The following is a 115,343-nucleotide window of genomic DNA, read 5'->3' on the forward strand; positions in this document are numbered from 1 at the left end:
TCCAAATAATACGACACCTAAACTTGCATAAAGGGAGAAAATCCCCCACCAAAGGCCTGCTGGACCTTCTTGAATAGGAAGTTTATGCCCAAATATAGCTTGCAGTAGGCCAGCAAAGCCAAGAACAAATAATGTTCTTTGTACGAATGCAATAGCTTCAGCGCCATCGAGACCATAATTAGTTGCGACGCTAATTGGTACAATAAGGCTCCCAGCTAAAATAAATAGCGCCCATTGTAAGGCGGAAAGAAATGTTTTCATTATATCAACCTCTTTCATAGATTCCGTATCTAGTATATATGTATTTCATTTGCACTGGCAAAGATTGTAGATAGAGAAAAGAGTTGAAACACGATATGAATGCACGTAAGCAATTATGGATAGCAGTTATATGTATGACCTTTGTTGTAATTCTAGGAACGTTAGGATTTATGGCGATCGAAGAGATTAGTTTGTTTCAAGCATTTTGGATGACGATGATTACTGTATTAACTGTTGGATACGGAGATGCCGTTCCTGTAACACAGGCAGGAAAAGTTTTTGCGCTTCTTATCATACCTGTTGGCGTTGGTATTGTTACGTATGCAATTGGTGTAGTGGCAGCTATGATTGTTGAAGGGAATTTATTTCATGCAGTGCGGAGGAAGAAGATGGATAAGCAAATAGCACAGTTACAAAATCATATTATCGTATGTGGTTGTGGTAGAGTAGGGCTTCAAGTTGTACATGAATTGCAAGAAAAGAAAATTCCATTTGTCGTTGTGGATAAAGATGAAAGCATATTAGAGAAGGAAAAACTTTTATATGTACACGGGGATGCAACGGAAGACGAAGTGTTACATCATGCTGGAATTTCAAAGGCAGCTGGTTTAGTTGCCATCGTAGCAAATGATGCTGAAAATGTATTTATTACATTAACGGCAAGAGGATTAAACGATGCAATTAAAATTGTGGCAAGAGCAGAAAAACCAGAAACTGAAGATAAATTGAAGCGGGCCGGGGCAAATAAGGTGATTAATCCATCTAGCATGGCAGGAATTCATATTGCAAAAGGTATTGCGAATCCGCTAACAGTTCATTATATTGATACAGTACTGTATGGTGTGGAACAGTCATTTGTAATTGAAGAAATTGCAGTCGGCGAGGGCTCTATTTTAGCTAGTAAATCGTTACTAGAGAGCGATGTGAGAAATCAATTTGATGTAACAATTTTAGCGATTTTGAGAAATGGGAATGTTATACATAATCCGACTGGGCAGGAAAAACTACAAGAACATGATATGATAATAGTGTTTGGTTCAGTAGAGAAGCTGGGACAATTTGAGAAAGAACTACAAAGTATGAGGTGACAAGGAATGCAAATATCGAGCGATAAGATTTTAAATAAAATGGCGAATGAAATTGCAAAGGCAAAAAGCAGTGAAGGACAACAATCAAAAGCGCATTTATTAGTTGTGCGAGCGTTATGTGATTTATTATTAGATGAACAAACTGAGCCTTCTATGTATAGAGAACCTGAGATTCTATCGCAAGTAATTGGATCTCAGCCAATGACGACAGTTCAACCAGTTATGCCGGTTTCTGGAGAACCTGTTTATATAAAAGAAGAAGGTGCAAACGGTAATTCTTTATTTGATTTCTAGAAGATAAATCGTTTGGCTTATATGAAAAAATTGCTTATGATAAAGGTAAAAAAAGGGGAATTAAGATGAAGATTTTCTTTTTACTAGGTTGTATTGCAGCGGGATTATCTGTTGCATTAGGGGCTTTTGGAGCACATGGTTTAGAAAATAAAGTTTCTGCAAAAATGTTAGAAGTTTGGAAAACAGGCGTTACATATCAAATGTTTCATGCAGGTGGACTATTCGTAGTTGCTTTATTAATGGATAAAATTCAATCATCACTTTTAACTACTGCTGGCTGGCTTATGGTAGCTGGGATTATTATGTTTTCAGGTAGTTTGTATGCATTAAGTACGACAGGTATTAAGTTCTTTGGCCCAATTACACCTCTTGGTGGTGTAGCTTTTATCGTAGCATGGATCTTAGTCGGAACTGCAGTTGTAAAAGGGTTATAAAAAACAAAAGCTGGCATATGCCAGCTTTTTTTATGGTCTTGGAGCATAGGTTGCTTGTTGCCCGGGTAAATACGCAATTTCTTCTGGGAATTCCACATAATCTAAGTAAATCATTAATAGTAAAAAACGTTTCCCTGATTGTGGCTCACTAATTACAATATGATCACGACCAGCTGCTTCGATAATACCTGTATACGATTGTGTACCGAGTGAGCTACCACGTTCATAAGTCATTACAACTGTGGCTTGCTTGCCTTTGTTCAAGCGGAGAATATTTTCAATATACGACTGTTCTAATGGTAACATGCCTTGAGAAACAGCATATTGAGCTTGCGCAGCTTGTTGTTGCATCGCTTGCTGCTGTTGCTGTTGTTGTGGGGTCATTTGTTGCGGTTGTACATAAGTTCCAGATGGTTGATAAAATCCAGTTCCGTAATACGGGTTTTGTTGCTGTGCCATTCAAAAATCCCTCCTCATTATCAATCCTTAATAAACGCTAGGACAATCTTCGCCAGATGGCTGGAAGAAGCAGTGCTTTTTGAAGCGACCAGAGTTTTGTTGATTATACCAAGTTGACGGACAAGGGCCTTCCGGTCTAAAAAACCATAAGGCAAAATTGGCAGGCCAAAAACGTTGTCCTTGAATCGTTCGTCTTGCTAAAGCGATATCTTGTTCCCTTGCACGTTGATAAAAATACCCTTTTTGTGTTGCCTCAAAACCACCAGGGTTTTGATAAACCATTTGACGTAAATTACGTATTTTTTTAAAATCTAAACAATTTCCGCGGACACGATTTACTCCAACGTTTCCGACCATCAACATCCCCTGTTGACCTTCTCCTTCAGCTTCAGCACGCATCAGTCTAGCTAATAACTTTACATCTTCTTCGTTATAAGCAATAACTCCCATTATGTGTCACCTCTCTTTTTGGAATACCTTGTGGAAAGAGGTTTATCTCTAGATGAAGTGTGTAACAATTACTAGTTCATACGTATGAGAAAAAGGACTCAGATATGACAACCAAACGAAGTTTTACATGGAGGGAGGAAAATAAAAAAAGCTAGCGTGAGCTAGCTTTTCATCATTAAAATACTTTAGACCATAAGTTTGAGAAGAAATCTCCAATAGAGCGCATTGTTAATACGAACCAATTTGCTTTTTCAACTTCTTCTGTCGTTTTTGCAGTAACTTTCATATTTTTATTTCCATCTAAGAATCCGTATTTATCAGTTGGTTCTAGAACGATGGAACCTACCTTTGCATCCTTCTTAACAGGAGCGACTAAATGTCCATCTTCAGCGAGTGATTTATCCGCTTCAGTAGAAATTTTGTAAGGTGATTTGTCACCCTTTTTCGCAATGACTGTTATTTCTTTTTCAGGTGCAACAGTTACTTGATCTTCTTTACCTTTTACTACAGAGATTGTATTGTGCTTATCAACTTTTAATTTTTGTTTTTCAAAGTTATTAAATCCATATTCAATTAATGCACGAGATTCAGTGAAACGCTCGTCCATTGATTTTGTTTTAATAATTACTGAAATAAGGCGTAAGTCACCACGTTTTGCTGTAATAGTGAATCCGTATCCAGCCGTATCAGAACTACCAGTTTTTAAACCATCTGTTCCTTCATAAGAGAAAGCAGCACCTGGTAACATCCAGTTCCAGTTTTCCATACGAATTGGTTTCGGATGATTATCTGGAAAGTTTCTAAATCTTTGTTTTGTATCCTCTAGCATTTCTGGATACTTTGTAATCATTGCTTTTGAAAGCATACCCATATCGCGAGCTGACATGGAATTTTCTCCATTCGGATCCGTTCCTTCAGGATGTTTTCCCTTTAAGTCAGCGTTATTTAACCCAGTAGCGTTTACAAATTTATATTTCTTTAACCCTAGTTTCTTTGCATGTTCATTTGCAAGATTTAAGAAGTTTTTCTCACTTCCTGCAAGAAGTTCTGCTAAGGCAATACTAGATCCGTTTGCAGAGAAGATAACGATAGAATGATATAATTCTCTTACAGTATACTGACGTCCCTTTTCAAACGGAACGTTAGAGAATTCATTATTACGTGAAACTTCATAAGCGTAATCAGAAATGTTTACCTTTGTATCCCAAGTGATTTTTCCTTCTTTAATTGCTTCTAATACAGCATAAACAACAATTAGTTTTGACATACTAGCGATAGCTAGCAATTCATCTGGATTTTGTTCATGCAGTATTTTTCCTGTATCTGCATCAAATAGAAGTGCAGCAGCGGCCTCAATGTGTATTTTTTCTTCCGCATGGGATGTTGTTACTCCTAAGGAAGAAATTGACAATAAAAACGCTAGTAAAATAGACAAGATTTTCTTCATATAGATTATCACCTTCGCATCGTTATTAGCATGTAGCTCGTACCATTTTAGCATAAATTTGGATATAGAAAGGTTACAATTTTGTAAGGAATTTGAAAGGAATTTGTCGATTTTTGTTCAAATTTGCGGAGAAAAGCAGTTTTTTGAAGAGAAATATAGAGGGTAATAAAAAAGGAACGAATTTCGTTCCTTTTTCACGATTTATATGTGTAAAAACTGCTCTACCTTTTCGTCTGGTAAAATGTTTCCAACGAAAAATGTTCCGAATTCACCATAACGAGCACTTACTTCATCGAAGCGCATTTCATATATAAGTTTTTTAAATTGAAGAACATCGTCAGCGAATAATGTTACGCCCCACTCAAAATCGTCGAATCCAACTGATCCTGAAATAACTTGGCGTACTTTACCTGCGTACTGGCGACCGATTTTACTATGACTGTACATCATTTTTTTACGTTCTTCCATCGGAAGCATGTACCAGTTATCATCACCTTGGCGGCGCTTGTCCATTGGATAGAAGCAAATATGATTTGCTTTTGGTAATTCTGGATATAAGCGAGCTAAGATTTGTGGATTTTGGTATGGATCTTCATCAGCTGGAAGGTAGTTGCTTAGTTCAACAACAGATACGTAAGAGTATGCAGGAACCATATATTCAGCTAATGTTGTTTTATTCAATTCTGTCTCAATTTCATTTAACTCTTCCATTGTTGGACGTAAAATCATAAGCATAATATCAGCTTTTTGGCCAACAACTGTATACATTGCATGACTGCCTTTTTTCGCAGTAGCCACTTCGTTCCATTTTTCAACGACATTTAAAAATTCAGACACAGCTTGTCCGCGTTCGTCGCTAGATAATGTTTTCCATGCAGCCCAATCAATAGAACGTAAATCATGTAAACAATACCAGCCATCTAACGTTGTTGTTGCTTCACTCATTCTATTCACCTCAGTTAATGATAGTTTTACACGTTAACTATAGCATATATAGTTTTAAAATCATCTATATAAAGCCTGGGCGCATAAAATTGTCACATTTAAATTTACTTGAAAATAGGAGGAGATAAGGTTTAAAAGGGATTTATTGTTAGGCTGAATTTTATGAAAATATAATCATTTTTATTTTATCTATTTTTTGGGAGCTATAAGTTTAAAATAGAGAGGAAAAGCAGTATTCTTAAAGATAGAGTTTTTTTAACATAAGTAGGAGGGTTTATTCGTGAGCAACTTATTTACAACAGTAAAAGAAAAAGTTCAAGGAAAAGGCATTTCTATCGTACTTCCTGAAGGAACTGATGAAAGAATTTTAGGCGCTGCAGAGCGTTTAGCAAAAGAAGAGTTAGTACAACCAATCTTAGTTGGTAATAAAGAAGAAATTAGCGCAAAAGCTGCTAGCATGAATTTAACATTAGCAGGCGTTGATATTTACGACCCAGCTACATACGAAGAAATGGATGCAATGGTAGCATCTTTCGTTGAACGCCGTAAAGGTAAAGCAACTGAAGAAGACGCTCGCAAAATCCTTAAAGACGAAAACTACTTCGGTACAATGCTTGTATACATGGGCAAAGCACACGGTTTAGTAAGTGGTGCGGCTCACTCTACAGCTGATACAGTTCGTCCAGCACTTCAAATCATCAAAACAAAACCAGGCGTTACAAAAACTTCTGGCGTATTCATCATGGTACGTGAAGAAGAGAAATATGTATTCGCTGATTGCGCAATTAACATTGCACCAAACAGCCAAGATTTAGCTGAAATTGGTATCGAGAGTGCGAAAACTGCTGAACTATTCGGTATTGATCCACGCGTTGCTATGTTAAGCTTCTCTACAAAAGGTTCTGCGAAATCTCTAGAAACAGAAAAAGTTGTAGAAGCAACTCGCATTGCAAAAGAAATGGCTCCAGAATTAACTTTAGATGGAGAATTCCAATTCGATGCTGCATTCGTACCATCTGTAGCTGAGAAAAAAGCTCCAGGTTCTACAATTAAAGGTGATGCTAACGTATTCGTATTCCCAAGCTTAGAAGCTGGTAATATCGGTTACAAAATCGCTCAACGCTTAGGTAACTTCGAAGCAGTAGGACCAATCTTACAAGGTTTAAACATGCCTGTAAATGACCTATCTCGTGGATGTAACGAAGAAGAAGTGTACAAGTTAGCTTTAATTACAGCAGCTCAAGCACTTTAATTCTATAATGAATTGAAATAAAGACCGTCGCTATAATAGCGACGGTCTTTATTTTTCTAAGCCAAGTGCTTTATTGTTACGATCAATAATACGTTGTAAATTCGTCTCATATAAAGGTATTTCATCTATTGTTAATTGAGATGGTGTTAACTTTGGAGCGAATTGCTGCAATGTTTTTAAAAGGCGCATCATTAAGTCTTGTACTGTAATGGTTTCGCCAAGTAATTCTGAAAGTGAAGCCATCGTGCTCGGTACAATTTCAGGATACGTAAAGCGTGTTTCTTCTCCTTGAATGGCTAGGTTGTAGAAATCACGAACGAGTGCGGCACGCTCAGAGCCACTTCCTGTAGCACATAAATAAATTTGGACAGCGACACCGCCGCGAATACGGCGCTGTGAAATGCCAGCGAATTTTTGATCGCGAATACTTAAATCGTAGCTACCAGGACAGTAAGAACCAACAATTTCTTTTGCCTCGATTGTAACATCGTAATCTTTTAACATTTCTTCAATTAAATGCCACATTGTATCGTATCCAAGATCAATATCGATACCTTTTTCCGTCTCTTGGAATAAAAGCGATACGTTTAAAACACCTTCATCCAGTACGACTGCAAGTCCACCGGAATTACGAACGATAACATTGAAGTTGTTTTCCTTTAAAAAGGAAATACCTTCTTCTAAGTGTGGTAGGCGTGAATCTTGAATGCCAAGAACAATTGTATTGTGATGAACCCAAGAACGCATTGTTGCAGCTGATTGACCGTTTCCAATACTTGTGCATAACGTGTCATCCATTGCGAATGACTGCAATGCATGGAATGTTGGTCCCAGACTAGACTGATCTACAATACGCCACTCTGGCTGAGATAAAATGGAACGGGAATTGCTCATATAACTAACCCCTTATCTTTAAAATGACAATCTCTATTATAGCAAAAATATAAAAAATAGTTTTAAGGAGAAATCTTACTAAATTGTAATGTTGTTGTAAGGAAAGTGAATTGGTAAAACGAGCTACTGTTGTTAAACTAAGAGATGCAATTATGATTTTAGGAGGCATACAAATGAAAAAAGTTAAATTAGGACTCGTAGCGATTATGTCAGCTGCCGTATTTAGTGGCTGTTCGATTATGGATATGATTGCGCCACAAGCAAAGGGCGTTGTTATGTACGGAGATGAAACAGGCGTTCAAAAAACAATGGACCAATATAAAGATAAAATTGAATCCCAAAGTAAATTCGAAGCAAAACTAGGTACGGTTAATGAGAAAAAGGTTTTAATTATGAATAAAACAACAGCTGAAAAAATGGTAAAAGAAAACATGCTGAAAAAGGTAGTAAAAGAAGATGTGGAACCAATTAAAGCATTACCATCTGTTTCAGATGAAGTGGGAATCGTATTCGCTAAAGAGGAACAAAAAGATGTAGTAATTGATGGAAAGAAAATGAAATATGAAGGTAATGTAGTAATCGGTGATGCGCGTAAATATACAGATATGTATGCAGTTGTTAGTGATGCCGAATATACAAAGATAAATGAACCGGTAAAAACGATTGGATTAGCAGCCTTTAAAGAAAATCCAAAGGAAAAAATCTTCCCAGATATAAAGAGAGGTTCTAACGTAGAAGAAGTGCATATGGTTGAAGTGAAATAACAAAAAAGGATGCATGCAATGCATCCTTTTTATTCTGCAATTTTTTCTAAATTACCGTTTCGATCCATTCGGAAAGATGTTTGAGAACGTTCCTCGTCATCCATAACTGCTAACTTACGAGCGCGGTTCATAATATTCATAAGTGTTTCGTAATCTTCTTGTACAGTATGAGATTGTTTTTCTAATTTTTCTAGTTTCTTTTCTAGTTCTTCATTTCGAAGAATTTGTGATTTGATTTCTTGTTTCAATCTCGTATTCTCGTTTTCAAGAGCTGTCACTTTTATATTTGAAGATCCGACTGTTTGTAAAAAATAAATAACATCTTGCATTGTCATAGAGCCTTTTGCAGCAGGAACAGTAGATTCTTGATATGGAATAGCTTCTTTATATTGTACAATTGCTTCCTCTTGTACGAATTCTTCATAATCAGTTATCGTCTCTGAAGCTGGTGGTGTATAAAGTAAACGTTTTTTCGCTTGTTCACCGCTTGCAGCACGCATTTTATCTTTACGATGTTTTTTTGCTAGTTGAAGAGCTTGTTCATAACTATAGCGAACAACAGCATTCCAACGGAAACCACAGGCAGCCGATGTACGATTTAATTGATCTCCTACTTCTTCAAATGCATTTAATTGAGTACTTCCTTCTCGAACATGACGAAGTACAGTTTCAGCAAGTAATAAATCATCCTCATCTGTCCAAGCATCTTGTCTTACTTTCATAGATTCAACTCCCTTTCTTTTTATGAACTTCCTATTTTTATAATGGGCAAAAAAAGGAGCTTTTATACAAAGCTTTTAAAAATATGGTAGATTTCGATGAAAGGTATAAAGTGAAACTTTAATCAGTGGAGGTTTTCTTCATCCCCCACTGATTATTAGCCCTCACCAATCGGACTTTTATGGGCAGCACGACCCCCACCTAGATTCTTTGCTTTCGCTGCATTTTGAGGTGGAGGTCTTACTGCCCGTTAAAGCGGGATAAATTTTGCCAAGAATGACGGAAACTTCTGTAGGAGAACATATAAATATGTAGCATTATATGAAGAAAGAGCTTTATAGGGAAACTTGCAACGAGCTTCAAAGAGCGGTAAAATACCATTTAGTGTTTATTTTTAAATGTACTTGTGAAAAGTTTAAAATAGAGGAAGTGTTATATATAATGGGAAACGAATTTCGTGTGTGCGATGATTGTCAGGCAACGAACGTTAAAACGTTAATTCCGAAGTTAAAAAAAGTAGATTCATGCGCAACGATTGAAGTTGCATGCCAGTCTTACTGTGGTCCTGGTCGTAAAAAATCATTCGCATTTGTAAATAATCGTCCAGTTGCGGCTCCAACAGAAGATGAATTAATTGTAAAAATTGAAGCAAAATTAAAGAAGTAAGAAAAAGAAGAGTGAACAGATTACTCTTCTTTTTTTATGCCCATAAGAGGAAGGATTTATTCTGTGGAAGCTTAAATGGTGAGGATAATAGTTAACGACTGGTGGTTATTATCTATGTATTAAGGTCTCGACCTATATGAATTTGTATTTCAAAATAATAGTTGACAGTCTTTGGAAGCGATAGGTAGAATAGAAGGTGTCTGATTCTGATAATCATTATCAGGAAAAGGCTGATTCGCTTATTTTTTTATTACTATTTGAGAATAAATTTCATTTCATTAAATATATGTTGTTGGTTAGGATGGTTGAGGGATGGAAGCGAGCGCAAGGAGTATAGAACAGCAAGATGTGAATGTTAAAGAGATTAAGAGCAGACCGCTCGTTGCTTCTATTATTTTAATAGTAGGTACAATTTTGTTAGCTTTAAGCATGGCAGTTTCTATTTCGTTTGGAGCGGCAGATATTAGTTTAAAGACTGTATGGCAAGCTGTGTTTCAGTTTGATGGTTCTATTACGCATCATAATGTAATTCAAGAACTTCGCATGCCTAGAGCAATAGGGGGCGTAGTTGCAGGTGCCTTTTTAGCAGTATCAGGTGCAATTATGCAAGGTATGACGCGAAATCCACTTGCTTCTCCATCGTTAATGGGGATTACAGATGGGGCTGTATTTGGGATTGCGATTATGTATGCATTCTTCCCTAATTCACCTTATTTAATGTTCGTTATCGCATCTTTTATTGGAGCGGCGTTTGGAGCGGCTATTGTATATGGTGTTGGGTCTTCTTCACCAGGTGGATTAACGCCTGTGAAGTTAGCTTTAGCGGGAGCTGCAATTAGTGCTTTATTAGGGGCTATTTCATCTGGAATTGCGTTATATTTCAACCTTGCCCAAGAGGTGAGTATGTGGAATGCAGGCGGAGTTGCTGGAGTGAAATGGGAAAGTATTAATATGTTAGTACCGATTGGTCTTGTTTGTCTCTTTATTGCGATTATAATGTCGAGGTATATTACAATTTTAAGCTTCGGTGAAGAAATTGCGATTGGACTTGGTCAAAATACGACATTAATTAAATTTATCGGAACAGTACTTGTTCTTGTGTTAACAGGTTCTGCAGTTTCTATGGCAGGATCGGTTGGATTTGTTGGTCTTGTAATCCCGCATATGACTCGTTTCCTTGTAGGCTCGGACTATAGATGGGTTATTCCATGTTCTGCGGTCTTAGGCGGACTGTTAATTGAATGTGCAGATATGTTATCTCGCGTTATTAATCCGCCGTTTGAAACGCCAATTGGAGCCATTACAGCGCTAATTGGGGTTCCATTCTTCCTCTACTTAGCACGTAACGAAGGGAGAGGGAAAATGTGAGGACAAGTGTCTTAACAAAAAAGAACGTTTCGGTTTTAACAATTTTAGTAGGATTAATCGTTACTGTATTTTTAGTAAGTTTAAATACAGGGACATTTAAAATACCACCAATGGACGTATTAAAGTCATTGGTTGGACTTGGGGCTGAAGATCAGTCTGTTATTTTATTTGAATTCCGTATGCCACGTATGGTTATTGCTATATTAGTTGGATCTGCTTTAGCAATGTCAGGTGCGATTTTGCAAGGGTTATCACGAAATCCCCTTGCTGATCCAGGTATTATCGGTATTAACGCTGGAGCGGGATTAACAGTTGTTATATTCGTCTACTTTTTCTTCGGGAAAGTTGGGACTGGTACATTTTTATCTGTATTTATCCTTCCATTCTTCGCGTTAGTTGGTGCGATATTAGCAGCAGTTATCATTTATTTACTAGCATGGAAAGACGGCGTGTCATCAACGAGATTAATACTTGTTGGTATCGCTGTTGCAGCTGGGTTTGGTGCTGTTAGTTTAATTTTTTCTATGAAGATGACATCTAACGATTTCCGTTTTGCAACGATTTGGTTAGCAGGAAGTTTGTGGGGCACAGATTGGAAGTTCGTATTAAGTGTACTTCCATGGATGGTTATTTTCTTGCCACTTGCTATTAGTAAGGCGCACATATTAAATGTAATGAACCTAGGCGACTCTACAGCTGTTGGCCTTGGTGTAAATGTAGAAAAAGAAAGACGTAAATTATTATTTATTGCAGTTTGTTTAGCTGGTGCATCTGTCGCTGTTGCCGGAGGAATTGGTTTTATCGGTTTAATGGCTCCGCATTTAGCGAGGCGCCTTGTTGGTGGTAAACATCAAATTATGCTGCCTACGGCTGCACTAATAGGGACGTTTTTACTTTTATTCGCAGACGTAATTTCAAGAAGTGTGTTAACAACTTCAGAAATACCGGTCGGTCTTGTTATTTCTGTAATTGGTGCACCGTATTTCATATACTTACTTATGAGGACAAAATAAAGGGAGGCTTTTTGTATGGCAACTTTAGCAGTTGATGCGGTATCTGTTGGCTATAATGAAGGGTTAATTATTGATGGATTAACAGTTGAAATTCCGGAAGGGAAAATTACAACAATTATTGGACCAAATGGTTGTGGGAAGTCCACATTATTAAAAACGGCTTCTCGTATTTTGAAGGCGAAAAAAGGTACTGTTTATCTTGACGGAAAAGCAATTGAGAAACAACCAACGAAAGAAATCGCAAAGAAAATGGCAATTTTACCACAGACTGCAGAAGTGCCAACTGGCCTTACTGTGTTTGAGCTTGTTTCATATGGACGCTTTCCTCATCAAAAAGGATTTGGAACGTTGAAAGAAGAGGATTATCGTTACATTCATTGGGCACTTGAAGTGACGGGAATGACAGAATTCGCAAATCGTCCAGCAGAGGCGTTATCAGGTGGACAACGTCAACGCGTATGGATTGCGATGGCTCTTGCACAAGGAACAGAATTACTAGTATTAGATGAACCGACGACGTACTTAGATATGGCGCATCAATTAGAAGTATTAAACTTGTTGAAAAAGTTAAATGAAGAAGAAGGTAGAACGATTGTTATGGTTATCCATGACTTAAACCATGCTTCTCGTTTCTCAGATCATATGATTGCATTAAAAGCGGGTAAGTTAATGAAACAAGGAACGCCAGATGAAGTGATGACGAGTGAAACACTTCGTAACGTATTTGAGATTGAAGCTCAAATCGTTCCATGTCCAGTAAACTGTAAACCAATTTGTTTAACATATGATTTAGCGATGATTAGTAATCAATTGCGTAAAAAAGCATAAGTAGAATCCCCCTCGTAAAGAGGGGGGCTTCTAATGGACGTTGAGCTTCTTATTAGTAAATAGGAAGTTGAACACCCGTTAGAACGGGGCATAAGCAACAATTAATCGATATATATTTATTAATTGTTAATCTTGTTTCTTATAGTTCATTGTAACTTATAAGAGAAATACAGCTAGAAGGAGTGGGAACATGAAGAATTTTAAAATGGCACTATTAGCAATGGTACTAGTCGTTACTTCTGTACTATTTGCAGCTTGTTCTAACAAAGAAGAAGAGAAGAAAGCAGATGCGAAGGATGCGAAAACTGAAGAGCGCACTGTACAACACGCAAAAGGGGAAATTAAAATCCCTGCAAATCCAAAGAAAATTGCTGACCTTAGTGGTTCAACAGAAGAATTATTAATTTTTGGTATGAAACCAATTATTACTGCTAATACATCTCAAGAAAAAATTGATGCACATATTGAAAAGAAATTAAAAGACGTAAAACCAGTTGGCTCTGCTTGGGGCGATAAAATTAACATCGAAGCAGTAGCTGCTGCAAAGCCAGACTTAATTCTTGTAAACAATCGTCAAGAAAAGATCTATGATCAATTATCTAAAATTGCACCAACAGTTATGTTAAAAACTCCATTAGACCAATGGCGTCCAAAATTCGAAGAAGTAGGTCAAATCTTCGGTAAAGAGAAAGAAACAAAAGAATGGTTCAAGCAGTATGAAGAAAAAGCAAGCAAATTACATGACAAAATCGTTGCGAAAACTGGCGATGCAACATTCATGAAAATGGCTGCATATCCAAATGCTTTCCGTGTATACGGTGACTACGGTTACGGTAGCGTAATCTTTAATGACTTGAAATTACCAGCAGTTAAAGGTACACCAACGGATAAACCATTAGTACAAGTACAAAAAGAAGCTTTAATCGATTACAACCCAGATTACCTATTTGTATTTACAACTGGTGACGGTTCTCAGCGTCTAAAAGAATTCCAAGAAGAATCAATTTGGAAAAACATGAATGCTGTTAAAAATAACCACGTATTTACAATTAAAAACGAAGACTTAAACAAAGGTTACTTCCCTCTAGGTAAAGAAATGATCTTAGATGAAGTTGCTGAATTCGTTTTAGGTAAATAATGTATAAAAAGAAATCACTTTTACTTCGGTAAAAGTGATTTTTTCTTTATATAAGGGCAATTAATATAGTCTTTCATTTCTTTCTGTTTCCTATTTCGTTTATAATATATAGTAAGAATGCAGTAAAGAAAGGGGGATGTCGGAAGGTGGTATATTTAAACGACAAACTCAGCGAAACAAAAGTGTTTAAAGACCCGGTACATAAATATGTGCACGTACGCGATCGTGTTATTTGGGATTTAATCGGAACGAAAGAATTTCAACGCTTGCGCCGTATTAAGCAGCTTGGAACGACATTTTTTACATTTCACGGTGCAGAGCATAGTCGCTTTACTCATTCGTTAGGTGTATATGAAATTATTCGTCGTATGATTGATGATGTGTTTGATGGCAGACCGAACTGGAATGCTGAAGATAGATTGTTATGTTTATGTGCGTCATTACTTCATGATGTCGGTCACGGCCCATTTTCTCACTCGTTTGAAAAGGTATTTTCATTAGATCATGAGAAATTTACGCAAAAAATTATCGTTGGAGATACGGAAATTAACCGTGTATTAAGCCGCGTGGATAAAGACTTTCCGCAAAAGGTGGCCGATGTAATCGCAAAAACATCTACTAATAAATTAGCGATTAGTATGATTTCCAGCCAAATTGATGCAGATCGTATGGACTATTTATTAAGAGATGCGTATTTCACTGGCGTAAAGTATGGAAACTTTGATATGGAACGTATACTACGTGTCATGCGTCCGTATGGGAATCAAGTAGTCATTAAAAATAGTGGTATGCATGCTGTTGAGCATTATATTATGAGTCGTTATCAAATGTATTGGCAAGTATATTTCCACCCGGTAACGCGCAGTGCCGAAGTCATTTTAACGAAGATTTTACACCGTGCAAAATCATTGCACGAGAAGTATTATACATTTAAAAATCATCCAGTTCATTTCTATTCTTTATTTGAAGAAGAAGTAACAGTAGAGGATTATTTAAAGTTAGACGAGAACGTTATGTATTATTACTTCCAAGTATGGCAAGACGAAGAAGATCCAATTTTAAGTGATTTATGCCGCCGTTTTATGAATCGAAACCTATTTAAATACGTAGAGTTTACAGATAAGCACGGTTTAGATAATTGGATGGAATTAAGTAGCTTATTCAAAAAGATTGGACTTGATCCAGAATACTATTTAGTAGTTGATTCAACATCAGACTTACCGTACGACTTTTACCGTGCTGGTGAAGAAGAAGAGCGTTTACCAATCTTACTTCTTATGCCAAATGGGGAGCTTAGAGAGCTTTCACGTGAATCGGATATTGTTGAGGCGATTACTGGTAAGAAGAGAAGGGATCAAAAATTATTCTATCCGCATGATTTAATCTATGAAGATGGAAGAAAAGGAAAATATAAAGAGAGAATCATCGAGTTACTAGAAGGAAAAAAATAAGAAGCAGCTAAGAGCTGCTTCTTATGAAAGAACTTGAAATTATTTGTCGCTTAAGCGTTTTCCGCCAACTGCATAATGGTTTTTAGACATTTCTTCGATGAAAACAACGATGTTTTCTTCAGGAGCACCAGTTGTTTCGCTTACTGCTGCTGTTACTTTCTCAGCAAGAGCTTTCTTTTGTTCCTCTGTGCGTCCTTCTAACATTTTCACTGTTACGTATGGCATATATAATCGCTCCTTTTATGTAAGTTACACTCTTATTATAGCGGATTATGGGGAAGAACAATCGAAAAAACAAATATTTTCTTTTTTGGACATATTGAAGAGGAGATGAAGCATGGATCAGTTATTTAGATATCCGTTGCACCAAATTCCGTTGGTAGCAATGGCCATTATTATTGCATTATCAGTGCATGAATTTGCGCATGCATATGTTGCATATAAATTTGGAGACGATACAGCAAAGAAGCAAGGCCGTTTAACATTATCACCGATGGCACACTTAGATCCTATCGGGATGATTGCTGTATTAATTCTTGGTTTTGGTTGGGCAAGACCGGTACCAGTTAATCCGTATAATTTTAAAAGACCGCGTCTTGCAGGAATATTAGTTTCGATTGCAGGACCAATTAGTAACTTAATTTTAAGCGCAATCGGTTTAATTATTTGGTATAGCTTATTAAAATTTGGCGTATTGTACTCAATCCCATCTGCAGTAGCAGATACATTAGCTCAATTTTTCCAGATTTTTATTATGTTGAATATCGTTTTACTTGTCTTTAACTTATTACCAATTCCACCACTTGATGGATATCGCGTAGTGGAGGATCTAGCACCAGCAAATATTCGTGCGAAAATGACACAGTATGAAAAGTATGGGGCGATAGCGTTATTAATTCTTGTTATTACACCGCTTAGCAATTACACAATCCAGCCTATTTTTAATGTTGTTATTCCGTATGTATTAATATTTTTACAGAATATCATTGCGCCTATTTTCGGCCTTTAAACGAGGAGGAGCTTACATATGACAGAGAAAAAGAAAAAAATCGGTTTTAATATCGTGAAAAATGATTCAACGGATGGACATGGTGGTTTTGGTGTTGGAGCATTAAGTCTAGAAAATATTTCACCTGTATTTGTCGATGTACTAGAGAAAACAGCATTTGTTGATATCGGTGCAATGCATGCACGTAGTACAGTCGAAAAAGGTATTAAGTTTTTAACAAATAAAGATGAAGTTCCAAACGGAAAACCATTTTGGCTTGTGTGGGTAACGATTGAAAGAACGGCGACAGGTGCTTATTATGCAGGTGTAACAGCTTGTGAAATGACAGTTGACCGTGAAATTCGCCGCGGATATAAATCACTTCCAGAGCACGTAAACAAAATGGATAAATCAATGAAGCGTCACATTATGGTTGACCATATGGATGAATCATCTAAAAAAGTACTTGGTACGTTCTTGAAAGAACATAATGAAGCGATTTGGAACGAATCTAGTGAAGAATTGCGCCGTGCATTATTAAGTGAATAAAAAATAGCTGACGGATGCCCGTCAGCTATTTTTTTTACCAAGGAAGATATTTTTTCCACCAACTTGTTTTTTTCTTTTCTTCAGTTGTTTTTTCAAATTCTTCTTTATCATCAACATGATCCATACAATATTCAGTTGGTTCAGTACCTTTTGCGAAATACATTTTAACTGAAATCGGACAGTTTTTTGTAGCGATTTTTCCGTTTTCAGGGTTAATATCGACTGCAACGACGTCATTTGGTTGTTTAAACTCTTTTTTAGGTTGTCCATCTAAGCCTTTTTCCATCGTATCGGTCCAAATTCTTTTTGCATATCCTTGTTCTGCTACATTTGAAATCGATTTAGGTTGATCGTATCCAACCCATACACCCGTTACGATTTGCGGGGTAAATCCAATCATCCAACTATCCGTTTCAGTAGAACCAGACTTTCCAGCATATGTTCTTGATAGCTTTGATAACATCGATTGACCAGTTACAGCAGCATAACTGCTTAGTTTTTTATTAAACATACCCGTCATCATTTCTTCCATCACAAACGCTTTGCTCTTATCAAGAACTTGCTTACTCTCCAAATGAGCATCGTATAACATATTTCCTTCATGGTCCATAATGCGGCGAATAAATACTGGTTTTACTTCTTTTCCACCGTTTGCGAACATGCTATAAGCGTTAACCATTTCAATTGGTTTTACAGGAGATGTACCGAGAGCGAGAGACGGAACATCCTTTAATGCGGTAGTAATACCGAATTGCTTCGCTGTTTTTGTAAGAATGTCTTCGCCTAAAAATAAATTGGTCTTCACGGCATATACGTTATCAGAGACCGCAAGAGCTTGTGCCATTGTTACAAAATCGTCTGCATAATAGTCTTTATAGTTTTTCGGTTTATACTTTGAAACACCGTCACCTAAAGTGAAAACAGTATATTCGCTTTTTAAGCGCGTAGCAGGGGTGAATCCTCGTTCTAATGCCGCGTAATACAGAAATGGCTTAAACGTAGATCCAGGCTGGCGAGCGGCTTGTGTAGCCCTGTTAAATTGACTTGTATTATAATCAGTTCCACCAACAAGGGCAGCTACTTCACCTGTTTTCGGATTCATAGAGACGAGCGCAGTTTGTATGTTTGTTGTGGCAGGTATATGATCTTTTACAGCTTGCTCTGCGACCGATTGTAATTTAGGGTCTAGCGTTGTATAAATGCGCAAACCACCTTTTTGTAATGCTTGTTCATCTAATCCGATATCACGAAGAAGAGAAGCTTGTACAGCATCTTGGAAATAAGGCGCGATTTCTGCCACTTTTTTCGTATCTAATGAGGCAAAGGTTAATGGCTCTTTCTTCGCTGACGTTGCTTGTTTCTTCGTAATATAACCTTGTTCTACCATTTCGTCTAATATGAGAGATTGTCGTCCTTTCGCACGATCCTCTTTTAAAAAGGGAGAGTAGACACTAGGTCCTTTCGGAATACCTGCGAGCATACTAGCTTCCGCTAATGTTAGTTCTTTTGCTGTTTTATCGAAATATAGACGAGACGCAGCTTCGATTCCGTAAGCGCCATGCCCGTAATAAATTGTATTTAAATATCCTTCTAAAATATGATTTTTATTATAGTTCACTTCAAGGCGAATTGTGTACATCGCTTCTAATAGTTTACGTTTCCACGTTTTATCATGATCTAAGTATAGGTTACGAGCATACTGTTGTGTAATCGTACTAGCACCTTGGACTTTTGCCATCGCTTTTAAATCGGCAACAATAGCGCCAGCAATACGCTTCATATCAAAGCCATGATGTTTGTAGAATCGTTGATCTTCGATAGATAGTGTCGCCTCTTTTACATAAGGAGAAATTTCATTGAGAGATACATTGTAACGTTTTTGCATTTCATTACTTTGTCCGATAACAGTGTCATCATTAGCGTAAAAGACACTTGTTTGCGGGACTGCAACAGGAGGAGGTCCCATAATTTTTGCAACTATAATAATAACAAAAAAGGAAAAAACGAAAAAAAGAACAGAAGAAAACATTACGGTGAAGAAAAGACGTTTATATTTTTTAAGTTTCGGATTCATAGTTTGATCCATCTTTTTCAGCCCCTCAATACTAATACAAACATTATTGTATTAGTATTGAGGGTTTTCGGTTATTTTAAACAATGAAATTTCGAAAACAAAAAGCTCCTTCAATTAAGAAAGGAGCTCAAAGGCACGTGCTGGCCAATCGGTAATAATGACATCTACGCCGTAGTCAATCATAGTTTGTAAATCTTTGTATTCGTTAATTGTGTAAGGACGGAAAGCGTACCCTTGATTTTGTGCAAATTGGACAAATTCTTTTGTTAATAATTGAAAGTTTGGGTGTAAACCAGTTGCGTTTCTATTTTTCGCTTCAGCAATCGGATCAGCAAGTGGTGTATCATATAAAATTGCTCTTGGGATTTTAGGAGCTATTTCTGCTAGTAATGAAACAGAGTCGTGGTTAAATGATGAGAATACAATTTGATTAGATAGATGATATTCACGAACGAGAGCGACAACTTTTTCTTCAATGTTTGGATAGTGAATGACGTCTGTTTTTAACTCAATGTTGAGCTGTAACTTTGTTGTAGATAGCCAAATGAATACTTCGCGTAACGTTGGGATTTTTGCTTCATGGAAAGAAGGGTCTTTATGGCTGCCGGCATCTAAAGCTTGTAATTCCGCTACCGTTTTTTCAGAAACAAGACCTATGCCATTTGTTGTACGATCTACTGTTTCATCGTGAATCACGACAAGTTCACCATCTTTTGATAGGTGGACATCAAGTTCAATTCCATGAGCACCAATGCGTTCAGCTTCTTGGAAGGCAATCATCGTATTTTCTGGATGTGTTCCTTTTACCCCGCGATGAGCGAAAATAAGTGGTTTATTCATACGGAAATCTCCTTATCGTTTCTTTTCTTTTCTTTTCTTTCATTATGAAACTGCTTTTGGAAAAATACAATTGAATAGGATAAACATTTACAAAAGTCTAACAGTTGCACAAAAGTTAACGTTAACGTAAAATGTAATAATTGAGTGAAGGGAGGAATAAACATGTATAAAATTGATGAAGTCACAAAGCAAGTTGGTTTAACAAAACGTACACTTCGTTATTATGAGGAAATTGGTTTAATTCATCCCCCTGAACGTAGTGAGGGGAACATTCGCCTGTATACAGACGAGGATATTGCGAGAATTAAAAGGATTGTGGAAGCGAAAGAAGTGCTAGGGATTACGCTTCAAGAAATGCAACATTTCTTATCATTAAAAGAAAGAATGGAGCAAAGAAGAAATAGTGAGAATCCTCGTGACCGCGAAGTGATTCAAGAAATTAAAGAGATGCTTGAAAAACAAGTGCAAACGTTAGACGAGAAAATGGAGCAAATGCAGCGCGTAAAGGCGGAACTCGAAGATAGCTTACATCGTGCAGCGACATTTTTAGAGAATACAAAAGGAGAGTAATCAAAATGGAGAGCAAACAAAAACTAGGGAGATTGATTACAGTGGTGGCTACCTTCCTTGCCTTTTCAGGTATAGGGGTAGTCGATCCAATCTTGCCGATTATTGCTGAAAAGATTGGTGCATCGCATTGGCAAGTAGAGATGTTATTTACAGCATATATTTTAACGATGGCAATTATGATGTTACCAGCTGGAATATTCGCATCGAGATTTGGTGATAAAAGAATGATGACGATTGGTCTTGCGATCGTAACTGTATTTGCGTTTATATGCGGTATATCGCAAACGATTGCTCAATTATCTCTTTTCCGCGCTGGATGGGGATTAGGGAATGCAATGTTCTTTGCAACGGCAATGACATTATTGATTGCATTAAGTAAAGAAGTTCATGAAGCAGTAGGATTATATGAAGCAGCTATCGGTTTAGGGATGGCAGGCGGACCCTTATTAGGCGGGATATTAGGTGGACATTCTTGGCGGTACCCATTTTTTGCGACGAGTATTTTAATTTTCTTAGCATTTATTTTAGTTTTCTTTTTTGTAAAAGAACCGGAGCGAAAAGTGAAACGTAAAGCGGCAGGCGTGGGAGAATTACTTAACCTAGTGAAATATAAACCGTTTATGCAAGGTGCAATTTCAGGAATGTTATACTACTACGGATTTTTCGTTGTATTAGCATATTCACCACTTATTATGCATTTATCTGCGATTCAATTAGGATTCGTATTTTGCGGATGGGGATTAGCGTTAGCTTACGGTTCTGCAATTTTGGCTCATAAGTTAGAAGGGAAATATGAGCCGAAAGCATTGTTGAAAGGTAGTTTACTCGTATTTGCGCTTTTCTTAATCGCATTATTCTTTGTGAAAATTATGTGGTTACAAATTGTATTAATTGTTCTATCAGGATTAGCATCCGGATTAAATAATGCACTATTTACAAGTTATGTAATGGATATTTCACCTTATGAAAGATCTGTTACATCAGGTGTTTATAACTTCGTTCGTTGGTTAGGTGGCGCAATTGCACCAATCTTATCAGGAATCATCGGTCACACTGTTTCACCGCAAAGTCCGTTTTTAGTCGGTGGAATTGTTGTGCTAGTCGGTTGTGTAATGATTTTAATTCCAGTTCGAAAGCCGGTAGAAGTAGAGACAAAAGCCCTTTCTTAAGAAAGGGTTCCTTTATACATATATGTTAGAACCCTCTGACTAAAATATATTTTCGGTATTTTTGTACTTTTAACTATACTTTTTGGATGTTTTGTTTTATTTTTGTTAGGGGACATTAATGATGTCCCTATTATAAATTTGCATTGAGAGGCGTGATTGTACGATGGAACTATGGTTCACTGAAAAACAAACAAAACATTTTGGGATTACGGCGCGTATTAACCGCACATTACATACGGAGCAAACAGAATTCCAAAAACTTGATATGGTTGAAACGGAAGAGTTCGGAAACATGCTTATTTTAGACGGCATGGTTATGACAACAGAAAAAGATGAGTTCGTTTATCATGAAATGGTAGCGCACGTACCTTTATTTACACATCCAAACCCTGAAAACGTATTAGTTGTAGGTGGTGGCGATGGTGGTGTTATTCGTGAAGTGTTAAAACACCCAAGCGTAAAGAAAGCAACTCTTGTTGAAATCGATGGAAAAGTAATTGAGTACTCTAAACAATACTTACCATCAATTGCAGGCGCATTAGACAATGAGCGTGTAGAAGTAAAAGTAGGAGACGGTTTCCTACACATCGCAGAAAGCGAAAATGAATATGACGTAATTATGGTAGATTCTACTGAGCCAGTAGGACCAGCAGTAAACTTATTTACAAAAGGATTCTACGCTGGAATTTCTAAAGCGTTAAAAGAAGACGGTATTTTCGTTGCACAAACGGACAACCCTTGGTTCACACCAGAACTAATTACAACTGTGTTTAAAGACGTAAAAGAGATCTTCCCAATTACTCGTTTATACACAGCGAACATTCCAACTTACCCAAGTGGTCTTTGGACGTTTACAATTGGATCTAAAAAACATGATCCATTAGAAGTAAGTGAAGAGCGTTTCCACGAAATCGAAACGAAATACTACACAAAAGAATTACACAATGCAGCATTCGCATTACCGAAATTTGTTGGCGATTTAATTAAGTAAGAGAATCGTATTAAATAAATAAAGTGTAAGTAGCTCATTTAAGGTGTTTGTCCAGAAGACTTGAACATGCTAGCTACTTACACTCCTGTAAAGAAAATCGTCTTCTTGTTATGAAACAGAAGACCCGGTAAATCGAGAAAGAGGAGCAGGTCGCTCCAAATTTGAGAAATAGTGAAAGGTTGGGATACCTTAAGTTCCACATAAGGAGGAAAAGAATATGCGTTTTGATGAAGCTTATTCAGGTAAAGTATTTATTAAAAGTCATCCAAGTTTTGAAGAGTCAAAGGTAGTTATTTACGGGATGCCTATGGACTGGACAGTAAGTTACCGTCCAGGTTCTCGTTTTGGCCCTGCACGTATTCGTGAAGTATCAATCGGTCTTGAAGAATATAGCCCATATTTAGATCGTGAACTAGAAGAGGTAAAATATTTTGATGCGGGTGATATCCCATTACCATTCGGAAACGCACAACGCAGTTTAGACATGATTGAAGAGTATGTATCAAAACTTTTAGATGCCGATAAGTTTCCACTAGGTCTCGGCGGTGAGCACTTAGTGTCTTGGCCAATTTTTAAGGCAATGGCAAAAAAATATCCGGATTTAGCAATCATCCATATGGATGCTCATACTGATTTACGTGAATCGTATGAAGGGGAGCCTTTATCCCACTCTACACCTATTCGTAAAGTGTGCGATTTAATTGGTCCGGAAAACGTATATTCTTTCGGTATTCGTTCTGGAATGAAGGAAGAATTCGAATGGGCAAAAGAAGTAGGTATGAACTTATATAAATTTGACGTATTAGAACCGTTAAAAGAAGTACTACCGAAACTTGCAGGACGCCCAGTTTATGTCACAATCGACATTGACGTATTAGACCCAGCTCATGCTCCTGGAACAGGAACGTTAGAAGCTGGAGGTATCACATCTAAAGAATTATTAGATTCCATCGTGGCAATTGCAAATTCAAATATAAATGTAGTTGGAGCAGACTTAGTAGAAGTAGCTCCTGTCTACGACCATAGTGATCAAACACCAGTCGCAGCAAGCAAATTCGTGCGGGAAATGCTGCTCGGTTGGGTGAAGTAAAAGTGAAGCCGACTGTTTAGACCCGGTGACTAAGGTTCTTAGACGCAAGGGTCTAGCCGTTGTAGCTGCATAAAATAAGAGCCCCCTATATGAATAGGGGGCTCTTATTTTGTCGTTATGTGTCGGTAAGTCGATATATTCGAAAAATCGCCGATATAATTTCATTTACCAACATGCGACATAAAAAAGAGCTATTCTCAAACGATGAGAATAGCTCTTTTTTTATGCAACTTTTTCTTCCGAAGTAATGCCGCGAATTTCATCGGCAGAACGAATTGGATATTTGCGGAATATGATTGATCCGATATATCCAACAATAGTGGTAACGATTCCACATAGTACAGCAGCAATTGTTACTTTTACAACGTCATTAAATCCGAATAAGACAAGAAGTCCCGGGATTGGTGATGCTGTTCCTGGCGCATTATTAACGAGCTGGAACAGAGAGGTAATAATACCAGCAATTGCACCGCCAACGAAGTTTGTCGCATAAATAGGAATTGGATTTGCTGAAACAACATCGGCTTGTGTTAAAGGCTCGATTGCTACAGCGATTGTGTCTTTCTTTGAGCAAATTTTTAGTCGCTTAAAGAAAATAAAGTTCATCGGAGCTGAGGCTGCTACGGCAAGACTACCAATTGCCATTGGTAAACCTGTTAATCCAAGCATTGCAGTTAGTGCCATAGAACTTAATGGAGAGGTAGAAATAACTGTTATTAATCCACCAAGCATAATACCCATAATAATAGGACTTTCTGTAGTTGCAACTGAAATCATAGAACCGATTTTACCGAGTGTTGCGTTCACGAGCGGATCCATAAGCATTGCCATTCCACGCGAGATTGGTGCAGCAATAAATAAAATTGCTAAAAATTCTACACCAGCCGGCAATTTCTTTTCGAGAAATTTTACGACGAAAGCGCAAATGTATCCAGCGAAAAATCCTGGTAAAATACCGAAACCACTAGTAGCGATACCGATTAAAACAGCATATACGGGTGAAACACCGATTGCTAGTGCGACTAAAATTGCCGCTGCGACACCGCTCATACTACCGGAAGCTTCTCCTACTGATTGTAAAAAGTCATTATGAAACATTTCTCCACCGATATAACGGTGAAATGCTTCAATAAGAAAACTTGCGATTGCTGCATTAGCTAAAGCACCCATTGCTTTCATGCCGTAAGGAGCACGGTAACTAAAAAGTGTAAATAGACAAAGTACAACAAGTAATAGTGCTAAACCTTGCAAGATAGCCATTTGAAAACTGTCTCCTTTGATTTTTGTAATAAAAATTCGTATCATTCAATAATAATATAAAAGTTTGTTAAACGGAAAAATTTTTTGATGGGAATTTGCTATAAAGGGAAAAACTCTTACAATAATGTAAGGAAAGTGTAAGGCGTTTCGATAGAGTATAGTATGTTGTTTTTCGTATAATACATGTATAGACATAAGGTTAGTGAGAAAGAAGTGCAAACAGGAGGCGCATTTATGAAATTGGTAATTAAAGTTTTAGCTGTGTTCGCCATTATTTTAGGAGGAACAGCATATTATTTAAACACAAAAACAGAAGGTGTACATGCTTTTGTAGACAACTTCTTTTCAAATAAAGAAATACAAGATTATTATGCGGTTATAGATAAAGGTGAGAAAAAAGATGGCGAATACTTATACACCTTTAAAGGGTATACAGAAGACGGAAAGTTACAAGTTGTGAAAAGAATGATGAACCGTGAATTGCATACGGGGGCATTTATAAAAATTTATGCAAAAGGTATGCAAGGAAAAGGATGGGCTGAAATCTCAAAAGAATCAATTCCGCAAAAAGCGTTGGAAAAAATAGAAAAACCATAAAAGGAGCGACTCATTCGCTCCTTTTTTAGTGCGTTAAAATGGTAATCGATGTCTTTTCTTTGTTAGAAATGATTTTTGCACGTCCACCAATTGGGAAAGTGAAAATCGGGGTTGTATGCCCGAAACTTGCGTTTGCAATGATAGGGATATGTGCAAGTTCAGATTTTGAAGCGATCATTTCTTGAATGTCTTCTATCGTACATTCTGCGCCTTTTTGCATCTTTCCTATGACGATGCCCTTTACACACTCAAAATCGGGCTGCTGCATAAGGGAATGTAAATAACGATCAAAAGTTTTAAGAGTAGCTGTTCCAGTTAAACTATCCTCTTCAAGAAATAAAATTGTATCCTGTAAATTTGGCATATACGGTGTACCTTGTAGTAAATTCAATGTGCTCATATTACCACCGATAATCTCTCCAGTTGCTTCGCCTTCGTGAATGGAAACATATCCTTCATTTTTAATGAATTCTCGATTTTCCTGATCAATGTACCAAGAATCATCGCTCCATGTTTCAGATGGCAGGACTTCGATAGGCTCATTAGAAGTTAAGCATTTTAAAAAGTAATCGTTCGTATACTCGAGCCCTTTCTTCATTCCAAATGAAGAGAAATGGGGTCCTGAATATGTAACGAGTCCTGTTTTTGCGTAGATGGCATTATTTAAAGCGGTAATATCAGAATAGCCACAGAAAAACTTTGGATTTTCTCGAATTAAATTATAATCAAGATGTTTCAATAAACCATTAGAGTTGTATCCGCCAAGTGTCGTTAAAATGGCTTTTACATTCGGGTCTCTAAATGCTTCGTGGAGGTCTTGAATGCGTGAAGAAATGGAAGAGGAAGCAAATTGATCGATCTCATCAGCATATGTTGAGAATGTAACTTGAAAGCCCATGTCAGTTAATCTTTTTATAGCAAGCTCTTGGTTCGTATTTGAGACAATACTTAAACTACAAGATGGTGAAATAACTCTAATTTCATCACCTTTTTTCAATTTTGTTGGCAGCACATAATTCACCTCTTTAAATGAAAGAATATTTAGATTTAAAAAATATTTTATCATATGAAATAAAGTGAAAGTGAATTATTTTTTGAAATGGAGTTTTCCTGATTTTTCAGCAGACAGACAGAGGTTTTTTTTGATATGATAGGAAAAGTGATTTATTATAAGTAGTATTTAATATCTATAACATTTGAAAGGTGTGCAAGACGTGGAGAAACAACTTGCAGGCTTGCCGGTACACGTTCATTTCGTAACAGAAATCCGTGAAGGGGCGAGGAAGGAAACCGTTGCTTTTGAAGCAAATGGTCAATACTATGTAAAAGGTCAAGGTACATACGTAACATTCCAAGAGCCGAATGAACAGGGCGAAGTGAAAACAATTATTAAAATTCAAGGTGAACAAGTTCTCATTATGCGTTCAGGTGCTGTTTCAATGCGTCAAACGCATGTGAAAGGTGAATGGACAACTGGTACGTATACGAGTGAACTTGGTACGTTTGCATTGCAAACGAAAACTGATAACGTTCTTTTTAAATGGTCGGATGAAAAGAAAAAAGGACAACTCTTCTTAACGTACGCATTGCTTCTAAGTGAACAAGAAGCTGGCAGATATACAATTACACTTAATTTGAAGGAGGCAAAATAATGAATTCTTTAGAACAAGTAAAAGGATTAATTAAAGAAGAAATTCAAGCTGCTGTATTAAAGGCAGAATTAGCGACAGAAGAACAGATTCCAAACGTTGTATTAGAATCTCCAAAAGATAAAACAAACGGTGACTTCTCTACAAATATGGCAATGCAACTTGCACGCGTTGCAAAAAAAGCACCTCGTATGATTGCAGAAGAATTAGTTGCAAACTTCGATAAAGCAAAAGCTTCTATTGAAAAAATTGAAATCGCAGGTCCTGGTTTCATTAACTTCTATATGGATAATAGCTACTTAACAGACTTAATCCCAACAATCGTTAACGCTGGCGAAGCTTACGGTGAAACGAATACTGGTAAAGGTGAAAAAGTACAAATTGAGTTCGTATCTGCGAACCCAACAGGTGACCTTCACTTAGGACATGCACGTGGTGCGGCAGTGGGTGACACTTTATGTAACGTATTAGCAAAAGCAGGGTACGATGTATCTCGTGAGTACTACATTAATGACGCTGGTAACCAAATTCATAACTTAGCTCTTTCTGTTGAAGCTCGTTACATGCAAGCTTTAGGCCTAGAGAAAGAAATGCCAGAAGACGGATACCATGGTGCGGATATCATTGGAATCGGTAAGCTTTTAGCTGAAGAATTTGGTGATCGTTATGCAAAAGCTGATGCAGAAGAAAGCTATGAGTTCTATCGTTCATACGGTTTAAAATATGAGTTAGCAAAACTTCAAAAAGACTTAGAAAGCTTCCGTGTTAAATTCGATGTATGGTTCTCAGAAACATCATTATACAAAAACGGAAAAATCGATGCTGCACTTGCAGTGTTAAAAGAGCGTGATGAGATCTTTGAAGAAGGCGGCGCAACTTGGTTCCGTTCTATGACTTACGGTGACGACAAAAACCGTGTATTAATTAAAAACGACGGTTCTTACACATACTTAACGCCAGATATCGCTTACCACCGTGATAAATTAGAGCGTGGTTTCGATAAGTTAATCAACATTTGGGGTGCTGACCACCACGGTTACATTCCTCGTATGAAAGCTGCTATTCAAGCGCTTGGTTACGATAAAGAAACACTTGAAGTAGAAATCATCCAAATGGTACAACTGTACCAAAATGGTGAAAAAATGAAGATGAGTAAGCGTACAGGTAAAGCAGTTACACTTCGTGAGCTTATGGAAGAAGTAGGCGTGGACGCAATGCGTTACTTCTTCGCAATGCGTAGCGGTGATTCTCATTTAGACTTCGATATGGACTTAGCTGTATCAAAATCTAATGAAAACCCAGTATACTATGCACAATATGCTCATGCTCGCGTATGCAGTATCCTTCGTCAAGGTGAAGAGTTAGGATTAGCTACAGGCGGAGACGTGAACTACAAACTTGTTACTTCTGAGAAAGAAGTGGAGTTACTGAAAAAACTTGGTGAATTCCCAGCTGTAGTTGCGGATGCAGCGCAAAAACGTCTGCCACACCGCATTACAAGCTATGCATTTGAATTAGCAGCAGCATTACACAGCTTCTACAATGCAGAAAAAGTATTAAACCAAGACAACTTAGAATTAAGTAAAGCTCGCTATGAATTAATGAAGGCAGTACGTACTACACTTCAAAACGCATTAGCAATCGTAGGAGTATCTGCACCAGAAAAAATGTAATAAAGAAAAGCGGAAGCGGCTCGTTCAGAATAGGAGGGGGATGGAGCTCCTGACAAAGAGGTGTACTTTACCTCGGAGGAAGGCGCGAAGCCACCGAGTATTCTAGCCGCTGGAGCTGGACATAAAGAAAAGCGGAAGCCAATTTTTCGCTTTCAGTAAAAGGCAATCACACGATGTTGTGATTGCCTTTTTGTATGGAGATAATAAAAAAATAAAATTTTATCAAACAAAAGGAGAATTTGCGTCGTCTTATATAAATGGCAGGAGGTTTAAGGTGGAAGAAAAGGTAGAAGAATTAATTGATATATATAAGCAGCAAATATACTCCTTATGCTATAAATTAGCGAAAACGAAAGAAGATGCAGAAGATATTTTTCAAGAGACTTGGATAAAAGTTTTTTCCTCTAGGCACCAGCTTTCTTGCGTGGAAAATTATAAAAAATGGATTACTACAATTTGTGTTCGTACGTTTTATGATTTTTATCGTAAAAAGAAAAGGTGGAAAGATCGCGTATTGGATTTGTTTCACAAAGAGGATGGGGGAGAAATCGACTTCGCAGATGAAGTGAATATATCAGAAGAGTTTATTCAAAAAGTGGAAGCGGAAATGATAAGGGAAGTTATACAGTTATTGAATGAAAAATATAAAACTGTGCTCGTACTCTACTATTATGAACAATACTCTTATAAAGAAATGAGCGAAATATTAAATATACCGATTGGTACGGTAAAATACCGCCTTAATTATGCGAAGAAGCAAATGCGGGAACGTTTGGAGGGGTTCGTTTATGACGGAAGATAAGTTTGATCAGAAGATAAAAAGTAGCTTAGCGGGGGAGATGATTCCAAGCGAAGAGCTAATAAATAATACGAAGCAGATTGTGCGAAATGCTCAAAAGATAGAGAAGAGATGGGTTATTTGTATTCATGCCGTTTGGATTGTTTTGTTGACAATTGTTACGGAGCAGTTTGTCACTCATTTGAATCATACAGTCCCTATGTTGATAGCAAGTTTGATTATGATGCATCTATACGTTCCTATATATGTTGTCATACAGTCATTTTTAAAGAAGGAGTATAAATTACATGATAGAGTTCGCTAATCCATTTGTAGTATTTGAGATAGCTGGGATTACAATGCTTTTGACTTTTATAGCACTTTTAGTATGCGTAGCATCATGGGTGTATACAGATGCGAAAACGCGTGGGATAAGTAAGTGGTGGAGTGTTATAGCGATTGTATTACCATTTTTTATTGGAGTTTTGTTATATATGATACGAAGAAGTAACAAGAAAATAGAAGGAGAACATACAATGAAGGCTATGAAAAAACAAAAGATAACATTAGTCGTCATATTTGCAAGTACAATGTTTGTATTGCTGAGCGGCTTTGCTTTCGTTCAAACGTTAGATGATATGTGGAAAGCCGGTGATATATATTTAGAAAGTGAGAAGCAAGGAGAGACAAGTTATGAAGCAAAATTCTCATCATGGGATATTGCTGGGAAAGGTATTGAAATTCAGTACGAGAAAGATACAGAAGTGACATTTTCTTATGAGACAGATGCAAAACGCGGTAATTTATGCTTTAGCTTGTATGAAAGACAAGGGGAAGGGATAAAAGAGTTAAAGGAAATTTGTGAATCGAAAACAGGTACTTTTACAGTTACATTAAAAGCGAATGAAAAATATGTGTTTAATATAAGTGGTGTAATGGTGAAAGATGGATTTGTGAAAGTGAATTGGGAAGCAAAATAAAGAGCCTTGAGAAAGGCCCTTTATTTTATTGGATAGTATAAGTAACAGAAAAGCTAACAGGACTATAGTAAACGAAAGGTGCATGAAATTGAACATACATATTTCCATCTGTTTTTGCAGTGAAAATTCTGCCGTACCCATCAGAATAACGCCCGATAAGGTTATGATTTGAGTCATAAACACTGTAACTAGGAGTTTTGCTATTAGGTTGAATTGTTAACTCTTGTCCCTTTTGAAGGAAAACAGGTTCTTGTTCAGAACTACTTCCAGTTTGCAAGGAATAAAATTTTGTAAAGCTGTTTTCTTGAACGGCAGCAGCGACCTTTGTTTCGGGAATAAGCGCGGTAGCACCAGTAATTCCTGCTAAAGTTAACGCACCGGCTAAAATCATTTTTTTCATAGTAGAAAAAGCCTCCTTATTAGTTGTAATCATTATTGTTACAGTTAATATTGTATATGATAATGAGCAGGAGGAAATATGCTTTTATGCATATATGTATTTTCTCAATAAAAGACCACTGACAAAAATCAGTGGTCTTTTAAATGGTTAAGCAGCTTTCTGTTCAGTTTGAGTAACAGGCTTTTGAAGTGTATTATAAACTCCTGTCCCGATAACCTCTAATGCCATTTTCATACGTTCAGGCGAAATGTTTTCTAACACATTATCTTGAGGTGTATGGTATACCTTCTCAATGTGATAGATTAATGGATTCCAACTATCGACACCCATCCAAATAAATAGAGCGGCAGGAATACCAACTTCAGCAAATGGAACGTGATCACTAGAGCTGAATTTCCCTTGCAGTACGAGGTCATTATTTAATTGTTTACCTGCTTGTAGGGCCGCGTCTGTTACAAGGTTTGGAGAACCATTAGGCGTCATAGCATATAAATTCTTTGCTTTATCGTAATTTGTTGCAACCATGTCTGCATTAAAGACACCTAAAATTCGATCGCGTTCTTTTTGAGGCAGACTATTAACGTAATAATCGGAGCCAAGTAAGCCAGTTTCTTCAGAACCAAAAGCAATAAAACGAATTTCTTTATCAGTTTCTACATTTTGAAAAGCACGAGCTAACTCTAATACTAATCCTGTACCAGAAGCATTGTCGTTTGCTCCAGGTGCTCCAACTACGCTATCATAGTGCGAACTTACAACGACAGCTTTTTCATTACCTGTACTATTTTTTGGTTTCTTTTTAGCGATGACATTTAGTGATGTTAAGTTAGATTCATGTCTCGCCTTTAGAGAAAGAATTGTTGTCCCTTTTTTAGCGATTTCCTCTTTAAATGCATTTCCTTGCGCATAAGCAAGACCAAAGACAGGGATAGACTGCTTTTTCGTTAGGCGGGGATTGAAGGTTTGTCCATAATTTCCGCGTCCGCCAATTAAACTGTATAAAAGGACACCTTTTGCTCCTTTGCTAACAGCATTTTCAACTTGTTTATTATAGTCTGTAACTGTTGTTCCTCTTTCAAATAGAACAATTTTTCCGTTTACTTCATTTGGGATATCCTCTAATTTTGTCCCACCTTGAACAAAGATAAGAGGGGCTGTAACAGCTTCTGTAGAAATTAGTGCGTTAGGGGCAGCGCCAGCTTGCCAATTACGCTTTGTGGATAATGGTGAGCCAATGAATCCAACGTATTGATCAGGCACTTGAAACGGTTGATATTCTACTTCATAGCCCATTGATTTAAGTTGCATACCAACATAGCGAGAAGCCCATTCTTCTGATTTTGTCCCACCAGGGCGAGGACCAATTGTTTCGGATAAGAAACGAATATGTTCGATGGCGCGGCTTGCATCAACTTGTTTTGTGATAGGTGAAGTCTGTGTGATTTCTGACGTGGAATCAGCTTTGGCTTGTCCGATTGGAGCTAAGCTAACAGCGAGTGATACAGCAAGCAAAGAGCTTACTATTTTTTGTTTCAAAGTTTTTTTCATTTTTTCCTCTCCTATTCTTCTATTCTCTCTGCCTGACAAAAGAAGACGAATAACGACTTCATTTTACTGTTATCTTCGCTTATTTTCAATATTCTGACATTGAGAAATAAAAAAACGCTATATGCATATTTGCATATTTTTGATGGAGATATGTATGCTATCATTTTAAATGAAGGTTCGCTTTCTGCTTGGAAAGCTCCTACATTGCATGAATCTAGTGTACCCAAACTTTAGATTATGTAGAGAAAAGAATCCTATAGGATTTCTTTTCTCATGTTTGAATCATGTGATGATAAATATGTTTCCGCATTTCATAATTATCATCAGTGATATATGTAAGGCATCCATATGAAAATACGAGGCTGTTCAAAGGTTTTCCGTACTTTTGGACAGCCTCACCCCGTTAAAAGGACGATACTCTATGTATCGTCCTTTTTTGCATAAAAAAACACCCAATCAAATGTTTACTTGACTGGGTGTGAAAAACTATTAATAATATTTTTTTCGTTTTGTAGCTAAAATACTTAACAATCCAGCTAGTAGAAGTACGATGCCTACTGTTTGAGTAGGATCATTTTTGTGACCTGTATTTGGAAGTTCTTTACCCTTATTTCGGTCATCTTGCTGTTTGTTTATTTGTGTTTCAGGGTTTTCTTTTTCTAGTTCTTCAGAAGTGCCTTTCCCTGTTTCCTCTTCTTTATTAGGAGGAGTAACTGGTTTATCATCTCCACCTGATGAAGAATCGATTTTTTTATTTGAAACTGTAATTTGTAGTGGTGTAGCTTGAGCTTTTTCAATTGTAAAGTTTATCGGTGATGCATCCAATTGATAGCCAGCAGGAGCCTTTGTTTCCACTAATTGATAATTACCAGGTTTCAAATCATTTACAATTAATTTACCATGCCCATCTGTTTGTAAACCTTCTCGTACTACTTTTCCGTCTTGATCTAAAATATTGAAAATGGCACCTTCAAGTGTTCCATGGTGATCCATATCAACTTTAGTTAACTCCATTGAACCTGTCGTTAAACTATTTAAAGCTGTAACAGAAGTAACTTGAGATTGCCCTTTCGTAATTGTGAAAGGAATTGGCTTAGCACTTAAATCGTATCCAGTAGGAGCTTTCGTTTCAACGAACTGATAGTCTCCAGGACGTAAATCAGAAACAGAAATTTTTCCATCTTTATCAGTAGTTAGATCAGAACGAACGTCGTTGCCGTTGTGATCAACGATTTTAAAGATAGCACCTTCAAGAGTAGAGTTGTCAACGTCGTCAAGCTTAATTAATTCAACAGCGCCCTTAGTTAAGCTATTTGTAGCAGTAACAGAAGCTGTAGCCGTTTGACTCTTTTCAACAGTAAACTTGATAGGATTTTGATTTAAGTCGTAATGAGTAGGAGCCTTCGTTTCAACGAATTGATAGTCTCCCGGACGTAAATCAGAAACAGAAATTTTTCCATCTTTATCAGTAGTTAAATTAGAACGAACATCGTGCCCGTTCATATCAACGATTTTAAATACTGCGCCTTTAAGGGTAGTACCGTCGACATCATCTACTTTAGAAAGTTCTACAGCACCTTTCGTTAAGCTATTCGTAGCTGTAACGGAAGCGATTTTCTCTTGCCCTTTTTTAACTGTGAACTTAATAGGTGTTTCGTTTAAGTCATAATGAGTAGGAGCTTTTGTTTCGATAAACTCATAGTCTCCTGGTGGTAATTCATCCACAACTAAACGGCCGTTTTTATCGGTAGTTAAATCAGTACGGACGTCGTGTCCATCCTTATTAACAATTTTAAATACCGCACCCTCAAGTGTTGTGTTTTCTTCAACATCATCCACTTTAATTAACTCCACACTACCTTTTGTTAAGCTGTTCGTAGCTGTAACGAAGACATGTTTTGTTTGACTTCTTTCAATTGTGAACTTAATAGGTGTTTCATTTAAGTCATAATGTTTCGGAGCTTTCGTTTCAATAAATTGATAGTCTCCAGGTTGTAAGTCTTTAGCGACAATTTTGCCGTCTTTATCGGTAACTAAATTCGTACGAATATCGTTACCGTTCATATCAGTAATTTTAAATACCGCACCTTCTAGTATTTCTTTTGCATCTAGAGAGTCAACTTTCGTTAATTCCACGCCACCTTTAGTTAAGCCATTTTTAGCAGTAACAGAAACGTGAGTCGGTTGGCTTTTCTCGATAGTGAAAGGAATCGGTGTTTTATTTAAATCATAATCTTTAGGAGCTTTCGTTTCAACGAATTGATAATCTCCTGGACGTAAATGAGAAGCAGAAACTTTTCCATCTTTATCAGTAGTTAAATTCGTGCGAACAACTTTACCTTTCGCATCAATGATGTTAAATACTGCATCAGAAAGTTTTGTATTTGGATTTATATCATCCACTTTAATTAATTCAACAGCACCTTCAATTAAGCTGTTAGTAGCAGTGACTTGTAGCTTCTCTGCTTGGCTTTTCTTAATTGTAAATTTAAGCGGTGTACTGTCTAATTTGTAGTGTTCAGGAGCTTTCATTTCAACAAACTGATAGTCTCCTGGACGTAAATCTGAAACAGAGATTTTTCCATCTGCATCTGTCGTAAGATTAATGTGAACATCTTTGCCATTACTTAAATCAATGATGTTAAATACTGCGCCTTTAAGGGCAGTGCCATCGACGTCATCCACTTTAGAAAGCTCTACCGCACCTTTAGTTAAACTATTTTTAGCAGTAACAGAAAGCGGTTCGGCTTGTCCTTTTTCAATAGTGAAAGGAATCGGTTCTTTATTTAAATCGTAGTGTTTCGGAGCTTTCGTCTCGACGAATTGATAATCGCCAGGACGTAAGTTAGAAACGCTAATTTTACCTTGTGAATTTGTGGTAAGATTCTCGCGAATTACAGTACCCTTCATATCAATAATGTTAAATACTGCGCCTTCAAGAGTAGTACCATCGACGTCGTCCACTTTAATAAGTTCAACGCCGCCTTTAGTTAAACTATTTTTCATAGTAACAGTAGCAATATCTTTCTGGCTTTTTTCAACTGTAACTACCATTGGCTTTTTGTCTAAATCATAATGTTTAGGAGCCGTTGTTTCGACAAATTGATACGTACCAGGACGTAAGTTTTCAACAATGATTTTTCCTTCACCGTTTGTTTTTAAATCGGTTTTAACTACAGTCCCGCTTTGATCTAGTAAATTAAACACAGCATCGGCAAGTTTTGTTTGATCATTTAAATCATCCACTTTAATTAATTCGATACTACCTTGTTTTAAACTGTTTTTAGCGGTTAAAGAAATAGTTTTCTTCTGTCCTTTTTCAATAGTGAAATTGATTGGTGTTTCATCTAAAACGTAATGCTTAGGAGCTTCTATTTCGATGAATTGGTAATCACCAGGACGTAGGTCGTTAATTTCAATTTTCCCTTTACTATTTGTAACAAGGCCTTTATGAATTACAGTACCCTTCATATCAACAATGTTAAATACTGCGCCTTCAAGTTTAGTGCCATCGATGTCATCTACTTTAGAAAGTTCCACTGCACCTTTTGTTAGAGCGTTTTTAGCCGTAACATGAAGCGTTTCAGTTTGGCTTTTCTTAATTGTAAATTCGATCGGTGTTTTATTTAAATCGTAATGTTCAGGAGCAGCTGTTTCAATAAATTTATACGTACCAGGACGTAGGTTTTCAACAACAATTTTTCCTTCATCATTTGTTTTTAAGCCTTCTTCAACTAGTTCTCCGTCTGCATCTAGTAAATTAAATACAGCATGAGCAAGCTTTGTATCAGTATCAATATCGTCAATCTTTGTTAATTCCACGCTACCTTTTTTTAACGTGTTTTTACCTGTAACAGTAATAGTTTCTGTTTGACTCTTTTTAATTGTAAATGGAATCGCTGTTTCGTCTAACACATAATGTTCAGGAGCCTGAGTTTCAATAAATTGATAGTCTCCAGGGCGTAAGTCAGAAACCAAAATTTCGCCTTTGTCGTCTGTAACAAGGTTTGTGCGAACTTCTTTACCATCCATATCAACAATTTTAAATACTGCATCTTTCAGCATTGTGCGATCGATGTCATCAATTTTAGTTAAAGTGACAGCACCTTTCGTTAAGCTGTTAGTAGCAGTAACAGTAATGTTTTCTTTTTGACTTTTTCCGATAGTGAATGGAATAGGTTCTTTGCTTAAGTCATAGTCTTTTGGAGCTTTTACTTCAATAAATTGATAGTCACCCGGGCGTAAATCAGAAGCGGTAACTATACCTTGCTTATCAGTAGTTAACCCTTTACGAACGACCTTTTTAGTATCATGAGCATCAACAATGATAAATTCTGCACCTTCAAGTGTAATGCCATCAACATCATCAACTTTAGTTAAAGTAACGCCACCTGTAAGTAAACTATTTTTTACAGTGACAGGGACTGGAATATCATCCTTGTTACCTTTTTTAATTGTGAACTTAATAGGTGTTTGATCTAATTTATAATGTTCAGGAGCAGCTGTTTCAATAAATTGATACTCTCCTGGTGCTAAATCAGGAATAACTATTACTCCGTAATCATCTGTTTTTAAATCTTTCGCAATTTCTTTGCCAGTTGCGTCTTTTAATGTGAACACCGCGCCGGCAAGAGCAATACTACTTTCCACATCATCTTCTTTAATAAGTTTAACTTTACCTTTCGTTAAACTATTTTTAAATGTAAGTGGAAGAAGTTTTTGTTGTCCTTTTTCGATTGTAAATTCAATAGGTTCTACATTTACATCGTAATAAGTTGGAGCCTTTGTTTCGATAAGTTTATAGTTACCAGGACGTAAGTCATCTACAACTAACATTCCTTTACTATTTGTAACAAGGTCCATACGAACATCTTCATTCGTATCTCTATTAACGATTTTAAATACGGCACCTTCAAGTGTTTCCTTTTCATCTGCAGCATTCACTTTTGTTAATTCAATACCGCCTTTTGTTAAGCTGTTTTTAGCAGTAACAGTAGCTGATGTTGTTTGACTTTCTTTAATCGTAAACTCGATAGGCTGTGTATTTTTATCGTAATACTTCGGTGCTGTTACTTCGATAAATTTATAATCGCCAGGGCGTAAGCCAGTGGCGATAGCTTTACCATCCGCACCAGTTGTTACATTTTCACGAATGACTTTCTTTTCATCATTAGCATCGACAATTTTAAATACAGCACCTTCAAGAACTGTACCATCGATATCATCAACTTTCGTTAATTCAACATCTCCTGGTTTTAAAGCATTTTCAGCTTTCACAAGTAGAGTTTCTTTCTGACTTCTATCAATTGTAAATTCAATAGGTTCTGCTCGTAAAACGTAATGTTCAGGAGCAGCTGTTTCAATAAATTTATACGTACCAGGACGTAGCTTATCAGCTTTTGTTTTTCCATCAGCATCTGTAGTTAGGTCAGTACGAACATCATTATTATTTACATCGACAATTTTAAATACGGCACCTTTTAGAGGTTTTTTATCACCGAATTCATCAACTTTTAATAATTCAACTTCGCCTGTTTTTAAACTGTTTGTTGCCGTAACGGTAGCAAAAGACTGTTGGCTTTTGTCGATTGTAAACTCGATAGGGTTTGCATTTAACGTATAATCCTTAGGAGCTTCTGTTTCAACAAATTTATACGTACCAGGCTCTAAGTCTTTAACAGTTACTTTACCGTCAGCACCAGTTTTTACATTTTCGCGAATGACTTTCTTTTCATCATTAGCATCGACAATTTTAAATACAGCACCTGCAAGAGCTGTACCATCGATATCGTCAGTTTTTGTTAAAGTGACGCCACCTTTAATGAGGTGATTCGTCGCAGTAACAGTAACGGCTTTCTGTTGACTTTTTACAATTGTAAACTCAATTGGTTTTTTATCTATGTCGTAATCTTTAGGTGCTTTTTCTTCAACGAATTGATATTCCCCAGGACGTAAATCTTTTGCTTCGATTTGACCTTGATCATTTGTCGTTAGTTTTTCATATCCAAGAATTATATTGTTATGTCGATCGCGTACACTGAACTCCGCGCCTGCTAAAGTTTTTCCATCTTTATCGACTTTTGTTAAAATGGCCGATCCTGGAATCAAACTGTTTGTTGCAGTTCGGTTTATTACTGTTGTTTGATCTTCCTCGATTTTAACCTCAATCAGTCGATCGTCTAATTTATAATGTTCAGGAGCCTTTGTTTCTTTTAAGTAGTAAGTCCCTGGTTTTAAATTATCTACAGTAATTTGTCCTTTATCATTTGTTTTTAATTTTTCGTGTTCTGAAATTATTTTTTTGTCTTTATCAAGCAGTGTGAAAACAGCACCTTGCAGTGTTGCGTTTTTATTCAGGTCATCAGACTTTGTTAAAACAACTTTACCGACAAATTTCTTATTTGCAAGTGTATATGTTGTAGTCTCTTGTGAACCAAGTTCAACAATTTTTCCCTGTTTTAAATCCCAGCTAATCACATAGCCTTCAGGAGCTTTTGTTTCTTTTAATAAATATTTATCGCGCTTTAAGTTATTAAACTTAGCGATACCATCTTTGTCTGTTGTTATTTCGCGGATAACGGTTTTTCCTGTACGATCGTATAAAGTAAATTCTGCCCCGGACAATGGTACTTTCTTATTGTCGTTATCTACTTTTATAATTTCCAGGTTTCCGCGCCCTTTAGTAGCAGATCCTCCACCTGAACCGGAAGACATTCTCACTTCAATCGTTTCAACAGTTTCTGTATTCTTAACTGTTAACTGATTGCCAGCGATTTTTGCTTTATTACTCACTTTTTCTTTATCGTCTGCATTAATAAGTGAGCGATATTCTAAAATATAAGCTCGATCAATTTTCTTCAAGAAAGCAATTTCAAACTGTTGCTTTCCAGTATTATTGTCTGTTGTGATCGTTAACTTATAGTCTGTTCCTTGTTTTAATTCATTTGCTGTATCTTTTGTTAAATTTCCATATGGATCAACAGTTGTAGGATATAAGTGGAATGAATCTGCCACAAGTACCTGATTGTCTGTTGGATCGTCTGTTACAACTGCGTCTGCAATGGTTGATTGACTTTCGTTAATTGCAATACTCCAATTAATATAGTTGTCGTCTTGCACAGCCTTTTTAGTAACAAAGCTGCCACCTTTATTTACTTGAGTGTCACCTTTAAGAGTGTTTACAATTTTAGAGCCATCTTTTAACTCTGCCTCGTTTTTGTAGGTGCCTTGGATAAGTTCACCATCGAGGCTTGTTTTAAAGATAATATAGTAAGGTGAATTAATTGATTGTTTGAAATGAACCTGTAGGGTGTTTTTATTTTTATCTGTAGGTTCTTCAAGTTCATACTGCTCAATTGGTACAGCATCACCAGGTCTTGCATTATCTGGGCTTCCATTTAAAATCATATGGCGCACTTCAATGGATCCTGGTACTAACTTTTGTTTATCTTGTATTACGTCTATAACATATGGGTCTTTAATCTCAACATTATTATAATTAAAACCTATTACCCAAGTGATTTCTTTCGTTTGGGCGTTATAAGAACCGTATTTATATCCATTCGCCTTTGTGAAAGTATCAGGATCAAAGTCTGCTTCAACTTTATTTGATTGTGGATTGGACCCTGCATCTATCCAAGATAGGTTACCTGTATTTTTAAATGAAGTTTTACCACTTTCTAATTTTGTATAGTCAAAGTCTGTCGTATATTTTACGACTAATGTCTTTGTCATATTAGACTGATATGTACCTATCAGGGTAATTTTGAAACCTTTATCTGTTACATCTAAAACATAGTCAGTCTTATCTTGAAGGGTATAATCTCCGTCTTTAATTTCTAGTTTATTATCTTTTAATTGTAATCCACCATGGTCAAAGGTATCCGTAATAATCGCGTTGTTTAATGGATAGTTGTTATTATTTACCGTAATTGTCCAGGTTGTTGTTTTGTCTTTATAGTTTGTTTCAGCTTTATTATTAGATTTAATAATATTTTGCTGCTGGAAGCTAGCCTCATTTTCTTTACTTGAGTCATTATCAGCTGTAACTGTATTTTTTACTTTTCCATCTTTTATGACATTATTAGTTGGCTTTGTTTTATAGGTAATTACATAAGCACTATTAATATCCTCATTAAACTGTAAATCGAATCCATTCTTCTTGTTACTTACAGTGTAATTATTAACAGTGTCGCCTGTTACAAGTCTGCCTTTATCATCGTATGAAGCGTTCTTCACAACGATAGAATTTTCATCTAGTTCATGTGTATCGTCAAAAATATCTTTTAAAAGTGCATCTGTTTTTTTGATATTTCTTTGATCACCGTTGTAAGTAACTGTCCATTCAATTGTTTGTGTCTTAGGATCATATTTACTTGTTTTGTTTAAATGTGTACCACGAGAAACCGTTACAGTAGAGCTTGCATTTTGTTGCTTTTGATTATCACTCGTTATCGTAACGTTATTTTGGAAGCTTTTTACGTTTTCATCAGTAATTTTTGTAGCATATTCAATTTGATATGCTTTATTGATAGAATCTTTAAAAGCAATCTCCAATTTTGAACCATCTGATGAAATAATTTTATAATCTGCTGAATCAGCTTCTTTACCACGTGTTGTGTTCCCGTTAACATCAACTTCTAAATAGTAAACTTTAATAGAATCCTTATTTAAACTTGTACCCTGTGGGATGCTATCTTTAAAAACAGCGTTTTTAAGAGTTTCTTTCGTTTTGTTCATCTCTACTGTCCAATTAATTTCATTTGTATTAATTGGTCTATCAGGTAACCCTTTTTTATTCGTAGTTGTTTGTACATTAGGCTTAAAGTCAACTGTAATAGAAACATCTTTATCCTTAATTGGGAAAGGAATTTCTTGTGTTGTTGTACCTTTAATTTCAGCCTTATTAAATTCTGTCTTTAATTGTAGGTTACCAACAACATCTGGATGTTCTTCAATATAATCGTTGAATGTCATCGTGACTTTTCCATCTTTTGTAACAGTAAAATTACCAATGGGATTGTTTTCACTATCGTATAAAGGACTGTTAATTGTATTGTAAATCTTAAAGTGTTTAGGAAGATCAAAAATATAGTAATCTCCGCTTTTCACATTCATTGATTTTAAAAGTTCCCATGTAAACTCAATATTGGCAGGGGAATCTGTACTTGGACGGTTATCCTCTGTAAATGGTTTTCCGTCTTTATCCGTCAACTTTACACTCGTTAAAATATTTGTTGTTAGTTGCTTTGGACCTGAATTTGTATTCTCAGCAGGATCGCTTGCTAGCTTTTGTTCTGGGTTGTCAGTAACAGGTTTAGTTGCTAGGTTTTGTTCTGGATCATCAGTAGCAGGTTTAGTTGCTGAATCTTGCTCTGGATTATCAGTAACAGGTTTAGTTGCTGGGTTTTGTTCCAGATTGTCAGTAGCAGGTTTAGTTGCTGGGTTTTGTTCCGGATTGTCAGTAGCAGGTTTAGTTGCTGAATCTTGCTCCGGGTTATCAGTAACAGGTTTAGCTACTCGATCTTGTACTTGTTTATTAGTATCCTGTTTGGTGCCATCTTTTTTAGAATCTTCTACTTGAATAGGAACTGTTATAGGCTGAACCAGTGTCCCTAAAGGAAAAGCGATTTGAACTGATTTTTCCTCAGTTTTTAAAGTTGGGTTAAACACAGTATCAACTTTAATTTTTCCTTTAGCATCTTTCGAATTTTCTACTTGATCATTAAATATTAGTTTTAATTTATTATCGTTAGCTGTTATAAAATATTGACCAATATTTTTTTGATCTGTTACTAAATCTCCTTGCAAATCTTTAGATACTTTTAACGCAAGTGGTATTTGAATTACTGCTGTATCGTTTGCATGTACAACTTTTTGATCCTTTATTGACCAAGCATATTCTACTTGAATGGTTGATCCTATCTTTATTAAGTTGTTAGGATTTTTTGCTTCGTCAATAATGTGATCCGTTGCATCTTTCATCTCAACAGTGTCAAATAATGAAGTTTCCTTTAAAGTCTCAGCTTTTGCCTGATTGTATGGGAAACTAATAAACTGTGAAAATAGTACAAATACAATTAAACATATATTGAAAAGTTTTTTCATTTTGCCTCCTTTGAACATTCATTTGTTCACTGAGGAATATATTCCACATGAACAAATGGAATATAAAAAAAGTTAATTGTTATAAAGTATTTGTTGCTACTATCCCTCCGTTTCTATGTACGTTCTCTGACAGAATAGATGTTTAATCAAAGGCATATATAAAGTAACGTAAAAATCTGGAATATACATAATTCGACAAAAAATGTCGAAAGTATGCTGATAAAAGGAACAATATCAGACCTTTATATACAAGAGCGTTTTCTTGTGAATGTGTTATGAACTGGATAGTCATAAAGGTAAGTTTTACGATACATGCTAACCAAAGTAATGTATCCCAAGTTAAAAGTTTGTTTTTTGCTTTAAAATTGTGTGGAAAAAATCTGAATAGGGTTGATTTTGGTTAGGTTGAAGACAATATGCACTTTGAAAATATTCATTTATGTAATATGAAATTGGGATAATTGTATCTTAAGAATGTTACTTATTACATTTATGAAAATTAACTTTTTGCCTAGAGAGAGTTGTACAATTTGTGGACCGAAGTTAAGATGGTACAGTTCCTTTTCGGATTTAGTGGAATATAAGTTATTTATAATATTCGACTAAATCATTACTGCGGTCATTTTTGAAGCTGTTTTACATATGAAAAAAGAAGGTATCCCTTTTGATAATAGTGTTATCTTCTCTTGAAGATGATTATGAATAACCTTCGCTAAAGATTATATACTTAAATGATAAAGAGTTCAACAACGGTTTAACAAATATTTTCCAAAAAATAAAAATGACCGTTTTAGTAGAAAAATTCTAAAAAACGGTCATTTTTATTTTTATACTTCTGTTAAAATTATCGGTTCGCCGCGTGTTACGACAACTGTATGTTCACATTGTGCAACAAGGCTCTTGTCAGGTGTAACGAATGTCCAACCATCATCGCCGCGCTCGATAATATGATCAGCTTTCATAGAAATGAATGGCTCTACAGCGATAACAAGACCGTCTTTTAGAAGCGCATTATCCATTGGGTCAAAGTAGCTTAAAATGTGGTTTGGTGCTTCATGTAAGCTAAGACCAATACCGTGACCAGTTAAGTTTTGAATCACATTATATCCATTTTTATGTGCAAAGTTTGAAACAGCACGACCAATTTGGTTTTGTTTTGAACCAGCTTTCACCTTTTTCATTGCTGCCCAAAATGCATCAACAGCTGCTTGGCAAAGCTTCTCTTTTGCTTCATCTTCTCCAAGTACAAATGAAATACCTGTATCTGCATAATAACCATCAAGTGCAGCAGATACGTCGACATTTACTAAGTCACCTTCTTTTAATACGCGATCTCCTGGAATACCGTGAGCAACTTCTTCGTTTACACTAATACAAGTTACACCTGGGAAATCATATTCTTTTTCAGGTGCAGAAATAGCACCATGCTCATCTAATACTTTTTTACCGATCAAATCAAGCTCTTTCGTTGTCATACCTGGCTTCGCTTCTTTTTTCATTTCTTCACGTGCAAGTGCAACGATGCGGCCGATTTTTCGTAAGCCTTCTAAATCTTGTTCATTACGAATAATCATGAAAACCACTGTCCTTCCTCGAATGTATATCTTACCCGATTGTATCATGTTTATTTTCGTCCTGCTACTCGCTTGCGGTATGTAGGTTGATTCCTCTCATAAGGAATACATGACAATTGTCATATCGATGTCATGACGCATCATACTGTTTCCTAAGTTTTCCAACACGTACAATGTAAATATGAGAAACAGCGGGGGTGGAGAGATGGAAAAGATTATAGAAGTAAATGGTGTTTCTAAAACATTTAAACATAAAAGGGCAGTAAATAACATTTCATTTCATGTGAATAAAGGAGAAATCGTAGCACTACTTGGACCGAATGGTGCAGGGAAAACGACGACGATGTCAATGATGCTTGGATTAAAGGATCCGACGGAAGGAACGGTTTCTATATTTGGAAAGAGTCCCAAGCATAGAGACGTTCGTAATAGCCTCGGTGCGATGCTACAAGAAGTAAGTGTCATTGATAGTATTACAGTGGAAGAGGCAATTGAGTTATTCCGTAGTTATTATACGAATCCGGTAGCGAAAGAAACGTTACTACAGTTATCAAATTTAGAATCGGAGCGAAAGCAAAGATGTGAGAAATTATCAGGTGGGCAAAAAAGAAGGTTAAACTTTGCGCTTGCACTTGCAGGAAATCCCGAATTGCTATTTTTAGATGAACCGACAGTTGGGATGGATATTACGTCTCGAAGAACGTTTTGGGAAACAATTCGAAAGTTAGCAAGTGAAGGGAAAACAATTATTTTAACAACGCACTATTTAGAAGAAGCGGATGCATTGGCGAATCGTATTTTATTGTTTGCGAATGGAAAGATTATCGCAGATGGTACACCAGATGAGATGAAGGCGACGATTTCACGAAAAACAATCAAGTTTTATTCAAAGGAAAGTATTCCTGCAAAATTACTAAAAGAATTACCAAATGTAACAGAAGTACAGTCAAACGACGGGCACTTCACTTTAACAACTGAAGATACAGATGAAACTTTAAAAGCAATTTATCAAAAGAACTTACCTGTAACAGATGTTTCAGTTGAACGTGGAAGTCTTGATGAAGCATTTGAACAGTTTGTCGCAAATCAGGAGGAGGGAATCGCATGAGAGCGTTATGGATGCAGTGCAAAATAGAGGTTTTACGTACATTTCGTAATAAATTATTTATCTTTTTCTCATTATTAATGCCGGTTATGTTTTACTATATTTTCACAAATGTGGTTCAAGTGCCACAAAACGGAGATGCGTGGAAAGCACATTATTTAATTTCGATGGCGACGTTTAGTATTGTAGGAACCGCACTTTTTAGCTTCGGTGTGAGACTTTCTCAGGAAAAAGGGCAAGGGTGGACACATCTTTTAAAAATCACACCACTTCCAGAGGGTGCGTATATAGCAGCTAAAATTATTGCTCAAACAGTAGTGAATGCATTCTCGATCTTGGTTATTTTTATAGCAGGAATTTTAATTAATGATGTTCAGTTAACATTTGGTCAATGGATTGGTGCAGGGTTATGGTTATTATTAGGCGTGACACCATTTTTAGCGCTCGGAACAGTAATCGGTTCGATTAAGAAGGCTGATGCAGCGGCAGGATTAGCAAATATTTTAAATATGTGTTTAGCAATTCTTGGTGGCCTATGGATGCCAATCGAAATATTTCCGAAAATATTACGATCTATCGGGGAATGGACACCAACATATCATTTCGGAAGCGGTGCATGGGATATTGTAGCCGGAAAATCAATTGGTTGGGAAAATATCGCGGTACTAGGAGGTTATTTCCTTATATTTGTTGTAGTATCAATATATATAAGAAAAAGACAGGAAGCGGTATAAATGATAGAGAAGAAGAGGATTGAGATTTTTCCGAAACATATGGGTTTCTTCCCGTATATGTGGCTTGTGTATCTAGCGTTTCCGATTTATGCACTTGCACAAGAGGAGGGCTCAAGGTTAATGTTTGGGGCTGGCATGCTAATTCTTTTTGTATTAGCATACCGGCAGTTGTATTTTGTTACAAAAATGTTCGCAATGTGGGCTTGTATGCAACTGGTTATAGCCTTGGTATTTAGCTTTTTTTATAGCCCGTATCTTATTTTTTTATGTTTTTTCACATCAAATGCCATAGCATTCGCACCTACGAAAAAAATATTCCGTATATTATTGAGCTTATTAGTTGTAACGCTTATAACATTTGTATATGGTGCGGGTTTTTCATTTACAAGCTTTATAAATACTGTCCCGATGCTTATTTTGATGCTTGTTGCGCCTTTTGGTATGCGTAACTTTAATCAAAAAAAGATATTAAGAAATCAATTAAACGAAGCAAACGAACAAATTAAAGACTTAGTCAAACGTGAAGAGCGGCAACGGATTGCAAGAGATCTTCATGACACATTAGGACATACATTATCTCTTATTACGTTAAAAAGTCAGCTCGTGGAGAAGTTAATTGTTAAAAATCCGGAGCGTGCAAGTGTGGAAGCAAAGGAAATTACGCAAACATCTCGTACCGCTTTAAAGCAGCTAAGGGAATTAATTTCTGATATGCGTATGATTACAGTCGAAGAAGAGCTTGAGCAAATAAAGGCGATCTTACAAGCGGCTAATGTCGAACTAGAAGTGAAGCAGGAAGCAAGTGCGAGTTCGTTATCACCAATTGAGCAAAATATTGTGGGAATGTGTTTACGTGAGGCTGTTACGAATGTTGTAAAGCATAGTAAGGCAACATGTTGTACAGTTTCTGTACGAGAATCACAAGGTGAATTAATTTTGACAGTAGAAGATAACGGAATCGGTTTAGCAGATCAAAGCCACGATGGGAATGGCATTCGTGGTATGAAGGAGCGCATCGCTCTTATTGATGGGTTTGTTGAACTAGGTACGATCAATCCAGGGACACTATTAACAGTAAAAGTTCCAGTTGTTATTCGAACAGGAAAAGATGAGGTGAGGGCATGATTCGAATTATTATTGCAGAAGATCAGCGGATGCTTCGTGGTGCATTGGGGGCCTTACTTGATCTAGAAGATGATATTGAAGTAATTGGGCAAGCTGCGAACGGGGAAGAAGCGCTAAAACTAATTGAATCGCTACAACCTGATGTAAGTATTATGGATATTGAAATGCCAATTCAAAGCGGATTAGATGTTGCAGAAACGTTAAAGAAAGAAAAATCAGCATGTAAGGTAATGATTTTAACAACATTTGCACGCCCTGGATATTTTGAACGAGCTATGAAAGCTGGCGTGCACGGATATTTATTAAAAGATAGCCCAAGTGAAGATTTAGCTGCATCGATTCGTAATGTAATGAAAGGAAAGCGAGAGATCTCTCAAGATTTAATGTTCGGCTTATGGCAGGAGCAAAATCCGTTATCGGATCGTGAAAAAGAAGTATTGTTACTTGCGAAAGAAGGAAAGACGGCAAATGAAATTGCGAAGGCACTTTATCTTTCACCTGGAACAGTACGTAATTACATTTCTGAAGTATTAACGAAGCTTGATGCGAAAAATAGAATTGAGGCAATTACAATTGCGGAAGAAAAGGGATGGATATGAAAAGAAGTTTACCTATGAGTGGTAAACTTCTTTTTTCTCATAAACAAGTATTTCAATAGAGAGTTTCGTCGCAGTCGCATCGCTCAGAATTTGAAGTATATCGCGTAATTTAGATTTTACTTCATTTTTCGACAAAAAATTTGTTATAGTAAGATTAGGTTGTTGGTCTAAATTTTGGACAACTTTACCACTAACAGTTGTAATTACTCCATTTTTATCTACTTTTACAATAAGATCTTGGCAATATACTTTGTAATTTTTGTAAGTTTGTGCAAGGTGAACTTCGGTTTGATTTTCTTTTGTTTCTTTATTGGTAGGTTGGGAATCTACATTCATTTCAGTTGTCACTCACTCTTGTTGAGCTTTAGCCTCGTTTATCTCACCCTTTAAATACTCTTTCGCCATATATTTTTATATCATTTTGAGGTTGTGTTAATTTTTAAATCGTTAAACTAGGCTGAGCGATTTCAACGTTTACTTCATTTCTAACTAGTTCTTGGGTGTGAATAGCTTCTGCTGATAAAGGATAAAGAAGACCGAATGTAACGAAAGCATGGGCAAATTTTCTATAGTTTATCTATGAAATTACTAGTCTATTATATGAGATGGATTGTATGAAAAATTTGCCGAATTTTATATATATTATGCATTATTTCATATCAAAAATTGTCGAATTCACATTATTGTAGTGGTATGACAACTTAACAAATTAAATTGTTACAATGGGATGGTGAGTAAGTATGCACGCAGAAAAATTAGGAAGTGAAATTAAGAAAATTAGGGTAATGAGGGGATTAACGCAAAAACAGTTATCCGAGAACATATGTCATCAATCGGAAGTGAGCCGAATTGAATCAGGCGCAGTATACCCAAGTATGGATATATTGCAAGGTATTGCAGCAAAGTTACAAGTTCCCATTATTCACTTTTATGAGGTACTCATTTATTCGGATATTGAGAGAAAAAAACAGTTTAAAGATCAAGTCATTATGCTTTGTAAGCAAAAAAAATATAAAGAGATTTATAATAGAGTATGGAATGAGCTGAAAAAGGAAGAATATCATCCCGAATTCCAGCAGTTTCTTCAATGGCAATATCATGTAGCAGCTTACATATTGAAGAAAATCGATTACGAATATTGTATTTTAGAATTAAAAAAATTATTAAACCAACAATTAGCTGGAATAGACGTATACCAAAATCTCTATATAGAGAATGCAATTGCAAATATTTATGCCGAAAATAATTATTTTAAGAAAAGTATTGAGTTATTTGAAGATATATTAAAACAATTAGAGTCATTGCATGATAATGAAGAATTTGACGTGAAGGTAAGATATAATCATGCAAAAGCATTATATTTAGACGAGCAATATGAAGGGTCACTTTATCAAGTAAATAAAGCAATTGAAATATCATGCCGAATTAATAGTATGGCATTAATTGGACAGCTGTACTATCAAAGAGGTGAATGTCTAGAAAAGTTGGAGTATGATGAGGCAGAGATTGAAGATACATACAAGAAAGCAAGTTTCTTTTTTGATATATTAGAAATGCATGCATATAAAGAAGCGATCGTAAATAAAATCAACCAATGAATAACCCTAAAAAATGGATATGCATAATTGCATACGGTATGGATAAATTTTCATGATATATTAAAAGAAAAAAATGTGGGTGATGGAATATGAAAAAATTACTTATTGGTAGTTTATTAACGTTAGCAATGGCATGGGGTATTTCATTAACAGATACAGCTTTAGAGAAAAGCCAAGTAATTTCTCATAATGATCAAGAGGTACAATTAGCTTCGGACCTACCTTTTGAATATTAAAAAAACAACCGTCTTACTTAGACGGTTGTTTTTTTGTGGAGTAACCTCCAAACATCTTTACTAGAAACAGGCTTGCTAATAAAGAATCCTTGAATGTGGTCACAGTTTTGTTCATATAAAAACTTCCATTGTTCTTCCGTCTCTACACCTTCTGCAATAACTTCTAAATTTAGTTCTTTTGATAGTGTAATGATGGAAGAGATAATCGCTTCCTCTAAAGGGCTATTTGTAATGCCGCAAATAAACTCTCGAGCAATTTTTAATGTGTTGATTGGATATTTTGTTAAATAAGCTAAAGAACTATAACCAGTTCCAAAGTCATCGATTGAAATTTGAATACCGAGATTTTGAAGCTGTTCTAGTTTTGTAACTACAGATTGATTTTGATTAATTGCAATACTTTCCGTAATTTCAATATCTAGTGCTTCCGGTTTTAGTTCTGTTTCTTCTAAAACCTTTGAAATAGTTGGGATTAAATCTGCATGGTTAAATTGAACAACAGATAAATTCACACCAACTTTCAAGTGAGAAAAACCTTGATTATGCCATCTTTTTGCTTCTAAGCAAGCAGTACGTAAAATCCAATTTCCAAGTTCAATAATAAATCCGGTTTCCTCCGCTAGAGGAATGAATTGGGCAGGAGATACGATGCCGAGTTTTGGATGCTTCCAACGGATTAGTGCTTCAAAACCGATAATTTTTTTTGTTGCTGTGCTTACTTGTGGCTGATACTCAAGGAAAAATTCATTTTGTTGTAACGCTTTAGAAAGTTCCCCTTCTAAAAATTCAATCTCATTTTGTGCGATACTCATTTCTTTTGAGAAGAAAACAAATCTATTTTTTCCATTTGCTTTCGCGCAATACATAGCCATATCGGCATTTTTCATTAATTCAGTAACATCAGTTCCATAATCAGGATACATGGCAATTCCGATACTCGGTGTAATAGATAGTTCTTCATCTTTAATGAAGAATGGTTTGTTTAAAATAATTAAAATCTGTTCAGCTATAAAAGCCGCACTTTTTTCTGAGTACATATCTGGTAATAGAATTGTAAACTCGTCTCCACCTTGGCGAGCAACAACATCCTTTGAACGTAAGCAACCGCGTAATCTTTTTGCTACTTCAATTAATAATAAATCTCCGACGTCATGACCAAGCCTATCGTTAATTTTTTTGAAGCGATCTAAATCAAGAAACATGACGGCAACATCATTTGCGCTAGTTTGAGCTGTATTTAAAATAGTTTTTAAATCTTTTTCAAATTTTCGACGATTTGGTAATCCTGTGAGTGCATCATGAAAGGCTAAATGTTCTACTTGTTTTTGTTTTTCATATAAAGTTGTAATATCACGTGCTATGCCGAACATCCCGACAACTTCTTTATTTATGAAAGTAGGGATGAGTGTAATGTGAAGGTAATAGTAATAGCCTTCTTTTTCTTTCGTGCGAACTTCTAAAGTTTGTGGTCTACCTTCTTTCGTTATTTGTAACGCTCTCTTTAGTAGATCATGGTCTTTTGAGTCAATAAAGTGTAAAAGGGAATAACTTTCTACTTCACAATAGTAGGCGGTAAATAAACTTTCACATGCCTTATTAGAATGTTGGAAAATACCCTTCATATTTAAAGAGAAAACAGCATCGGGATGATCTTCAAATAAAGATTTATAGCGTTGTTCACTTTTGGATAATGCAAATGCACCTTCTTCAACTTCATCTTCTAGTTGTGTAGTCAGCTGTTCATATGTATCGATTAATACTTTATTATCTTTCCACATGTAAAGTTGTCGTAAGAATAATAAAATAAGTGATAATACGAGACCGATTAACATAAACTTATCATCCCAAGGTTGAATGATAATGAAGGAAAAAGTAATGATTATACTAAAATAAGGTAATATAAAGCGTACATAATCGAATCGATAATATTTCGCTTTTGTTTCATGTTGCATTGGTTTATCTAAAATGTATAGTATGGACGATAAACCGATTAATAAAGTTGAAGCGGTATGTATTAAATAAGAGACTTCAGCAGAAGTTTGCATTCCTGTGTTTAACTGGAATAGTTGTATATATCCGTACACGAGTATGATAGTAAAGCCGATAATTAATGAGATTCTACTAGAAGAATATTGTTCTCTTCTATATAGGCTAATAACGGCGTAAATTACTAATGATTGTGCGATAAAGTACCCAATTAAAACCCACGTACCCTTTGTTAGCATACCGAAGCTTGAAAGATCCAAAATAAACGTTAAGGTGAAATAAATATTCATAATAACGATAAAGATGCTATCGAATGAGAATTGAGCAAGGCCTCTAATAGAGTAATGTTTTATGAACTTTATAGCGAAGGCAGAAAAGAGTAAAATATATTGTATGATGAAAAAAGGTAGTGCCCTATATGAGAATATGACTTGATCATATATAGAAAGTGAATGAAGAAATAAAGTTATCTCCATAGCCAATCCGCATAGGCAAGTGCATAATAATAACACCCAAAATAGTTTATCACCGCGCTTCATTTTCTTAATTGCTTTATATGAGCAATAACAAGAAAAGATTGCAGCAAAACAAAATAAGAAAAGGATTCCAATTTCTTTTATATTCCACTCATTTGGAATAAAGGATATCCAAAGAGAAAATATACAAATATAAATTATGACAAATTGTACATACTTTTTTTGATTAATCATATTATGACTCCGTTTCAATAAAGTTGAATCTCAGGGGGAAAATGCTAATTTAAATAATAGCATATAAAATAGGAACATTTTTACTATAAGAATTACTTTTAAAAAAAAATGGCGCAATGTTACAATTTACCATTGTAATATTGCGCCATTTATTCTTTTTATCCCTCTTATAGAGGATAATTCATGTATGAATTGCAGCATTGCTAAATCTTTCTGTTTACTTTCAATCATAATATCGAAATTATGATTGATTTTTTTTGCAATGTGTAAGAAAGGCTTAATAAACTCTAAATCAATATATTCAGCATGGGCCCTAAATTCTTTTTTGGATTTAGGGGAGGAAATGTGAACTTTAGGAGGGATATTTGTATGTGACCAAGTTTCAAAAATTGCAGGAAGTAACAATTCTAGCGGTTCCTCGCAAAGATTTGCTAGGTGATGATGATAATCGAATACGAATGGAATCTTTTCTTTTTTGCAAATAGATAAAGTTTCAGCAGTTGTATATGTTTTATCATCGTTTTCAAGCGTCATTTGCTTTTTTATATGTGTAGGAAGTTTTTTTATATTTTCATGGAAACGTCCAACCGCTTGTTCTTTATTTCCATAGGCACCACCTACATGGATATTAATATAGGAAGAATCTGCAATTCCTATTGCATCTAATACTTTATAATGATAGGTCATATCTGTAATCGCATTAGTTGTAATATGTGGCTTGTCACTTGTAAATAGCGTAAATTGATTTGGATGAAAACTTACTCGTAAATTGTGTTCTTTAATTAATGCCCCAATTTTACGCCAAAGCGGTGTAAATGCCCCGATATAATCGAACTCTACTTCGGGATGTGTTGCAAGTGGGACGATGGAAGAGGATAAACGATATAAAGGAATTTCATGCGCTATATTGTAATGAAGAATACGTATTGTATGCTCAAGATTTTGTCTTGTAACATCGTACAATTTATCTTCTCGTTCTTGTTTGCTGAGCTTTTGAAAGCTTGTAAACGTCATCGTTTTGGCAGGAGAACAGTCCCACAGCGCCATTGCATGTGAGACATATCCAAACCGCATAATCATATGTGATACACCTCTTTTTACTCATTATCTTTCCTACAAGAAGAAAGCAAATACCGTTCCTATCCATTCTTTCCCTCTATCAATAAGAGAAAGGGGGCTAACATCTTTAAAGGAAAGTAATGACGCGTTTTCTAGATCTTCATGGAATTTGTCTTTTACTGTTTGTATAAAATGTTTATCATATAAAAGGCAGTTGATTTCATGATTAATATATAAACTTCTCATATCAAAGTTTGCAGTTCCGATATCACAAATATAATCGTCCGCTATAATAACTTTAGCGTGAAAAAAACCTTGTTGAAATGCGTAAATATTACACCCGGCTTGTATTAACTTTCGGCAATATGGAAATTTTGCTTCTCGAACAAGGGCGTGATCAGCTTTTTCTGGAACGAGAATCGTGATTTGAACTCCACGTTTTCGTGCTTTTAATAATGCGTTCATAATTTTTTTTCCAGGAATGAAATATGGTGTACCGATAAAGAGTTCTTTTTCTGTATTTTCAATTAAGTGTAAAAAGGTATGTTGTAAATAGGCCCCATCTGTCGGAATAAATTGATGTTGGATGGTACCAGGTTGCAGTTTCGGAAAATAAAGAGAAGTATCCAATAAGTTTTGGCTTGTATCATCAAACCAGTCATGTAAAAATTGTTTTTGCAAATCTTGTACACCTTCGTCTGTAAGACGTAAATGATAATCGCGCCATAATCCTAATTTTTGATTATGCCCTAAATATTCTTCTCCAATATTAAATCCACCAATATAACCAATTTTCCCGTCAATAACTGTAATTTTTCTATGGTTTCTTTGATTGGCAGAAAAGAAAAGGAACGGAAATTTCATTTTATGACAAAATGAAAAAGAGACGCCGTGTTTTTGTAGGGAACGAATTGCCTCGTTTGATAAATGATGGCTTCCCAATCGATCGAGTAAAAGTCTTACTTCAATTCCTTCTTGTGCCTTATCGATAAGTAACTTTAAAAATTCACGACTGATTTTATCGTTTTTGACAATGAAGAATAAAACGTGCACATGGTGCCTTGCTTGTTGTATATCAGTAAATAAAGCATCATATAAATCTTGCCCGTATGTATAAAGGTGAAAATTACTTTGACGTAAAGGGAAAGTACGAGAGCGCACACGCTTTAAATGAAGAATCCTCCCATATAAAAGGTCAATTGTGATCCAAAGAGTAACGCATAGTAGCAAGAGAGATAAGAAGAACATAAGTGAATTCCCTCCTTTGCATTCTTTTCACCTTCATTTTGCTGGTTGTCCGGTAAAGCCCGATTGTTGAGACTAATAATCAGTAGGGAATAAATCGCGCTCTACTGATTAAAGTTTCACTTTATAGTTTCACCGAAATAAACAGCTTTATTAAAAAATATGTTGTTGTATAACAAAAAAACTGTTGACTGAATGCTCACTCATTATATAATGAAGATAAGGGAAAAAATTCAGAAAATTATATGTTTTTGAAGATTCTAAAAAAGAAAGAGGGCTTACAAAGAGAGGGGTAGCATAAAAATGAATAGCTTACTGATCATGAATTGGCTGGCTGCCATTGCTGTTATTGCTTATGCGGGATATTTGTTTGTGTATCTTATACGAACGAGGATGGCCTACATACAGTTAGGAAAAAAGATTGAATTTGACCGTCGTTTTAAAGAGCGTTGGGATCTCCTTAAAGTCAATGTTTTCGGTCAGAAAAAGCTGCTGAAAGATAAGAAGAGCGGCATTATTCACGTTATGTTCTTTTACGGATTTATTCTTGTCCAATTTGGAGCAATTGACTTCGTTTGGAAAGGACTCGCACCAGGATCACATCTTCCACTTGGACCACTATACCCTGCATTTACATTCTTCCAGGAAATTGTCACACTTGTTATTTTAATTGCAGTCTTTTGGGCTTTTCATAGACGTTATGTTGAGAAGCTAGTTCGTTTAAAACGTAATTTTAAATCAGGCCTTGTTCTTATCTTTATTGGTGGCTTAATGGTTTCTGTGCTACTCGGTAATGGGATGGGAATTATATGGCATGGCGAGGAGCTTTCATGGAGTGAACCAATCGCTTCTGCAATCGCTTACGTTTTCTCGGGAATAAATGAAACCGTAGCCATTTCTGTGTTCTATTTCTCTTGGTGGGTGCATCTACTAATTTTGTTAACGTTTTTAGTGTATGTTCCACAATCAAAACACGCGCATTTAATTGCGGGACCAGCCAACGTTTTCTTCGGTCGTCTTTCAAATCCAGGGAAACTTGAAAAGATTGACTTTGAAGATGAAACGCAAGAAACATTTGGTGTTGGTAAAATCGAAGACTTTAGACAAAATCAGCTTATTGATTTATACGCTTGCGTAGAGTGTGGTCGCTGTACAAATATGTGCCCGGCAACAGGAACAGGGAAAATGTTATCGCCGATGGATTTAATTTTAAAACTGCGCGATCATTTAACTGATAAAGGAGCAGCAGTGACATCAAAAGCACCGTGGGTTCCAGTAGTTGCTTTTAATAATACACAAGGAAATCAGTTAGCGATGATGGCAGCTGGGAAAGGGCAACAAGAATCAGCAGCTACAACGCTAGCTTACGATCCGAGTTTAATCGGAGATGTTATTACAGAGGAAGAGATTTGGGCTTGTACAACGTGCCGTAACTGTGAAGACCAGTGTCCGGTTATGAATGAGCACGTTGACAAAATTATTGATTTACGCCGCTATCTCGTTTTAACAGAAGGAAAGATGGACGCGGAAGCGCAGCGTGCGATGACAAACATCGAGCGTCAAGGGAATCCATGGGGACTGAACCGTAAAGAGCGTGAAACTTGGCGCCAAGGTGATGATGAAGTAACGGTTCCAACTGTAAAAGAAAAATCGAAAGCTGGCGAGGAGTTCGAATATTTATTCTGGGTTGGTTCAATGGGATCATATGATAATCGTAGTCAGAAGATTGCGATATCATTTGCGAAGTTAATGAACGAAGCAGGCATTTCATTTGCGATACTTGGTAATAAAGAAAAGAATTCTGGGGATACACCGCGACGTCTTGGAAATGAATTTGTCTTCCAAGAGATGGCGACAAAGAACATCGAGGAATTTGAAAAAGCAGGAGTGAAGAAAATCGTTACGATTGATCCTCACGCTTATAACACATTTAAAAATGAGTATCCAGACTTTGGCTTGCAAGCAGAAGTCTATCATCATACAGAATTGTTAGCTCAGTGGGTGAAAGAAGGACGCTTAAAACCTGTTCACGCTATTGAGGAAACAGTTACGTACCATGATTCCTGTTATTTAGGAAGATACAACGAAGTATACGAAGCACCGCGCGACATTTTGAAAGCAATTCCTGGTGTGAATCTTGTAGAAATGGCACGTAACCGTGAAACAGGAATGTGTTGTGGCGCAGGTGGTGGCCTAATGTGGATGGAAGAGACAGCAGGTTCACGTATTAACGTTGCTCGCACAGAACAAGCACTAGCTGTAGAGCCATCCATTATCGGTACAGGTTGTCCATATTGCTTAACGATGATTAGTGATGGGACGAAAGCAAAAGAAGTAGAAGAGAAGGTTCAAACTCTTGACGTAACAGAGATTTTAGAACGCTCTGTTATCGGACAGAAGAAAGAAGCGATGTAATTTGCAAGCATGAATACAACTTTAGAGAGGTGCAATCATTGCACCTCTTCTCAACGTAAGAACACCGAGCGAGCGCTCGGTGCTAAAAAAAGAGATGGGGGAAATAGATATGAGTAAAACAGTTATTTTAAGTGCTGCAAGAACACCGGTTGGGAAATTTGGAGGATCTTTAAAAGACGTGAAAGCAACAGAACTTGGGGGAATTGCAATTAAAGCAGCGCTTGAAAGAGCAAACGTTTCTGCTAATGATGTTGAAGAAGTTATATTCGGAACAGTTATTCAAGGTGGACAGGGACAAATTCCATCACGCCAAGCTGCGAGGGCTGCTGGAATCCCTTGGGAAGTGCAGACGGAAACAGTGAATAAAGTTTGTGCATCAGGGCTTCGTGCGGTTACGTTAGCGGATCAAATTATTCGTACTGGTGATCAATCACTTATTGTAGCTGGCGGTATGGAGTCGATGAGTAATAGTCCTTACATTTTACGCGGAGCAAGATGGGGATACAGAATGGGCAACAACGAAGTGATTGATTTAAACGTTGCTGACGGTTTAACATGCGCATTTTCAGGTATACACATGGGTGTTTATGGCGGAGAAGTTGCGAAGGAAGATGGAATCTCTCGCGAAGCGCAAGATGAATGGGCGTACCGTAGCCATCAACGTGCGGTTTCGGCACATAAAGAAGGACGTTTTGAAGAGGAAATCGTACCAGTAACGATTCCGCAAAGAAAAGGCGATCCTATTGTCGTTGCAAAAGATGAGGCGCCGCGCGCGGATACAACGATTGAAAAATTAGCAAAATTAAAACCTGTATTTGATAAGACATCAGCAGTGACAGCGGGTAATGCACCAGGACTAAATGATGGTGGTGCTGCACTTGTACTAATGAGCGAAGATAGAGCGAAGCAAGAAGGAAGAAAGCCATTAGCGACAATTTTGGCACATACGGCAATTGCAGTGGAGTCTAAAGATTTCCCAAGAACGCCAGGTTATGCAATTAACGAATTGTTGAAAAAAACAGGCAAGACAATTGAAGATATCGATTTATTCGAGATTAATGAAGCATTTGCAGCGGTAGCAATTGCAAGTACAGAGATTGCAGGAATTGACCCAGACAAATTGAATGTAAATGGCGGCGCAGTGGCAATGGGACATCCGATTGGAGCAAGTGGAGCACGTATTATCGTTACACTTATTCACGCACTGAAGCAGCGCGGTGGCGGAATTGGAATTGCTTCGATTTGTAGCGGTGGCGGTCAAGGCGATGCAATTATGATTGAAGTTCGTTAATTTACGTGTAGGTAATTTTTGATTTATTAACAATTTATATTAAGGGGGAAGAAAGAATGGGTGTACAAAAAATAGTTGTAATTGGTGCGGGACAAATGGGATCGGGAATTGCGCAAGTATGTGCAATGGCAGGATATGATGTGAAGGTACAAGATTTAAAACAAGAGCAATTAGACAGAGGATTGGCTATTATTACGAAAAACTTAGCGCGTCAGGTAGAAAAAGGGCGCATGAAGGAAGAAGAGAAGGAAGCAACGTTAAATCGCCTTACAGTAACGCTTGATTTAGATTGTGTGAAGGAAGCGGACCTTATTATTGAAGCAGCTGTTGAGAAAATGGATATTAAAAAGAAAATCTTTGCGAATCTAGATGAAATTGCTCCAGAACACGCAATTTTAGCGACGAATACGTCATCTCTACCAATTACAGAAATTGCAGCGGTAACGAAACGTCCGGAGAAAGTAATCGGTATGCACTTTATGAATCCAGTTCCGGTTATGAAGCTTGTTGAAATTATTCGTGGTTTGGCTACAGATGATGCGGTATATGAAACGATTGAGGATATTACGAAGAAAATTGGTAAAGTACCAGTTGAAGTAAATGATTTCCCAGGGTTTGTATCGAACCGTATTTTATTGCCGATGATTAACGAGGCAATCTATACGTTATATGAAGGTGTAGCGACGAAAGAAGCGATTGATGAAGTAATGAAACTCGGTATGAATCATCCGATGGGGCCTTTAACGCTCGCTGATTTTATCGGTTTAGATACATGTTTATACATTATGGAAGTGTTGCATGAAGGATTAGGTGATAGTAAATATCGCCCATGTCCATTATTACGCAAATATGTGAATGCAGGATGGTTAGGACGTAAAACGGGTCGTGGCTTCTACGTTTACGAATAAAATCCTCCCTTTATTAAAATAGTGGTCTTACCAAATTGTTAAAAAGATATATAGCAAACGGAGGCGAAGTACATGAATTTTCATTTTACTGAAGAGCAACAAATGATGAGGAAAATGGTTCGAGATTTTGCGCAGAAGGAAATAGCTCCCTTTGTTCCTAGTATGGAACAAGGGGTGTTCCCGAAAGAGGTTTTGCAAAAGATGGGTGAGCTTGGACTAATGGGTATTCCAGCGCCTGCAAAATATGGCGGGGCAGAAATGGATTTTATTTCTTATATCTTAGCAATTGAGGAAATTTCAAAGGTAAGTGCAACGGTTGGTGTAATTTTAGCTGTACATACGTCAGTTGGAATGAATCCGATTTTATACTTCGGAACGGAAGACCAGAAGCAGAAATATGTTTCTAAACTTGCGACTGGTGAATATTTAGGTGCATTTGCTCTAACAGAACCGAATGCAGGATCAGATGCAGGGAGTTTGAAATCGAGAGCTGTAAAGAAAGACGATCACTACATTATTAATGGATCGAAAGTATTTATTACAAATGGTGGTGAAGCAAGTACATACATTGTATTCGCTTCTACAAATCCAGAGGCAGGAAAAAGTGGGATTTCTGCATTTATAGTAGAGAAAGATACACCGGGCTTAATTATTGGAAAAGATGAGCATAAAATGGGACTTCTCGGTTCTCGCACAGTACAACTTACGTTCGAAGATATGAAAGTGCCGGCTGAGAATTTACTTGGTGAAGAAGGACAAGGATTTAAGGTAGCGATGGCGAATTTAGATGTTGGACGAATTGGAATTGGTGCACAGGCTTTAGGAATTGCGGAAGCAGCGCTTGCATGTGCAATTGATTACGCGAAAGAACGTGAGCAATTCGGAAAGCCAATTGCAGCGCAGCAAGGAATCGGATTCAAACTTGCAGATATGGCAACTAGTGTAGAAGCAGCGCGATTACTCGTATATAGAGCGGCATCGCTAAGAGCACAAGGATTACCATGTGGTAAAGAGGCATCTATTGCGAAATTATTCGCTTCTAAGACGGCTGTTGAAGTTGCGATTGAAGCGGTGCAAGTATTTGGTGGTTACGGTTATACGAAAGACTATCCAGTAGAACGATTTTTCCGTGATGCGAAAATCACACAAATATATGAAGGAACGAGTGAGATACAGAAACTTGTTATTAGTCGAGCTTTATAAAAGAACAAGGGGGAGACGGGCATGCATTTTAAACTATCAGAAGAACATGAAATGATAAGAAAAATGGTTCGGGATTTTGCTAAGAACGAAGTAGCACCGACGGCAGCTGAGCGTGATGAAGAAGAGAGATTTGATCGCGCGCTATTTGATCAAATGGCAGAGCTTGGTTTAACCGGCATTCCGTGGCCTGAAGAATACGGCGGAATTGGAAGCGATTACTTAGCATATGTAATCGCTATCGAAGAATTATCTCGTGTTTGTGCTTCAACAGGTGTAACGCTGTCTGCACATACTTCACTTGCTGGTTGGCCAATTTTTAAATTTGGAACAGAAGAGCAAAAGCAAAAGTTTTTACGACCGATGGCAGAAGGAACGAAAATTGGCGCATACGGTTTAACGGAGCCAAGTTCTGGTTCAGATGCTGGCGGAATGAGGACAACTGCGAAACGAGATGGAGACCATTACATTTTAAATGGATCGAAAATCTTTATTACAAATGGCGGTATTGCTGATATTTATGTTGTTTTTGCGTTAACTGATCCTGAATCGAAGCAGCGTGGTACGAGCGCGTTTATTGTGGAAAGTGATACACCAGGATTTTCAGTTGGGAAGAAGGAAAGCAAGTTAGGGATTCGCTCTTCACCAACAACTGAAATTATGTTCGAAGATTGCCGTATTCCTGTAGAGAATCTACTAGGGGAAGAGGGCCAAGGATTTAAAGTTGCGATGCAAACATTAGATGGCGGCCGTAATGGTATTGCCGCACAAGCAGTCGGTATTGCGCAAGGGGCTTTAGATGCTTCTGTAGAATATGCAAGAGAGCGTCATCAGTTTGGGAAACCAATTGCGGCGCAGCAAGGAATTGGCTTTAAACTTGCAGATATGGCAACGGATGTGGAGGCGGCGCGTCTTCTAACATACCAAGCGGCTTGGCTTGAATCGGAAGGGCTTCCGTACGGGAAAGAGTCAGCGATGTCAAAAGTATTTGCAGGCGATACAGCGATGAAGGTGACGACTGAAGCGGTACAAGTATTTGGTGGTTACGGTTATACGAAAGATTATCCAGTAGAGCGTTATATGCGGGATGCAAAGATTACACAAATATATGAGGGAACACAAGAGATTCAAAGGCTTGTAATTTCTCGTATGTTAACGAAGTAGGAACGAAAGCGTAGGTATTTTCCTACGCTTTTTCCTTCCAAAAAATAATAGAGAGAGGTGAAGGGGATGGTTAAACATAATGTGCATGCGTCCGTGAAAGATGAAAAATTAGTTGCGTTAAGACGTGAACAAATGATTAAAGGTGCGGTGCAATTATTTAAGCAAAAAGGGTTCCCGCGTACAACAACGAGAGAGATTGCGAAGGCGGCTGGGTTTAGTATTGGAACACTTTATGAGTACATTCGTACAAAAGATGATGTTTTATATTTAGTTTGTGATAGTATTTATGAACATGTAAAAGAAAGATTAGAGGAAGTAGTGTGTACAGAAAAAGGGAGTATAGAAAGTTTAAAGATAGCGATAACGAATTACTTTAAAGTGATGGACGAATTGCAGGAAGAAGTATTAATAATGTATCAAGAGGTACGTTTTTTACCGAAAGAATCGCTCCCGTACGTATTAGAAAAAGAATTTCAAATGGTCGGGATGTTTGAGAATATTTTAGAGCAGTGTACAGAAAATGGGACATTTACATTAAATAAAAAAGAGATACAGCTTCTTGCACATAACATTTTCATACAAGGACAAATGTGGGGATTTAGACGTTGGGCCTTGCAAAAACTGTATACGCTTGAAGAATATACAGAAATGCAAATTAGGTATGTACTGCAAGGAGCGCATATGTTTCCGAAATAAGGAATAGACAAATTATAATTTTATTACCATATTAAAGTTTCCCGTTTTTTTTGTAGCATATTTGTGCGACTTTTGTTTATAATGAATAGTATGGATTTTTTTAAGCAGACCGTTATATATAAGGTTATATTTGAAGAAAGGAAGTGCCGCATAAGTGAATTTTAAGCAATATTCACCAGAAGAGCTAAAAGAATGTTCAATGATTGAAGTTGTACATAGCGTTTTAGGGGATAAAAGACAAGCAACGACATTCAACGAGTTGGTTCAAGAAATCGCTCAAGTGCTGGGACTATCTCAAGAGCAAGTTAATGCGAAACTCGCACAATTTTATACAGATTTAAACATCGATGGACGTTTCATTAATTTAGGAGAAAATCGTTGGGGGCTACGCAGCTGGTACCCATATGAGCAAATTGATGAAGAAATCTTGCCTCAACCAAAACCGAAGAAGAAACGTAAAGTTGAAGAAGACGGTTTTGACGACTACATTGAAGAAGATGAAGACTTCGACGATGCAGACGGAAATGAAGAAGAAGAGGTAGAAGATTTGGACAAGGTTCTTGAAGAAGAAGACGGAGATGACGAAGATCTTGATGATTTAGATGAAGATGATGACGATGACTTCGCCGAAGAAGAACTTGAGTACGATGAAACTGAAGAAGAAGAAGAGGAAGAACTGTAGTTCTTGACTTTTCATTATCGTCCATGTAGAATCATTTTTGGGCTCTTTAAAAAAGGACGATAATACTTTTAAAGTGTAAATATAAAAGAAAATTGCTCCCTACTTATTACTTTTTGTGATGAGGGGAGCAATTTTCTTTTTTGTTTTTTGTTTAGAAAATAAAAAGAGTCTAACAATAAGATGGATACAGTGTTATCTACATACGTTGCGCTTTGCAACGGTGATTATATAACAGCAAAATAGGAGGGAGCTTTTTCATGACTAAGTATATTTTTGTAACAGGCGGTGTAGTATCGTCTTTAGGAAAAGGTATTACAGCAGCATCTCTAGGAAGACTTTTAAAAAATCGTGGTTTAAACGTAACGATTCAAAAGTTTGATCCATACATTAACGTAGACCCAGGGACTATGAGCCCATACCAACACGGTGAGGTATTCGTAACAGATGATGGTGCAGAAACTGACTTAGACCTTGGTCACTATGAGCGTTTCATCGACATCAACTTAAACAAATACAGCAACGTAACAACAGGTAAAATTTACTCTTCAGTTCTTCAAAAAGAGCGTCGTGGTGAATACCTAGGAGGAACAGTTCAGGTTATTCCTCACATTACTAACGAAATTAAAGAGCGTGTATACCGTTCTGGTCGCGAAACAAACGCGGACGTTGTTATTACAGAAATTGGTGGAACTGTTGGTGACATCGAGTCTCTACCATTCTTAGAAGCAATCCGTCAAATTAAGAGCGACATCGGTCGTGACAATGTAATGTACATTCACTGTACGTTAATCCCGTACCTAAAAGCAGCGGGTGAAATGAAAACAAAACCAACGCAACATAGCGTTAAAGAGCTTCGCAGCTTAGGTATTCAACCAAATATTATCGTTGTTCGTACAGAATTGCCTGTTTCTCAAGATATGAAAGACAAGCTTGCATTATTCTGTGACATTGATACAAAAGCAGTTATCGAAGCACGCGATGCAGATACTTTATATGCGGTTCCATTATCTCTTCAAGAGCAAAATATGGACCAAATCGTTTGCGATCACTTAAAATTAGACAATCCAGCTGCAGATATGACAGAGTGGACTGCGCTAGTTAATAAAGTACGTAACCTTTCTAAGAAAACAAAAATTGCTCTTGTTGGTAAATACGTAGAGCTTCAAGATGCATACATTTCTGTTGTAGAAGCACTTCGTCATGCGGGTTATTCATTCGACACAGATGTAGAAGTGAAATGGGTAAATGCTGAACACGTAACACCAGAGAACGTACAAGAATTAGTTGGCGACACAGATGGTATCCTTGTACCTGGTGGATTCGGCGATCGTGGTGTAGAAGGTAAAATCGTTGCAATTCAATATGCTCGTGAAAACAAAGTACCATTCTTAGGAATTTGCTTAGGTATGCAACTTGCATCAATCGAATTTGCACGTAACGTATTAGGATTAGAAGGAGCTAACTCTTCTGAAATTAATCCTGACACACCTTATGCAATCATTGACTTATTACCAGAACAAAAAGATGTAGAAGACTTAGGTGGTACACTTCGTCTTGGCCTATACCCATGTAAGCTTGCTGAAGAAACAAATGCTTACAGTGCTTACAATGAGCCGGTTGTATATGAGCGTCATCGTCATCGTTATGAGTTCAACAATCAATTCCGTCCGGATATGGAAAAAGAAGGATTTGTATTCTCTGGTACAAGCCCAGACGGCCGTCTAGTTGAAATCATTGAATTAAAAGATCACCCTTGGTTCGTGGCAGCACAGTTCCACCCAGAACTAGTTTCTCGTCCAAATCGTCCACAACCATTGTTCCATGACTTCGTAAGAGCTTCTATTACGAATAAAGAGAGCAAGTAATAAAAAAAAGCGCCTGAAATAGGGCGCTTTTTTTAATATTCATTTAACATTTCATCGATTGTAAATTTGATCCCATGATATGCAAATAAAGCTATCATTAAACTTGGGAATCCGTAGCGATTGCCTTCATCATCTGGAATAAGACCTTTTAACAGCTTTGTATCAATATGTACATCTGTATATTGTTCTAGCGATTCAGTACCTTCTTGAATAGCAGAGATACCGACAATAGAGTGTCCATCGGCTTGAAGTTTTTTTGCCATTGCTACAACTTCTTCATCTGTTGAAAAACGGCTAATAAGAAGTACACGATCTGCAGAAGTTACTTCTACTTCTTTACCATTTTCAAATAATCGTTTTGCTTGCTTCATTGGTTCAGCACCGGATAAAGCTTCGGCAACAACGCCCTCCATTTCATTTGTACCATGTAAATAAATGAAACCATCGCCAACTAATGCTTGAGCAAGTAGACGGGCGCTATCTTCTATATTCATTTCCTCTTTTTGAGAAACCCTGGAGAAATAACCACTTAATTGAGTTGAAAAAATTTTTAACATAATGCTACTCCCTTCGTACGTGTTTACCGGCTTTCATTATAGTTTATTTTTTTAGAAAGGTGAAATCGAAGGTGGCATAACAAAATAGGAAACGGTAAAATAAGAAAGAATAGGAAGGAATTTGCCAAAGAATAGCGAAAATTAATCGTTAAGATATAAGAAGCTTTAAATCTTGTACTTACACAGAAAGGTTGGGAGTTATGGAAGGGAAAATTTTAATCGTTGATGATCAATATGGCATTCGTGTGTTATTACATGAAGTGTTCCAAAAAGAAGGTTATCAGACATTCCAAGCAGCGAATGGATTTCAAGCTTTAGATATCGTGAAAAAGGATAATCCAGATTTAGTAGTGTTAGATATGAAAATTCCAGGTATGGATGGTATAGAGATTTTAAAACATGTAAAGGAAATTGATGAGAGTATTAAAGTAATTTTAATGACTGCTTATGGAGAGCTTGATATGATCCAAGAAGCAAAAGATTTAGGAGCTTTAATGCACTTTGCTAAACCGTTTGATATTGATGAAATTCGTCAAGCAGTGAGAGATCAGCTTGCTGTAGAGGCTTAAAAAATGAATTTTTTATAAAAAATATGGAAAAAAGCGTTTACATGGACTATTGAGCAGGTGAATACGGTTGAGTTTTTGAGTACAAGTTGTTATCCTATTGAGTGTAGAAAAAAGTCCGGTATGTAAATATACATATTTTACCTTATTCTGGTCATACTACCAGCGATAAGAACTTATCGGATACAAAAAACGTTTTTTAGGAGGATTCACCATGCCTTTAGTTTCTATGAAAGAAATGCTAAACACAGCACTAGAAGGAAAATACGCAGTTGGTCAATTCAACATGAACAACTTAGAGTGGACTCAAGCTATCTTAGCTGCTGCGGAAGAAGAAAAATCTCCTGTAATCCTAGGTGTATCTGAGGGTGCAGCTCGTCATATGACTGGTTTTAAAACAGTTGTAGCTATGGTTAAAGCTTTAATCGAAGAAATGAACATCACTGTTCCTGTAGCGATTCACCTTGACCATGGTTCAAGCTTCGAAAAATGTAAAGAAGCAATCGATGCAGGTTTCACATCTGTAATGATCGACGCTTCTCACCACCCATTCGAAGAAAACGTTGAAACTACTAAAAAAGTAGTAGAATACGCACACGCTCGTAACGTATCTGTTGAAGCTGAGCTTGGAACAGTTGGCGGACAAGAAGACGACATCATCGCTGAAGGCGTAATTTACGCTGACCCAGCAGAGTGTAAGCACCTTGTTGAAGCAACAGGTATCGATTGCCTAGCTCCAGCTTTAGGTTCTGTACACGGTCCTTACAAAGGTGAGCCTAACTTAGGATTCGCTGAAATGGAACAAGTTCGTGACTTCACTGGCGTACCTTTAGTATTACACGGTGGTACTGGTATCCCAACTGCTGATATCGTAAAAGCTATCTCTTTAGGTACTTCAAAAATTAACGTAAACACTGAGAACCAAATCGAGTTTACAAAAGCTGTTCGTGAAGTATTAAGCAAAGACCAAGAAGTTTACGATCCTCGTAAATTTATTGGACCTGGCCGCGACGCTATTAAAGCAACTGTTGCTGGTAAAATGCGTGAATTCGGTTCTAACGGTAAAGCGTAAGAATAAAATTCCGTTTTGGAAACCGTCTAGTCTTTTAGACGGTTTCCTTTCGTTGTATAATGAAAGCGTGAACAAGTCTAAAGATTTTTATCATTTTGTTTTTGAAGTAGAAAATAATGTGCATAGTCCTATTAAATAAATGTGATAACGTATCTAAATTGATAAAGTAAATTCGATGAATAGTTAATCTTTATCTAGTCGTACTACAGAAGAAATGAAGATAATGGTTTCCTATTTATTGAGTGTTAGGGTGGAAAGAGTGATTGAGATTCTTAAGGGGAGCTTTCTATACAGGTATAGAAAGTAAATACATTCACAAGAAGGGAGCTCAATATGGAAAAATTGCTAATTGAAGGCGGAAGAGCTTTAAATGGAACAATTCGAGTGAGTGGTGCAAAGAATAGCGCCGTTGCACTAATTCCAGCGACAATTTTAGCAGATACTCCAGTAACTATTGGTGGTGTCCCTAATATTTCGGACGTGAAAATGTTAGGAGACTTGCTAGAGGAAATTGGAGGAAGGGTAACTTATGGACAGGAGGAAGAGATGGTAGTCGATCCTTCTAACATGGTTGCAATGCCTTTACCAAATGGAAAAGTGAAAAAATTGCGTGCTTCTTATTATTTAATGGGTGCGATGCTTGGCCGTTTTAAAAAAGCTGTTATTGGGCTTCCAGGTGGATGTCATTTAGGACCGAGGCCGATTGATCAGCATATTAAAGGGTTTGAAGCGTTAGGTGCACATGTTACGAATGAACAGGGTGCGATTTATTTAAGAGCAGATGAATTGCGAGGGGCACGTATTTATTTAGATGTTGTTAGTGTAGGAGCTACGATTAATATTATGCTGGCAGCTGTGCGAGCGAAGGGTAGAACCGTTATTGAAAACGCAGCAAAAGAACCAGAGATTATTGATGTAGCTACATTGTTAACAAGTATGGGTGCACGTATTAAAGGTGCTGGCACAGATGTAATTCGAATTGATGGTGTGGATTCACTGCACGGTTGTCATCATACGATTATTCCGGATCGTATTGAAGCGGGTACGTATATGATTTTAGGAGCTGCATCAGGAGGAGAAGTAACGGTTGATAATGTTATTCCTCAACATTTAGAGTCAGTTACAGCGAAGTTAAGAGAAGCTGGTGTCCAAGTTGAAACGAACGATGACCAAATTACAGTGAACGGTAATAGAAGGTTAAAAGTAGTTGATATAAAAACGCTTGTGTATCCAGGATTCCCAACAGATTTACAACAACCATTTACGACGCTTTTAACAAAGGCGCACGGAACGGGTGTTGTAACAGATACGATTTACGGCGCACGCTTTAAACACATTGATGAGTTACGTCGTATGAATGCACAAATTAAAGTAGAAGGTCGTTCGGCAATTGTAACTGGTCCTATTTTATTGCAAGGTGCAAAAGTGAAAGCGAGTGATTTGCGAGCTGGAGCGGCCCTTGTTATTGCAGGGTTAATGGCGGATGGAATTACAGAAGTAACCGGACTTGAGCACATTGATCGAGGCTATGAAAATATAGTAGACAAGCTTAAAGGTCTTGGCGCAAACATTTGGCGGGAACAAATGACAAGTCAAGAAATTGAAGAGATGAAGAACGCATAAGTGATACTTCCGCAAGGGGGAAGCGAAGTATCACTACTTGCGGAAGTATACTTTGTAGAGAAACACGGTTCACAAAATACGGCAGAATATATAAAGACTTAAAGGAGAGGGATTATCGTGGAAAGAAGTTTATCTATGGAGTTAGTACGTGTAACAGAGGCTGCAGCTTTATCATCAGCGCGTTGGATGGGACGCGGGAAAAAGGATGAGGCAGACGGTGCAGCAACATCAGCTATGCGTGACGTATTTGATACAATTCCGATGAAAGGTACAGTTGTCATTGGTGAAGGTGAGATGGACGAAGCGCCAATGCTGTATATCGGAGAGAAATTAGGTACAGGATATGGACCACGTGTAGACGTTGCAGTTGATCCTTTAGAAGGGACAAACATTGTAGCAGCTGGTGGATGGAATGCTCTTGCTGTTATTGCAATTGCAGATCATGGTAATTTGTTACATGCTCCTGACATGTACATGGATAAAATCGCGGTTGGCCCAGAAGCAGTTGGGGCGGTCGATATTGATGCGCCTATTATCGATAACTTACGTGCGGTTGCGAAAGCGAAAAATAAAGATATTGAAGATGTTGTAGCGACAGTTTTAAATCGTCCACGTCATCAAGCGATTATCGAAGAAATTCGTAAAGCTGGTGCTCGTATTAAATTAATTAACGATGGAGATGTGGCTGGAGCAATTAATACTGCATTTGATCGTACAGGTGTAGACATTTTATTCGGCTCTGGTGGAGCACCTGAGGGTGTATTAGCAGCAGTTGCATTAAAATGTCTAGGTGGAGAAATCCACGGAAAGCTTCTGCCTCAAAATGAAGCTGAATTAGCTCGTTGTAAAAAAATGGGTATTGAAGATATAAATCGTATCCTTCGCATGGAAGACTTAGTAAAAGGTGACGATGCAATCTTTGCAGCAACAGGCGTAACAGACGGAGAACTATTACGCGGCGTTCAATTTAAAGGTAGCGTAGGAACAACACAATCCCTTGTTATGCGTGCAAAATCAGGCACAGTACGCTTCGTAGACGGACGTCATAGCTTGAATAAAAAGCCTAACTTGGTTATTAAATAAAAAGCGGAGGTGGCTTGCTCAGAGGGGGTGAAATGAATGCCCCTTCTAGCCACCGGAGCTGGATTAAATAAAAAGTGCAAGCAGCTCGCTTAGAATCGCAGGGCATTGGAGCTCTCGGCCGTTCTGGCTACTCGAACTAGGTTAAATAAAAGCGAAGACAAATTTTCTTGTCTTCGCTTCTTGTATTTGTGTTTCAACGTATTGATTAAAACTAGATAAAAGGGTTACAATAGTGAATATTACCCTACTTGAACTTATTGCCTTTCATTATTAATTATTTGCCTTCCGTATTTTTTCCCTTTACCCATGTGAAAAGAGAATAACGTTAAAGTGTGGTGTCTGAATGAATTTGTCAATTGCAGCATTAGAAAACATGAAATTAAAAGAGTTATACGAGCTTGCGAAAGAATTTAAGATTTCGTATTATAGCAAATTAACGAAAAAAGAGTTAATCTTCGCTATCCTAAAAGCTCGAGCAGAAAAAGAAGGTTTCTTCTTCATGGAAGGCGTATTAGAAATTATTCAATCAGAAGGATTTGGATTCCTACGTCCTATCAACTATTCTCCAAGCTCAGAAGATATTTATATCTCAGCTTCGCAAATTCGTCGTTTCGATTTACGTAATGGAGACAAGGTTTCTGGTAAAGTACGACCTCCGAAAGAAAATGAACGCTATTTTGGATTATTACAAGTTGAAGCTGTAAACGGAGATGATCCAGAGTCAGCAAAAGAGCGTGTGCATTTCCCTGCATTAACACCATTATACCCAGATCGCCAAATGAAATTGGAAACGGAACCGAAAAAGTTACCGACACGCATCATGGATTTAATCGCACCAGTTGGATTTGGACAACGTGGTTTAATTGTCGCGCCTCCAAAGGCTGGTAAAACTAGTCTATTAAAAGAAATCGCACACAGTGTTACAACAAATCATCCGGAAGCTGAATTAATTGTACTTTTAATTGATGAGCGTCCAGAGGAAGTAACAGACATTGAACGTTCTGTTAAAGGTGATGTTGTAAGCTCTACTTTTGATGAAGTACCAGAAAATCATATTAAAGTAGCGGAACTTGTGTTAGAACGTGCAATGCGTCTTGTAGAGCACAAAAAAGATGTTATCATTTTAATGGATAGTATTACCCGTTTAGCGCGGGCTTACAACCTTGTTATTCCGCCAAGTGGTAGAACATTATCGGGTGGTATCGACCCAGCTGCCTTCCATAGACCGAAGCGTTTCTTTGGAGCTGCACGTAATATTGAAGAAGGCGGTAGCTTAACGATTTTAGCAACAGCGCTTGTTGATACAGGATCTCGTATGGACGATGTAATTTACGAAGAATTTAAAGGAACTGGAAATATGGAACTTCACTTAGATCGTTCATTAGCTGAGCGTCGTATCTTCCCGGCAATTGATATTCGCCGTTCTGGTACACGTAAAGAAGATCTATTAATTCCGAAGGAACATTTAGACAAGTTATGGGGTATTCGTAAAACAATGCGCGATACACCAGACTTTGTTGAAGGTTTCTTACGTAAGCTTCGTCAAACAAAGACAAATGAAGAATTTTTACAAAACATTGTTGCAGATTCGAAAAGATATGTAACAACTAAGTAAAGGGAAAAGATTGGGACTCGCTTATTTCGTAGTAAGCGAGTTTTTTATGTTTTTTAAGGGAATATTAGAGAGAGTAATATATGGAAAAAAATTTGTTTTTTGAGATGAAAATCTTATTTGGATCGAGAGCTTGAAGTGTTCTGGATTCTGAACGAGCCGCTTGCGCTTTTAATTAATATCCAGTTCCACCTCCTAGGCCCTTGCGTCTAAGAACCTTCCCCACAAGAAGATAAAAAGCATCTTCTGTGGGGAAGAACCTTAGTCACCGGGCCTGAGCAGTCGGTTCCACTTTTAGGTATATCCAGTTCCGACGGCTAGCTCTTTGTGTCTAAGAACCTCCCGCACGAAAGGTAAAAAGCACCTTTTGTACGAGAGAACCTTAGCCAGTCAGAGCTGAGCGAGCCGTCTCCACTTTTAATTATATCCAGCTCCAGCGGCTAGAATGGTCGGTGGCTTCGCGTCTTCCTACGAGGCAAAAAGCGCCTCTTTGTCAGAAGCTCCATCCCCCTCCCATTCTGAACGGGCCGCTTGCGCTTTTAATTATATCCAGCTCCAGCGGCTAGAATCTCCGGTCATTTCACTCTCTTACTCGAAGCAAAAAGCGCTTCAAGGTCGAGAATTCCAATGTCCTGCGATTCTAAACGAGCCGCCTCCACTTTTAATTTTAAAAAGACAAAAACAGGTAGTTGCAAAATGGAGTTAGCCTTGTTATAATTTCATCATATGTGTTTCATCAATATAGTTGTGTAAGCAGCTGAAGATGAAAAACTCTGTTTCGAAAATGATTCAGGGCGGAAGGAGATGAAAAGAATGAAAGCAGGAATCCATCCAAATTACAATAAAGTTGTATTTATGGACACGAACACAGGCTTCAAATTCTTAAGCGGGTCTACTAAAGGCTCTAGCGAAACTGTTGAGTGGGAAGATGGTAACACTTATCCATTACTAAAAATTGAGATCAGTTCTGATTCTCACCCATTCTACACTGGACGTCAGAAGTTTGCTACTGCAGACGGACGTGTTGACCGCTTCAATAAGAAGTACGGTATCAAGTAATAAAGAACATAAAACAGGCAAGTGTATGTATTCGCTTGTCTGTTTTTTTTGCAAAAATATTAAACCTTTACCCTACTTTGGATTAGGAAAGTAGATGAAAGGAGAGCTCAATGTACTTAATGAATCAAAATGGTTGGATTGAAGTGATTTGCGGGAGTATGTTTTCTGGAAAATCAGAAGAGCTCATCCGCCGTATACGCCGTACGCAATTTGCGAAACAACATGCGATTGTATTTAAACCATGTATTGATAATCGTTATAGTGAAGAAGATGTTGTATCACATAATGGATTAAAGGTTAAAGCAGTTCCTGTTTCAGCGTCAAAAGATATATTTAACCATGTAACAGAAGAAATGGATGTTATTGCAATCGATGAGGTACAATTTTTTGATGGGGACATTGTGGAAGTGGTGCAAGTATTGGCAAATCGTGGCTATCGTGTCATTGTAGCTGGATTAGACCAAGATTTCCGTGGTCTACCATTTGGACAAGTTCCTCAGCTGATGGCGATTGCTGAACATGTAACTAAATTGCAGGCAGTTTGTTCTGCATGTGGATCTCCTGCAAGTCGTACGCAACGTTTAATCGATGGAGAACCAGCGGCATTTGATGATCCGATTATTTTAGTTGGGGCTTCAGAATCGTATGAACCACGTTGTCGTCATTGTCATGCAGTACCTACAAAACAAAGATAAATGAAACTCGCTATGTAGAGCGGGTTTTTTTCAAAATAGATGAAGATTGGTGGTCGGCTCTTCGTACAGCTAAGAACGTTAGGTAGTCAGAGCTGAGCGAGCCACCTCCACTTTTAAATATAATTTGCGTTTTTTTTATTAAGTACCATATACTATTTGTATTAGATACTAGGATGTAGAGGTGAATGGTGTGTTAGATCGTTTGCAAGCTGTAGAAGATCGTTATGAGAAGTTAAATGAATTGTTAAGTGACCCAGAGGTTATTAGTGATACGAATAAGCTTCGTGAGTATTCAAAAGAACAATCTGATATGCAGGAAACGGTAGAGGTGTACCGTGAGTATAAAGATGTTCGTGAGCAATTAAGAGATGCAAAAGCAATGTTAGAAGATAAGTTAGACGCTGATATGCGTGAAATGGTAAAAGAAGAGGTTTCTGAATTAGAAGGGCAAGATAAAGAATTGTCAGAGCGTCTGAAAATTTTACTTGTTCCAAAAGACCCTAATGATGATAAAAACGTTATCGTTGAGGTTCGTGGTGCTGCTGGTGGTGATGAGGCAGCTTTATTTGCTGGTGATTTATATCGTATGTATAGCCGTTATGCTGAGGTACAAGGTTGGAAAACTGAAATTATCGAAGCGAGCTATACAGAGTTAGGTGGATATAAAGAGATTATCTTTATGATTAACGGTAAAGGTGCGTTCGCGAAGCTGAAATTCGAGAATGGTGCTCACCGTGTACAACGTGTTCCTGAAACGGAATCTGGTGGACGTATTCATACATCTACAGCAACTGTAGCTGTATTACCAGAGGCAGAAGAAGTAGAGATTAGTATTCATGAAAAAGATGTTCGTGTAGATACGTTTGCTTCTAGTGGTCCTGGTGGACAAAGTGTTAATACAACGATGTCAGCGGTACGTTTAACGCATTTACCGACTGGTGTAGTTGTATCATGTCAGGATGAGAAGTCACAAATTAAGAATAAAGAAAAAGCGATGAAAGTATTACGCGCACGTGTTTATGATAAGTTTAGACAAGAAGCGCAAGCTGAGTATGATCAAAACCGTAAACAAGCTGTTGGTACAGGTGATCGTTCAGAGCGTATTCGTACGTATAATTTCCCGCAAAACCGTGTTACAGACCATCGAATCGGTTTAACGATTCAAAAGCTAGATCAAATCTTACAAGGTAAGTTAGATGATTTCATCAATGCCTTAGTGATGGAAGATCAGGCTCAAAAGATGGAGGCAGCTGAGTAATGCGTGTCTATGAAGCCCTGAAATGGGCTTCTTCTTTTTTACAGGAAAATGGACGAGATGAAAATGCGGGAGAAATTGTCCTTTGTCATGTATTAAAGACGAACAGAACCGGAATGCTCATGAATATGCGTGAAGAAATAACTGTGGAACAAGAAACAAGTTTTACGGAGTTTATTCACAAGCATGTAGAAGGTATTCCTATTCAATATATGATTGGTTATGAAATGTTTTATGGACGGTCGTTCTTTGTGAATGAAGAAGTATTAATACCAAGACCGGAAACAGAAGAGCTTATAGTGGGAGTGTTAGAAAGAATCGAGCGTCATTTTGGTGATGAGAAACTGCATGTGGCAGATATCGGTACAGGTAGTGGAGCGATTTCTATTACGCTTGCTTTAGAAAATAAAAATCTTCATGTGTATACGGTAGATATTGCACAAGAATCGATTGAAGTTGCACAAGAAAATGCAAAAACTTTGGGCGCAGAAGTAACGTTCTATCATGGTGATTTATTATCGCCATTTCATGAAACAGGTCAAAAGCTAGATGTTGTTGTTTCAAATCCCCCATATATACCGGAAGAGGATTGGCGTGGCCTTTCTCCTGTGGTGAAAGAGCATGAGCCAAAGAGAGCACTTGTTGGTGGTGAAGACGGATTGGATTTCTATCGCCGTTTTATGGAAGAGTTGCCGAATGTGTTGCAGAAGAAAGCAATTGTGGCATTTGAAATTGGAGTAGGGCAAGGTGAGGACGTAAAAGAGCTGTTACAACAAGCTTTTCCACATGCTCATGTTGAGGTTGTTTTTGATATTAATGGAAAAGATCGTATGGTATTTGCAGAGATGGAGTAAGGTTCACACCTTACTCTATTTTTTGTGGAAAAATTTATATAGACTTTGAATTTAATAGTTTAGAAAGATGAAAGTCTGTCCACACTGTTTGTAGAAGGGACGGTGGAGGAAATGAAAAAACAAGTTATTGCTTATCTTCTTCTATTATTAATTGGTGCACAGTTGCTTGTGCAGTTTGGATATATGAAAGCTGATGCGAAAGGGCCTTCAGTTATTCCGAAAGAGGCCGTTCGATTACGAATTTTAGCAAATAGTGATTCAGATAAAGATCAGGCGTTAAAGCGCAAAGTGCGTGATGAAGTAAAAGCACAAATTGATGGATGGGTAGCGGATTTAACTTCATTTGAAGAGGCACGTAAAGTCATTCAAAGTCATATTCCAGAAATCGAAAAAACAGTGGCAAATACGTTGAAAAAAGAAGGAAGTAAAGATTCATTTCAAGTGAAATTCAGTAAGAATGTAAAGTTTCCTACAAAGGTATATGGGAATTTTATTTACCCAGCAGGGGAATATGAGGCGGTATTGATTACAATCGGGGAAGGTGAAGGGGCAAACTGGTGGTGTGTATTATTTCCGCCGATGTGTTTCTTAGATTTTTCAAGTGGTACAGCTGTAAGGAAAGAAGAACATGTTGTGAAGGCTGAATCTCCTGAAGAGGGAGAAGTTAAGAAACAAGATGAGGAAGTAGTGGATGTACGAGAGAAGAAAGAGGATAAAGTGAAAGAAACGAAAGTTGTAAAGCAGGAAGTGACAAAAAAAGTAACAGCTTCTGAAAAGAAAGTAGTAAAAAATGAAACGAAAGTAGAGGAACAACCTGTAAGTAAAGAAGAAACAAAAACTGTGGAAAAAGTGGAGGAACCTGTGGAACAAAAGCAAGAAAAACAAAATGAGTATGTAAAAGTAGAGGAGGAAGAAGAAAAGCCAGAAGTTAAGTTATTTATTGTAGAAGCTTTTACATCTTTATTCTCTAAATAGTACTATTAGTAAATCCCTTCTCATATATAAAAAAGAGGAGGGATTTACTATGAAGAAAGTATATTTTGCGACGAAAGCAGATGTGGAAAGATTGCATTCTTTTTTCGGACAAGCTAATAAAAAAGATGATAAAATAAATGAGTTGTACGCGCAATTTATGATTTTGGAAGAGGCGGAAGAAATACGGGCTGTTATCGGATATGAACAAAGTGAAGAACATGCACTGATTCGTTCTTGTTTATTCACACCTAATGTGGATAAACAGACTTTCTTATATTTTTTTGAAATGTTTTTGCAGTATATGAACGAAAAAAATATTCGACAATTGTACTTACTAACAAATCATCCACAATCTATAACAATCTTTCAGTTTTTTGACTTTGTTACTATAGAGAAAGAAAACGTACCAGAGGGAATTCGACAGTTAGAACACTTTTGTAAAAATATAAAAGAGCCAAATGCAATAATACTAAATTGTCAGCTATTCACAAAGTTATCCACGGATTAATTAGGTTTATCCACATTTTGTGGATAAACCTTGTTTGTCTTTTGGATAAATCTCATAGTAAACTAAAAATAGACAAGTATTTCAGGGTAGAAAAGGACGTGTAAAAAAATGCATACAAATATGTGGGTTGTGGATAATGTTGTGGAAAGAAAAAAATATTATCCACAGTTACAAGAAGCAGCAAAATTATTAAGGGAAAACGAGGCGATTGCCTTCCCTACAGAAACAGTATATGGACTAGGCGCCAACGCAATGAATGATGAAGCGATTGCGAAAATTTTTGAAGCGAAAGGAAGACCGAGTGATAATCCACTGATTGTCCACATCGGTACAAAATCACAGTTGGACGGGATTGTGAAAGAAATTCCGCCAGTTGCAGAGAAGTTAATGGAACATTTTTGGCCAGGTCCGTTAACAATTATTTTACCTAGAAAAGAAGGGATTTCAGAGAAGGTGACGGCAGGGCTTAATACGGTTGGAGTAAGAATGCCTGATCATCCAGTAGCGCTTGCTCTTATTGAAGAGGCAAATGTACCTGTTGCAGCACCGAGTGCGAATCGTTCTGGTCGTCCAAGTCCGACGTTAGCGTCTCACGTATATGAAGATTTAAATGAGAAAATCGCAGGTATTGTAGATGGTGGTGCGACTGGAGTAGGTGTTGAATCGACTGTAATTGATTGTACGAGCGATGTTCCAACGATATTACGCCCAGGTGGGATTACGAAAGAACAATTGGAAGCGGTGATTGGTACTGTTTCTTTAGATCCGGCTTTAAAGGATGAGAAGGAAAAACCGAAATCACCTGGAATGAAATATACACATTATGCACCGAAAGCGCCACTGAGTATTGTGGAAGGTTCACGTGAATTTATTCAACGCCTTGTGGATGAGAAGAAAGAAGAAGGGTTCAAAGTAGGTGTATTAACGACAGAAGAGTATCAGCATGTATACAACGCAGATGTTGTATTGTCTTGTGGTGTTCGAAGTGATTTAGCAAGCGTTGCGACTAAATTATATGATGTACTTCGAACGTTTGATGCAAGTGAAGTGGATGTTATTTTTAGTGAATCATTCCCGAATGAAGGAATAGGGAATGCCATTATGAATCGCTTAACGAAAGCGGCAGGGCATCAAATTATTACTGAATAATAAGGTACGATTAGCAAACAGAATATTTCTCCTCGGATAAGCATATTTTGAAGTAGCACGTCCGAGGAGGGACATGAATGACGTTTGAACAGCTACTACCTTTAACAATAATGGCATTCGCCTTAGGGATGGATGCGTTCTCGGTGAGTCTTGGTATGGGAATGATGACCTTAAAGGGAAGACAAATCCTGTATATCGGTATGACGATAGGGATATTTCATATTATCATGCCATTTATAGGGATGGTATTAGGTCGTTTTTTATCAGAGCAGTATGGAGATATTGCACATTTTGCAGGTGCTATTTTATTAATTGGACTAGGATTTTATATTGTATATTCCTCTATTTTGGAGAATGAAGAGACTAGAACGGCCCCTATTGGAATTAGTTTGTTCGTATTTGCATTTGGTGTTAGTATAGATAGTTTTTCAGTAGGACTTAGTCTTGGTATTTACGGGGCGCAGACACTTATTACGATATTACTTTTTGGATTTGTTAGTATGTTATTAGCGTGGCTTGGTTTATTAATTGGTAGGCATGCGAAAGACATGCTCGGCACATATGGCGAGATAGTAGGTGGTATCATTTTGGTTGGATTTGGATTATATCTCCTTTTTCCTATATAATTTTAAGGAGGAGGGCGTTATGAACAAGCTATTGGAATGGTATATTCGATTTGTCACTTTCTTTCCTAGATGGTTGCGACTGCTTGTTATTTGGGGTATTATTTTACAAATTTCAATTTTAGGTTGGATGAAGTTAATTCGCGAATGGTAAGTAAGATAGCTCCTTTCTGTGCATCGTTTTATTTGTACTATATTGATTGCGCTAAAAGATTACACATATAGAAAGGATGAGATGAATGACGAGATTGAAACAAGTTTTTGGTATTATTATTAGTTTTTTTGTTTTTTGGTTTAGTATGCTCGGTGTACAAATGTTTGCTGAGTTTTTAGATATTGAGTCATTGAAGTTTGTTGCGGGAAAAACGGAGGCGGCGCGTGCTTTTTATTCTCCGTATCCGTTTATAATCGTTTTTCTTATTACATTGCTTTCCCTATATTTCTTAGTAATTAAGCTTGGGAAACCGAAAAAAGAGAAAGTACCTACTTTAGAAGAAAAGAAGGAAGAGTTACTATAATAAAATCCCCTGCTAAAAAGTAGGGGATTTTATGTTTGCGTGATGGACGTAATTGATTGCATTCTGTATTTAGTTATATCCAGCTCCAGCGGCTAGAATCTCCGGTCATTTCGCTCTCTCGCATGAAGCAAAAAGCGCTTCAAGATCGAGAACTCCAATGCCCTGCGATTCTGAGCGAGCCGCCTCCGCTTTTAAATATATCCAGTTCCAGCGGCTAGAATGGTCGGTGGCTTCGCGTCTTCCTACGAGGCAAAAAGCGCCTCTTTGTCAGAAGCTCCATCCTCCTCCCATTCTGAACGAGCCACATCCACTTTTAGATAGGCCTTACCAATTCAAATTGTTCTCCTAGTTTTGCGTAGTTGTGTCCTGCTAGGCGGCTTACTGGTTTTAGTCCTTCTGCGTGAATGCGACCTTTTTCGTATAGGTGTTCTGCGACGTGGAAACGAACGACGCGTCCGATTAGTAAATCGCAAGCTGGTGATTCTTCTGTTCCGCCAAGAGGGATTGCGCGTTCTAGTACGCACTCCATTCGAATATTTGCTTCTTTTACACCTGGAACGGAGATGACATCACTTTCAATTGGTGTTAGTTTTGCTAGTTCAATTTCACTCTCATTTGGCGGGAGGTTAGCTGCTGTTTCGTTAATTGCTTCTACGTAAGATTCATCAGAAATATGTACGACAAACTCACCTTTTTCAATTGCGTTTCGGGAAGTGTCTTTTCTTTCCCCTACTTTCCGTTGCACAGAAACTGAAATAAGTGGTGGATTAGCAGCGACGATATTGAAATAACTATACGGTGCTCCGTTTAATACGCCGTCTTTTGTTACAGAAGTAACAAATGCGACAGGACGTGGAATGATACTTCCCGTTAATAATTTGTAATTCTCTTTTTCTGTTTGTTCATTTGGATTAATGGATAACATGTGTAAAATCCCCTTTCTAAATATGACGACTTATTGTTTGTTTACAAGATGCTAGTGGAAAACTCCTGCTGGAAAAATATTTTTTTAGCTTTTTTGTAAATAGGCTAAAAAGGACACGTGGGCTCGGAAGAATTAGCATTAATATTTTGAGGCAATAAAATATGTTTGTCATTTATATGTCAAATCAGGATATAACGTATAAATGACAAACAATGATGGAATTAAGATAAAGTGAAAGTTTTATCAATGGGAGTGCTGATTAAGAGAACGGTGGTAAAAAAAGTGTAGGACGTGATTCTTGCATTTTGTTTTCGTTATTTTCTCTGGTAGCTTGTCCTGTTTGTCTCGTGTTTTGTCCACCCTTTTTGGCAACCTGTCCACCTTGATTAGCATTTGTTCCTGCGTTTCCGCTAATCTGTCCATTTCTATCCGCTGTTATTGTAAAACCAGCCTTCCCACCCTGGTTTGCAAGGTTATTGTTATTATCATTGTAATTGTAAATGTTGACGTGGATGTGAATTTCAATTGGAAGGTCATCTTTGCTGAGTTTAAAGGAGGAGGCTGCTTCTGTCTTTTCTGTGTTATTGTTTTTATATTTTTGAGAATGACGGTTCGCCATAAGAATGTTCGCTCCTATCTTTTTTACGCAGCTTAAAGCTCATCTTCCGCTGGTGTTGCAATATTGCCGTCAGCGCTTTCTTCGCTATCGGCAACACCTGCTTCAAATTCGCTTTTCTTGATTATATTTTCACTATCTTCTCTAGCAACTTGTCCCATTTGATTAGCGTTTTGCCCGCCTTTTTTAGCTATTTGTCCACCTTGACTTACGTTTGTTCCACCTTTTCCACTAATTTGTCCACCGCCAGACGCTGTTAATTCGAGACCAGCTTGTCCACCTTGATTAGCGAGATTATTATTGTTTTTATTCTTATTTTTGTTTTTGGCTTTCGCTTTTACTTTGCTTTCATTATCATTTTCGTTAGTTGGATCCATGGCTTCTTCTAGAAGTTTTTTATCATGGTTTTTCATAAGATTTTCCCTCCTATTATATTTACTACTAATAGCATATGTTTGACTTTTAAGTGTGACTGGGGGTTGTCCTATGAATTGGAATTTAAAAATTTCTTCAATGAGAAGAGGTGGATTTTTCTAATAAAAAATTATAAGTGTAAGCAATGATAAAATCCCCCAAGTTGTTTTCTTGGGGGATTAAGAGTTTAACGAGACATATTAAAGTAACACGTATGCGCCAGGTCCGATTAAAGCTACACCGATCGCAACAGCGATTAACATTAAATTGTATTCATATCCGTTTTGTGTCACCCAGTAACCATTTTTTCCATGAACAGTGAAGATTGCCATTAACATTGTTCCAACGATAAATAATGAACCAACTGCAGTGAAAATACCTGATGCGAATAAGAAACCACCTAATAATTCAGTTGCGCCAGCCATAAATGCCATGAATACACCAGGGCGTAAACCGATTGATTCCATCCAGCCACCAGTTCCTTTTAAACCGTAACCGCCGAACCAACCAAATAATTTTTGAGCGCCATGACCCATGAATGTAATACCTATAATAAGACGAATAATAAGAAGACCGAAATCCATCATTTTTAAAACCTCCTAAAAGTTATTAACTTACCTTATGTAAGTAATAATAAAATAGTTACTTACTTTAGTCAAGTGGATTTCGAAAAAAGTTTGAAAATAATTTTACAAATTAGCGACAAAAAATAAAATGTAGTAAAGACCTCTAGACAAGTTGGGTAAAAAAAGAGAAAATAAAAGTAGAAGTTAACTTCTTATTGTTATTCAGACAATCAGAATTGACTGGAATTTTGTGAGGCGCTACAATAAGAGTCTAGTAGTAATGACGTAATTTATTTCGAAAGCGTTTTTACAGTATAATATTCGAAGTATGAGGTCTTACGTTTATTTCGATCTTTAATAGAGATTGCCCTATAAACTTTTAGGTAAATTATAAGGAGGACTATCCTATGTTTAAAAAATTATTCGGTCTTGGTTCAAAAACAAATGAAGAAACAATCGTAGCTCCATTAACTGGAGCAGTGAAAAATATTGAAGAAGTACCAGATCCAGTATTCGCTGGTCGTATGATGGGTGACGGTGTTGCAATCGATCCTACTGAAGGTGTAGTTGTATCTCCAGTTGATGGTGAAATCGTACAATTATTCCACACGAAACATGCAATTGGAATTAAAGCGAAAAACGGTACAGAAATTTTAATCCACGTTGGATTAGAAACTGTAAAAATGGAAGGCGAAGGTTTCGAAGCTCACGTTTCTGAAGGACAAGCTGTAAAAGCTGGAGATAAATTAATCTCATTCGACTTAGAATTAATCCGTGAAAAAGCGAAAAGCACAATTACTCCAATCGTTATCACAAATACAGATGCAGCTGAGTCTATTAAGACAACTGTAGGTGTAACTGCTACAAAAGGTTCAACAGAAGTAATGAAAGTTACAATGAAATAATTATTGCATGAAAGGAATCTGTTTCGTATGAAATGGATTCCTTATTTTGTTTTGTAGTCTGTTCCTTATGTACGCTAAAATACTTTGGGCACTTGGAAATAGGGTTTCACATATATGTGGATAAGGCGCATTTTTCTTAGAAAAAATATAAGAGAAATGCGCCTTTCGTATATTCACATTTCTTTTGTTCTATTCTTATGTACGCTATGATAAAGGAAGCAGAGAAAAGGGGTGGGGTTAGATGAAACGAGTATTATTTGTTTGCACTGGAAATACATGCCGTAGCCCGATGGCTGAGGCGTTACTTCGTCATCATGGAGAAGGTAAGTTTGAAGTGCAATCTGCTGGCGTTTTCGCCTATCCTGGTAGTGATGCGTCGATATATGCAAAGGAAGCTCTAGCTGAAAAGGGAATTGCAATCAATCATGCTTCGCAGCAGGTAAATGAAACTTTGATTGATTGGGCAGATATTGTAGTAACGATGACGGAAAACCATAAGCAAATTGTACTTGGGCATTATCCGAGTGTTGAAAAGAAAGTAGATACATTATATGGAGTAACCGAGGGGATCAGTAAGGATATTTCAGATCCATTCGGCGGATCACTTTCTATTTATAAAGAAACGTTAGAAGAGATGGAAAAACTTGTACAAACTTTACTGAAAAAACATTCAGAGGGTTGATGTTTCGTGTATAATACGATATTGGAGATCACTTCGTTCCGTTAAGGTAACGAGTGAGAAATGAAGATAATTGATTGAAACTTTGGAGGGGTAAAAATGAAAGTAGTAGTAGCATCTGATCACGGCGGTATGAATATCCGTAAAGAACTTGTAAGTTTATTAGAAGAGTTAAATATTGAATATGTTGATTTAGGTTGTGAATGTGAAGCTGGTTCTGTTGATTACCCTGATTTTGCGTTTCCAGCAGCGGAAATGGTAGCGAATGGCGAAGTAGATCGTGGTATTTTAGTTTGTGGGACAGGCATCGGTATGTCAATTGCGGCGAACAAAGTAAATGGTATTCGTTGTGCATTAGTTCATGATACTTTCAGTGCGAAAGCAACGAGAGAGCATAATGATACGAACATGCTAGCAATGGGCGAGCGTGTAATTGGTGCAGGTCTAGCGCGTGACATCGCAAAAATTTGGTTAACAACTGATTATGAAGGTGGTCGTCACGAAAACCGCGTAGGGAAAATTAAAACATACGAAACAAAGTAATAGATTCTAACTAGAAGCAGTATGAAATATAATTTGGTGAACCAACCTGTGAAAGGAAGAGGCGTAATGACAGAAATCGTAAAGGTAAGAGAACAGTTACAAATGTCGCTTTCTGATTTCCAAGAACAAGCTTCATTACAAAGTAATCAAATTTTTGTAGTGGGGTGTAGCACGAGCGAAGTGCTAGGAGAAAGAATTGGAACATCAGGAACGATGGAAGTAGCAGAGGCGATTTTTTCTGAGTTAAAACAATTTCAAGAACAAACAGGTATTGAGTTGGCGTTTCAATGTTGTGAGCATTTAAACCGTGCTTTAGTAGTTGAGAGAGAGTTGGCGATGAAATATCAATTTGAAATTGTAACAGTTACGCCTGTTAGATCAGCAGGTGGTGCATTAGCAACATATGCGTATCACAATTTGAGAGATCCGGTAGTAATTGAGTTTATTAAAGCAGATGCAGGAATGGATATTGGTGATACATTTATCGGTATGCATTTAAAGCATGTAGCTGTTCCTGTTCGTACAGGTGTGAAGGAAATTGGAAGTGCACATGTAACGATGGCAACAACACGTGGGAAACTAATTGGTGGAGCACGTGCTGTTTATGCGGTGAAGGAAGAGACTATTACTTGCCGTTAGACATGAAAAATTATAAAGTCGCATAATAGCTTTATATCGAAAGATAAAAGGTATGTAGTCTGACTTTATAATAGAAGAAAGAAAAGACCGATTTTCGGTCTTTTTTTTCTTTTATGATATAGAAAGTCATGTTAGAATGTAGTTGAAAACATGAAGGTTCGAAAGAATTACAACCTGAATTTTCGTTTTTTCTGAATAAATGAGAAAAAACTATTGGGAATCGATGTAATTCGTTCAGAAAAGGGGGATTTTGGTGGATCATTTAAAACGTCAAGATGAAAAGGTATTTGCTGCAATTGAGGCAGAACTAGGAAGACAGCGTTCAAAGATTGAGTTAATTGCTTCGGAAAACTTCGTAAGTGAAGCAGTAATGGAGGCGCAAGGTTCTGTTTTAACAAATAAGTATGCTGAGGGATATCCTGGAAAACGTTACTATGGTGGCTGTGAGCACGTAGACGTAGTGGAAGATATCGCACGTGATCGCGCGAAAGAAATCTTTGGCGCAGAGCATGTAAATGTTCAACCGCATTCTGGTGCACAAGCGAACATGGCAGTATACTTCACGATTTTAGAGCAAGGCGATACAGTACTTGGTATGAATTTATCTCATGGTGGTCACTTAACACACGGAAGCCCTGTTAACTTCAGTGGAGTACAATATAATTTCGTAGAATATGGCGTGGATGCTGAATCTCACCGTATTAATTACGATGATGTATTAGCAAAAGCGAAAGAACATAAACCAAAATTAATCGTTGCTGGTGCAAGTGCATACCCTCGTGTTATCGATTTCAAACGATTCCGTGAGATTGCAGATGAAGTCGGTGCATACTTTATGGTTGATATGGCACATATCGCTGGTTTAGTAGCTGCTGGTTTACATCCAAACCCAGTACCACATGCACATTTCGTTACAACGACAACACATAAAACATTACGTGGTCCACGTGGTGGTATGATTTTATGTGAAGAGCAATTTGCAAAGCAAATTGATAAATCAATCTTCCCTGGTATTCAAGGTGGTCCACTGATGCACGTAATCGCTGCAAAAGCTGTTGCATTTGGTGAGACACTACAAGATGATTTTAAAACATATGCACAAAATATCATTAATAATGCGAACCGCTTAGCTGAAGGTCTTCAAAAAGAAGGACTTACACTTGTTTCTGGTGGAACAGACAATCACTTAATCCTGATTGATGTTCGTAACTTAGAAATCACAGGTAAAGTAGCGGAGCACGTATTAGATGAAGTTGGTATTACAGTGAACAAAAATACAATTCCATTTGAAACAGCAAGCCCATTTGTAACAAGCGGTGTACGTATCGGTACGGCAGCTGTAACATCTCGTGGTTTCGGTTTAGAAGAAATGGATGAAATTGCGTCACTTATTGCTTACACATTAAAAAATCATGAAAATGAAGCTGCATTAGAAGAAGCACGTAAGCGTGTAGAAGCGTTAACGAGCAAATTCCCAATGTACACAGATCTATAATAGATGAAAGAAGACTGCTGAGACGTAATTGTTTCGGCAGTTTTTTTTGGACATATATTGGTCTTTAAGTATGTATACAAATGATGAATAAATTTTGGCGATATAATGAAGGATACAGCTCCCATAATTGGTAAAGATACTAGATAGATTCATCGTAAAATTATGATTTTGCCAAATTTGCCCTTGAATATTAGTAGCGTTTTCTTTACAATCGTAAATAGTGTAAAAAAGCGTGCAAACGCATGAATATCATCTAAAGGAGAGATTCACATGGGAAAACTGTATGTATTTGATCACCCGTTAATTCAACATAAGATTACATATATTCGCGATAAGAATACAGGTACGAAAGATTTTCGTGAATTGGTGGACGAAGTAGCAAGTTTAATGGCCTTCGAAATTACTCGCGATCTTCCACTTAAAGACATTGAAATTGAAACGCCTGTAAGCAAAGCGACAACAAAAGTGATCGCTGGTAAAAAACTTGGTTTAATTCCGATTTTACGTGCAGGTTTAGGAATGGTTGATGGAATTCTGAAATTAATTCCAGCAGCAAAAGTAGGACACGTTGGTTTATACCGCGACCCTAAAACATTGCAACCGGTAGAATACTATGTGAAACTTCCAACGGATGTAGAAGAGCGTGACTTTATCGTACTAGATCCGATGCTAGCAACAGGTGGTTCTGCAGCTGAAGCAATTAACTCTCTGAAAAAGCGCGGTGCAAAGCAAATTAAATTAATGTGTATCGTTGCAGCTCCAGAAGGAGTAAAAGTAGTACAAGAAGAACATCCTGATGTTGATATTTATGTAGCAGCATTAGATGAGAAATTAAATGACCACGGATATGTAGTACCAGGTCTTGGGGATGCTGGTGACCGTTTATTCGGAACGAAGTAAGACAACTGACGAGAGGGGATTCCCTCTCGTTTTTTTTGTACCTTGATTAAGTAGGGGAGGGGGATAAATATACATAGTATATACAACATAAGTTGCATGCGCATCACATATAATATAGAAGTCTTACGTCTAAAGAGCACTATATTATGGAAGGAAAGCGTTATATCGTAAAAATATAATAGTGACAAACTTGTGAACATTTCCTTCTATTATAAAGAGAAAACTGTTAGAAATTGCATATCTCTAACCAGTATTTAGAAGGGGAACGTTTTCATTTTTGGGAGGAAATGACTAATACTCAAATTTTTTGATTTTTTACGATTTCTCGTTGACACTGTTAATACCCTATTGTATGCTAACAACGGGGATAGATGGTAGGGCTTTCAGTGACAAAAATACATCTATTCAGTGACGAAAATGTAAACTTTTTATTTTGTATAGGATTTATGCAAAAAAATGAGTTATTATTAACACATCGTGAATGAGGGTTACATATTGGAGGGATGAATCCTTGCAAAAAAACGATCGCAGCCATATAAAAGCTTATGCTTTAATGTCAGGTATTCTTGCTCAGTTAGTCGGTTCTATTCTTATTGGAATCTTTGGTGGGCAGTGGATTGATAATAAGGTTGGAACGTTTCCATTGTTTCTTATTATAGGGTTATTACTCGGATTAGGAACTGGGGTATACGCAATGATTCGACTCATTCGACATTACTATTCGGGAGAGCAATGATGATAGACGTACATGGACTTGTCCAAAGACAAAAGAAATATATGTACTACTTGCTTGCGCTTCTAGTGCTAGGATGGGGATTCACCTCTTACAAGGATGTATTTCTTGGACTGATTATCGGAACGATTTTCAGTTTTCTTAGTTTGCGCATCATTGCACGTAGAACAGACAAGCTGTTGGATCGCGTAACAAATGGAGAAAACGTGAAGTTTAAGGCGACAGCGGTAAGTACATATTCAAGATTCGCCACGATTGGGTTATTAATTTTATTTGCAGCCAAATATCAAGAGTTAATTGCGATGTGGGGCCTAGGTGTGGGATTGCTGACAGGATACCTTGTCATGATCATAGATTTTCTTTATTTAGAGTATAAGAGCAGGGAAGAGAGGTGAATTACTAGTGGAACACGGTAAATTAGTTGAATTTCTAGGTTTAACGTTCGATTTGTCATCAGTTATGATGGTTACTGTAGCAGCAGTTATAGTTTTCTTAATCGCTGTTATCGGAACTCGCAGTTTAGCCCTTCGCCCAACCGGGATGCAAAACTTCATGGAATGGGTGTTTGACTTCGTGAAAGGGATTATCAATAGTACGATGGACTGGAAAACAGGTGGACGTTTCTTAACGCTTGGCGTTACGCTCATCATGTTTATCATCGTATCGAACTTCCTTGGTTTACCATTCATGTATTCAACAGTTGAGGCTGGCGAACATATTGCATGGTGGAGATCACCAACGTCTGATCCAGCAGTTACATTAACATTAGCCGTGATGGTAGTTACCCTCACCCATTATTATGGAATTAAGATGAAGGGTACGAAAGAATACGTAAAAGGTTATTTCCAACCTATGAAATTCTTATTCCCATTAAAGGTTATTGAGGAGTTTGCTAACACATTAACGTTAGGTCTTCGTTTATTCGGTAACATTTATGCAGGTGAGATCTTATTAGGATTACTTGCTAAGTTAGGCGGGGCATCATTCCTTGGAGCATTAGGTGCGCTTGTACCAATGCTAGCATGGATGGGATTCAGCGTATTCGTTGGATCAATCCAGTCATTTATTTTCGTTATGTTAACGATGGTTTATATGGCTCATAAAGTAAGCCATGACCATTAATATAATTTAAGTAAGAAAAAATTTATTTTTTTATAATACAAAGGAGGACAAATTAAATGAGTTTAGGTGTAATCGCAGCTGCAATTGCAATTGGTTTATCAGCATTAGGTGCAGGTATTGGTAACGGTCTTATCGTATCACGTACAATCGAAGGTGTTGCTCGTCAACCAGAATTAAAAGGCGCACTTCAAACAATTATGTTCATCGGGGTTGCTTTAGTTGAGGCACTTCCAATCATCGGTGTAGTTATTGCATTCATCGTAATGAACAAATAAGGGAGACTCCCCTTACATAGATGGCGAAGAGTGTTTTTCCGAACTTTCTTCGCCATTGCTTTATGGATGAAACGTATGTCTTTTTTTTTCATATGATCAATTTAGATATTTTGAAGGGAGTGAATCCTTGTGCCAACTTTATTATTAGGGGCTGCCATTCCATTTGGAACGATTGCTTATACATTGTTCATTTTCTTACTTCTATTAGTAATGCTACGCAAATTTGCGTGGGGTCCTTTAATGGGAATTATGAAAGAACGTGAAGAGCATGTTACTAATGAAATCGACGCTGCAGAAAGAAGTAACGCTGAAGCGAAGAAATTAGTAGAAGAACAACGTGAAATGTTAAAACAATCGCGTGTTGAAGCACAAGAGTTAATCGAAAGAGCGAAAAAACAAGCTGTAGATCAAAAGGATGTTATTGTTGCTGCTGCGAAAGAAGAAGCAGAGTCAATTAAAGCATCTGCTGTACAAGAAATTCAACGCGAAAAAGAGCAAGCGATTGCTGCTTTACAAGAACAAGTGGCTTCTTTATCTGTTCAAATTGCTTCTAAAGTAATTGAAAAAGAGTTAAAAGAAGAAGATCAAGTTAAATTAATTCGCGATTATATTAAAGAAGTAGGAGAAGCGCGATGAGCAATGGGATTGTAGCAAAACGTTATGCTGTCGCTCTTTTTAAAATTGCAAAAGAAAAACACGTATTAGAAATGTTTGAAGAGGAATTACGCCTTGTACAAAACGTTTATGTAAAGAACGGAGAACTACATAGCTTTTTAACGCAACCGAACATTTCAAAGGAACAAAAGAAAACGTTTCTTGCAAACGTATTCGGGTCTGTTTCTGAATCTATTTTAAATACGTTATATATTTTAATTGATAACAAGCGCATTGATATCTTACCTGCAATTGCAGATGAATATGTTGTTCTTGCTAATGAAGAACGTAACGTAGCGGATGCAACTGTATATTCTACTCGTCTTCTATCAGAAGAAGAGAAGCTTAACATTGCTGAAGCATTTGCAAAGAAAACGGGAAAAGACGCAATTCGCGTGAAAAATGTTGTAGATGAAGATTTACTAGGCGGCATTAAAGTACGTATTGGAAATCGCATTTATGACGGAAGCTTACAAGGAAAATTAGCACGTATTCAGCGTGAATTAATGAAGAATAGATAGGGGTGAAGCACATGAGCATCAGAGCTGAGGAAATTAGCGCACTGATAAAGCAACAAATCGAGAACTATCAGTCTGAAATCGAAGTTAGTGATGTTGGTACAGTTATCCAAGTTGGTGACGGTATCGCGCGTGCTCATGGTCTTGATAACGTTATGGCTGGTGAACTTGTAGAGTTCTCTAACGGCGTTATGGGACTAGCACAAAACTTAGAGGAAAACAACGTAGGTATCATTATCTTAGGACCTTACACAGAAATCCGTGAAGGTGACGAAGTTCGTCGTACTGGTCGCATCATGCAAGTACCAGTAGGAAAAGAACTAATTGGTCGTGTTGTAAACCCATTAGGTCAACCAGTTGATGGTTTAGGCCCAATCAATACAACAAACACTCGTCCAATCGAAAGCCCAGCACCAGGTGTAATGGATCGTAAATCTGTTCATGAGCCACTTCAAACAGGTATTAAAGCAATCGATGCTCTTGTACCAATTGGCCGTGGACAACGTGAGTTAATCATTGGTGACCGCCAAACAGGTAAAACAGCAGTTGCACTTGATACAATCATTAACCAAAAAGATGAAGATATGATTTGTATCTATGTAGCTATTGGACAAAAAGAATCAACTGTACGTAACGTAGTAGAAACACTACGTAAGCACGGTGCATTAGATTACACAATCGTTGTAACTGCATCAGCTTCTCAACCAGCTCCATTATTATACTTAGCTGCTTATGCTGGTGTAACAATGGGTGAAGAGTTCATGTACAATGGTAAACACGTATTAGTAGTATATGATGACTTGTCAAAACAAGCAGCGGCTTACCGTGAGCTTTCATTACTATTACGTCGTCCTCCAGGTCGTGAAGCATATCCAGGGGATGTATTCTACTTACATTCTCGCTTATTAGAGCGTGCAGCAAAATTAAGTGATGCAAGAGGCGGCGGTTCTTTAACTGCACTACCTTTCATCGAAACACAAGCAGGGGACGTATCAGCTTACATCCCAACAAACGTAATTTCTATTACGGATGGACAAATCTTCTTACAATCTGACCTATTCTTCTCGGGCGTACGTCCAGCAATCGATGCGGGTACTTCTGTATCTCGTGTAGGTGGATCTGCTCAGATTAAAGCAATGAGTAAAGTATCAGGTACACTTCGTCTTGACCTTGCATCTTACCGTGAGTTAGAAGCGTTCGCTCAGTTCGGTTCTGACCTTGATAAAGCAACTCAAGCGAAACTAAACCGTGGTGCTCGTACTGTTGAGGTATTAAAACAAGGATTACACAAACCGTTACGTGTAGAGAAACAAGTTATCATTCTTTACGCTTTAACACGTGGATTCCTAGATGATATCCCAGTAGCAGATATCACTCGTTTCGAAGAAGAATTACATGCTTGGTTAGATTCTAATGCGACTGACTTATTAGAAGAAATCCGCACAACTAAGAAACTTGCGGATGACGACAAATTTGCAGCAGCTATTAATGGATTTAAAAAAGTATTCGTAGCTTCTGAATAATAAAAGCGGAAGCGGCTCGTCCTGAATGTGAGGGGGATGGAACTTCTGACGAAGAGGCGGTCTTTGCCTCGTAGGAAGAAGTGAAGCCACCGAACATTCAAGCCGCTGGAGCTAGATAATAATATATATAGGCATCTCAGGCTTTGAGGTTGCTGACGGTTATGTAAAGGAAAAGAGTAGGTGCACCTATTCTTTTCCTTCAATCATGAGCAAGAATATCTTGCAACGTAGATTAGGAAGAGAACTCTTACTAATCGTGCCAACTTCCGGAAAAAAGGTGGTGAAAACCTGTGGCATCTTTACGCGATATAAAAGCGAAGATTAACTCGACAAAGAAAACGAGTCAAATTACGAAAGCGATGGAGATGGTATCTGCATCTAAGTTAAACCGTGCAGAGCAAAATGCTAAATCTTTCGTTCCGTATATGGAAAAGATTCAAGAAGTAGTAGCGAGCATTGCGCAAGGAAGTAAAGGAATTAATCATCCGATGCTAAATGCGCGTCCTGTAAAGCGTACAGGGTACATCGTTATTACATCTGATCGCGGACTAGCAGGTGGTTATAACAGTAACGTATTACGTACAGTAAGTAACGTAATTCGTGAACGTCATAATATGGACTCAAACCAATATTCAATTATTGTGCTTGGCCGACTAGGACGTGATTATTTAAAACGTCGCGGCTTTAACATCATTGATGAAGTAGTTGGACTATCTGACCACCCATCATTTACTGATATTAAAGATCTTGCTTCTCGAGCAATTGCGATGTTTGCAGATGGTGCTTATGATGAGCTGTATATTTACTACAACCATTACGTAAGTAAAATTTCACAAGAAGTAACGGAAAATAAAATTTTACCGCTTACTGATGTGGCGTCTGATAAACCGACGACAGCTTATGAATTCGAACCTTCTGAAGAAGAAATTTTAAAAGTACTATTGCCACAATACGCAGAAAGCTTAGTGTACGGTGCATTACTAGACGGTAAAGCAAGTGAACACGCAGCGCGTATGACAGCAATGAAGAGTGCTACAGACAACGCAATGGAAGTTATCGATTCACTTACACTTTCATTCAACCGTGCGCGTCAGGCAGCGATTACGCAAGAAATTACGGAAATCGTTGGTGGAGCAGCAGCGTTAGAGTAGTAATAAAAAGCGTAGGTGGCTTGCTCAGAAGGGGAGGGCATTGGAACTCCTGACAAAGAGGCGCTTTTTGCCTCGTAGGAAGGCGTGAAATGACCGCCCCTTCTAGCCACCGGAGCTAGATTCAGTAAAAAAGTGGAAGCGGCTCTTTCAAAAGAGCCGCGTAAGCTATAAACCAATAAAAAATGAAAAGCTAACTGCTCGTAGCAAGTTGGCTAATTAAAAGAAAGCTAGGAGGGAACCCGATGAATAAAGGGCGCGTTACGCAAATCATGGGTCCGGTTGTAGACGTTAAGTTTGATGGCGGAAAGCTACCAGAAATCTACAACGCCCTTACGGTAAAACAAAGCAACGAAAACGGAACAAGCATTAACTTAACATTTGAAGTTGCACTTCATTTAGGTGATGATACAGTTCGTACAGTTGCAATGTCTTCCACAGACGGACTTGTTCGTGGTACAGAAGTAGAAGATACTGGTAAAGCAATCTCTGTACCAGTTGGTGATGCAACACTTGGTCGCGTATTTAACGTATTAGGTGATGCAATTGATTTAGATGGTGAGGTTCCTGCCGATGTACGTCGTGATCCAATTCACCGTCAAGCACCTGCATTCGAAGAATTATCTACTAAAGTAGAAATTCTTGAAACTGGTATTAAAGTAGTAGACTTACTTGCTCCTTACATTAAGGGTGGTAAAATCGGTCTATTCGGTGGTGCCGGTGTAGGTAAAACTGTATTAATTCAGGAATTAATTAACAACATCGCACAAGAACACGGTGGTATCTCTGTATTCGCTGGTGTAGGTGAGCGTACTCGTGAGGGTAACGATTTATACCACGAAATGAGCGATTCTGGCGTAATTAAGAAAACTGCGATGGTATTCGGACAAATGAACGAGCCACCTGGAGCACGTCAACGTGTTGCATTAACAGGTTTAACAATGGCTGAACATTTCCGTGATGAGCAAGGACAAGACGTACTTCTGTTTATCGATAATATCTTCCGTTTCACGCAAGCAGGTTCTGAAGTATCTGCCCTTCTTGGTCGTATGCCATCTGCGGTAGGTTACCAACCGACACTTGCAACAGAAATGGGTCAATTACAAGAGCGTATTACATCTACAAATAAAGGATCTATCACGTCTATCCAAGCGGTATATGTACCAGCCGATGACTATACGGATCCAGCACCAGCTACAACGTTCGCTCACTTAGATGCAACAACAAACTTAGAGCGTCGTTTAACACAAATGGGTATTTACCCAGCCGTAGATCCATTAGCATCTACATCTCGTGCACTTTCTCCAGAAATCGTAGGAGAAGAGCATTATGAAGTAGCTCGTCAAGTACAGCAAACTTTACAGCGTTATAAAGAGCTTCAAGATATCATCGCTATCTTAGGTATGGATGAGTTATCTGAAGAAGATAAGTTAGTTGTACATCGTGCTCGTCGTATTCAATTCTTCTTATCTCAAAACTTCCACGTAGCTGAGCAGTTTACAGGTCAAAAAGGTTCTTACGTACCTGTAAAAAATACAGTTAGCGGTTTTAAAGAAATTCTAGAAGGAAAATATGATGACCTTCCAGAAGATGCATTCCGCCTTGTTGGTGGCATTGAAGAAGTTATTGAAAACGCGAAGAAAATGATGGCGTAAGGCCTTAGGAGGGACGAATTATGAAGACATTTCCAGTCAGTATTGTAACTCCTGATGGACCGGTTTACGAAAAAGAAGTAGAAATGGTAAGCGTAAAAGCAGAGAGTGGGGAAATGGGGATCTTACCGGGTCACATTCCAACTGTTGCACCGTTAAAAATTAGTGCAGTTCGTCTGAAACATGATGGACATACTGATTATGTAGCAGTAAGCGGTGGCTTTATCGAAGTTCGTCCAGATAAAGTAACTGTATTATCATCATCTGCTGAAGAAGCAAACCATATCGATATCCATCGTGCAAATGAAGCGAAGCGTCGCGCTGAGCAACGTATGCAAGATAAACAAGCACATGTTGACTTTAAACGTGCAGAAATGGCATTACAACGTGCCGTGAACCGTTTAAACGTTTCCGATATGAAATAAAAAATCCGTAAAGGCTTTGCCTTTACGGATTTTTTTGTGTGGTTTATGGATAATTTTACAAAAATGGTATAATTATATTGATGCTTGTATAAGTAGAGAATGTACAACAGTTTATAAAGGAGATGAATAAATGATTGGTGAAATGAAACGAGAAGCGTTGCACTCTTTAAAGGGAAATTGGGGACTAGGTGTTGGATCAACGATTTTATATCATATCATAAGTTACGTCGTTTCAATGGCTGTAATGCTTATATTATTAATTCCAGGAGTTATAATATTTCTTTTAGCTTCTATCTCAATTGGTTCAATTGGAGAAGAAGCGATGGGAATTGCAGCTGTGATTACGTTTGGGGTTTTTTATTGTCTTATGATAATTTTAAGTTATGCAGCTTATGGTATTACAACATACGGTTATACGAATGTGTTTCTACAAATAAGTAAAAGAGAAGATGCTAGAGTGGATTACTTGTTTGAAGGGTTCCGTGGTTTTAAAAGAATGATGAAAACAATGTGGGCTATGGTTGCAATTTTGTTATATACAGGTGCATGGGTGCCAATGTTAGGAATGATTGTGTTTGGGACATTAGGTTTTTTTGATGAGAGTGCAAATCCATCATTCATAATCGTTTTCTTTATTTTATTAGCTATCTCGGGTATTGTAATGACTATCCTGTATTTTTCGTATTCAATGACGTATTATGTGATGGTTGAAAAACCAGAATATAGTGTTTCACAGGCAATGAAAGAAAGTAAGCATCTTATGAAGGGGCACAAATTGGATTTGTTTCTGTTATGGCTGAGTTTTATAGGTTGGGCAATTTTAGCAATTCTTACACTTGGAATAGGTTTTCTTTGGTTTAGCCCGTATATGAGTACAACGACAGCGCATTTTTATCGCTATCTTTCAAAAGATGAATTGTAGTAGGAACATGCTATACTAATAGAGTTATTACGTATAGGAGGACGATTATGATTAGTGATTTAAAAGGAGAAGCGCTAGATTCATTAGAAGGGAAATGGGGATTAGCTGTCGGTGCAACATTACTGATTTCGATTCTTATTTCAGTTTTTAGTTTTAGTATTAATTTCCTTTTCTCTCAGGTTTGGGATTGGAAAGAAGTAAATAGCTCACTTTCAGTAGACATTATTTCAATATTGATGGTAGGTCCATTGACGTTAGGTGGCTATTATTTAGCGCTGCATATTATTCGTGAAAAAGAGGCGCGTATCGGGCATATATTCAGATGGTTTACAGAAGGAAGTAAGTTTATAAAGTCATTTTTATTATATATAGTAGTGAACATTTATATTTTCTTATGGTTTTTACTATTTATTATCCCAGGCATTATTAAATCATTTTCTTATGCGATGACGTACTTTATAATAAATGATCATCCCGAGTATTCTATAAATCAAGCTATTACAGAAAGCCGTCGTATGATGGATGGACATAAGATGGAGTATTTCATTTTATGTTTAAGTTTTATTGGTTGGTTTATATTAAGTTGTATTACATTAGGAATTGGATTCCTATGGCTAATTCCATATTTTTATACGACGTCAGCAGCTTTTTATGAAGAGATTGCAGAGGAATATTACGAGAAAACAATTCCGACACTATAAAAACACCCAGTATGAGCTATTGGTTCATACTGGGTGTTTTTTGTAGAAATTTTATAAATTGATGACTAGTAAGTGGTTTGCTGAAATAGTAACCTTGCATATATTTACAGTTGTTCTTTTGTAGAAACTTAAGTTGTTTTTCTGTTTCAATTCCTTCAGCAACGACAGAAAGGTTTAAAGTATTTGCAAGGGAAAGGATAGTGGAAACGATGGCTCTTTCCTCAGGCCGATGATCGGCTAGTTGTGTAAATTCTCTCGGTACTTTTAATGTATCGATAGGGAAAATTGATAAATAAGCGAGAGAAGAATAGCCGGTACCGAAGTCATCAATGGACGTTTGAATACCATATTCCTTTAATTGTTTTAGTCTTGATAATGTTTCTTTTTCATCAATCATTGCAATTCGTTCTGTTAACTCAAGTGTTACATATTTGGGATCGACGTTAAGGTCTGTTAGTATTTGTGAAATATTCTCGATTAAATAATCTTGCTGGAACTCCTTTGCTGATAAGTTCACACTTATTTTTAAATCTTGGTAGCCGAAAGTATGCCATATTTTTAGCTGACGACAAGATTCTTTTAATACCCAATGACCGAGTGGCACGACTTGTGGCGTCTCTTCTACAATTGGAATGAACTCACATGGCGGAATATCACCTAGGAGTGGGTGTTTCCAGCGTATTAATGCTTCAGCACCAATAATCTTTTTCGTCGTAATATCAATTTGTGGTTGATAGACGAGATAAAATTCTTCGTTTACTAAAGCGAGTGGTAAATCTTTTTCAATTCGAGCTTTTCGTTCCATTTTTTTATACAATTCTTTCGTGTACAGAGAGCTACCGTTTTTCCCTTTGTTTTTTGCTTCGTACATAGCCATATCGGCATGCTGCAGGATTGATAATGGATCTTCACCTGCTTCAGGATATATCGCAATGCCGATGCTCGAAGAGATTTGAAAATGCTGATTTTCGATTTCGAAAGGTTCGTTCATAGCTGCTACAATCGTATCAGCTATTTTTTGTATATCTGGTCTTTTTTTATAATTTTCGATAAGGATTGTGAACTCATCCCCAGCTAGCCTGGCAAGCTTCATATTTGGTGTCGATATTCTTTCAAGTCTTTTTGCTACTGCAATTAATAGAAGGTCTCCTACCCTATGACCGAGGGTGTCATTAATAACTTTAAAGCGGTCTAGGTCGAGAAACATAACAGCAAAAGGCCTTTTTGATATTTCGGATCGAGCAATTGCTTGTTCTACATATTGATGAAATGCGCGGCGATTTGCAAGCTCTGTTAACGTATCATGGTATGCTAGAAAATTAATTTGTTCTTGTTGTTGTTTGCTTTCCGTAATATCTTTAATCATTAAATAAACTCCAGAAATATGATTCTTTAGAAAGATAGGAACAGCTGTAACATGCAAGTAGTAAATATCTCTATTTTTATGATATGCCCGTATTTCTAAAGAAATTGATTTCCCCTTTTTTACGCGATGAAAGGCATTAATGATTTCTTCCAAATCTTCTTCATACATAAGTGAATAGTAAGGTTGATTTAATAATTCATTCGTTTGATAACCGAGTAAAGTAGTACCAGCGTTGTTCACATTGAGAAAATTACCGTACAAGTCTAATGTGAAAATTGGATCTGGATGATGCTCGTATAAAGATTTAAACATTTGTTGGTTATGGTATAGTTCATTTTTTTGTTCTACTAAATCTTCTGTACGTAGTTCAATTTGTTTTTCGAGTTCTGAGTTGAATTGCATTTGGGCTAGTAATAATATTTTATTTTGTTTTCGAACTAAACTATGGCGTATGAGAACGAAGGAGAAAGTTATCATAAGCCCGATTACTACAATAGGTGCAAAAACGTATTCAACTAATATAAAAACAATAAGCATGACTACAGAAATATAAGGTAATGACAATCTGATCGACTCACCAAGTTTAGGTGTTAATAGTACTTGCTCTTGTCTTTCAGGTTCTTTTGTATGCAGAATACAGGCGATTGCTACTAGTACTAAAGTTACTTGATAGAGAGGGGTAACTGTAAACATAGAATACTCGGGTATGAAGTATTTGATATAAGCATAAATCGCGTCTGTAGTAGCATATAAAATTAAAGCACTTCCAAGAAGTGCACCAACTTTTTTGGATAATAAGGATAATGGCTTGAATAACAGATTGATTCCTATGAGAAAAAAGAGTAAATCGGCCATTGGATAGGTAAGTTGAACGAATATGTCGATATAGGATGTTGAAGAAACGTGAATGGTGCGTTCAATAAGTAAGTAGTAACTTAAAGTGAATTGTGCTGTAACAATAATACAAATATCACATATCATAAAAAGCTTTTCTAATAAATCGCGGTTGTAGATGATTTCATATAGAAAGGCAAATGCAAAGCTAATTAAAAAAAGTAGATAAAAAAAATCGGACGCATCAACAAATGTATAGTAGTCCTTTAAAATTAAACGTTGATAGGCAACGACGATATCACCAATGAAATAAGAGAGAGTTCCAACAGACAATATGGTCCAAAATAAACGAGGTAACCCCTCTTTCATGTTTGAAAAATAAAGTATATAACTACAAGCAATAATATCAATGAAGAGTGAACTCATCCCAATTAATACTTGAAAAGGAAATGAGTATTCATATAGAAAAGGCATTGCTACGTAATGGGTCACTATAGACAACAATATAATGCTTATAAGAATACTTACATGTGTTTGTTTTTTCATTTATCTCACCCACGGTATATACATATAAATTCCTCTTTTATTTTTTATAGTTTCTTGAAAAACATATATAATTTTTATATTTATTTTGCACAGGTATGGTGCGAGTTATAAAAACAGATTTTAATAAATCTCGTTTCTGTTCTCCAACATATCGACATAGGAATTTGAAGTTTGCTATAATGATTAAAATAGTTGCATTATTTAGAAAAATTTAAAAATAATAATTACTGCAACTAGGACATATTGTTTACTAAGTGAACTTGTTCTTAATTCAGGGGGGAGGGTTTCACAATGGCAAGTGTATATGAAAATAGTTATATGATCGTTTTGATTTTCTTGCTATTAGGCATATTGCTGCCGGTAGTGGCTCTTACATTAGGAAGGATGCTGCGTCCAAACAAACCAAGTGCAGCGAAAGCGACGACGTATGAGAGTGGGATTGAGCCTTTTCATGATGCGAATATTCGGTTTCATGCTCGTTATTATATTTTTGCTTTATTGTTTGTCATCTTTGATGTAGAAACTTTATTTTTATATCCATGGGCTGTTGCATATGACAAGCTCGGTTTATTTGCACTGATTGAAATGCTCATCTTTGTTGTAATGTTGCTAGTTGGATTAGCGTATGCTTGGAAAAAGAAGGTGTTACAATGGTTATAAATTTTGAGGAATTACATCCAAATGAACGTGCGGAATTAGAACGAAATATCTTTTTTTCTACATTGGAACAGTTGAAAGGATGGGCACGGAGCAATTCTTTATGGCCGATGACATTCGGACTAGCATGCTGTGCAATTGAAATGATGGGAGTAGGTTCATCGCATTACGATTTAGATCGATTTGGGTCATTTTTTCGGACTTCACCAAGGCAATCAGACGTTATGATTGTGTCGGGAACGGTAACGAAGAAGATGGCTCCTATTGTTCGGCGTTTATACGATCAAATGCCTGAACCAAAATGGGTTATTGCAATGGGATCTTGTGCGACAGCAGGTGGGCCATATGTAAATTCATACGCTGTTGTGAAAGGTGTAGATCAAATCGTGCCAGTTGACGTGTATATTCCTGGGTGTCCACCTAATCCTGCTGCCTTAATTTATGGAATTAATAAATTGAAAGAAAAAATTCGTTACGAGGCCAAGACGGGGAAGCAGGTGACGAATAAATGAGTGATCCAAACAAAGACTTAGAGGATTTGAAAAGAGAAGCGGCTAGGCGTGCGAAAGAAGAGGCGAGAAAGCGTCTTCTTGCGAAACATGATGCGGAAATAAGTAAACTTGAGGAAGAAAATCGAGAAAAAGAGAAAGCGCTATCAAAAAATGATGATATGACTGTAGAAGAAGCAAAACGACGTGCAGCATTGGCCGCAAAAGCAAAAGCAGCCGTATTAGCGAAGCAAAAAAGAGAAGGAAGCGAAGAAGTAACGGAAGAGGACAAGGCTAAGGCGAAAGCAAAGGCCGTGGCAGCCGCAAAAGCAAAAGCGGCAGCACTAGCGAAGCAAAAAAGAGAAGGAAGTGAAGAAGTAACGGAAGAGGACAAGGCTAAGGCAAAAGCAAAGGCTGTGGCGGCCGCAAAGGCAAAAGCAGCGGCGTTAGCGAAGCAGAAGGCCTCGCAAGGTGATGGGGATTCGGGAGATGAAAAGGCGAAGGCGATTGCAGCAGCGAAGGCGAAAGCGGCTGCGGCTGCAAGGGCGAAGACAAAGGGTGCTGAAGGTAAGAAGGAAGAGGAGCCGCAGCAGGAAGAGCCATCCGTGAATCAGCCGTATTTAAATCAGTATGTTGAAATTATTAAGGGAAAAGTAGGAGAGAATACATTAGTAGATTCCTACATTAATAAGCTTTCAAAAGATGTGCCAACTCTTGTGGTGGAGCCTTCAAAATATTATGAAGTGATGGAATTATTGCGGTTCCACGAGAGACTTGCATTTGATTATATGTCAGAGCTACATGCGACAGATTTTGTGACACATATGGAAGTATATGTTCATTTATTTTCATATGGAAAGAAACAGTCGGTAGCGGTGAAGGTGAAGTTGGATAGGGAAGAGCCGCAAGTAGAATCGGTGACAGCGTTTTGGAAAGGTGCGGACTGGCCGGAGCGAGAAGCGTATGATTTGCTCGGTATTGTATTTAAGGGGCATCCCAATTTATCACGTATTTTAATGCCAGATGACTGGATAGGGCACCCGCTTAGGAAAGATTATGAACCGCATGATGTGGAGGTGTAGCTTATGATCCGTACGGAAGAAATGCTTTTGAATGTAGGGCCTCAGCATCCGAGTACGCACGGTGTGTTCAGGCTTGTTATTAAGATTGATGGGGAAATTATTAAAGAAGCTACACCGGTTATTGGATATTTGCATCGCGGGACCGAAAAGATTGCTGAGAGCTTACAGTATACGCAAATTATCCCTTATACAGATCGAATGGACTATTTATCGGCCATGACGAATAATTACGTCATTTGCCATGCTGTAGAGACGATGATGGGGCTTGAAATCCCGGAGCGGGCCGAATACTTGCGAGTGCTTGCAATGGAGCTTGGAAGGATTGCGAGTCACCTCGTTTGGTGGGGGACAAATCTTCTTGATATAGGAGCGGTCAGTCCGTTTTTGTACGCGTTTCGTGAACGAGAGATGATTATAAATTTATTAAATGAATTATGCGGTGCCCGGCTTACTTTTAACTATATGAGAGTCGGGGGTGTAAAGTGGGATGCGCCGGATGGGTGGATCGAAAAAGTTGAAGAATTCGTTCCGTATATGAGAGAACAATTGGCAGGTTATCATGATCTCGTTAGCGGTAATGAGATTTTCTTAAATCGTGTAAAAGGCGTTGGTATATATAGCGAGGAAGAAGCGATTTCGTATTCTTTAAGCGGAGCGAATTTGCGGTGTACGGGAGTAAACTGGGATCTTCGCAAGGATGAACCGTACTCTATTTATGATCGTTTTGATTTCGATATTCCTGTTGGGAGTGTGGGAGATGCTTGGGATCGTTACGTTTGCCGCATGGAGGAGATTGAGGAGTCATTAAAGATTGTTGAGCAAGCTGTCCAGCAGTTCCCGAAAGACGGAGCTGTGCTGGCGAAAGTGCCGAAAATCATTAAAGCGCCTAAAGGGGAAGCGTTTGTCCGTATAGAATCACCGCGAGGAGAGATTGGTTGCTATATTGCTAGTGACGGAAAGAAAGAGCCGTACCGCTTGAAGTTTCGCAGGCCGTCTTTTTACAATTTGCAAATTTTACCGAAGTTATTGAAAGGTGAAAATATCGCCAATTTAATTACGATTTTAGGTGGAGTTGATATTGTACTTGGGGAGGTTGATGGCTAATGATTGAAACGCTCTTACAATCACCTTCAAGCTGGACGAATTTCTTCATTTTTTTCGGATTAGCGGTGCTTCTATTATTTGCAGTCCTTGGCTTCGTTACATATGGTATTTTGGCAGAACGGAAAGTGATGGGATTTATGCAAGGGCGGATTGGACCAAACCAAGTTGGGGGCCGATTCGGTTTACTGCAAACGGTAGCTGATGTTTTAAAACTATTACTGAAAGAAGATAGTATTCCGAAAGCGGCAGATAAACCGTTGTTTATATTAGCACCTGTTATTGCATTCGCACCGGCATTTATGGTGCTTGCAGTCATCCCGTTTACTGATAAATTTCAGTTCGCGGATATTGGCGTAGGCTTACTGTATTACATTGCTGTTTCTGGTATTACGACGATTGGTGTCGTGACCGGAGGATGGGCATCAAATAATAAATATTCCCTTTTAGGAGGGATGCGTGCGGCGGCGCAAATGATTTCTTATGAAATTCCGCTCGTAATGAGTGTAATTGGCGTCGTTTTATTAGCTGGTAGTTTGAATTTAAATGAAATTGTAGCAGCGCAGGAGAATGTTTGGTACATTTTCGTACAGCCAATCGGTTTCGTCGTCTTCTTAATCGCAGCGGTAGCAGAGTTAAATAGGACGCCGTTTGATTTACCAGAAGCTGAGTCGGAACTTGTTTCTGGATATCATACGGAATACTCAGGATTTCGCTGGGCGTTTTTCATGCTTTCAGAGTACGTATATTTCTTCGGAATGGCATCTTTAATTACAGTGCTCTTTTTAGGCGGATGGAATCCAGTCATGTTCCTTGGATTTATTCCAGGAGCTGTATGGTTTGCTTTGAAATTTAGCAGTGTAGTATTTCTATTAATTTGGTTCCGCGTTACGTTTCCGCGTATAAGAGGTGACCAGTTAATGGAGTTTGGCTGGAAAGTATTATTGCCAATTGCACTTGCAAATATTTTCTTAACGGCATTGATTAAGGAGTTATTCTTCTAATCTATGAGGGGGGTGCCAGTAAGAGATGAAAGGACTATTTAAAGGATTAAAATATACATTAAGCAATTTGAGTAAGAAAAAGGTGACTTACGATTATCCGAATCAACCGTTGCCCTTACCAGACCGCTTTCGAGGTATTCAAAAGTTTTATCCGGAAAAGTGCATTGTTTGTAATCAGTGCTCTAACATTTGTCCGACAGATTGTATTCAGTTGACGGGGAAAAAACATCCGGATCCTACGAAAAAAGGAAAAATTATCGACACGTACGATATTAATTTTGAAATTTGTATTCTTTGTGATTTGTGTACAGAAGTTTGTCCGACAGAGGCGATTGTTATGACAAACAACTTTGAACTCGCGGAATATTCACGTGATGATTTATTTAAAAATTTGCAGTGGCTTGACGAAAACGACGAAAACGTCAGGAAGGAGAATAAAGCATGAATGGCGAGTTTGTAGCATTCTTCATACTATCCTTGTCTGCAATTATCGGCGGTGTTCTTATGTTGAACTTAACGAAAGTCATGCATATGATGCTAGCTCTCGTTCTGACATTCCTCAGCATTGCAGGTTTGTACTTTCTTTTATCGGCCGAATTTATCGGAGTTGCACAAATTTTACTTTACTCGGGTGCAATCACAATTATTATGATTTTTGGCATTATGTTAACGCAACATAACGCAGAAAATGAATCACGTCTTACTCTTCGAAAATGGATTATCTTCTTTGCAGTTGTAGCATTTGGGGCAGTTATGTATTTCGCTGTTAACAATATTGATTTTGCAAATGAAAGCGCACAAGGAAGTTTACCTCTCCATGAAAAAAACACACTTCAAATCGGTACACTTCTCTATTCGAAATATATTATTCCATTTGAGTTAATCTCAGTTATTTTACTTGTAGCACTTGTTGGCGCAATTATTCTTGCGAAGAAGGATGAGAAAGAGGAGGATTCCAATGAGTAGCGTTCCGGCTTCTGCATATTTAACGCTTGCGATTATTTTATTTTGCATCGGTTTGTTTGGAGCTTTAACAAAGCGAAATACAGTGATTGTATTAGTTTGTATTGAATTAATGCTCAATGCGGCCAATTTAAATTTAGTAGCATTTAGTAAATTAGGTTTGTTCCCAAATTTAACAGGGCAAATTTTCTCTCTATTTACGATGGCTGTAGCAGCTGCGGAGGCGGCGGTAGGACTCGCCATTTTAATTGCTTTGTATCGTAATCGTACGACGGTTCATGTAGATGAAATGGATACGCTCAAAGGATAACATTGTGACCGAAAAGGGGGAAGGAAACAATGATCGATTATGCATGGCTCATACCGCTTTTCCCGCTTGTTTCGTTTTTTTTATTACTTATATTCGGGAAGAAAATTAGAGAAGGAAGCAGTGTACTTAGTATTTTCCTCGTCTTTCTCTCCTTTATATTTGCAGTACTTGTGTTAATAGAACGATTTTCGAAAGTAGGATTGAAGCATAAGTGGGTATGGCTTAGAACGGGAGATATTGATATATCATTTGGCTTTGAAGTGACAGCATTAGGGGCTTTAATGCTGTTTATCGTTACACTTGTGAGTTTACTTGTACATGTGTATTCGAAAGGTTATATGAAAGGTGACGAAAGATTACCAACCTTTTATGCCTATTTAGGACTCTTTACATTTGCGATGCTCGGGCTCGTTATATCACCGAATTTATTACAGCTTTATATATTTTGGGAGTTAGTAGGCCTCGGTTCATTTTTACTCATCGGTTTTTATTTCTTTAAAGAAGAAGCGAAGGCTGCTGCGAAAAAGGCTTTTATTATGACTCGTATTGGAGATGTCGGGTTATTTATAGGGATGATCTTACTTTTTTGGCACGCAGGTAGTTTTGAATATGACGTAATTTTTAGAGCGATTCATACGGGTGATCTTACCCCTACGATGATTACAATAACGGCGATATTAATTTTTATTGGGGCGATGGGGAAATCAGGTCAGTTCCCGCTTCATACGTGGTTACCAGATGCGATGGAAGGGCCGACGCCTGTTTCGGCACTTATTCATGCGGCGACGATGGTCGCAGCTGGCGTATATTTAGTGGCGACGATGTTCCCGCTATTTTCAGCAAGTGCGGTGGCGATGCAGACAGTGGCAATCGTTGGAGCTTTCACTGCAATCTTTGCGGCTTCTATCGGTCTTGTGCAAACGGATATAAAGAGAGTGCTTGCTTATTCTACAGTTAGCCAGCTTGGTTATATGATGCTTGCATTAGGATCTGCCGGTTATGTAGCTGGTATTTTCCATTTAACGACACACGCTTTTTTTAAAGCGCTACTATTTTTGGCTGCAGGAAGTGTCATTCATGCAGTGCATACGCAAAACATTAACAAAATGGGCGGCTTACAGAAGAAGATGAAAGTAACGGGTGCACTATTTTTAATCGGTACACTTGCAATTAGTGGTGTGCCACTCCTTTCCGGTTTCTTTAGTAAAGATGAAATTTTAGCGGCGGCTTGGATGAATGGCAATTACGTTTTATTCATATTAGCAGTAATTGCAGCGTTCTTAACAGCATTCTACATGTTCCGGCTATACTTCCTTGTCTTTACTGGGGAAGCGAAGACGAAAGAAGACGTGCAGGAATCGCCTCGCATTATGACGTATCCGATGATTATCCTCGGAGTCCTCGCGGTAGTGGCGGGTTATATGAATACACCATGGTTTGGGACATTTCTCGGAGATTGGCTTACGAAAGATGTAGCATTTAAAGCGCGAGAGGTACACGGGCCAGTTTGGATTATGATCGTAGCGACGCTCGTTTCATTTGCAGGGATTGCTCTTGCATATTTCATATACGGTAAGAAATCTATTTCTAGAGATTGGGCTGGTGGCGAGGGAACACCTCAATATAACCTTTTGAAAGAAAAGTACTATGTGGATGAACTATACAATATGACGGTGCTCCCTATTACGAAGGGAATCGCTCATGTGCTTCGCTTATTTGAGGTGTATGTAGTCGAAGGAATTGCCGTTTTAATAGGAAGTCTAGTTAGAGGGATAAGCGGACTCGGTTCTAGACTCCAAAACGGAAATGTACAAGTGTACGGCACTGTAACAGCTGTTTCGCTTGCAGTACTCGTCATTATTTTGCTTTATACGGGAGGGGATTTACGATGAATGATTTGTTATTAACGTTCTTCATTTTTTCCCCGCTTTTAGGAATTCTTTTACTTGTATTAACACCGAAAAAAGAATCGCGTACAGTGCGAGCGCTCGGTTTATTTGGGACGGCGCTTCCATTTGGAATCGCTATCGTCCTCGCTTGTACATATGCTTCTGGAAAGAGTTTGTCGCTATTCGATGAAAAAGTGAAATGGATTAAATTTGGGGATTTTGCAGCGGTGGATAAAAGATGGTTTGCCATTTATTACGAGCTTGGTATTGATGGTTTATCGCTCGTTATGATGGTGCTGACGGCCCTTCTAGCGATGCTTGCAGCAATCGCGGCATTTACTATTAAAAGGAACTTAAAAGCCTTTTATATGCTGCTACTCATGCTAGAAATAGGGATGCTCGGCGTCTTCGCTGCTCAAAATTTAATGCTGTTCTTTATCTTCTTTGAAATTACATTGCCGCCAATGTTTTTATTAATTGGGAAGTGGGGGAAATTGTCGAGTGAAAAGGCTGCTTATAGTTATTTAATATATAACGGTATCGGCTCCGCTATTTTACTCATCGTTTTCTCGGTTTTATTTGCAAAAACAGGTACAACAAATATTACAGAGCTTAAAGAAATATTAACGAGTGTAGGTGCTGGGGGAGGAACGGCTGTCTCAAGTAGCTTACAGTTCGGTTTGTTTCTTGCCATAATGATCGCTTTTGCGATTAAACTACCTGTTTTCCCGTTACATCGCTGGATGGTTAATGTGCATATTGAAGCGCATCCGGCTGTAGTTATGCTTCATGCGGGCGTTTTACTGAAGATTGGAGCATACGGTATGATTCGCTTCGGAAAGGGGTTATTCCCGGAATACTTTCGCGAGTTTGCAACGCTCATTGCGATTTTAGGAGTCATCAATTTATTGTACGGAGCCTTCCTGGCGCTCATCCAAACGGACTTTCGGAAGGTGCTTGCTTACTCGAGTATTTCGCATATGGGTATCGTATTAATGGGCCTTGCGGCGTTAAATGCACCAGGTACACAAGGGGCGCTATTCCAAGTTGTCTCTCACGGTTTAATTGCGGCCTTACTCTTCTTCTTACTTGGTGTTATAGAACAACGTTTTGGAACGTCGGATATTACAGCGCTTGGCGGACTCGCAAAAAGTGTCCCAGTACTTAGCGGATTCTTCTTAGCAGGAGGAATGGCATCGCTTGGATTACCAGGGATGTCTGGATTTGTTAGCGAGTTTCTTGCTTTTCTCGGTTTATTCCAAGGAGAGCCGGTCGTTGCGGCAGTCGGCGTACTTGGCATCATTTTAACCGCTGTATACGTATTAAGAGCAACACTGCAAGTAACATTTGGTAAGAAAGAGTGGGAAGCGAAAGCTGATATACATGGATGGGAGTATGTCCCTATATTGCTACTTATCTTCTGCATTATTGCAATTGGAGTAATGCCAGAAATACTAGGGGATCCGCTTCAAAATACATTGAAAACATTGGGGGTGAAGTAGGATGGATATGAATACGTTACTTAGCTTATCATGGCATCTCATGGTGCCAGAATTCATAATTCTCGGAGCTGCCATCCTTCTTTCCATATGTGATTTGTTTTTTAAGTTGAACCATAGATATGTAGCGCTTAGTGCAATCGCAGCCGTCATATTAGCAATTGTGTCATTAATTACGCTATATGGTGAACCGACAGGAGATATTTTAAACGGATCGTTCGTGTTAGACGGGTTTTCAAAAGGGTTCAAAACGTTGTTGTTAGGCGGAGCGGCCCTCATCTTATGCACCGCAATGAGCGATGATAAGAAGAATCCCATTGAAGATAAGGGAGAATATTATTATTTATTTTTAATGGCACTTCTTGGGGCTATGTTTATGGCTTCTAGTGTCGACTTCATTACACTTTTCGTCGGTTTAGAATTGCTTTCACTTTCTTCATATATTTTAGTAGGAATACGAAAAAAGAACCGTGCATCAAACGAGGCGGCCATGAAATATGTCATTAACGGAGGAATTGGAACGGCAATTACGCTCTTTGGAATGAGTTATTTATACGGTATTACAGGATCAACTAATATCGTGGATATGCAAAAAGTATTCGCAGGGGAGCTTGCTGGTGGTATTCAGTTATTGTTAGCTCTCGCATTTTTACTATTACTCGTTGGACTCTCGTTTAAAATTGCGACGGTGCCGTTTCATATGTGGGCACCAGATGTGTATGAGGGAGCGGCTACCCCTGTTACTGCTTTTCTTGGAACGATTTCTAAAATTGCTGGGTTCCTACTCATTATTCGTCTGTTTCTCATGGTTTTTGCAAGTGTATCGGTGCAAGGAGATATGCAATCTTTATACGGACGTATGAGTATATACATTGCAGTGCTAGCGAGTATTACGATGATTATCGGAAACGTCGTAGCGTTAAAGCAATATAACGTAAAACGCCTATTTGCCTATTCGGGAATCGCACATGCGGGGTATTTACTCGTTCCGCTTGTAGCATTATCACCATTTACGATGGATAGCATGTGGTTTTACATGCTTGCGTATATGCTTATGAATATAGGCGCTTTTGCAATTATCCACGGCTTAATCTTACAAAGTAACAAAGAAAATATTACCATTTTCGCCGGATTATATAAAAGGTCGCCATTTACAGCGATAGTGATGACGATTTTTATTTTATCGTTGGCCGGAATACCAGGAACAGCTGGTTTCATCGGGAAAATTAACATCTTTTTAGGTGCACTGCATGTAGAGCCAGCTCATTACGTACTAGCTTCTATTATGATGGGAACGACAATCATTTCATTCGTATATTATTTCCGTATTCTACAGCAAATGTTTTTCCGGACGGGAGAAGTGGAAGAGAAAATTCGTTTGCCATTCAATATAAAGATTGTTATGAGCCTTTGTGCAATTTCGATTGTAATACTAGGGATTATGCCGATGATCGGATACAATTTCTTTTATGAATATTTTCCATTAATGAAGGATTTCTTCTTCCTAGGGAACGTGGTACAATAGTGAAAATAAAAGGTGTGGAGTTGTTACTCTGCGCTTTTTATTTTGTGTGAACTACAATTGAAAATGCATGTAGGTATACGTTTTTTGAGAGCAAATTACGATGTGAAATGTAAGATGATTATTTGTATTTGAAAAAGTGTGGCTCCTACTTATTATGGTATCGTTTTTATAGTATTTCGTAAGTAGTAGCTGGGTAAAAAGGGGTCGATTTTTTGGCACATCTTTTAGGGCAACAAGCACTGATTGCCATCGTTTCGCATTTATTGTTTATTACCATTACGTGGTGGGCCTTACAAGGTATTCACATTGAGCGTTTAATGAAGCCTGGAAAGGTGATGCAGACGCGAGTATTACTCATCCTAATTACAATTACAATTGGGACATCTGTAAGTAACTTTTTCCTTGATTATTTAGGCTATTCAAAGAGTTTAACGTATTTAGTAAAGTAAGTGTATAGAACCTCATATCTCCGTTAACAATGGGGATAGGAGGGGATGAAATTGAAGCTTAAAGCCATTCTTATTGTTGTGATAAGTGTTGTTTTATTTTTGGTTGGATATAGAGAAATGAAACCAATCAGCGATGAACAGAAAATGGAGAGCATGATTGCAACTTTAGAGAAAAATAATGCTAAAGTAGAGAAGTGGTCATGGTTAGCGCGAGAAACAAAAACAATTTCTAATATACATACGTTTCAAAAGTTGTTAAACGATGTGAAGGACAAGGCGAATATTCAAAAGTGGGAATTAGAGCAATCTCCAGATGGATATAAAGCTACATCCTATAAAAAATTTTCTTCTTATGAAGAACGAGTAGTAGTAACATGGAGTAAGGAAAATACTAAAGAAAACACTTTCATTATTTTCGAAGTGAGTGGGGCGAAATGGGACCCGAAGTACATTCAGAAAACAAATAAAATTTTTAGTGAAAAACCTATAATTTACACTTGTGTTCAAGGTGTACTGAATGATAAGATTGAAGGTGTTTTGCAAAATAAAACCAATCAGGTTTTGAAAGATCTTTCAGCAAGAGCGATCGAACAGATAGAAGAAAGAGCATTTGTGTCAGTCTCCGCATACAATAAAAAGTGGGATGACGCTCTTTCAACAAATAGAGAGAAAATAAATGTGCAAATAGCAATACGTTCTACAGACAACAAAGATACAATTGTGGTTGGCACACCGATCATAACTTCTGAGTATTGAGTGAATAGATACTGAAAAAAGGACACGGAGGGGAATAATTTGGAAAAGATCATCGTCCGTGGCGGAAAGCGGTTAAACGGCACAGTGCGTGTTGAGGGCGCAAAAAATGCTGTATTACCTATAATCGCTGCAGCCCTATTAGCGAGTGATGGAAAGAATGTACTATCTGAAGTACCAGTTTTGTCTGATGTATACACAATTAATGAGGTATTACGTCATTTAAATGCTGAAGTCGTATTTGAAAATAATCAAGTAACAATCGATGCTTCTAAAGAACTAAACATCGAAGCACCATTTGAATATGTACGTAAAATGCGTGCATCTGTTCAAGTAATGGGACCATTACTTGCACGTAACGGTCGTGCTCGTATTGCACTTCCTGGTGGATGTGCAATTGGTTCACGTCCAATTGACCAACATTTAAAAGGCTTCGAAGCAATGGGAGCAAAAGTACAGGTTGGTAATGGTTTTGTTGAGGCATACGTTGAGGGAGAACTAAAAGGAGCTAAAATTTATTTAGACTTCCCAAGCGTGGGCGCGACAGAAAACATTATGTCTGCAGCTACATTAGCAAAAGGGACAACAATCCTTGAAAACGCAGCGAAAGAACCAGAAATCGTTGACTTAGCTAACTTCTTAAATGCGATGGGAGCGAAAGTACGCGGAGCTGGAACTGGAACGATTCGTATCGAAGGCGTTGATAAATTATATGGTGGAAACCACTCTATTATTCCTGACCGTATTGAAGCGGGAACATTCATGGTTGCAGCGGCAATTACTGGTGGAGACATCTTAATTGAAAATGCTGTACCTGAACACTTACGCTCAATTACAGCGAAAATGGAAGAAATGGGTGTTAAAGTTATTGAGGAAAATGAAGGTGTACGTGTTATCGGCCCAGATAAGTTAAAAGCGGTTGATATTAAAACTATGCCTCACCCAGGTTTCCCAACAGACATGCAATCACAAATGATGGCATTATTACTACAAGCTGATGGAACAAGTATGATTACAGAAACGGTATTCGAAAACCGCTTTATGCACGTTGAAGAATTCCGTCGTATGAATGCTGATATTAAAATTGAAGGTCGTTCTGTTATTATGAACGGTCCAAACAGCTTACAAGGTGCTGAAGTAGGCGCAACTGACTTACGTGCTGCTGCTGCATTAATCTTAGCTGGTTTAGTATCTGAAGGTTACACTCGTGTAACTGAGTTAAAGCATCTTGACCGTGGTTATGTAGATTTCCATAAGAAATTAGCTGCATTAGGTGCAACTATTGAACGTGTAAACGAACAAGTAGAAGAAGTGAAAGAACAAGAAGTTTCTGATCTTCATGCTTAATTGAAATAGTCTCTACGTCTTTTGACGTAGGGGCTATTTTTTTTGGGGTTATTACTGTTATAGTCAATAAATTCTATACTTATGCAAGTACCAGTAAAAATATTTAGAAAATTTTCGTTTTAAGTGGTTCCCCTTAAGTATGTTCTAAAAGAAAGAGTTGTTCCATAAGAATGAATGGAGTAAAGCTTTTTCATATTGGGGGAAATAAGATGAAATTTTCAAAGCCACTTTTCATCACAGTAGCGCTTCTCATAGCGCTCGTTATCATTGTACCTGCTGCTCTTGTTATTCCGTTTGCGAAAGCAAAGGTAGGGGAAGAAGCAGCTTCTAAAACTCCTCCAGCGATAGAAAGTATACCAGCTCCAGGGAAAGTGGATACAGCGGTTCAAGTTGCTGTATATCGTGAGAAACAGAAAAAGGTAGATACATTACCTATGGAGGAGTATGTGACCGGTGTAGTAGCTTCTGAGATGAATGCCAGTTTTGAAATAGAGGCGCTAAAGGCGCAGGCATTAGCAGCAAGAACATTTGTGGTGCAGCGTATGCTAAGCGGAGGAAAGAAAAACAATGCGGACGTGACAGATACGGTGAAAGATCAAGTATACAAAAGTAAAGAAGAATTGAAGAAACAATGGGGTAATAACTACGAAAATAATTTGAAGAAAATCGAAGAAGCCGTTTCGAAAACCGCAGGACAAGTTTTAACATACGATGGAAAACCAATCTCAGCATCCTTCTTCTCAACGAGTAATGGCCGGACAGAAAATGCGGCTGATTACTGGGGAAATGATTATCCGTACTTAAAGAGCGTAGATAGTCCGTGGGATCAAGCTTCTCCGAAGTTTACGAGCGAGCAAACATTTACAGTAGCTGACTTCCAAAAACGTCTCGGTGTGAAAGTGCTAGCAGACGGGAAGGTTGGTGATATTAAAGGGCGTACAGAAGGGAAACGTGTAAAAGATGTAGCGTTCCAAGGGAAAACATTAACCGGAAGAGATGTGCGTGACAAATTAGATTTACGCTCTTCTGACTTCACGTGGAAACAAGATGGAGATAAAATCGTCGTTACGACGAAAGGCTTCGGCCACGGCGTTGGCATGAGCCAATACGGAGCAAATGGCATGGCAGCGGAAGGCAAGAAATATACAGATATCGTTGCTCATTATTACAAAGGCGTTGAAATAAAGTCGATGAATGATTATGAAGGAAAGTTAATGGTGAAGAAGTAAGGTACAGAATAAACCGTCCCAAGAGGTATGTTGGGACGGTTTTTCTTTTGTTAGTAGATAGGTTATCATTGTCGAACTGTTGATATATTAAAAAAATCGTCAATGTTCAGCGATGACAGAACTCTGTTTAAGGGGTCCGTGGATCGCTGGGAGCTATTATAAGGATGAGTGTACAGAAGAAGTCAATGAAAGAGGGTTGGCTCCATACAGGAGACATTGTCACGGTTGATTTGGAAGGATGTATTTGTAAACGAAATTCCGAAAACATCTGTAGGGAAGTTTCTAAAACGAGCGCTGCGTGATCAGCTCAAGACGTATATGGTAGAGCAAAACTAGAGAAGAAGGCTATCCTTTCAGTTGGATAGCCTTCTTTTCATGGTACTTCATAAAATATCTAAATCTTCCATTAATTGTTTGGTATAATAGGATAAAAAGTATTTGGGGGAGACAGAATGGCGTTATTGGAGTTGAAACAATTAGGGAAGACGAATCAGTTACCGGCAGTTGAACTGAGGGTTGAGCAAGGACAATGTGTTGTTTTGCAATGTAATAACCATACAGCTAAAGTGTTGCACCGCATTATTATTGGTGAGGAAGAAGCTTCAACTGGCAACGTGTTATTTGAGGGAGAATCGATTGGAAAGAAAAATTATTCTCGCATTGGCTTTTGTTTTTTGAAAGATGAAGCATACGATCGTTTGAAGGTAAAGGAATACTTCAAGTTTTTAATAGGACTCTATGAATCAAATATGAGCACGGAAGAAGTAGTACAACATGTCGGTCTCTTAGATAAGTTAAACGTTAAAATAGAAAAATTATCATTTTCAGAGAAACGTCGCCTTCATATTGGGCGGGTTATGATTCATAATCCGGATTTAATTATTTTGGAAGAGCCGGAGCAAAATGTAGATACAGAGAGCACGATTATTATTCGAAAATCAATTATGAAAATGAAAGAGCAAGGAAAAGCAATTTTTATTACGTCATCCTTTTTATCGGACGCCCTTTCATTAACAGAAGATGTATACATATTAAACAATGAAGGTGTGAAAAAAATAGAAATCGAACAAGAAGAAGTGGAAGAGATGGATGAAGAAAAGGTTGTTCAAATGATTCCGCAAATGAAACTTGAAAGAATTCCAGCGAAAGTGAACGATAAAATCATTTTACTTGATCCGATGGAAATTCATTTCATTGAAACGCAAAACGGAGTGACACATATTCATGTACGCGAAGGTGATTTCGTATGTGCATTAACGTTAAGTGAACTAGAAGCGAGATTAACAGGATTCGGGTTCTTTAGATGTCATCGCTCGTACCTTGTGAATTTACAAAGAGTACGAGAAGTCATTACGTGGACTCGTAATAGCTTCAGTTTAATTTTGGATGACGAAAGAAAAAGTTCGATCCCGCTTTCGAAAGGAAGAATGGATGAGTTAAAAGGTGTAATTGGGATATAAAAGATGCTCCAATAAGCTCAAAATACGATTCATTCACCAGTAAAAATACTCCTTTTGCGTGTATTTTACTGCGTAAACCCTTTGCTTTTCATATGATTGAGTTAAGAAAAGCGAAACAACGAAATCGAAACTTGCGAAAGTGAATTTCATCTATATAAGAAAAACAAAGGGGATGAAGAAATGACATTGGCAATTGAAATGAAAGATGTAATGAAAAGTTTCAACGGAAAAACGGCACTTCGAAATGTAAATATTGAGGTGAAGCAAGGAGAAATCTTTGGATTCCTCGGACCGAGTGGATCTGGGAAAACGACAACCGTAAAAATATTAACATCTCAATTGCTTCATAGCATTGGAACTGTAAAAGTATTAGGTAAAGATATTACAGGACCAAGCAGCATTGATTACAA

The 115,343-nt window shown here is 37.6% G+C and carries 114 protein-coding genes and 1 pseudogene (2 of these 115 running past the window's edge); 89 read left to right on the forward strand and 26 right to left on the reverse strand.

Annotated features, from left to right (window positions below; all coding sequences use genetic code 11):
- Positions 1 to 261 carry the 5' end (the start) of a purine/pyrimidine permease gene (locus MR115_RS07635; protein ID WP_242240710.1) on the reverse strand. It extends 1,023 nt beyond the left edge of the window, so only the first 261 of its 1,284 coding nucleotides appear in the window; the start codon lies at positions 259 to 261; the stop codon falls past the left edge of the window.
- 95 nt (positions 262 to 356) lie between these two features.
- Here MR115_RS07635 and MR115_RS07640 point away from each other — a divergent pair, with 95 nt between their 5' ends.
- From MR115_RS07640 to MR115_RS07650, 3 genes are all read left to right on the forward strand, one after another.
- On the forward strand, positions 357 to 1,349 hold the full coding sequence (locus MR115_RS07640) for a potassium channel family protein (RefSeq protein WP_061680065.1): 993 nt from the start codon (positions 357 to 359) through the stop codon (positions 1,347 to 1,349).
- Between the two features lie 6 nt (positions 1,350 to 1,355).
- Positions 1,356 to 1,643 (forward strand): YwdI family protein, encoded by a 288-nt coding sequence (locus MR115_RS07645; RefSeq protein WP_242240713.1) that lies wholly within the window; start codon positions 1,356 to 1,358, stop codon positions 1,641 to 1,643.
- A gap of 65 nt (positions 1,644 to 1,708) precedes the next feature.
- A complete protein-coding gene (locus tag MR115_RS07650) occupies positions 1,709 to 2,077 on the forward strand; it encodes a DUF423 domain-containing protein (protein WP_000688322.1) in 369 nt (122 codons plus the stop codon).
- A gap of 30 nt (positions 2,078 to 2,107) precedes the next feature.
- Here MR115_RS07650 and gerQ read toward each other — a convergent pair whose 3' ends face one another.
- The 4 genes from gerQ to hemQ form a co-directional block, all read right to left on the reverse strand.
- Positions 2,108 to 2,536, reverse strand: a complete 429-nt coding sequence (gerQ, locus tag MR115_RS07655) for a spore coat protein GerQ (protein ID WP_061680063.1) — start codon at positions 2,534 to 2,536, stop codon at positions 2,108 to 2,110.
- 27 nt (positions 2,537 to 2,563) lie between these two features.
- A complete protein-coding gene (gene cwlJ, locus MR115_RS07660; protein ID WP_000538161.1) occupies positions 2,564 to 2,986 on the reverse strand; it encodes a cell wall hydrolase CwlJ in 423 nt (140 codons plus the stop codon).
- A 175-nt stretch (positions 2,987 to 3,161) separates the two neighbouring features.
- Positions 3,162 to 4,439, reverse strand: a complete 1,278-nt coding sequence (locus tag MR115_RS07665) for a serine hydrolase (RefSeq protein ID WP_242240942.1) — start codon at positions 4,437 to 4,439, stop codon at positions 3,162 to 3,164.
- Between the two features lie 195 nt (positions 4,440 to 4,634).
- Positions 4,635 to 5,378: a hydrogen peroxide-dependent heme synthase gene (gene hemQ, locus MR115_RS07670; RefSeq protein WP_242240715.1), complete on the reverse strand. Its 744-nt coding sequence runs from the start codon at positions 5,376 to 5,378 to the stop codon at positions 4,635 to 4,637.
- A gap of 280 nt (positions 5,379 to 5,658) precedes the next feature.
- Here hemQ and pta point away from each other — a divergent pair, with 280 nt between their 5' ends.
- Entirely contained in the window at positions 5,659 to 6,630 is a 972-nt protein-coding gene (gene pta, locus MR115_RS07675; protein WP_242240717.1) for a phosphate acetyltransferase, read from the forward strand.
- Between the two features lie 48 nt (positions 6,631 to 6,678).
- Here pta and lipL read toward each other — a convergent pair whose 3' ends face one another.
- Entirely contained in the window at positions 6,679 to 7,524 is an 846-nt protein-coding gene (gene lipL / locus MR115_RS07680) for an octanoyl-[GcvH]:protein N-octanoyltransferase (RefSeq protein WP_242240719.1), read from the reverse strand.
- A 173-nt stretch (positions 7,525 to 7,697) separates the two neighbouring features.
- Here lipL and MR115_RS07685 point away from each other — a divergent pair, with 173 nt between their 5' ends.
- On the forward strand, positions 7,698 to 8,288 hold the full coding sequence (locus MR115_RS07685; RefSeq protein ID WP_061680060.1) for a lipoprotein BA_5634 family protein: 591 nt from the start codon (positions 7,698 to 7,700) through the stop codon (positions 8,286 to 8,288).
- Positions 8,289 to 8,317: 29 nt separating this feature from the next.
- Here the strand turns inward: MR115_RS07685 and MR115_RS07690 are convergent, their stop codons facing one another.
- A complete protein-coding gene (locus MR115_RS07690; protein WP_242240721.1) occupies positions 8,318 to 9,010 on the reverse strand; it encodes an RsfA family transcriptional regulator in 693 nt (230 codons plus the stop codon).
- Positions 9,011 to 9,449: 439 nt separating this feature from the next.
- On the opposite strand from MR115_RS07690, the gene MR115_RS07695 reads away from it, so the two are divergent.
- The 6 genes from MR115_RS07695 to MR115_RS07720 all read left to right on the forward strand — a co-directional run bounded on the left by MR115_RS07695 (position 9,450) and on the right by MR115_RS07720 (position 15,472).
- Positions 9,450 to 9,674 carry a YuzB family protein gene (locus MR115_RS07695; RefSeq protein WP_000526074.1) on the forward strand — a complete coding sequence of 75 codons (225 nt, stop codon included), beginning with the start codon at positions 9,450 to 9,452 and terminating at the stop codon, positions 9,672 to 9,674.
- Positions 9,675 to 9,986: 312 nt separating this feature from the next.
- Positions 9,987 to 11,042, forward strand: coding sequence for a FecCD family ABC transporter permease (locus MR115_RS07700; protein WP_242240722.1), 1,056 nt, complete (start codon positions 9,987 to 9,989; stop codon positions 11,040 to 11,042).
- Positions 11,039 to 12,055, forward strand: coding sequence for a FecCD family ABC transporter permease (locus MR115_RS07705; protein ID WP_001260777.1), 1,017 nt, complete (start codon positions 11,039 to 11,041; stop codon positions 12,053 to 12,055). The genes MR115_RS07700 and MR115_RS07705 overlap by 4 nt, the downstream gene beginning before the upstream one ends.
- Before the next feature lie 15 nt (positions 12,056 to 12,070).
- Complete coding sequence (locus tag MR115_RS07710) at positions 12,071 to 12,883, forward strand: ABC transporter ATP-binding protein (RefSeq protein WP_000212060.1); 813 nt, start codon at positions 12,071 to 12,073, stop codon at positions 12,881 to 12,883.
- Positions 12,884 to 13,073: 190 nt separating this feature from the next.
- Positions 13,074 to 14,021, forward strand: coding sequence for an ABC transporter substrate-binding protein (locus MR115_RS07715; protein ID WP_000787719.1), 948 nt, complete (start codon positions 13,074 to 13,076; stop codon positions 14,019 to 14,021).
- A 146-nt stretch (positions 14,022 to 14,167) separates the two neighbouring features.
- Positions 14,168 to 15,472 (forward strand): HD domain-containing protein, encoded by a 1,305-nt coding sequence (locus MR115_RS07720; RefSeq protein WP_000262748.1) that lies wholly within the window; start codon positions 14,168 to 14,170, stop codon positions 15,470 to 15,472.
- 39 nt (positions 15,473 to 15,511) lie between these two features.
- On the opposite strand, the gene MR115_RS07725 is transcribed toward MR115_RS07720, so the two are convergent.
- Positions 15,512 to 15,697, reverse strand: coding sequence for a 2-hydroxymuconate tautomerase (locus tag MR115_RS07725; protein ID WP_001147171.1), 186 nt, complete (start codon positions 15,695 to 15,697; stop codon positions 15,512 to 15,514).
- Between the two features lie 112 nt (positions 15,698 to 15,809).
- Between MR115_RS07725 and MR115_RS07730 the strand changes: the two genes are divergently transcribed.
- Positions 15,810 to 16,481 carry a site-2 protease family protein gene (locus tag MR115_RS07730; protein WP_097817113.1) on the forward strand — a complete coding sequence of 224 codons (672 nt, stop codon included), beginning with the start codon at positions 15,810 to 15,812 and terminating at the stop codon, positions 16,479 to 16,481.
- Between the two features lie 18 nt (positions 16,482 to 16,499).
- Positions 16,500 to 17,009, forward strand: coding sequence for a YwhD family protein (locus tag MR115_RS07735; protein WP_000136683.1), 510 nt, complete (start codon positions 16,500 to 16,502; stop codon positions 17,007 to 17,009).
- A 34-nt stretch (positions 17,010 to 17,043) separates the two neighbouring features.
- Here the strand turns inward: MR115_RS07735 and MR115_RS07740 are convergent, their stop codons facing one another.
- A complete protein-coding gene (locus MR115_RS07740) occupies positions 17,044 to 19,095 on the reverse strand; it encodes a transglycosylase domain-containing protein (RefSeq protein WP_242240723.1) in 2,052 nt (683 codons plus the stop codon).
- Positions 19,096 to 19,197: 102 nt separating this feature from the next.
- Positions 19,198 to 19,923, reverse strand: a complete 726-nt coding sequence (locus MR115_RS07745) for a glycerophosphodiester phosphodiesterase (protein ID WP_242240724.1) — start codon at positions 19,921 to 19,923, stop codon at positions 19,198 to 19,200.
- 162 nt (positions 19,924 to 20,085) lie between these two features.
- Between MR115_RS07745 and MR115_RS07750 the strand changes: the two genes are divergently transcribed.
- The 4 genes from MR115_RS07750 to speB all read left to right on the forward strand — a co-directional run bounded on the left by MR115_RS07750 (position 20,086) and on the right by speB (position 23,743).
- Positions 20,086 to 20,493, forward strand: coding sequence for a MerR family transcriptional regulator (locus MR115_RS07750; protein WP_061680054.1), 408 nt, complete (start codon positions 20,086 to 20,088; stop codon positions 20,491 to 20,493).
- A gap of 5 nt (positions 20,494 to 20,498) precedes the next feature.
- Positions 20,499 to 21,662 carry an MFS transporter gene (locus MR115_RS07755; protein WP_098884454.1) on the forward strand — a complete coding sequence of 388 codons (1,164 nt, stop codon included), beginning with the start codon at positions 20,499 to 20,501 and terminating at the stop codon, positions 21,660 to 21,662.
- 163 nt (positions 21,663 to 21,825) lie between these two features.
- The gene (gene speE / locus MR115_RS07760) at positions 21,826 to 22,653 is read left to right on the forward strand and encodes a polyamine aminopropyltransferase (protein WP_000424696.1); all 828 of its coding nucleotides are present in this window, start codon (positions 21,826 to 21,828) and stop codon (positions 22,651 to 22,653) included.
- A gap of 217 nt (positions 22,654 to 22,870) precedes the next feature.
- Positions 22,871 to 23,743, forward strand: coding sequence for an agmatinase (gene speB, locus MR115_RS07765; RefSeq protein ID WP_001209831.1), 873 nt, complete (start codon positions 22,871 to 22,873; stop codon positions 23,741 to 23,743).
- 222 nt (positions 23,744 to 23,965) lie between these two features.
- Here speB and MR115_RS07770 read toward each other — a convergent pair whose 3' ends face one another.
- Positions 23,966 to 25,003 carry a PTS sugar transporter subunit IIC gene (locus MR115_RS07770; protein WP_242240725.1) on the reverse strand — a complete coding sequence of 346 codons (1,038 nt, stop codon included), beginning with the start codon at positions 25,001 to 25,003 and terminating at the stop codon, positions 23,966 to 23,968.
- 234 nt (positions 25,004 to 25,237) lie between these two features.
- Between MR115_RS07770 and MR115_RS07775 the strand changes: the two genes are divergently transcribed.
- The gene (locus MR115_RS07775; protein WP_061680051.1) at positions 25,238 to 25,600 is read left to right on the forward strand and encodes a YxeA family protein; all 363 of its coding nucleotides are present in this window, start codon (positions 25,238 to 25,240) and stop codon (positions 25,598 to 25,600) included.
- A gap of 25 nt (positions 25,601 to 25,625) precedes the next feature.
- Here MR115_RS07775 and MR115_RS07780 read toward each other — a convergent pair whose 3' ends face one another.
- The gene (locus tag MR115_RS07780) at positions 25,626 to 26,612 is read right to left on the reverse strand and encodes a S66 family peptidase (protein ID WP_242240726.1); all 987 of its coding nucleotides are present in this window, start codon (positions 26,610 to 26,612) and stop codon (positions 25,626 to 25,628) included.
- A gap of 202 nt (positions 26,613 to 26,814) precedes the next feature.
- Here MR115_RS07780 and MR115_RS07785 point away from each other — a divergent pair, with 202 nt between their 5' ends.
- The 5 genes from MR115_RS07785 to MR115_RS07805 all read left to right on the forward strand — a co-directional run bounded on the left by MR115_RS07785 (position 26,815) and on the right by MR115_RS07805 (position 30,680).
- On the forward strand, positions 26,815 to 27,252 hold the full coding sequence (locus MR115_RS07785; RefSeq protein ID WP_000414871.1) for a YwiB family protein: 438 nt from the start codon (positions 26,815 to 26,817) through the stop codon (positions 27,250 to 27,252).
- Positions 27,252 to 28,922: an arginine--tRNA ligase gene (argS, locus tag MR115_RS07790; protein ID WP_001086441.1), complete on the forward strand. Its 1,671-nt coding sequence runs from the start codon at positions 27,252 to 27,254 to the stop codon at positions 28,920 to 28,922. The genes MR115_RS07785 and argS overlap by 1 nt, the downstream gene beginning before the upstream one ends.
- Before the next feature lie 274 nt (positions 28,923 to 29,196).
- The gene (locus tag MR115_RS07795) at positions 29,197 to 29,724 is read left to right on the forward strand and encodes an RNA polymerase sigma factor (protein WP_242240727.1); all 528 of its coding nucleotides are present in this window, start codon (positions 29,197 to 29,199) and stop codon (positions 29,722 to 29,724) included.
- A complete protein-coding gene (locus MR115_RS07800) occupies positions 29,711 to 30,025 on the forward strand; it encodes an anti-sigma factor (protein WP_242240729.1) in 315 nt (104 codons plus the stop codon). The genes MR115_RS07795 and MR115_RS07800 overlap by 14 nt, the downstream gene beginning before the upstream one ends.
- A complete protein-coding gene (locus MR115_RS07805) occupies positions 30,009 to 30,680 on the forward strand; it encodes an ABA4-like family protein (protein ID WP_242240730.1) in 672 nt (223 codons plus the stop codon). Before MR115_RS07800 ends, MR115_RS07805 begins: the two co-directional genes overlap by 17 nt.
- Before the next feature lie 25 nt (positions 30,681 to 30,705).
- Here MR115_RS07805 and MR115_RS07810 read toward each other — a convergent pair whose 3' ends face one another.
- The 4 genes from MR115_RS07810 to map form a co-directional block, all read right to left on the reverse strand.
- Positions 30,706 to 31,080, reverse strand: coding sequence for a hypothetical protein (locus tag MR115_RS07810; protein WP_242240731.1), 375 nt, complete (start codon positions 31,078 to 31,080; stop codon positions 30,706 to 30,708).
- Positions 31,081 to 31,227: 147 nt separating this feature from the next.
- On the reverse strand, positions 31,228 to 32,628 hold the full coding sequence (locus MR115_RS07815) for a M28 family metallopeptidase (protein ID WP_242240732.1): 1,401 nt from the start codon (positions 32,626 to 32,628) through the stop codon (positions 31,228 to 31,230).
- 489 nt (positions 32,629 to 33,117) lie between these two features.
- The gene (locus tag MR115_RS07820) at positions 33,118 to 42,735 is read right to left on the reverse strand and encodes a SpaA isopeptide-forming pilin-related protein (protein ID WP_242240734.1); all 9,618 of its coding nucleotides are present in this window, start codon (positions 42,733 to 42,735) and stop codon (positions 33,118 to 33,120) included.
- Positions 42,736 to 43,562: 827 nt separating this feature from the next.
- On the reverse strand, positions 43,563 to 44,357 hold the full coding sequence (gene map / locus MR115_RS07825) for a type I methionyl aminopeptidase (RefSeq protein ID WP_002081265.1): 795 nt from the start codon (positions 44,355 to 44,357) through the stop codon (positions 43,563 to 43,565).
- 157 nt (positions 44,358 to 44,514) lie between these two features.
- Here map and MR115_RS07830 point away from each other — a divergent pair, with 157 nt between their 5' ends.
- From MR115_RS07830 to MR115_RS07845, 4 genes are read left to right on the forward strand one after another with little or no spacing between them, the layout of a single operon-like run.
- Positions 44,515 to 45,417, forward strand: a complete 903-nt coding sequence (locus MR115_RS07830) for an ABC transporter ATP-binding protein (RefSeq protein WP_242240736.1) — start codon at positions 44,515 to 44,517, stop codon at positions 45,415 to 45,417.
- Positions 45,414 to 46,148, forward strand: coding sequence for an ABC transporter permease (locus MR115_RS07835; protein WP_088027467.1), 735 nt, complete (start codon positions 45,414 to 45,416; stop codon positions 46,146 to 46,148). Before MR115_RS07830 ends, MR115_RS07835 begins: the two co-directional genes overlap by 4 nt.
- On the forward strand, positions 46,149 to 47,273 hold the full coding sequence (locus MR115_RS07840) for a sensor histidine kinase (RefSeq protein ID WP_242240738.1): 1,125 nt from the start codon (positions 46,149 to 46,151) through the stop codon (positions 47,271 to 47,273).
- Complete coding sequence (locus MR115_RS07845) at positions 47,270 to 47,872, forward strand: response regulator transcription factor (protein WP_000619264.1); 603 nt, start codon at positions 47,270 to 47,272, stop codon at positions 47,870 to 47,872. The genes MR115_RS07840 and MR115_RS07845 overlap by 4 nt, the downstream gene beginning before the upstream one ends.
- 12 nt (positions 47,873 to 47,884) lie before the next feature.
- Here MR115_RS07845 and MR115_RS07850 read toward each other — a convergent pair whose 3' ends face one another.
- Positions 47,885 to 48,208, reverse strand: a complete 324-nt coding sequence (locus MR115_RS07850) for a bacillolysin (protein WP_061680123.1) — start codon at positions 48,206 to 48,208, stop codon at positions 47,885 to 47,887.
- 404 nt (positions 48,209 to 48,612) lie between these two features.
- Between MR115_RS07850 and plcR the strand changes: the two genes are divergently transcribed.
- Together plcR and papR are read left to right on the forward strand one after the other, a co-directional pair.
- On the forward strand, positions 48,613 to 49,470 hold the full coding sequence (gene plcR, locus MR115_RS07855) for a transcriptional regulator PlcR (RefSeq protein ID WP_063262347.1): 858 nt from the start codon (positions 48,613 to 48,615) through the stop codon (positions 49,468 to 49,470).
- An 89-nt stretch (positions 49,471 to 49,559) separates the two neighbouring features.
- Complete coding sequence (gene papR, locus MR115_RS07860; RefSeq protein ID WP_000734741.1) at positions 49,560 to 49,706, forward strand: quorum-sensing peptide PapR; 147 nt, start codon at positions 49,560 to 49,562, stop codon at positions 49,704 to 49,706.
- A gap of 17 nt (positions 49,707 to 49,723) precedes the next feature.
- Here the strand turns inward: papR and MR115_RS07865 are convergent, their stop codons facing one another.
- The 3 genes from MR115_RS07865 to cls all read right to left on the reverse strand — a co-directional run bounded on the left by MR115_RS07865 (position 49,724) and on the right by cls (position 54,709).
- Positions 49,724 to 52,402: a DUF4084 domain-containing protein gene (locus MR115_RS07865; protein ID WP_242240739.1), complete on the reverse strand. Its 2,679-nt coding sequence runs from the start codon at positions 52,400 to 52,402 to the stop codon at positions 49,724 to 49,726.
- A 126-nt stretch (positions 52,403 to 52,528) separates the two neighbouring features.
- Entirely contained in the window at positions 52,529 to 53,482 is a 954-nt protein-coding gene (gene uvsE, locus MR115_RS07870) for a UV DNA damage repair endonuclease UvsE (RefSeq protein WP_242240740.1), read from the reverse strand.
- 33 nt (positions 53,483 to 53,515) lie between these two features.
- Complete coding sequence (gene cls, locus MR115_RS07875) at positions 53,516 to 54,709, reverse strand: cardiolipin synthase (RefSeq protein ID WP_242240741.1); 1,194 nt, start codon at positions 54,707 to 54,709, stop codon at positions 53,516 to 53,518.
- 300 nt (positions 54,710 to 55,009) lie between these two features.
- Here cls and MR115_RS07880 point away from each other — a divergent pair, with 300 nt between their 5' ends.
- The 8 genes from MR115_RS07880 to pyrG all read left to right on the forward strand — a co-directional run bounded on the left by MR115_RS07880 (position 55,010) and on the right by pyrG (position 64,927).
- Entirely contained in the window at positions 55,010 to 57,121 is a 2,112-nt protein-coding gene (locus MR115_RS07880) for a (Fe-S)-binding protein (RefSeq protein WP_242240742.1), read from the forward strand.
- A gap of 109 nt (positions 57,122 to 57,230) precedes the next feature.
- Positions 57,231 to 58,412: an acetyl-CoA C-acetyltransferase gene (locus MR115_RS07885; protein ID WP_071724816.1), complete on the forward strand. Its 1,182-nt coding sequence runs from the start codon at positions 57,231 to 57,233 to the stop codon at positions 58,410 to 58,412.
- 56 nt (positions 58,413 to 58,468) lie between these two features.
- Positions 58,469 to 59,320 carry a 3-hydroxybutyryl-CoA dehydrogenase gene (locus MR115_RS07890; RefSeq protein ID WP_000538860.1) on the forward strand — a complete coding sequence of 284 codons (852 nt, stop codon included), beginning with the start codon at positions 58,469 to 58,471 and terminating at the stop codon, positions 59,318 to 59,320.
- A 72-nt stretch (positions 59,321 to 59,392) separates the two neighbouring features.
- Positions 59,393 to 60,523, forward strand: coding sequence for an acyl-CoA dehydrogenase (locus MR115_RS07895; protein WP_242240743.1), 1,131 nt, complete (start codon positions 59,393 to 59,395; stop codon positions 60,521 to 60,523).
- A 21-nt stretch (positions 60,524 to 60,544) separates the two neighbouring features.
- On the forward strand, positions 60,545 to 61,684 hold the full coding sequence (gene acdA / locus MR115_RS07900; protein ID WP_000545531.1) for an acyl-CoA dehydrogenase AcdA: 1,140 nt from the start codon (positions 60,545 to 60,547) through the stop codon (positions 61,682 to 61,684).
- 66 nt (positions 61,685 to 61,750) lie between these two features.
- A complete protein-coding gene (locus tag MR115_RS07905; RefSeq protein ID WP_000238598.1) occupies positions 61,751 to 62,380 on the forward strand; it encodes a TetR/AcrR family transcriptional regulator in 630 nt (209 codons plus the stop codon).
- A 154-nt stretch (positions 62,381 to 62,534) separates the two neighbouring features.
- A complete protein-coding gene (gene rpoE / locus MR115_RS07910; RefSeq protein ID WP_097817084.1) occupies positions 62,535 to 63,062 on the forward strand; it encodes a DNA-directed RNA polymerase subunit delta in 528 nt (175 codons plus the stop codon).
- A gap of 257 nt (positions 63,063 to 63,319) precedes the next feature.
- Positions 63,320 to 64,927 carry a CTP synthase gene (gene pyrG, locus MR115_RS07915; protein WP_097817083.1) on the forward strand — a complete coding sequence of 536 codons (1,608 nt, stop codon included), beginning with the start codon at positions 63,320 to 63,322 and terminating at the stop codon, positions 64,925 to 64,927.
- Between the two features lie 32 nt (positions 64,928 to 64,959).
- On the opposite strand, the gene MR115_RS07920 is transcribed toward pyrG, so the two are convergent.
- Positions 64,960 to 65,484, reverse strand: a complete 525-nt coding sequence (locus tag MR115_RS07920) for a DUF2529 domain-containing protein (protein WP_000912409.1) — start codon at positions 65,482 to 65,484, stop codon at positions 64,960 to 64,962.
- Between the two features lie 200 nt (positions 65,485 to 65,684).
- On the opposite strand from MR115_RS07920, the gene spo0F reads away from it, so the two are divergent.
- The 15 genes from spo0F to MR115_RS07990 all read left to right on the forward strand — a co-directional run bounded on the left by spo0F (position 65,685) and on the right by MR115_RS07990 (position 79,076).
- A complete protein-coding gene (spo0F, locus tag MR115_RS07925; RefSeq protein ID WP_000398592.1) occupies positions 65,685 to 66,053 on the forward strand; it encodes a sporulation initiation phosphotransferase Spo0F in 369 nt (122 codons plus the stop codon).
- A 211-nt stretch (positions 66,054 to 66,264) separates the two neighbouring features.
- Positions 66,265 to 67,122 carry a class II fructose-bisphosphate aldolase gene (locus MR115_RS07930; RefSeq protein WP_063262339.1) on the forward strand — a complete coding sequence of 286 codons (858 nt, stop codon included), beginning with the start codon at positions 66,265 to 66,267 and terminating at the stop codon, positions 67,120 to 67,122.
- Between the two features lie 333 nt (positions 67,123 to 67,455).
- Positions 67,456 to 68,745 carry a UDP-N-acetylglucosamine 1-carboxyvinyltransferase gene (gene murA, locus MR115_RS07935; RefSeq protein ID WP_097817081.1) on the forward strand — a complete coding sequence of 430 codons (1,290 nt, stop codon included), beginning with the start codon at positions 67,456 to 67,458 and terminating at the stop codon, positions 68,743 to 68,745.
- Between the two features lie 117 nt (positions 68,746 to 68,862).
- Positions 68,863 to 69,828: a class II fructose-bisphosphatase gene (glpX, locus tag MR115_RS07940; RefSeq protein ID WP_000442336.1), complete on the forward strand. Its 966-nt coding sequence runs from the start codon at positions 68,863 to 68,865 to the stop codon at positions 69,826 to 69,828.
- 343 nt (positions 69,829 to 70,171) lie between these two features.
- Positions 70,172 to 71,443, forward strand: a complete 1,272-nt coding sequence (gene rho, locus MR115_RS07945) for a transcription termination factor Rho (protein WP_001053898.1) — start codon at positions 70,172 to 70,174, stop codon at positions 71,441 to 71,443.
- Positions 71,444 to 72,253: 810 nt separating this feature from the next.
- Positions 72,254 to 72,499: a type B 50S ribosomal protein L31 gene (locus MR115_RS07950; RefSeq protein WP_000643447.1), complete on the forward strand. Its 246-nt coding sequence runs from the start codon at positions 72,254 to 72,256 to the stop codon at positions 72,497 to 72,499.
- 110 nt (positions 72,500 to 72,609) lie between these two features.
- A complete protein-coding gene (locus tag MR115_RS07955; RefSeq protein ID WP_000281086.1) occupies positions 72,610 to 73,194 on the forward strand; it encodes a thymidine kinase in 585 nt (194 codons plus the stop codon).
- A gap of 190 nt (positions 73,195 to 73,384) precedes the next feature.
- Complete coding sequence (gene prfA / locus MR115_RS07960; RefSeq protein WP_033656424.1) at positions 73,385 to 74,452, forward strand: peptide chain release factor 1; 1,068 nt, start codon at positions 73,385 to 73,387, stop codon at positions 74,450 to 74,452.
- The gene (gene prmC / locus MR115_RS07965) at positions 74,452 to 75,303 is read left to right on the forward strand and encodes a peptide chain release factor N(5)-glutamine methyltransferase (RefSeq protein WP_242240745.1); all 852 of its coding nucleotides are present in this window, start codon (positions 74,452 to 74,454) and stop codon (positions 75,301 to 75,303) included. Before prfA ends, prmC begins: the two co-directional genes overlap by 1 nt.
- A 111-nt stretch (positions 75,304 to 75,414) precedes the next feature.
- Positions 75,415 to 76,278, forward strand: a complete 864-nt coding sequence (gene spoIIR, locus MR115_RS07970) for a stage II sporulation protein R (protein ID WP_242240747.1) — start codon at positions 75,415 to 75,417, stop codon at positions 76,276 to 76,278.
- Between the two features lie 49 nt (positions 76,279 to 76,327).
- Entirely contained in the window at positions 76,328 to 76,786 is a 459-nt protein-coding gene (locus tag MR115_RS07975) for a GNAT family N-acetyltransferase (RefSeq protein WP_000758432.1), read from the forward strand.
- Positions 76,787 to 76,894: 108 nt separating this feature from the next.
- Positions 76,895 to 77,935, forward strand: a complete 1,041-nt coding sequence (locus MR115_RS07980) for an L-threonylcarbamoyladenylate synthase (protein WP_097863831.1) — start codon at positions 76,895 to 76,897, stop codon at positions 77,933 to 77,935.
- A gap of 77 nt (positions 77,936 to 78,012) precedes the next feature.
- Positions 78,013 to 78,561 (forward strand): manganese efflux pump MntP, encoded by a 549-nt coding sequence (locus tag MR115_RS07985; RefSeq protein ID WP_063262336.1) that lies wholly within the window; start codon positions 78,013 to 78,015, stop codon positions 78,559 to 78,561.
- A gap of 19 nt (positions 78,562 to 78,580) precedes the next feature.
- Positions 78,581 to 78,712: a hypothetical protein gene (locus MR115_RS29810; protein ID WP_001037631.1), complete on the forward strand. Its 132-nt coding sequence runs from the start codon at positions 78,581 to 78,583 to the stop codon at positions 78,710 to 78,712.
- 85 nt (positions 78,713 to 78,797) lie between these two features.
- The gene (locus MR115_RS07990; protein WP_242240749.1) at positions 78,798 to 79,076 is read left to right on the forward strand and encodes a DUF3935 domain-containing protein; all 279 of its coding nucleotides are present in this window, start codon (positions 78,798 to 78,800) and stop codon (positions 79,074 to 79,076) included.
- A 313-nt stretch (positions 79,077 to 79,389) separates the two neighbouring features.
- Here the strand turns inward: MR115_RS07990 and MR115_RS07995 are convergent, their stop codons facing one another.
- The 4 genes from MR115_RS07995 to MR115_RS08010 form a co-directional block, all read right to left on the reverse strand.
- Positions 79,390 to 80,001: a flavin reductase family protein gene (locus tag MR115_RS07995; RefSeq protein ID WP_242240751.1), complete on the reverse strand. Its 612-nt coding sequence runs from the start codon at positions 79,999 to 80,001 to the stop codon at positions 79,390 to 79,392.
- A gap of 259 nt (positions 80,002 to 80,260) precedes the next feature.
- The gene (locus MR115_RS08000) at positions 80,261 to 80,620 is read right to left on the reverse strand and encodes a hypothetical protein (RefSeq protein WP_242240753.1); all 360 of its coding nucleotides are present in this window, start codon (positions 80,618 to 80,620) and stop codon (positions 80,261 to 80,263) included.
- A gap of 32 nt (positions 80,621 to 80,652) precedes the next feature.
- Entirely contained in the window at positions 80,653 to 81,030 is a 378-nt protein-coding gene (locus MR115_RS08005) for a hypothetical protein (protein ID WP_097817074.1), read from the reverse strand.
- Between the two features lie 201 nt (positions 81,031 to 81,231).
- Positions 81,232 to 81,618 (reverse strand): DoxX family protein, encoded by a 387-nt coding sequence (locus MR115_RS08010; RefSeq protein WP_061680023.1) that lies wholly within the window; start codon positions 81,616 to 81,618, stop codon positions 81,232 to 81,234.
- A gap of 386 nt (positions 81,619 to 82,004) precedes the next feature.
- Between MR115_RS08010 and MR115_RS08015 the strand changes: the two genes are divergently transcribed.
- The 19 genes from MR115_RS08015 to MR115_RS08105 all read left to right on the forward strand — a co-directional run bounded on the left by MR115_RS08015 (position 82,005) and on the right by MR115_RS08105 (position 96,431).
- Complete coding sequence (locus tag MR115_RS08015) at positions 82,005 to 82,502, forward strand: PTS sugar transporter subunit IIA (RefSeq protein WP_000473666.1); 498 nt, start codon at positions 82,005 to 82,007, stop codon at positions 82,500 to 82,502.
- Positions 82,503 to 82,743: 241 nt separating this feature from the next.
- Complete coding sequence (locus MR115_RS08020) at positions 82,744 to 83,184, forward strand: low molecular weight protein arginine phosphatase (RefSeq protein ID WP_063262333.1); 441 nt, start codon at positions 82,744 to 82,746, stop codon at positions 83,182 to 83,184.
- 96 nt (positions 83,185 to 83,280) lie between these two features.
- On the forward strand, positions 83,281 to 83,724 hold the full coding sequence (gene rpiB / locus MR115_RS08025; RefSeq protein WP_242240756.1) for a ribose 5-phosphate isomerase B: 444 nt from the start codon (positions 83,281 to 83,283) through the stop codon (positions 83,722 to 83,724).
- Between the two features lie 21 nt (positions 83,725 to 83,745).
- Positions 83,746 to 84,363, forward strand: a complete 618-nt coding sequence (locus tag MR115_RS08030; protein ID WP_242240758.1) for a TIGR01440 family protein — start codon at positions 83,746 to 83,748, stop codon at positions 84,361 to 84,363.
- A 253-nt stretch (positions 84,364 to 84,616) separates the two neighbouring features.
- Positions 84,617 to 85,858 carry a serine hydroxymethyltransferase gene (glyA, locus tag MR115_RS08035; RefSeq protein WP_071724808.1) on the forward strand — a complete coding sequence of 414 codons (1,242 nt, stop codon included), beginning with the start codon at positions 84,617 to 84,619 and terminating at the stop codon, positions 85,856 to 85,858.
- Positions 85,859 to 86,128: 270 nt separating this feature from the next.
- Positions 86,129 to 86,758 carry a uracil phosphoribosyltransferase gene (gene upp / locus MR115_RS08040; protein ID WP_000517539.1) on the forward strand — a complete coding sequence of 210 codons (630 nt, stop codon included), beginning with the start codon at positions 86,129 to 86,131 and terminating at the stop codon, positions 86,756 to 86,758.
- A 371-nt stretch (positions 86,759 to 87,129) separates the two neighbouring features.
- A complete protein-coding gene (locus MR115_RS08045) occupies positions 87,130 to 87,243 on the forward strand; it encodes a DUF4024 domain-containing protein (protein ID WP_071724806.1) in 114 nt (37 codons plus the stop codon).
- 26 nt (positions 87,244 to 87,269) lie between these two features.
- Positions 87,270 to 87,494, forward strand: a complete 225-nt coding sequence (locus MR115_RS08050) for an AtpZ/AtpI family protein (RefSeq protein WP_001171219.1) — start codon at positions 87,270 to 87,272, stop codon at positions 87,492 to 87,494.
- Complete coding sequence (locus MR115_RS08055; RefSeq protein ID WP_000567600.1) at positions 87,494 to 87,886, forward strand: ATP synthase subunit I; 393 nt, start codon at positions 87,494 to 87,496, stop codon at positions 87,884 to 87,886. The genes MR115_RS08050 and MR115_RS08055 overlap by 1 nt, the downstream gene beginning before the upstream one ends.
- Positions 87,887 to 87,893: 7 nt before the next feature.
- Positions 87,894 to 88,613 carry a F0F1 ATP synthase subunit A gene (gene atpB, locus MR115_RS08060; RefSeq protein ID WP_061680019.1) on the forward strand — a complete coding sequence of 240 codons (720 nt, stop codon included), beginning with the start codon at positions 87,894 to 87,896 and terminating at the stop codon, positions 88,611 to 88,613.
- A gap of 56 nt (positions 88,614 to 88,669) precedes the next feature.
- Entirely contained in the window at positions 88,670 to 88,888 is a 219-nt protein-coding gene (gene atpE, locus MR115_RS08065; protein ID WP_000052064.1) for a F0F1 ATP synthase subunit C, read from the forward strand.
- 129 nt (positions 88,889 to 89,017) lie between these two features.
- Entirely contained in the window at positions 89,018 to 89,524 is a 507-nt protein-coding gene (gene atpF / locus MR115_RS08070; RefSeq protein ID WP_001142618.1) for a F0F1 ATP synthase subunit B, read from the forward strand.
- Positions 89,521 to 90,063 carry a F0F1 ATP synthase subunit delta gene (atpH, locus tag MR115_RS08075; protein WP_098500496.1) on the forward strand — a complete coding sequence of 181 codons (543 nt, stop codon included), beginning with the start codon at positions 89,521 to 89,523 and terminating at the stop codon, positions 90,061 to 90,063. Before atpF ends, atpH begins: the two co-directional genes overlap by 4 nt.
- A gap of 11 nt (positions 90,064 to 90,074) precedes the next feature.
- Complete coding sequence (gene atpA / locus MR115_RS08080; protein WP_097817071.1) at positions 90,075 to 91,583, forward strand: F0F1 ATP synthase subunit alpha; 1,509 nt, start codon at positions 90,075 to 90,077, stop codon at positions 91,581 to 91,583.
- Positions 91,584 to 91,873: 290 nt separating this feature from the next.
- Positions 91,874 to 92,734, forward strand: coding sequence for a F0F1 ATP synthase subunit gamma (gene atpG, locus MR115_RS08085; protein ID WP_000157696.1), 861 nt, complete (start codon positions 91,874 to 91,876; stop codon positions 92,732 to 92,734).
- 242 nt (positions 92,735 to 92,976) lie between these two features.
- Entirely contained in the window at positions 92,977 to 94,386 is a 1,410-nt protein-coding gene (gene atpD, locus MR115_RS08090) for a F0F1 ATP synthase subunit beta (protein WP_001032603.1), read from the forward strand.
- A gap of 20 nt (positions 94,387 to 94,406) precedes the next feature.
- Positions 94,407 to 94,808, forward strand: coding sequence for a F0F1 ATP synthase subunit epsilon (atpC, locus tag MR115_RS08095; protein WP_242240760.1), 402 nt, complete (start codon positions 94,407 to 94,409; stop codon positions 94,806 to 94,808).
- Between the two features lie 130 nt (positions 94,809 to 94,938).
- Positions 94,939 to 95,730 carry a DUF975 family protein gene (locus tag MR115_RS08100; RefSeq protein ID WP_242240762.1) on the forward strand — a complete coding sequence of 264 codons (792 nt, stop codon included), beginning with the start codon at positions 94,939 to 94,941 and terminating at the stop codon, positions 95,728 to 95,730.
- A 47-nt stretch (positions 95,731 to 95,777) separates the two neighbouring features.
- Positions 95,778 to 96,431: a DUF975 family protein gene (locus MR115_RS08105; RefSeq protein WP_242240764.1), complete on the forward strand. Its 654-nt coding sequence runs from the start codon at positions 95,778 to 95,780 to the stop codon at positions 96,429 to 96,431.
- 16 nt (positions 96,432 to 96,447) lie between these two features.
- Here MR115_RS08105 and MR115_RS08110 read toward each other — a convergent pair whose 3' ends face one another.
- Positions 96,448 to 99,177 carry a putative bifunctional diguanylate cyclase/phosphodiesterase gene (locus tag MR115_RS08110; protein WP_242240766.1) on the reverse strand — a complete coding sequence of 910 codons (2,730 nt, stop codon included), beginning with the start codon at positions 99,175 to 99,177 and terminating at the stop codon, positions 96,448 to 96,450.
- Between the two features lie 291 nt (positions 99,178 to 99,468).
- Here MR115_RS08110 and nuoA point away from each other — a divergent pair, with 291 nt between their 5' ends.
- From nuoA to MR115_RS08200, 18 genes and pseudogenes are all read left to right on the forward strand, one after another.
- Entirely contained in the window at positions 99,469 to 99,837 is a 369-nt protein-coding gene (gene nuoA, locus MR115_RS08115; RefSeq protein ID WP_000179273.1) for an NADH-quinone oxidoreductase subunit NuoA, read from the forward strand.
- Positions 99,828 to 100,346 carry an NADH-quinone oxidoreductase subunit NuoB gene (gene nuoB / locus MR115_RS08120; protein WP_000236331.1) on the forward strand — a complete coding sequence of 173 codons (519 nt, stop codon included), beginning with the start codon at positions 99,828 to 99,830 and terminating at the stop codon, positions 100,344 to 100,346. Before nuoA ends, nuoB begins: the two co-directional genes overlap by 10 nt.
- The gene (locus MR115_RS08125) at positions 100,343 to 101,404 is read left to right on the forward strand and encodes an NADH-quinone oxidoreductase subunit C (RefSeq protein WP_242240768.1); all 1,062 of its coding nucleotides are present in this window, start codon (positions 100,343 to 100,345) and stop codon (positions 101,402 to 101,404) included. The genes nuoB and MR115_RS08125 overlap by 4 nt, the downstream gene beginning before the upstream one ends.
- A 3-nt stretch (positions 101,405 to 101,407) precedes the next feature.
- Complete coding sequence (nuoD, locus tag MR115_RS08130; RefSeq protein ID WP_242240770.1) at positions 101,408 to 102,508, forward strand: NADH-quinone oxidoreductase subunit NuoD; 1,101 nt, start codon at positions 101,408 to 101,410, stop codon at positions 102,506 to 102,508.
- A complete protein-coding gene (gene nuoH, locus MR115_RS08135; protein WP_000573437.1) occupies positions 102,508 to 103,509 on the forward strand; it encodes an NADH-quinone oxidoreductase subunit NuoH in 1,002 nt (333 codons plus the stop codon). Before nuoD ends, nuoH begins: the two co-directional genes overlap by 1 nt.
- Before the next feature lie 25 nt (positions 103,510 to 103,534).
- A complete protein-coding gene (gene nuoI, locus MR115_RS08140; protein ID WP_000677191.1) occupies positions 103,535 to 103,954 on the forward strand; it encodes an NADH-quinone oxidoreductase subunit NuoI in 420 nt (139 codons plus the stop codon).
- Entirely contained in the window at positions 103,951 to 104,475 is a 525-nt protein-coding gene (locus MR115_RS08145) for an NADH-quinone oxidoreductase subunit J (RefSeq protein ID WP_242240772.1), read from the forward strand. Before nuoI ends, MR115_RS08145 begins: the two co-directional genes overlap by 4 nt.
- Positions 104,468 to 104,782, forward strand: a complete 315-nt coding sequence (gene nuoK, locus MR115_RS08150) for an NADH-quinone oxidoreductase subunit NuoK (RefSeq protein WP_000100078.1) — start codon at positions 104,468 to 104,470, stop codon at positions 104,780 to 104,782. Before MR115_RS08145 ends, nuoK begins: the two co-directional genes overlap by 8 nt.
- Before the next feature lie 29 nt (positions 104,783 to 104,811).
- Complete coding sequence (gene nuoL / locus MR115_RS08155) at positions 104,812 to 106,674, forward strand: NADH-quinone oxidoreductase subunit L (RefSeq protein WP_242240774.1); 1,863 nt, start codon at positions 104,812 to 104,814, stop codon at positions 106,672 to 106,674.
- Complete coding sequence (locus MR115_RS08160) at positions 106,671 to 108,173, forward strand: NADH-quinone oxidoreductase subunit M (protein ID WP_242240776.1); 1,503 nt, start codon at positions 106,671 to 106,673, stop codon at positions 108,171 to 108,173. Before nuoL ends, MR115_RS08160 begins: the two co-directional genes overlap by 4 nt.
- 7 nt (positions 108,174 to 108,180) lie before the next feature.
- On the forward strand, positions 108,181 to 109,695 hold the full coding sequence (gene nuoN, locus MR115_RS08165) for an NADH-quinone oxidoreductase subunit NuoN (protein WP_375337813.1): 1,515 nt from the start codon (positions 108,181 to 108,183) through the stop codon (positions 109,693 to 109,695).
- Between the two features lie 212 nt (positions 109,696 to 109,907).
- On the forward strand, positions 109,908 to 110,144 hold the full coding sequence (locus tag MR115_RS08170) for a DUF1146 family protein (protein ID WP_071724788.1): 237 nt from the start codon (positions 109,908 to 109,910) through the stop codon (positions 110,142 to 110,144).
- A gap of 51 nt (positions 110,145 to 110,195) precedes the next feature.
- A complete protein-coding gene (locus MR115_RS08175; RefSeq protein ID WP_373605270.1) occupies positions 110,196 to 110,900 on the forward strand; it encodes a YwmB family TATA-box binding protein in 705 nt (234 codons plus the stop codon).
- Between the two features lie 39 nt (positions 110,901 to 110,939).
- On the forward strand, positions 110,940 to 112,244 hold the full coding sequence (gene murA / locus MR115_RS08180; protein WP_061679415.1) for a UDP-N-acetylglucosamine 1-carboxyvinyltransferase: 1,305 nt from the start codon (positions 110,940 to 110,942) through the stop codon (positions 112,242 to 112,244).
- A 209-nt stretch (positions 112,245 to 112,453) separates the two neighbouring features.
- Complete coding sequence (spoIID, locus tag MR115_RS08185; protein ID WP_098962319.1) at positions 112,454 to 113,473, forward strand: stage II sporulation protein D; 1,020 nt, start codon at positions 112,454 to 112,456, stop codon at positions 113,471 to 113,473.
- A 112-nt stretch (positions 113,474 to 113,585) separates the two neighbouring features.
- Positions 113,586 to 113,809, forward strand: a pseudogene (locus tag MR115_RS08190) (hypothetical protein); the annotation flags it as partial.
- A gap of 116 nt (positions 113,810 to 113,925) precedes the next feature.
- Positions 113,926 to 114,933, forward strand: a complete 1,008-nt coding sequence (locus tag MR115_RS08195) for a LytTR family transcriptional regulator DNA-binding domain-containing protein (RefSeq protein ID WP_242240781.1) — start codon at positions 113,926 to 113,928, stop codon at positions 114,931 to 114,933.
- Between the two features lie 180 nt (positions 114,934 to 115,113).
- Positions 115,114 to 115,343, forward strand: the 5' end (the start) of a protein-coding gene (locus MR115_RS08200) for an ABC transporter ATP-binding protein (RefSeq protein ID WP_061679412.1). Its footprint extends 613 nt past the window's final position; only the first 230 of its 843 coding nucleotides appear in the window; its start codon is at positions 115,114 to 115,116; the stop codon falls past the right edge of the window.

The organism is Bacillus cereus group sp. BfR-BA-01309 (genome assembly GCF_022664315.1).
Classification (GTDB): domain Bacteria; phylum Bacillota; class Bacilli; order Bacillales; family Bacillaceae_G; genus Bacillus_A; species Bacillus_A mobilis.

What these genes read in the sequence shown, in the direction of transcription:
- MR115_RS08160 (WP_242240776.1), top strand. Translation starts at nt 106,671, where the DNA reads ATGAATGATTTGTTATTAACGTTCTTCATTTTTTCCCCGCTTTTAGGA.
- MR115_RS08000 (WP_242240753.1), bottom strand. Translation starts at nt 80,620, where the DNA reads ATGGCGAACCGTCATTCTCAAAAATATAAAAACAATAACACAGAAAAG.
- nuoH (WP_000573437.1), top strand. Translation starts at nt 102,508, where the DNA reads ATGATTGAAACGCTCTTACAATCACCTTCAAGCTGGACGAATTTCTTC.
- prmC (WP_242240745.1), top strand. Translation starts at nt 74,452, where the DNA reads ATGCGTGTCTATGAAGCCCTGAAATGGGCTTCTTCTTTTTTACAGGAA.
- MR115_RS07865 (WP_242240739.1), bottom strand. Translation starts at nt 52,402, where the DNA reads ATGATTAATCAAAAAAAGTATGTACAATTTGTCATAATTTATATTTGT.
- MR115_RS08020 (WP_063262333.1), top strand. Translation starts at nt 82,744, where the DNA reads ATGAAACGAGTATTATTTGTTTGCACTGGAAATACATGCCGTAGCCCG.
- speB (WP_001209831.1), top strand. Translation starts at nt 22,871, where the DNA reads ATGCGTTTTGATGAAGCTTATTCAGGTAAAGTATTTATTAAAAGTCAT.
- uvsE (WP_242240740.1), bottom strand. Translation starts at nt 53,482, where the DNA reads ATGATTATGCGGTTTGGATATGTCTCACATGCAATGGCGCTGTGGGAC.
- MR115_RS08145 (WP_242240772.1), top strand. Translation starts at nt 103,951, where the DNA reads ATGAATGGCGAGTTTGTAGCATTCTTCATACTATCCTTGTCTGCAATT.
- MR115_RS07640 (WP_061680065.1), top strand. Translation starts at nt 357, where the DNA reads ATGAATGCACGTAAGCAATTATGGATAGCAGTTATATGTATGACCTTT.
- MR115_RS08195 (WP_242240781.1), top strand. Translation starts at nt 113,926, where the DNA reads ATGGCGTTATTGGAGTTGAAACAATTAGGGAAGACGAATCAGTTACCG.
- MR115_RS07700 (WP_242240722.1), top strand. Translation starts at nt 9,987, where the DNA reads ATGGAAGCGAGCGCAAGGAGTATAGAACAGCAAGATGTGAATGTTAAA.
- MR115_RS07990 (WP_242240749.1), top strand. Translation starts at nt 78,798, where the DNA reads ATGACGAGATTGAAACAAGTTTTTGGTATTATTATTAGTTTTTTTGTT.
- MR115_RS07750 (WP_061680054.1), top strand. Translation starts at nt 20,086, where the DNA reads ATGTATAAAATTGATGAAGTCACAAAGCAAGTTGGTTTAACAAAACGT.
- hemQ (WP_242240715.1), bottom strand. Translation starts at nt 5,378, where the DNA reads ATGAGTGAAGCAACAACAACGTTAGATGGCTGGTATTGTTTACATGAT.
- MR115_RS07745 (WP_242240724.1), bottom strand. Translation starts at nt 19,923, where the DNA reads ATGAATAAACCACTTATTTTCGCTCATCGCGGGGTAAAAGGAACACAT.
- nuoB (WP_000236331.1), top strand. Translation starts at nt 99,828, where the DNA reads ATGGTTATAAATTTTGAGGAATTACATCCAAATGAACGTGCGGAATTA.
- MR115_RS07930 (WP_063262339.1), top strand. Translation starts at nt 66,265, where the DNA reads ATGCCTTTAGTTTCTATGAAAGAAATGCTAAACACAGCACTAGAAGGA.
- MR115_RS07770 (WP_242240725.1), bottom strand. Translation starts at nt 25,003, where the DNA reads ATGGCTATCTTGCAAGGTTTAGCACTATTACTTGTTGTACTTTGTCTA.
- MR115_RS07695 (WP_000526074.1), top strand. Translation starts at nt 9,450, where the DNA reads ATGGGAAACGAATTTCGTGTGTGCGATGATTGTCAGGCAACGAACGTT.
- pyrG (WP_097817083.1), top strand. Translation starts at nt 63,320, where the DNA reads ATGACTAAGTATATTTTTGTAACAGGCGGTGTAGTATCGTCTTTAGGA.
- MR115_RS07690 (WP_242240721.1), bottom strand. Translation starts at nt 9,010, where the DNA reads ATGAAAGTAAGACAAGATGCTTGGACAGATGAGGATGATTTATTACTT.
- MR115_RS07950 (WP_000643447.1), top strand. Translation starts at nt 72,254, where the DNA reads ATGAAAGCAGGAATCCATCCAAATTACAATAAAGTTGTATTTATGGAC.
- cwlJ (WP_000538161.1), bottom strand. Translation starts at nt 2,986, where the DNA reads ATGGGAGTTATTGCTTATAACGAAGAAGATGTAAAGTTATTAGCTAGA.
- MR115_RS07805 (WP_242240730.1), top strand. Translation starts at nt 30,009, where the DNA reads ATGATAGAGTTCGCTAATCCATTTGTAGTATTTGAGATAGCTGGGATT.
- MR115_RS07905 (WP_000238598.1), top strand. Translation starts at nt 61,751, where the DNA reads ATGGTTAAACATAATGTGCATGCGTCCGTGAAAGATGAAAAATTAGTT.
- MR115_RS07880 (WP_242240742.1), top strand. Translation starts at nt 55,010, where the DNA reads ATGAATAGCTTACTGATCATGAATTGGCTGGCTGCCATTGCTGTTATT.
- MR115_RS07890 (WP_000538860.1), top strand. Translation starts at nt 58,469, where the DNA reads ATGGGTGTACAAAAAATAGTTGTAATTGGTGCGGGACAAATGGGATCG.
- atpC (WP_242240760.1), top strand. Translation starts at nt 94,407, where the DNA reads ATGAAGACATTTCCAGTCAGTATTGTAACTCCTGATGGACCGGTTTAC.
- MR115_RS08045 (WP_071724806.1), top strand. Translation starts at nt 87,130, where the DNA reads ATGGTAGGGCTTTCAGTGACAAAAATACATCTATTCAGTGACGAAAAT.
- MR115_RS07830 (WP_242240736.1), top strand. Translation starts at nt 44,515, where the DNA reads ATGGAAAAGATTATAGAAGTAAATGGTGTTTCTAAAACATTTAAACAT.
- murA (WP_097817081.1), top strand. Translation starts at nt 67,456, where the DNA reads ATGGAAAAATTGCTAATTGAAGGCGGAAGAGCTTTAAATGGAACAATT.
- MR115_RS07815 (WP_242240732.1), bottom strand. Translation starts at nt 32,628, where the DNA reads ATGAAAAAAACTTTGAAACAAAAAATAGTAAGCTCTTTGCTTGCTGTA.
- argS (WP_001086441.1), top strand. Translation starts at nt 27,252, where the DNA reads ATGAATTCTTTAGAACAAGTAAAAGGATTAATTAAAGAAGAAATTCAA.
- MR115_RS08105 (WP_242240764.1), top strand. Translation starts at nt 95,778, where the DNA reads ATGATTAGTGATTTAAAAGGAGAAGCGCTAGATTCATTAGAAGGGAAA.
- MR115_RS08030 (WP_242240758.1), top strand. Translation starts at nt 83,746, where the DNA reads ATGAAATATAATTTGGTGAACCAACCTGTGAAAGGAAGAGGCGTAATG.
- MR115_RS08015 (WP_000473666.1), top strand. Translation starts at nt 82,005, where the DNA reads ATGTTTAAAAAATTATTCGGTCTTGGTTCAAAAACAAATGAAGAAACA.
- gerQ (WP_061680063.1), bottom strand. Translation starts at nt 2,536, where the DNA reads ATGGCACAGCAACAAAACCCGTATTACGGAACTGGATTTTATCAACCA.
- MR115_RS29810 (WP_001037631.1), top strand. Translation starts at nt 78,581, where the DNA reads ATGAACAAGCTATTGGAATGGTATATTCGATTTGTCACTTTCTTTCCT.
- MR115_RS07740 (WP_242240723.1), bottom strand. Translation starts at nt 19,095, where the DNA reads ATGGATCAAACTATGAATCCGAAACTTAAAAAATATAAACGTCTTTTC.
- map (WP_002081265.1), bottom strand. Translation starts at nt 44,357, where the DNA reads ATGATACAATCGGGTAAGATATACATTCGAGGAAGGACAGTGGTTTTC.
- rho (WP_001053898.1), top strand. Translation starts at nt 70,172, where the DNA reads ATGAATTTGTCAATTGCAGCATTAGAAAACATGAAATTAAAAGAGTTA.
- spoIID (WP_098962319.1), top strand. Translation starts at nt 112,454, where the DNA reads ATGAAATTTTCAAAGCCACTTTTCATCACAGTAGCGCTTCTCATAGCG.
- upp (WP_000517539.1), top strand. Translation starts at nt 86,129, where the DNA reads ATGGGAAAACTGTATGTATTTGATCACCCGTTAATTCAACATAAGATT.
- MR115_RS07850 (WP_061680123.1), bottom strand. Translation starts at nt 48,208, where the DNA reads ATGAATGTAGATTCCCAACCTACCAATAAAGAAACAAAAGAAAATCAA.
- MR115_RS08055 (WP_000567600.1), top strand. Translation starts at nt 87,494, where the DNA reads ATGATAGACGTACATGGACTTGTCCAAAGACAAAAGAAATATATGTAC.
- MR115_RS07710 (WP_000212060.1), top strand. Translation starts at nt 12,071, where the DNA reads ATGGCAACTTTAGCAGTTGATGCGGTATCTGTTGGCTATAATGAAGGG.
- MR115_RS07885 (WP_071724816.1), top strand. Translation starts at nt 57,231, where the DNA reads ATGAGTAAAACAGTTATTTTAAGTGCTGCAAGAACACCGGTTGGGAAA.
- MR115_RS08100 (WP_242240762.1), top strand. Translation starts at nt 94,939, where the DNA reads ATGATTGGTGAAATGAAACGAGAAGCGTTGCACTCTTTAAAGGGAAAT.
- MR115_RS07845 (WP_000619264.1), top strand. Translation starts at nt 47,270, where the DNA reads ATGATTCGAATTATTATTGCAGAAGATCAGCGGATGCTTCGTGGTGCA.
- MR115_RS08125 (WP_242240768.1), top strand. Translation starts at nt 100,343, where the DNA reads ATGAGTGATCCAAACAAAGACTTAGAGGATTTGAAAAGAGAAGCGGCT.
- MR115_RS07800 (WP_242240729.1), top strand. Translation starts at nt 29,711, where the DNA reads ATGACGGAAGATAAGTTTGATCAGAAGATAAAAAGTAGCTTAGCGGGG.
- MR115_RS07820 (WP_242240734.1), bottom strand. Translation starts at nt 42,735, where the DNA reads ATGAAAAAACTTTTCAATATATGTTTAATTGTATTTGTACTATTTTCA.
- plcR (WP_063262347.1), top strand. Translation starts at nt 48,613, where the DNA reads ATGCACGCAGAAAAATTAGGAAGTGAAATTAAGAAAATTAGGGTAATG.
- MR115_RS07985 (WP_063262336.1), top strand. Translation starts at nt 78,013, where the DNA reads ATGACGTTTGAACAGCTACTACCTTTAACAATAATGGCATTCGCCTTA.
- MR115_RS07755 (WP_098884454.1), top strand. Translation starts at nt 20,499, where the DNA reads ATGGAGAGCAAACAAAAACTAGGGAGATTGATTACAGTGGTGGCTACC.
- MR115_RS07835 (WP_088027467.1), top strand. Translation starts at nt 45,414, where the DNA reads ATGAGAGCGTTATGGATGCAGTGCAAAATAGAGGTTTTACGTACATTT.
- MR115_RS07715 (WP_000787719.1), top strand. Translation starts at nt 13,074, where the DNA reads ATGAAGAATTTTAAAATGGCACTATTAGCAATGGTACTAGTCGTTACT.
- MR115_RS07735 (WP_000136683.1), top strand. Translation starts at nt 16,500, where the DNA reads ATGACAGAGAAAAAGAAAAAAATCGGTTTTAATATCGTGAAAAATGAT.
- MR115_RS08010 (WP_061680023.1), bottom strand. Translation starts at nt 81,618, where the DNA reads ATGATGGATTTCGGTCTTCTTATTATTCGTCTTATTATAGGTATTACA.
- nuoD (WP_242240770.1), top strand. Translation starts at nt 101,408, where the DNA reads ATGATCCGTACGGAAGAAATGCTTTTGAATGTAGGGCCTCAGCATCCG.
- MR115_RS07645 (WP_242240713.1), top strand. Translation starts at nt 1,356, where the DNA reads ATGCAAATATCGAGCGATAAGATTTTAAATAAAATGGCGAATGAAATT.
- acdA (WP_000545531.1), top strand. Translation starts at nt 60,545, where the DNA reads ATGCATTTTAAACTATCAGAAGAACATGAAATGATAAGAAAAATGGTT.
- nuoK (WP_000100078.1), top strand. Translation starts at nt 104,468, where the DNA reads ATGAGTAGCGTTCCGGCTTCTGCATATTTAACGCTTGCGATTATTTTA.
- atpA (WP_097817071.1), top strand. Translation starts at nt 90,075, where the DNA reads ATGAGCATCAGAGCTGAGGAAATTAGCGCACTGATAAAGCAACAAATC.
- cls (WP_242240741.1), bottom strand. Translation starts at nt 54,709, where the DNA reads ATGTTCTTCTTATCTCTCTTGCTACTATGCGTTACTCTTTGGATCACA.
- MR115_RS07980 (WP_097863831.1), top strand. Translation starts at nt 76,895, where the DNA reads ATGCATACAAATATGTGGGTTGTGGATAATGTTGTGGAAAGAAAAAAA.
- nuoI (WP_000677191.1), top strand. Translation starts at nt 103,535, where the DNA reads ATGAAAGGACTATTTAAAGGATTAAAATATACATTAAGCAATTTGAGT.
- rpiB (WP_242240756.1), top strand. Translation starts at nt 83,281, where the DNA reads ATGAAAGTAGTAGTAGCATCTGATCACGGCGGTATGAATATCCGTAAA.
- MR115_RS07955 (WP_000281086.1), top strand. Translation starts at nt 72,610, where the DNA reads ATGTACTTAATGAATCAAAATGGTTGGATTGAAGTGATTTGCGGGAGT.
- MR115_RS07920 (WP_000912409.1), bottom strand. Translation starts at nt 65,484, where the DNA reads ATGTTAAAAATTTTTTCAACTCAATTAAGTGGTTATTTCTCCAGGGTT.
- nuoL (WP_242240774.1), top strand. Translation starts at nt 104,812, where the DNA reads ATGATCGATTATGCATGGCTCATACCGCTTTTCCCGCTTGTTTCGTTT.
- MR115_RS07725 (WP_001147171.1), bottom strand. Translation starts at nt 15,697, where the DNA reads ATGCCATACGTAACAGTGAAAATGTTAGAAGGACGCACAGAGGAACAA.
- MR115_RS07650 (WP_000688322.1), top strand. Translation starts at nt 1,709, where the DNA reads ATGAAGATTTTCTTTTTACTAGGTTGTATTGCAGCGGGATTATCTGTT.
- MR115_RS07775 (WP_061680051.1), top strand. Translation starts at nt 25,238, where the DNA reads ATGAAATTGGTAATTAAAGTTTTAGCTGTGTTCGCCATTATTTTAGGA.
- MR115_RS07995 (WP_242240751.1), bottom strand. Translation starts at nt 80,001, where the DNA reads ATGTTATCCATTAATCCAAATGAACAAACAGAAAAAGAGAATTACAAA.
- MR115_RS08110 (WP_242240766.1), bottom strand. Translation starts at nt 99,177, where the DNA reads ATGAAAAAACAAACACATGTAAGTATTCTTATAAGCATTATATTGTTG.
- MR115_RS07730 (WP_097817113.1), top strand. Translation starts at nt 15,810, where the DNA reads ATGGATCAGTTATTTAGATATCCGTTGCACCAAATTCCGTTGGTAGCA.
- papR (WP_000734741.1), top strand. Translation starts at nt 49,560, where the DNA reads ATGAAAAAATTACTTATTGGTAGTTTATTAACGTTAGCAATGGCATGG.
- speE (WP_000424696.1), top strand. Translation starts at nt 21,826, where the DNA reads ATGGAACTATGGTTCACTGAAAAACAAACAAAACATTTTGGGATTACG.
- nuoN (WP_375337813.1), top strand. Translation starts at nt 108,181, where the DNA reads ATGAATACGTTACTTAGCTTATCATGGCATCTCATGGTGCCAGAATTC.
- spo0F (WP_000398592.1), top strand. Translation starts at nt 65,685, where the DNA reads ATGGAAGGGAAAATTTTAATCGTTGATGATCAATATGGCATTCGTGTG.
- atpE (WP_000052064.1), top strand. Translation starts at nt 88,670, where the DNA reads ATGAGTTTAGGTGTAATCGCAGCTGCAATTGCAATTGGTTTATCAGCA.
- lipL (WP_242240719.1), bottom strand. Translation starts at nt 7,524, where the DNA reads ATGAGCAATTCCCGTTCCATTTTATCTCAGCCAGAGTGGCGTATTGTA.
- spoIIR (WP_242240747.1), top strand. Translation starts at nt 75,415, where the DNA reads ATGAAAAAACAAGTTATTGCTTATCTTCTTCTATTATTAATTGGTGCA.
- atpH (WP_098500496.1), top strand. Translation starts at nt 89,521, where the DNA reads ATGAGCAATGGGATTGTAGCAAAACGTTATGCTGTCGCTCTTTTTAAA.
- MR115_RS07975 (WP_000758432.1), top strand. Translation starts at nt 76,328, where the DNA reads ATGAAGAAAGTATATTTTGCGACGAAAGCAGATGTGGAAAGATTGCAT.
- MR115_RS07810 (WP_242240731.1), bottom strand. Translation starts at nt 31,080, where the DNA reads ATGAAAAAAATGATTTTAGCCGGTGCGTTAACTTTAGCAGGAATTACT.
- atpD (WP_001032603.1), top strand. Translation starts at nt 92,977, where the DNA reads ATGAATAAAGGGCGCGTTACGCAAATCATGGGTCCGGTTGTAGACGTT.
- nuoA (WP_000179273.1), top strand. Translation starts at nt 99,469, where the DNA reads ATGGCAAGTGTATATGAAAATAGTTATATGATCGTTTTGATTTTCTTG.
- MR115_RS07840 (WP_242240738.1), top strand. Translation starts at nt 46,149, where the DNA reads ATGATAGAGAAGAAGAGGATTGAGATTTTTCCGAAACATATGGGTTTC.
- MR115_RS07895 (WP_242240743.1), top strand. Translation starts at nt 59,393, where the DNA reads ATGAATTTTCATTTTACTGAAGAGCAACAAATGATGAGGAAAATGGTT.
- MR115_RS08005 (WP_097817074.1), bottom strand. Translation starts at nt 81,030, where the DNA reads ATGAAAAACCATGATAAAAAACTTCTAGAAGAAGCCATGGATCCAACT.
- MR115_RS07685 (WP_061680060.1), top strand. Translation starts at nt 7,698, where the DNA reads ATGAAAAAAGTTAAATTAGGACTCGTAGCGATTATGTCAGCTGCCGTA.